Origin of the sequence: Streptomyces ardesiacus (assembly GCF_003112575.1) — a bacterium.
Taxonomy (GTDB): Bacteria; Actinomycetota; Actinomycetes; order Streptomycetales; family Streptomycetaceae; genus Streptomyces; species Streptomyces ardesiacus.
In genome coordinates, this window is sequence record NZ_BEWC01000008.1 from 280,527 (window position 1) to 393,509 (window position 112,983).

The 112,983-nt window shown below is 73.5% G+C and carries 97 protein-coding genes and 1 pseudogene (2 of these 98 running past the window's edge); 49 read left to right on the forward strand and 49 right to left on the reverse strand.

Translation table 11 applies throughout. The features are described 5' to 3' along the window. The 6 genes from Sdi02f_RS26290 to Sdi02f_RS26315 form a co-directional block, all read right to left on the reverse strand. On the reverse strand, window positions 1-2,417 hold the 5' portion of the coding sequence (locus tag Sdi02f_RS26290; RefSeq protein ID WP_030398737.1) for a helix-turn-helix transcriptional regulator. Its footprint begins 388 nt before the window's first position; the window shows 2,417 of its 2,805 coding nt (coding positions 1-2,417); its start codon is at window positions 2,415-2,417; its stop codon lies beyond the left edge, outside the window. Between the two features lie 261 nt (window positions 2,418-2,678). Then, entirely contained in the window at window positions 2,679-4,190 is a 1,512-nt protein-coding gene (locus Sdi02f_RS26295; protein WP_051783118.1) for an MFS transporter, read from the reverse strand. A gap of 80 nt (window positions 4,191-4,270) precedes the next feature. Continuing rightward, window positions 4,271-4,930, reverse strand: a complete 660-nt coding sequence (locus Sdi02f_RS26300; RefSeq protein ID WP_108934139.1) for an isochorismatase family protein — start codon at window positions 4,928-4,930, stop codon at window positions 4,271-4,273. 26 nt (window positions 4,931-4,956) lie between these two features. Beyond that, window positions 4,957-5,484, reverse strand: coding sequence for a flavin reductase family protein (locus Sdi02f_RS26305; protein WP_030398740.1), 528 nt, complete (start codon window positions 5,482-5,484; stop codon window positions 4,957-4,959). Between the two features lie 130 nt (window positions 5,485-5,614). Then, window positions 5,615-7,300, reverse strand: a complete 1,686-nt coding sequence (locus tag Sdi02f_RS26310) for an NAD(P)/FAD-dependent oxidoreductase (RefSeq protein ID WP_108934140.1) — start codon at window positions 7,298-7,300, stop codon at window positions 5,615-5,617. A gap of 37 nt (window positions 7,301-7,337) precedes the next feature. Beyond that, a complete protein-coding gene (locus tag Sdi02f_RS26315; RefSeq protein WP_368668297.1) occupies window positions 7,338-8,675 on the reverse strand; it encodes an NAD(P)/FAD-dependent oxidoreductase in 1,338 nt (445 codons plus the stop codon). A gap of 221 nt (window positions 8,676-8,896) precedes the next feature. Here Sdi02f_RS26315 and Sdi02f_RS26320 point away from each other — a divergent pair, with 221 nt between their 5' ends. From Sdi02f_RS26320 to Sdi02f_RS26335, 4 genes and pseudogenes are all read left to right on the forward strand, one after another. Continuing rightward, window positions 8,897-15,472 (forward strand): type I polyketide synthase, encoded by a 6,576-nt coding sequence (locus Sdi02f_RS26320; protein ID WP_108934142.1) that lies wholly within the window; start codon window positions 8,897-8,899, stop codon window positions 15,470-15,472. Between the two features lie 49 nt (window positions 15,473-15,521). After that, a pseudogene (locus Sdi02f_RS26325) lies at window positions 15,522-19,364 on the forward strand (type I polyketide synthase); the annotation flags it as partial. Window positions 19,365-19,466: 102 nt separating this feature from the next. Further along, window positions 19,467-20,270, forward strand: coding sequence for an enoyl-CoA-hydratase DpgD (gene dpgD / locus Sdi02f_RS26330; RefSeq protein WP_030398745.1), 804 nt, complete (start codon window positions 19,467-19,469; stop codon window positions 20,268-20,270). A gap of 62 nt (window positions 20,271-20,332) precedes the next feature. Continuing rightward, on the forward strand, window positions 20,333-21,757 hold the full coding sequence (locus Sdi02f_RS26335; protein ID WP_108934144.1) for an MFS transporter: 1,425 nt from the start codon (window positions 20,333-20,335) through the stop codon (window positions 21,755-21,757). Between the two features lie 68 nt (window positions 21,758-21,825). On the opposite strand, the gene Sdi02f_RS26340 is transcribed toward Sdi02f_RS26335, so the two are convergent. The 4 genes from Sdi02f_RS26340 to Sdi02f_RS26355 form a co-directional block, all read right to left on the reverse strand. Further along, the gene (locus Sdi02f_RS26340; RefSeq protein WP_031081092.1) at window positions 21,826-22,149 is read right to left on the reverse strand and encodes a putative quinol monooxygenase; all 324 of its coding nucleotides are present in this window, start codon (window positions 22,147-22,149) and stop codon (window positions 21,826-21,828) included. Between the two features lie 145 nt (window positions 22,150-22,294). Then, the gene (locus Sdi02f_RS26345) at window positions 22,295-23,794 is read right to left on the reverse strand and encodes a tripartite tricarboxylate transporter permease (protein ID WP_030398748.1); all 1,500 of its coding nucleotides are present in this window, start codon (window positions 23,792-23,794) and stop codon (window positions 22,295-22,297) included. 1 nt (window position 23,795) lies between these two features. Then, window positions 23,796-24,341, reverse strand: a complete 546-nt coding sequence (locus tag Sdi02f_RS26350) for a tripartite tricarboxylate transporter TctB family protein (protein ID WP_030398749.1) — start codon at window positions 24,339-24,341, stop codon at window positions 23,796-23,798. Continuing rightward, on the reverse strand, window positions 24,338-25,324 hold the full coding sequence (locus Sdi02f_RS26355; protein WP_031184418.1) for a Bug family tripartite tricarboxylate transporter substrate binding protein: 987 nt from the start codon (window positions 25,322-25,324) through the stop codon (window positions 24,338-24,340). Before Sdi02f_RS26355 ends, Sdi02f_RS26350 begins: the two co-directional genes overlap by 4 nt. Before the next feature lie 285 nt (window positions 25,325-25,609). Between Sdi02f_RS26355 and Sdi02f_RS26360 the strand changes: the two genes are divergently transcribed. Together Sdi02f_RS26360 and Sdi02f_RS26365 are read left to right on the forward strand one after the other, a co-directional pair. Then, window positions 25,610-27,256, forward strand: coding sequence for a sensor histidine kinase (locus Sdi02f_RS26360; protein WP_108934145.1), 1,647 nt, complete (start codon window positions 25,610-25,612; stop codon window positions 27,254-27,256). Then, window positions 27,253-28,047, forward strand: coding sequence for a response regulator (locus Sdi02f_RS26365; protein WP_108934146.1), 795 nt, complete (start codon window positions 27,253-27,255; stop codon window positions 28,045-28,047). Before Sdi02f_RS26360 ends, Sdi02f_RS26365 begins: the two co-directional genes overlap by 4 nt. Here the strand turns inward: Sdi02f_RS26365 and Sdi02f_RS26370 are convergent. Further along, the gene (locus Sdi02f_RS26370; RefSeq protein ID WP_030398753.1) at window positions 28,010-28,600 is read right to left on the reverse strand and encodes a TetR/AcrR family transcriptional regulator; all 591 of its coding nucleotides are present in this window, start codon (window positions 28,598-28,600) and stop codon (window positions 28,010-28,012) included. The two genes, Sdi02f_RS26365 and Sdi02f_RS26370, sit on opposite strands and share 38 nt — an antisense overlap. Window positions 28,601-28,830: 230 nt before the next feature. Between Sdi02f_RS26370 and Sdi02f_RS26375 the strand changes: the two genes are divergently transcribed. The 4 genes from Sdi02f_RS26375 to Sdi02f_RS26390 are packed head-to-tail and all read left to right on the forward strand — an operon-like array spanning window position 28,831 to window position 33,686. Beyond that, a complete protein-coding gene (locus tag Sdi02f_RS26375) occupies window positions 28,831-29,427 on the forward strand; it encodes a 2Fe-2S iron-sulfur cluster-binding protein (protein WP_030398754.1) in 597 nt (198 codons plus the stop codon). Then, complete coding sequence (locus Sdi02f_RS26380) at window positions 29,424-30,416, forward strand: FAD binding domain-containing protein (RefSeq protein ID WP_030398755.1); 993 nt, start codon at window positions 29,424-29,426, stop codon at window positions 30,414-30,416. Before Sdi02f_RS26375 ends, Sdi02f_RS26380 begins: the two co-directional genes overlap by 4 nt. After that, window positions 30,413-32,563, forward strand: coding sequence for a xanthine dehydrogenase family protein molybdopterin-binding subunit (locus Sdi02f_RS26385; protein ID WP_108934147.1), 2,151 nt, complete (start codon window positions 30,413-30,415; stop codon window positions 32,561-32,563). Before Sdi02f_RS26380 ends, Sdi02f_RS26385 begins: the two co-directional genes overlap by 4 nt. Continuing rightward, window positions 32,556-33,686, forward strand: coding sequence for an XdhC family protein (locus tag Sdi02f_RS26390; RefSeq protein WP_030398757.1), 1,131 nt, complete (start codon window positions 32,556-32,558; stop codon window positions 33,684-33,686). The genes Sdi02f_RS26385 and Sdi02f_RS26390 overlap by 8 nt, the downstream gene beginning before the upstream one ends. Before the next feature lie 25 nt (window positions 33,687-33,711). Here Sdi02f_RS26390 and Sdi02f_RS26395 read toward each other — a convergent pair whose 3' ends face one another. The 4 genes from Sdi02f_RS26395 to Sdi02f_RS26410 all read right to left on the reverse strand — a co-directional run bounded on the left by Sdi02f_RS26395 (window position 33,712) and on the right by Sdi02f_RS26410 (window position 38,172). After that, window positions 33,712-35,484, reverse strand: coding sequence for a glycoside hydrolase family 15 protein (locus Sdi02f_RS26395; protein WP_108934148.1), 1,773 nt, complete (start codon window positions 35,482-35,484; stop codon window positions 33,712-33,714). A gap of 10 nt (window positions 35,485-35,494) precedes the next feature. Further along, window positions 35,495-36,307 (reverse strand): polysaccharide deacetylase family protein, encoded by an 813-nt coding sequence (locus Sdi02f_RS26400; protein ID WP_031081102.1) that lies wholly within the window; start codon window positions 36,305-36,307, stop codon window positions 35,495-35,497. A gap of 85 nt (window positions 36,308-36,392) precedes the next feature. Then, the gene (locus Sdi02f_RS26405) at window positions 36,393-37,301 is read right to left on the reverse strand and encodes a DMT family transporter (protein WP_030398760.1); all 909 of its coding nucleotides are present in this window, start codon (window positions 37,299-37,301) and stop codon (window positions 36,393-36,395) included. Between the two features lie 16 nt (window positions 37,302-37,317). After that, window positions 37,318-38,172 carry an SDR family NAD(P)-dependent oxidoreductase gene (locus Sdi02f_RS26410; protein ID WP_030398761.1) on the reverse strand — a complete coding sequence of 285 codons (855 nt, stop codon included), beginning with the start codon at window positions 38,170-38,172 and terminating at the stop codon, window positions 37,318-37,320. Window positions 38,173-38,444: 272 nt separating this feature from the next. Between Sdi02f_RS26410 and Sdi02f_RS26415 the strand changes: the two genes are divergently transcribed. The 3 genes from Sdi02f_RS26415 (at window position 38,445) to Sdi02f_RS26425 (ending at window position 40,502) form a co-directional block, all read left to right on the forward strand. Then, window positions 38,445-39,536, forward strand: a complete 1,092-nt coding sequence (locus Sdi02f_RS26415) for an MGDG synthase family glycosyltransferase (RefSeq protein WP_108934270.1) — start codon at window positions 38,445-38,447, stop codon at window positions 39,534-39,536. A gap of 73 nt (window positions 39,537-39,609) precedes the next feature. Further along, entirely contained in the window at window positions 39,610-40,014 is a 405-nt protein-coding gene (locus tag Sdi02f_RS26420; RefSeq protein ID WP_030398763.1) for a DUF2267 domain-containing protein, read from the forward strand. Further along, complete coding sequence (locus Sdi02f_RS26425) at window positions 40,011-40,502, forward strand: DUF1360 domain-containing protein (protein WP_030398764.1); 492 nt, start codon at window positions 40,011-40,013, stop codon at window positions 40,500-40,502. Before Sdi02f_RS26420 ends, Sdi02f_RS26425 begins: the two co-directional genes overlap by 4 nt. A 57-nt stretch (window positions 40,503-40,559) precedes the next feature. On the opposite strand, the gene Sdi02f_RS26430 is transcribed toward Sdi02f_RS26425, so the two are convergent. Next, window positions 40,560-40,958 (reverse strand): DUF5997 family protein, encoded by a 399-nt coding sequence (locus Sdi02f_RS26430; protein WP_030398765.1) that lies wholly within the window; start codon window positions 40,956-40,958, stop codon window positions 40,560-40,562. Between the two features lie 58 nt (window positions 40,959-41,016). On the opposite strand from Sdi02f_RS26430, the gene Sdi02f_RS26435 reads away from it, so the two are divergent. Continuing rightward, window positions 41,017-41,823: a LysR family transcriptional regulator substrate-binding protein gene (locus Sdi02f_RS26435; protein ID WP_108934149.1), complete on the forward strand. Its 807-nt coding sequence runs from the start codon at window positions 41,017-41,019 to the stop codon at window positions 41,821-41,823. A gap of 21 nt (window positions 41,824-41,844) precedes the next feature. Here the strand turns inward: Sdi02f_RS26435 and Sdi02f_RS26440 are convergent, their stop codons facing one another. The 3 genes from Sdi02f_RS26440 to Sdi02f_RS26450 all read right to left on the reverse strand — a co-directional run bounded on the left by Sdi02f_RS26440 (window position 41,845) and on the right by Sdi02f_RS26450 (window position 43,873). Beyond that, a complete protein-coding gene (locus Sdi02f_RS26440) occupies window positions 41,845-42,591 on the reverse strand; it encodes a DUF4142 domain-containing protein (protein WP_108934150.1) in 747 nt (248 codons plus the stop codon). A gap of 83 nt (window positions 42,592-42,674) precedes the next feature. Continuing rightward, window positions 42,675-43,367, reverse strand: coding sequence for an HAD family hydrolase (locus Sdi02f_RS26445; RefSeq protein ID WP_167458267.1), 693 nt, complete (start codon window positions 43,365-43,367; stop codon window positions 42,675-42,677). A 29-nt stretch (window positions 43,368-43,396) separates the two neighbouring features. Next, window positions 43,397-43,873, reverse strand: coding sequence for an Lrp/AsnC family transcriptional regulator (locus Sdi02f_RS26450; RefSeq protein ID WP_003977712.1), 477 nt, complete (start codon window positions 43,871-43,873; stop codon window positions 43,397-43,399). A 218-nt stretch (window positions 43,874-44,091) separates the two neighbouring features. On the opposite strand from Sdi02f_RS26450, the gene Sdi02f_RS26455 reads away from it, so the two are divergent. After that, entirely contained in the window at window positions 44,092-45,615 is a 1,524-nt protein-coding gene (locus Sdi02f_RS26455) for an FUSC family protein (protein ID WP_108934151.1), read from the forward strand. A gap of 158 nt (window positions 45,616-45,773) precedes the next feature. Next, window positions 45,774-46,811, forward strand: coding sequence for a lactonase family protein (locus Sdi02f_RS26460; RefSeq protein ID WP_030398770.1), 1,038 nt, complete (start codon window positions 45,774-45,776; stop codon window positions 46,809-46,811). Window positions 46,812-46,952: 141 nt separating this feature from the next. Here Sdi02f_RS26460 and Sdi02f_RS26465 read toward each other — a convergent pair whose 3' ends face one another. From Sdi02f_RS26465 to Sdi02f_RS26485, 5 genes are all read right to left on the reverse strand, one after another. Next, window positions 46,953-47,879, reverse strand: a complete 927-nt coding sequence (locus Sdi02f_RS26465; RefSeq protein ID WP_053639864.1) for a sirohydrochlorin chelatase — start codon at window positions 47,877-47,879, stop codon at window positions 46,953-46,955. Between the two features lie 138 nt (window positions 47,880-48,017). Continuing rightward, the gene (locus tag Sdi02f_RS26470; protein WP_108934152.1) at window positions 48,018-49,001 is read right to left on the reverse strand and encodes an N-acetylglucosamine kinase; all 984 of its coding nucleotides are present in this window, start codon (window positions 48,999-49,001) and stop codon (window positions 48,018-48,020) included. Beyond that, a complete protein-coding gene (locus tag Sdi02f_RS26475) occupies window positions 48,998-49,675 on the reverse strand; it encodes a uracil-DNA glycosylase (RefSeq protein ID WP_031081121.1) in 678 nt (225 codons plus the stop codon). The genes Sdi02f_RS26470 and Sdi02f_RS26475 overlap by 4 nt, the downstream gene beginning before the upstream one ends. Before the next feature lie 70 nt (window positions 49,676-49,745). Then, complete coding sequence (locus tag Sdi02f_RS26480) at window positions 49,746-50,900, reverse strand: WD40/YVTN/BNR-like repeat-containing protein (protein ID WP_108934153.1); 1,155 nt, start codon at window positions 50,898-50,900, stop codon at window positions 49,746-49,748. Window positions 50,901-50,984: 84 nt separating this feature from the next. Next, window positions 50,985-52,688 carry a DNA alkylation response protein gene (locus Sdi02f_RS26485; protein WP_108934154.1) on the reverse strand — a complete coding sequence of 568 codons (1,704 nt, stop codon included), beginning with the start codon at window positions 52,686-52,688 and terminating at the stop codon, window positions 50,985-50,987. A 102-nt stretch (window positions 52,689-52,790) separates the two neighbouring features. Here Sdi02f_RS26485 and Sdi02f_RS26490 point away from each other — a divergent pair, with 102 nt between their 5' ends. Further along, window positions 52,791-53,543: a PaaX family transcriptional regulator C-terminal domain-containing protein gene (locus Sdi02f_RS26490; protein WP_245962245.1), complete on the forward strand. Its 753-nt coding sequence runs from the start codon at window positions 52,791-52,793 to the stop codon at window positions 53,541-53,543. A gap of 4 nt (window positions 53,544-53,547) precedes the next feature. Here the strand turns inward: Sdi02f_RS26490 and Sdi02f_RS26495 are convergent, their stop codons facing one another. Both Sdi02f_RS26495 and Sdi02f_RS26500 read right to left on the reverse strand, forming a co-directional pair. Then, entirely contained in the window at window positions 53,548-54,348 is an 801-nt protein-coding gene (locus Sdi02f_RS26495; RefSeq protein WP_108934156.1) for a pectate lyase, read from the reverse strand. A 242-nt stretch (window positions 54,349-54,590) separates the two neighbouring features. Beyond that, window positions 54,591-55,670, reverse strand: a complete 1,080-nt coding sequence (locus Sdi02f_RS26500) for an NADH:flavin oxidoreductase/NADH oxidase (protein ID WP_053663321.1) — start codon at window positions 55,668-55,670, stop codon at window positions 54,591-54,593. A 134-nt stretch (window positions 55,671-55,804) separates the two neighbouring features. On the opposite strand from Sdi02f_RS26500, the gene Sdi02f_RS26505 reads away from it, so the two are divergent. Then, the gene (locus Sdi02f_RS26505) at window positions 55,805-56,167 is read left to right on the forward strand and encodes an ArsR/SmtB family transcription factor (RefSeq protein WP_053663323.1); all 363 of its coding nucleotides are present in this window, start codon (window positions 55,805-55,807) and stop codon (window positions 56,165-56,167) included. A 189-nt stretch (window positions 56,168-56,356) separates the two neighbouring features. After that, window positions 56,357-56,812, forward strand: coding sequence for a DUF6214 family protein (locus tag Sdi02f_RS26510; protein ID WP_053663324.1), 456 nt, complete (start codon window positions 56,357-56,359; stop codon window positions 56,810-56,812). A gap of 47 nt (window positions 56,813-56,859) precedes the next feature. On the opposite strand, the gene Sdi02f_RS26515 is transcribed toward Sdi02f_RS26510, so the two are convergent. After that, on the reverse strand, window positions 56,860-57,516 hold the full coding sequence (locus tag Sdi02f_RS26515) for a DUF305 domain-containing protein (RefSeq protein WP_053663326.1): 657 nt from the start codon (window positions 57,514-57,516) through the stop codon (window positions 56,860-56,862). 208 nt (window positions 57,517-57,724) lie between these two features. On the opposite strand from Sdi02f_RS26515, the gene Sdi02f_RS26520 reads away from it, so the two are divergent. Continuing rightward, complete coding sequence (locus Sdi02f_RS26520) at window positions 57,725-59,227, forward strand: LVIVD repeat-containing protein (RefSeq protein ID WP_108934157.1); 1,503 nt, start codon at window positions 57,725-57,727, stop codon at window positions 59,225-59,227. On the opposite strand, the gene Sdi02f_RS26525 is transcribed toward Sdi02f_RS26520, so the two are convergent. The 5 genes from Sdi02f_RS26525 to Sdi02f_RS26545 form a co-directional block, all read right to left on the reverse strand. Beyond that, window positions 59,215-59,925 (reverse strand): TetR/AcrR family transcriptional regulator, encoded by a 711-nt coding sequence (locus Sdi02f_RS26525; RefSeq protein ID WP_108934158.1) that lies wholly within the window; start codon window positions 59,923-59,925, stop codon window positions 59,215-59,217. The genes Sdi02f_RS26520 and Sdi02f_RS26525 overlap by 13 nt on opposite strands. A gap of 139 nt (window positions 59,926-60,064) precedes the next feature. Beyond that, the gene (locus Sdi02f_RS26530) at window positions 60,065-60,754 is read right to left on the reverse strand and encodes an HAD family hydrolase (RefSeq protein WP_030398784.1); all 690 of its coding nucleotides are present in this window, start codon (window positions 60,752-60,754) and stop codon (window positions 60,065-60,067) included. Window positions 60,755-60,841: 87 nt separating this feature from the next. Beyond that, entirely contained in the window at window positions 60,842-61,513 is a 672-nt protein-coding gene (locus tag Sdi02f_RS26535; protein WP_108934159.1) for a phosphatase PAP2 family protein, read from the reverse strand. Between the two features lie 45 nt (window positions 61,514-61,558). Beyond that, window positions 61,559-62,494, reverse strand: coding sequence for a M56 family metallopeptidase (locus Sdi02f_RS26540; protein ID WP_030398786.1), 936 nt, complete (start codon window positions 62,492-62,494; stop codon window positions 61,559-61,561). A 142-nt stretch (window positions 62,495-62,636) separates the two neighbouring features. Beyond that, complete coding sequence (locus tag Sdi02f_RS26545; protein WP_108934160.1) at window positions 62,637-63,233, reverse strand: DUF5134 domain-containing protein; 597 nt, start codon at window positions 63,231-63,233, stop codon at window positions 62,637-62,639. A gap of 198 nt (window positions 63,234-63,431) precedes the next feature. Between Sdi02f_RS26545 and Sdi02f_RS26550 the strand changes: the two genes are divergently transcribed. Next, complete coding sequence (locus tag Sdi02f_RS26550) at window positions 63,432-65,120, forward strand: FUSC family protein (protein WP_167458256.1); 1,689 nt, start codon at window positions 63,432-63,434, stop codon at window positions 65,118-65,120. Continuing rightward, window positions 65,117-65,677 (forward strand): MarR family winged helix-turn-helix transcriptional regulator, encoded by a 561-nt coding sequence (locus Sdi02f_RS26555; RefSeq protein WP_030398789.1) that lies wholly within the window; start codon window positions 65,117-65,119, stop codon window positions 65,675-65,677. Before Sdi02f_RS26550 ends, Sdi02f_RS26555 begins: the two co-directional genes overlap by 4 nt. Before the next feature lie 55 nt (window positions 65,678-65,732). Here the strand turns inward: Sdi02f_RS26555 and Sdi02f_RS26560 are convergent, their stop codons facing one another. Both Sdi02f_RS26560 and Sdi02f_RS26565 read right to left on the reverse strand, forming a co-directional pair. After that, complete coding sequence (locus tag Sdi02f_RS26560) at window positions 65,733-66,497, reverse strand: VOC family protein (RefSeq protein WP_030398790.1); 765 nt, start codon at window positions 66,495-66,497, stop codon at window positions 65,733-65,735. Between the two features lie 116 nt (window positions 66,498-66,613). Further along, the gene (locus tag Sdi02f_RS26565) at window positions 66,614-67,006 is read right to left on the reverse strand and encodes a VOC family protein (RefSeq protein ID WP_030398791.1); all 393 of its coding nucleotides are present in this window, start codon (window positions 67,004-67,006) and stop codon (window positions 66,614-66,616) included. Between the two features lie 85 nt (window positions 67,007-67,091). Here Sdi02f_RS26565 and Sdi02f_RS26570 point away from each other — a divergent pair, with 85 nt between their 5' ends. Next, window positions 67,092-67,631 (forward strand): GNAT family N-acetyltransferase, encoded by a 540-nt coding sequence (locus Sdi02f_RS26570; RefSeq protein ID WP_030398792.1) that lies wholly within the window; start codon window positions 67,092-67,094, stop codon window positions 67,629-67,631. Between the two features lie 24 nt (window positions 67,632-67,655). Here Sdi02f_RS26570 and Sdi02f_RS26575 read toward each other — a convergent pair whose 3' ends face one another. Then, a complete protein-coding gene (locus Sdi02f_RS26575) occupies window positions 67,656-68,339 on the reverse strand; it encodes a glycerophosphodiester phosphodiesterase (RefSeq protein WP_030398793.1) in 684 nt (227 codons plus the stop codon). A gap of 225 nt (window positions 68,340-68,564) precedes the next feature. Between Sdi02f_RS26575 and Sdi02f_RS26580 the strand changes: the two genes are divergently transcribed. The 4 genes from Sdi02f_RS26580 (at window position 68,565) to Sdi02f_RS26595 (ending at window position 72,508) form a co-directional block, all read left to right on the forward strand. After that, complete coding sequence (locus Sdi02f_RS26580; RefSeq protein ID WP_031081138.1) at window positions 68,565-69,968, forward strand: DUF6421 family protein; 1,404 nt, start codon at window positions 68,565-68,567, stop codon at window positions 69,966-69,968. A gap of 68 nt (window positions 69,969-70,036) precedes the next feature. Next, complete coding sequence (locus Sdi02f_RS26585) at window positions 70,037-70,783, forward strand: SDR family NAD(P)-dependent oxidoreductase (protein ID WP_030398795.1); 747 nt, start codon at window positions 70,037-70,039, stop codon at window positions 70,781-70,783. Further along, complete coding sequence (locus Sdi02f_RS26590; RefSeq protein WP_030398796.1) at window positions 70,780-71,850, forward strand: threonine aldolase family protein; 1,071 nt, start codon at window positions 70,780-70,782, stop codon at window positions 71,848-71,850. Before Sdi02f_RS26585 ends, Sdi02f_RS26590 begins: the two co-directional genes overlap by 4 nt. Window positions 71,851-71,935: 85 nt before the next feature. After that, window positions 71,936-72,508, forward strand: coding sequence for a transglutaminase domain-containing protein (locus tag Sdi02f_RS26595; RefSeq protein WP_031081142.1), 573 nt, complete (start codon window positions 71,936-71,938; stop codon window positions 72,506-72,508). 10 nt (window positions 72,509-72,518) lie between these two features. Here Sdi02f_RS26595 and Sdi02f_RS26600 read toward each other — a convergent pair whose 3' ends face one another. Continuing rightward, window positions 72,519-73,247, reverse strand: coding sequence for a lysophospholipid acyltransferase family protein (locus Sdi02f_RS26600; RefSeq protein ID WP_030398798.1), 729 nt, complete (start codon window positions 73,245-73,247; stop codon window positions 72,519-72,521). Window positions 73,248-73,510: 263 nt separating this feature from the next. On the opposite strand from Sdi02f_RS26600, the gene Sdi02f_RS26605 reads away from it, so the two are divergent. From Sdi02f_RS26605 to Sdi02f_RS26625, 5 genes are all read left to right on the forward strand, one after another. Beyond that, window positions 73,511-73,894, forward strand: a complete 384-nt coding sequence (locus tag Sdi02f_RS26605; RefSeq protein WP_107088275.1) for a thioredoxin family protein — start codon at window positions 73,511-73,513, stop codon at window positions 73,892-73,894. A gap of 146 nt (window positions 73,895-74,040) precedes the next feature. Then, on the forward strand, window positions 74,041-74,550 hold the full coding sequence (locus tag Sdi02f_RS26610; RefSeq protein WP_030398800.1) for a flavin reductase family protein: 510 nt from the start codon (window positions 74,041-74,043) through the stop codon (window positions 74,548-74,550). Between the two features lie 220 nt (window positions 74,551-74,770). Then, window positions 74,771-75,559 (forward strand): electron transfer flavoprotein subunit beta/FixA family protein, encoded by a 789-nt coding sequence (locus Sdi02f_RS26615; protein WP_030398801.1) that lies wholly within the window; start codon window positions 74,771-74,773, stop codon window positions 75,557-75,559. A 54-nt stretch (window positions 75,560-75,613) separates the two neighbouring features. Continuing rightward, window positions 75,614-76,576 (forward strand): electron transfer flavoprotein subunit alpha/FixB family protein, encoded by a 963-nt coding sequence (locus tag Sdi02f_RS26620; RefSeq protein ID WP_031081145.1) that lies wholly within the window; start codon window positions 75,614-75,616, stop codon window positions 76,574-76,576. A 165-nt stretch (window positions 76,577-76,741) separates the two neighbouring features. Next, entirely contained in the window at window positions 76,742-78,040 is a 1,299-nt protein-coding gene (locus Sdi02f_RS26625) for a DUF6986 family protein (RefSeq protein WP_108934162.1), read from the forward strand. Here Sdi02f_RS26625 and Sdi02f_RS26630 read toward each other — a convergent pair. Together Sdi02f_RS26630 and Sdi02f_RS26635 are read right to left on the reverse strand one after the other, a co-directional pair. After that, window positions 78,021-78,893, reverse strand: coding sequence for a hypothetical protein (locus Sdi02f_RS26630; RefSeq protein ID WP_108934163.1), 873 nt, complete (start codon window positions 78,891-78,893; stop codon window positions 78,021-78,023). The two genes, Sdi02f_RS26625 and Sdi02f_RS26630, sit on opposite strands and share 20 nt — an antisense overlap. A 32-nt stretch (window positions 78,894-78,925) precedes the next feature. Then, window positions 78,926-80,002, reverse strand: coding sequence for a LacI family DNA-binding transcriptional regulator (locus tag Sdi02f_RS26635; RefSeq protein WP_053639856.1), 1,077 nt, complete (start codon window positions 80,000-80,002; stop codon window positions 78,926-78,928). Window positions 80,003-80,241: 239 nt separating this feature from the next. Between Sdi02f_RS26635 and Sdi02f_RS26640 the strand changes: the two genes are divergently transcribed. The 3 genes from Sdi02f_RS26640 to Sdi02f_RS26650 all read left to right on the forward strand — a co-directional run bounded on the left by Sdi02f_RS26640 (window position 80,242) and on the right by Sdi02f_RS26650 (window position 83,101). Then, window positions 80,242-81,195 (forward strand): ROK family protein, encoded by a 954-nt coding sequence (locus tag Sdi02f_RS26640; RefSeq protein ID WP_030398806.1) that lies wholly within the window; start codon window positions 80,242-80,244, stop codon window positions 81,193-81,195. A gap of 501 nt (window positions 81,196-81,696) precedes the next feature. Then, window positions 81,697-81,891, forward strand: a complete 195-nt coding sequence (locus Sdi02f_RS26645; RefSeq protein WP_030398807.1) for a hypothetical protein — start codon at window positions 81,697-81,699, stop codon at window positions 81,889-81,891. Window positions 81,892-82,057: 166 nt separating this feature from the next. Further along, window positions 82,058-83,101 carry an NUDIX hydrolase gene (locus Sdi02f_RS26650; RefSeq protein ID WP_030398808.1) on the forward strand — a complete coding sequence of 348 codons (1,044 nt, stop codon included), beginning with the start codon at window positions 82,058-82,060 and terminating at the stop codon, window positions 83,099-83,101. Between the two features lie 58 nt (window positions 83,102-83,159). Here Sdi02f_RS26650 and Sdi02f_RS26655 read toward each other — a convergent pair whose 3' ends face one another. Beyond that, complete coding sequence (locus tag Sdi02f_RS26655) at window positions 83,160-84,515, reverse strand: dipeptidase (protein WP_108934164.1); 1,356 nt, start codon at window positions 84,513-84,515, stop codon at window positions 83,160-83,162. A 153-nt stretch (window positions 84,516-84,668) separates the two neighbouring features. On the opposite strand from Sdi02f_RS26655, the gene Sdi02f_RS26660 reads away from it, so the two are divergent. The 3 genes from Sdi02f_RS26660 to Sdi02f_RS26670 all read left to right on the forward strand — a co-directional run bounded on the left by Sdi02f_RS26660 (window position 84,669) and on the right by Sdi02f_RS26670 (window position 88,026). Next, a complete protein-coding gene (locus tag Sdi02f_RS26660; RefSeq protein WP_030398810.1) occupies window positions 84,669-85,973 on the forward strand; it encodes a geranylgeranyl reductase family protein in 1,305 nt (434 codons plus the stop codon). A 143-nt stretch (window positions 85,974-86,116) separates the two neighbouring features. Further along, on the forward strand, window positions 86,117-87,364 hold the full coding sequence (locus Sdi02f_RS26665) for a sensor histidine kinase (RefSeq protein ID WP_107049410.1): 1,248 nt from the start codon (window positions 86,117-86,119) through the stop codon (window positions 87,362-87,364). After that, entirely contained in the window at window positions 87,361-88,026 is a 666-nt protein-coding gene (locus Sdi02f_RS26670; RefSeq protein WP_030398812.1) for a response regulator, read from the forward strand. Before Sdi02f_RS26665 ends, Sdi02f_RS26670 begins: the two co-directional genes overlap by 4 nt. Here the strand turns inward: Sdi02f_RS26670 and Sdi02f_RS26675 are convergent. Beyond that, window positions 87,987-88,271: a DUF6332 family protein gene (locus Sdi02f_RS26675; RefSeq protein ID WP_030398813.1), complete on the reverse strand. Its 285-nt coding sequence runs from the start codon at window positions 88,269-88,271 to the stop codon at window positions 87,987-87,989. The two genes, Sdi02f_RS26670 and Sdi02f_RS26675, sit on opposite strands and share 40 nt — an antisense overlap. Window positions 88,272-88,347: 76 nt before the next feature. Here Sdi02f_RS26675 and Sdi02f_RS26680 point away from each other — a divergent pair, with 76 nt between their 5' ends. After that, window positions 88,348-88,770, forward strand: coding sequence for a MarR family winged helix-turn-helix transcriptional regulator (locus tag Sdi02f_RS26680; protein WP_037798138.1), 423 nt, complete (start codon window positions 88,348-88,350; stop codon window positions 88,768-88,770). Here the strand turns inward: Sdi02f_RS26680 and Sdi02f_RS26685 are convergent. From Sdi02f_RS26685 to Sdi02f_RS26695, 3 genes are all read right to left on the reverse strand, one after another. Beyond that, the gene (locus Sdi02f_RS26685; RefSeq protein ID WP_030398815.1) at window positions 88,757-89,497 is read right to left on the reverse strand and encodes a maleylpyruvate isomerase family mycothiol-dependent enzyme; all 741 of its coding nucleotides are present in this window, start codon (window positions 89,495-89,497) and stop codon (window positions 88,757-88,759) included. The genes Sdi02f_RS26680 and Sdi02f_RS26685 overlap by 14 nt on opposite strands. A gap of 70 nt (window positions 89,498-89,567) precedes the next feature. Continuing rightward, on the reverse strand, window positions 89,568-90,740 hold the full coding sequence (locus Sdi02f_RS26690) for an MFS transporter (RefSeq protein WP_108934165.1): 1,173 nt from the start codon (window positions 90,738-90,740) through the stop codon (window positions 89,568-89,570). A gap of 157 nt (window positions 90,741-90,897) precedes the next feature. Next, the gene (locus Sdi02f_RS26695) at window positions 90,898-91,920 is read right to left on the reverse strand and encodes a LacI family DNA-binding transcriptional regulator (RefSeq protein WP_030398817.1); all 1,023 of its coding nucleotides are present in this window, start codon (window positions 91,918-91,920) and stop codon (window positions 90,898-90,900) included. Window positions 91,921-92,196: 276 nt separating this feature from the next. Between Sdi02f_RS26695 and Sdi02f_RS26700 the strand changes: the two genes are divergently transcribed. The 5 genes from Sdi02f_RS26700 to Sdi02f_RS26720 all read left to right on the forward strand — a co-directional run bounded on the left by Sdi02f_RS26700 (window position 92,197) and on the right by Sdi02f_RS26720 (window position 99,247). Further along, a complete protein-coding gene (locus tag Sdi02f_RS26700; RefSeq protein WP_108934166.1) occupies window positions 92,197-93,558 on the forward strand; it encodes an ABC transporter substrate-binding protein in 1,362 nt (453 codons plus the stop codon). Next, a complete protein-coding gene (locus tag Sdi02f_RS26705; RefSeq protein ID WP_030398819.1) occupies window positions 93,555-94,490 on the forward strand; it encodes a carbohydrate ABC transporter permease in 936 nt (311 codons plus the stop codon). Before Sdi02f_RS26700 ends, Sdi02f_RS26705 begins: the two co-directional genes overlap by 4 nt. 2 nt (window positions 94,491-94,492) lie before the next feature. Then, the gene (locus tag Sdi02f_RS26710) at window positions 94,493-95,374 is read left to right on the forward strand and encodes a carbohydrate ABC transporter permease (protein WP_174843397.1); all 882 of its coding nucleotides are present in this window, start codon (window positions 94,493-94,495) and stop codon (window positions 95,372-95,374) included. Between the two features lie 58 nt (window positions 95,375-95,432). Beyond that, complete coding sequence (locus tag Sdi02f_RS26715) at window positions 95,433-97,514, forward strand: glycoside hydrolase family 2 protein (protein WP_108934168.1); 2,082 nt, start codon at window positions 95,433-95,435, stop codon at window positions 97,512-97,514. Between the two features lie 65 nt (window positions 97,515-97,579). Then, window positions 97,580-99,247 carry a sialidase family protein gene (locus Sdi02f_RS26720; protein WP_053663353.1) on the forward strand — a complete coding sequence of 556 codons (1,668 nt, stop codon included), beginning with the start codon at window positions 97,580-97,582 and terminating at the stop codon, window positions 99,245-99,247. 170 nt (window positions 99,248-99,417) lie between these two features. Here Sdi02f_RS26720 and Sdi02f_RS26725 read toward each other — a convergent pair whose 3' ends face one another. Genes Sdi02f_RS26725 through Sdi02f_RS26740 form a run of 4 tightly spaced genes read right to left on the reverse strand, consistent with a single transcriptional unit; the run spans window position 99,418 to window position 103,925 of the window. Next, window positions 99,418-100,797 (reverse strand): GH1 family beta-glucosidase, encoded by a 1,380-nt coding sequence (locus Sdi02f_RS26725; protein WP_108934169.1) that lies wholly within the window; start codon window positions 100,795-100,797, stop codon window positions 99,418-99,420. A gap of 40 nt (window positions 100,798-100,837) precedes the next feature. Further along, window positions 100,838-101,665: a carbohydrate ABC transporter permease gene (locus tag Sdi02f_RS26730; RefSeq protein ID WP_030398824.1), complete on the reverse strand. Its 828-nt coding sequence runs from the start codon at window positions 101,663-101,665 to the stop codon at window positions 100,838-100,840. 5 nt (window positions 101,666-101,670) lie between these two features. Beyond that, entirely contained in the window at window positions 101,671-102,627 is a 957-nt protein-coding gene (locus Sdi02f_RS26735; protein WP_108934170.1) for a carbohydrate ABC transporter permease, read from the reverse strand. An 11-nt stretch (window positions 102,628-102,638) separates the two neighbouring features. Beyond that, the gene (locus tag Sdi02f_RS26740; RefSeq protein WP_030398826.1) at window positions 102,639-103,925 is read right to left on the reverse strand and encodes an ABC transporter substrate-binding protein; all 1,287 of its coding nucleotides are present in this window, start codon (window positions 103,923-103,925) and stop codon (window positions 102,639-102,641) included. A gap of 284 nt (window positions 103,926-104,209) precedes the next feature. Here Sdi02f_RS26740 and yicI point away from each other — a divergent pair, with 284 nt between their 5' ends. Next, window positions 104,210-106,480, forward strand: coding sequence for an alpha-xylosidase (gene yicI / locus Sdi02f_RS26745; RefSeq protein WP_108934171.1), 2,271 nt, complete (start codon window positions 104,210-104,212; stop codon window positions 106,478-106,480). A gap of 127 nt (window positions 106,481-106,607) precedes the next feature. Here yicI and Sdi02f_RS26750 read toward each other — a convergent pair whose 3' ends face one another. Both Sdi02f_RS26750 and Sdi02f_RS26755 read right to left on the reverse strand, forming a co-directional pair. Then, window positions 106,608-107,810, reverse strand: coding sequence for a cysteine desulfurase-like protein (locus Sdi02f_RS26750; protein WP_030398828.1), 1,203 nt, complete (start codon window positions 107,808-107,810; stop codon window positions 106,608-106,610). Window positions 107,811-107,854: 44 nt separating this feature from the next. Continuing rightward, complete coding sequence (locus tag Sdi02f_RS26755) at window positions 107,855-108,574, reverse strand: aspartate/glutamate racemase family protein (RefSeq protein ID WP_031034086.1); 720 nt, start codon at window positions 108,572-108,574, stop codon at window positions 107,855-107,857. A gap of 262 nt (window positions 108,575-108,836) precedes the next feature. Between Sdi02f_RS26755 and Sdi02f_RS26760 the strand changes: the two genes are divergently transcribed. The 4 genes in view from Sdi02f_RS26760 to Sdi02f_RS26775 are tightly spaced (at most 55 nt apart) and all read left to right on the forward strand, a layout consistent with a single transcriptional unit that may run on beyond the window. Beyond that, complete coding sequence (locus Sdi02f_RS26760; RefSeq protein ID WP_037798141.1) at window positions 108,837-110,186, forward strand: purine-cytosine permease family protein; 1,350 nt, start codon at window positions 108,837-108,839, stop codon at window positions 110,184-110,186. Window positions 110,187-110,241: 55 nt separating this feature from the next. After that, window positions 110,242-111,804, forward strand: coding sequence for a hydantoinase/oxoprolinase N-terminal domain-containing protein (locus tag Sdi02f_RS26765; RefSeq protein ID WP_108934172.1), 1,563 nt, complete (start codon window positions 110,242-110,244; stop codon window positions 111,802-111,804). Further along, complete coding sequence (locus tag Sdi02f_RS26770) at window positions 111,797-112,876, forward strand: S-methyl thiohydantoin desulfurase family protein (protein WP_030398832.1); 1,080 nt, start codon at window positions 111,797-111,799, stop codon at window positions 112,874-112,876. Before Sdi02f_RS26765 ends, Sdi02f_RS26770 begins: the two co-directional genes overlap by 8 nt. 10 nt (window positions 112,877-112,886) lie before the next feature. Further along, window positions 112,887-112,983: the start of a DUF917 domain-containing protein gene (locus tag Sdi02f_RS26775; protein WP_108934173.1), read on the forward strand. The gene runs 1,028 nt beyond the window's last position; 97 of the gene's 1,125 nt are visible here — the first part of the coding sequence; the start codon lies at window positions 112,887-112,889; its stop codon lies beyond the right edge, outside the window.

Here is a 112,983-nt window from a genome sequence, read left to right on the forward strand (position 1 = left end):
CGCAGGGTGGGCTTGGCCCGCCGCGAATCGCCGGTGGCGAGGTAGGCACTGCCGAGGTCGGCGAGGACATGGGCGAACTCGACCCGGTCACCGGCCGCCTGCGACGCCTCGGCGGCGTCGGTGAGCAGCGGCGGCCGCTCGTGCGGCTCCAGCGTCGCGGCGAGCTGCCGCAGCGCCCGGCCGAGGACGCGCTCGTCGTCGGCGGGCAGGCCGTCGAGCTGCTCCTCCAGGAGCGAACGCGCCTCGTCCCGGCGGTCGAGGCGCACCAGGGCCTGGGCGGTGTCGACCCGCCACGGCACCTGGCGGGGACCGTCGGCCCGCCAGTCACGCAGGAGCCGGCCGCAGGTCCTGAAGTCGCTCAGCGCCGCGTAGGGCCGGCCGACCGCCAGGTGGTAGTGCCCGCGCGCCCGCAGGTAGCGCAGGCCGAACGGCGTTTCGAGCAGCGCGGCCGGCACCGGCATGTTCACGTACGCGGCGGCGTCCTCGAGACGCCCGGTCTCCACCGCGGTGGTGAGCAGACAGGCGAGGGGCGCACCGGCCAGCACACCCCAGTGCGCCCCGTGGTTCTCGTCCAGCGCCGCGGACGCCAGCTCGTCCGCCGCCGGCAGGTCGCCCCGGAGCAGTGCCGCGTCGGCGTGCGCCGCCGTGAACAGGCCCTGCCAGTCCGGGCCGTCCTGCCTCGCCGCGTCCGCGAGCATCGGCAGGCACCACGGCGCCACCGTCGCCAGGCGCTCGGGCCTGGCCAGCGCGAGCAGGCCCAAGGAGATCCTGGACAGCGGTTCGTCGGTGCGCAGGCCCTGCCACAGGTGGTCACCCGAGACCGCCACGTCGCCCCTCGCGGCCGTGAGCACGGTGGCGACGAGGGAGGTGCCGACCCGGGGGCCGGCCGACGCGGAGGCCGGGGAACCGGTGCTCACGCGGCGACGCCGGGCGGGATAGCAGAGCTCCAGACAGGCGCGCACCGCACCGAGATCCGCGGCCTCCTCCGGCCCGGCCGCCGTCGCGGTGAGCCGGTCGAGCGTCGTGCTCGCCTCGTCCACCCGGCCGTGCCACAGGAGGTACTCGAGCACGGCCAGGTGCTGGCGCCCCTCTGTCAGCAGCCCGCGGTGCACCGCGTCCGTGAGCGGGCCGAGGTGGCGCACGGCGCGGGCGGGTTCGACACGCCACTCGGCCTCGGCGAGCACCGCACGGCTCACGGCGCGTTGCTGCTCGTCGTCGGCGAGGGAGTGGGCCAGTTCGAGGCAGTCGAGGGCGAAGCCGATCTGGCCGCCGGCGGTCGCGGTGGCGGCGGACTCCATGAGTACGGCCGGCGCCCACGGCTCGCGGGTCTCCCCGGCGGCGATGAGCTGGTGGGCGATCGAGGTGGAACGGCCGCCCTCGGCGTGCAGCAGGGCGGCGGCGCGCCGGTGCCACGCGAGACGCCCGGGCACTCCGAAGTCCCTGAGGACGGCTTCCTGGGCGGCCCGGTGCCGGTAGCGGCCCCGGTGCAGCAGACCCGACTCGTCGAGCAGCTCCACGAGTGCGCGGGCCTCGATCGTGCCGACCTCCGCGAGGCGGGCGACGAGCTCGGTCCGGTGCGCCTCCCCGACCACGGCCACGGCCCTGGCCACGGCGAGCGCGTCCGGCTCCAGGCGGTGCAGGCAGCTCACGACTCGTTCGGCGAAGCGGTCGCCCACCACCAGCCCGGTGGGCGGCTCCGTGCGCGCCGACCGGGTGGACGCCTCCCAGTCCTCGGCCAGCGCCGTGACGAGCAGGGGATTGCCGCCGGTGACGGCGAACGCGCCGGAGGCGAGACTGTGCGCCACGTGCGCGTCGAGGTCGCGAGCGAGCAGTGCTGCGACGCCGTCGCAGGTCAGCGGGGCGAGCCGGACCTGTGTGCAGTACGGGTGGCGGGACAGCTCGGTGCGCAGATCCGCCTGTCGGGCGCCGGAGCGGTCCTGGTCGCCGAGGACCAGCATGATGCGCGACCGGCGCAGCCGCCGCGCGAGGAAGAGCAGGCACTGGAGCGAATCGGTGTCCGCGTGGCAGACGTCGTCGACCCCGATGAGCAGGGGCTCCTCGGCGCTCATGTCGAGGAAGATCCGTGAGACGCCCTCCAGGACCTCGGGCCCGGCCCCGGCGCCCGCACGGAACCCGTCGCCGACGACGGCCTCGGCCCGCCGGGCGTACCGGGCGCCGGTACCGTGCAGCAGCTGGCTGAGGAGACCGAACGGCAGGTGCCGTTCCGTCGGTGAGGCGGCGGCGCCGAGGAAGCGCACCCGGGCGCCCGCCACCCGCTCCGCGAAGGTGTGCAGCAGTTCCGTCTTGCCGACCGCCACCGGGCCCCGGAGGACGACGACGCTGCCGGCCGCGTGCAGGCAGTTCTCCAACAGGTCGGACAGCTGCGCGAGGTGGGGTTCCCGCTCGACCAGCACCATCCGTGTGCACCTCCTCGGGCCGTGACGGCTCCAGTCTGCGCGGCGCCCTCTGAAGGAGTGCTGGACGTTCTCTCCCCGCGGACCGGCGCGGCGTCCGGTCCGTGCGGGGTGTCCGGGCCGTGCGGGGTGTCCGGACCGTGCGCGGGGCCGGGAGGCGCACGGTGTGCGGGAGCGCGTGAGGCCGTGCACATGACGGACCGGCCGCGCGGATGCTGCTCCGCGCGGCCGGTGGGGAGGTGGGTGGTGGTGAGGTCGGTGGCATCAGCTCCGTTTCGCCGGAGTCGCCTCCGTGCTCCGCGTGCGGGGATGCGGTCCGGGACCGCCGTCCTTGCGGCCCGCCGGGCCCGGCAGGGGACTCGGGCTCGTACGCGGGAGGAGGAACACGGCGACGAGGACGGCGAAGACCAGCAGACCGCTGTTGGACGCGAACACCCTGCCGTACCCCTCGGTGAGCCGCGCGGCCGCGGAGTCCGTCGCGGGACCGTTCGACGTGGCGGCGGCCGCGACCGTGCTCATGGCGGCCAGTCCGATGCTGCCGCCGAGCTGGCGCGCGCTGTTGAGCAGGCCCGACGCCATACCGGCCTCGTTCGGGGCGACCCCCGCGGTCGCCGCGTTGGCGATCGGGACGAGGAGCGGCCCGATGCCGAAGCTGGTCACCAGGGAGGGACCGAGGACGTCGACCTGGAAGGTGCCCGTGGGCCTGATCAGGCTGAACCAGTACATGCCGGCGGCGCCGATGATCCCGCCCACGATGAGGAGCTGCCGGGGCGAGAACCGGGCGAGCAGTTTCACCGCGTACAGCGATCCCACGACGAGGCCGAGGCAGAACGGCAGGAACGCGAGGCCGGCGCTGAGCGCTCCGAACCCGAGGACCTGCTGGAGGTAGAGGGAGACGAAGTAGAAGGAGGTGAAGATCGTGATGGAGACCATCATCATGTAGAGGTTCGCCCCGGCGACCGACCGGTGGGTGAGCACACGCAGCCTCAGCAGGGGTTCCTTGGCGGCGGTGCCCTCGTAGACGAAGAAGCCGGTGAGCAGGACCGCCGCGACGGCCAGGCCGCCGATCGTGCTCGCCGAACCCCACGACTCGGTCTCGGTCCTGACCAGTGCGAAGACCAGCAGCGACGTGCCCAGGGTGGCCAGGATCGCGCCGACCACGTCGAGCTTGCGGGCGGTGTCGCCCGCACCGGCCGCCGCGACGTGACGACGCGCGAGCCACATGCCGGCCAGCGCCATCGGGACGTTCACCAGCATGACCCAGCGCCAGTTGATGTACTCCGTGAGCAGACCGCCCACCACGACGCCGACGGCGGCACCGCCGGCCGTGACCGCGCTGTACACGCCGAGGGCTTTGCCGCGCTGCGGCCCGGCCGGGAAGCTGGTCGTCAGGACGGCGAGCGCGGCCGGGGCGATCAGGGCCGCGCCCACCCCCTGCACGGCCCGCGCGGCGATCAGCTGGCCCGGGTCCTGCGCGAGGCCGCCCAGGAGCGAGGTGATGCCGAAGAGCGCGAGACCGATCAGGAGCAGTGGCCTGCGGCCGAACCGGTCGGCAGCCCGCCCGCCCAGAAGCAGCAGTCCGCCGAAGGTGAGTGTGTAGGCGTTGACCACCCAGGACAGTCCCGAGTCGTCGAAGCCGAGCGCCGTCCGCATCGAGGGTAGAGCGACGTTCACCACCGAGACGTCCAGCGAGACCATGAGCTGGGCCACGGAGACGGTCCACAGGACGCCCCCGGGGCTTACCGCCCGTTCCTCTCGTGCCGAGTTTTCGTACATGTAAAAATAGTAGACCCGCCGGGTGGCCTTGTCGAGCGGAAACGGCGGGCGCGCGCGGGCGGCGCCGGGCGGTCCGCAGTTCATGCCCCGTACCTGTGGGCGGCGCCCCGCAGGTCCGCCGTGAGCTGCGCGGTGGGCCGTACCGCCGCGCAGCAGCCCGCCGCCCAGGAGAGTGCCGCCAGGTGCTCGTGAGCACTGAAGTCCGCGACCGCGTCGGCCGCGAGAAAGACCTCGAGGTTGTGGCTGAACGCGTCCACCGCCGTGGTGACACAGCCGAGATGCGCGTACACGCCGCAGATCACGAGCTGGTCGCGGCGCAGCTCCCGCAGCCGCCGCTCCAGGCCGGAGCCGAAGAAGGCGCTGTAGCGCCAGGTGGACAGCACGGTGCCGCTGACGTTCGGGGCGACCTCGCGCGCGATGGCCGCGTCCTCCAGGGCGTCGTCGAGGCCCTTGCCCCAGAAGTCCGTGAGCAGTCCCCGCTCGCCCGGCGCCTGGGTGCCGGGCTGCACGGTGTGCACGACCGGCACGCCCAGCCCGCGGCACGTTGCCAGCAAGGCCGAGCAGTTGGTCAGCAGAGCGTCGAGCGGGGACGTGCCGCGGGCGTAGGGCCGCAGGAAGAAGCCCTGCATGTTGAGGACCAGCAGGACACAACGCCCGGGGTCCACGGTCCAGTCGACCCTGTTTTCGAGGCCCAGGTCCTGACCGGGCATCGGATACGGATGGAACACGGGGACGTCCATCGTCTGCCGTTCCTCCGTCGCAGTCGTCAGGAGATGAAGTCGTACGACAGGAAGCCGTTCTCCATGTCCTCCGCCCAGGACCCGTACCGGCGCATGCCGTACAGCAGGGGTATCGGCCGGCGCAGGGAGGTGACCTGCGTGGCGCGGGCCATCACCACCGTGTGGTCGCCGACGGCCTGTTCGGTGGTGACCGTGCAGTCGGCGATCGTGTGCGCCGCCTCGACCAGGTGCGGGCCGCCGTGCCGGGCCGGTACCCACGGCACCCGGTCGAACCGGTCCGCGGCCCCCGAGCCGAACAGCTCGGCGGCGGAACGGGCGTGCTGGTGGAGCAGGTTCACGGACAGCGACCCGCTGTCCAGCACGGCGCCGAGGGTGGGGCTGCCGGCGCGCAGACAGACGAGCAGGGTCGGCGGATCGAGGGCGACACTGCACAGTGAGGTGCACGTCATCCCCCAGGGGGTGCCGTCCGGGGCCTGCGCCGTCACGACGGAGACACCCGTGGGAAATCCGGCGAACAGGCGCCGCAGATCGGCTTCGTACCGCTGGTGCGACATGGTTCCTCACTCGCCTCGGTCGACGGGGACGCGGACAGGGAAGACCCGGGGTGCCGGACGGCCTCGTGGGGAGGGGCGTGTGCACGAGGTCGTCCGGCGGCAGGGCACCGGGCCCGTTCGGACGGCCTGGTCAGTAGTCCCGGGAGCCGGTCCCGGTCTCCGCCTCCTTGGCGAGCGCCATGCCCCGGGCGGCGTTGATCATGCGGGTGCCGATCTCCGGCGGGGCCTGGGTGCGCGACCACTCCTCGGCCGCGTCCATCCGCTCCCGTGTCATGTTGAAGCAGCGGTTCTCCGGCAGCCCGAACTTGTCGGCGTGCGCGATGAAGTCCACTTCCTTCTGGATGTACTCGTGGATGCGCGCGGCGGCGGCACCCGGCTCGACGGTCCCGGCCTCGACCGCCTCGCACAGCTCACGGGTGAGCTTGCCCATCCGGACGAAGCTCTCGCTGATCGGGAGGGGGGACCCCGGGTTCCCGGACCGCTCGGCGTCGAGGAAGACCTCCGGGTCGCCGGTCTCGCTGAACCGGTAGTAGGCGTCCTCGACCATCATGTTGCCGCTCATCGTCCCGAGCATCCAGGTCCGGTTGACGGCGTTCCACAGCTCGTAGTGGCCGAAGCCGACGAACGAGCTGTAGACCAGGTCGTCGTGGAAGTCGAACAGTCCCTGGTGCAGCGCCTCCACGTGGGCGAACCGCTCCTTGGACCAGTCGCCGTCGCGGGAGGCGGCGATGAGCCGCCAGCCCAGGGCGTTGACGAGTTCCAGGGTGTTCGCCAGGCCGCGGGAGTACAGCGCGTCGATGAACCCGGCGGCGTGGGACGTCAGGCAGTAGCGGTCGCCGACGACCGTCTTGGCGGAGTACTGGAGCCGGCCGGTGGAGACCCACGGGCGGACCTCCTTCGCCCCCTCGAACTGCCAGGCGATCTCGGGGAACCGCGCGAGGAAGTCCCGGAACTCCTGCTCCGGGGGCGTGTCGCCCTTGGGGTACTTGCGCGGGTCCAGGGTGAGGCCGACGCTGCACAGCGGGTTGCGGGCCGCGGCATGGTTGTCGAACGGGATCACCCAGAGCCAGCCGCCGTCGAAGACGTGGTGCAGCGTGCCGTGGTGCCACGGGCTCGGCTGGTCGTGCTGCCGCGCGGTGGGCGAGTCGTCGAACGGCTTCACGCCGATCATGTGCGTGAAGAGACAGCGTGAGTGGGTCCGGGCCCGCGTGGGCGTCTCGCGCAGGTCGAACTTCTCCGCGAGCGGCGAGCGGAACCCGCTGCCGTCGACCACGTACGAGGCCCGGAACTCCTCGCCGTGCTCCGTGCGCAGGACCGCGCCCTGCTCCGGGTCGATGTCGATCTCGGTGACGCGGGTCGCGAGCCGTGCGTCGGCGCCGTACGTGAGCGCCACGTGGAACAGGTGCGCGTCGACGTCCTGCCGGAACAGGTGGGTCTCGGTGCGCAGGTCGACCGGGACCACCAGCTGGTTGATCTCCTGCGGGTTCTGCGGCTGCCCCTCGCGGTGGTAGACGAAGCCGAAGTTCTGCTTCTGGCCGCAGTTGGGGGAGACCTCCTCGATGGTGCCCTTGTAGTTCGACAGGGCCTTCAGCTCGGGCACGTCGTAACGCTTCGCGATGAGCCGGGCCATGCCCGAGGTGTAGGGGATGGTCGACTCGCCCACCGCGAAACGCGGATGGGTGCCCGCGTCCAGGATGAGGGTCTTCACCCCGTTGCGCGCGAGCACCGCGCCCAGCATGCCCCCGGCCATGCCGCTGCCGAGGATCGCCACGTCGTACCGGTCTGTCTCCGTGGAGGCGGAGTTCTTGGCGTGCACCTGTTCTTCCTTCCCTTGGGCCGGTCGGCCGGTCGGCTCAGTTCTCGGCGGAGGCGGAGGCGGAGGCGGAGGCAGGGGTCTCGGGCACGAGGTCGTCGACGGTGATGTCCAGGGCGAGGTGCTTGCCCCGCAGCCCGGCCAGGAGCGTGACGAAGTCGTTCGCCGGCGTGTTCTTCTGCTCCGGGTCGATCACCGACTGCGCCAGCTTGTGGTAGTCCTCCTTCATCAGCGACCGGTCGTAGAAGCGCTCCACGAAGGAACGGACCTCGTTGAAGAAGCTCAGGTAGGCGGTGGCGTAGCGCTTGAGCGCCGTCTCCTCGATCTCGGGGTACTGGAGGACCTTGTCGATGACCCGGGACAGGATGCTGCCCGCGGTCGTCGCCAGCGCGACACCGGTCGAGATCAGCGGGTCGACGAACGCGGCCGCGTCACCGACGGCGGCCCAGCCCTTCCCGTAGACGGTCTGGTTCGTGTACGACCAGTCCCGGGCGCTGCGGAAACCGGCCGACTGACGCGCGTCGCGCAGCATGTGCTTGAGCTTCGTGGTCTTCTCGATCTCGTCGCGGTAGAGCCGTTCGAGGCCCTGGTCGCTCTCGCCGGCGACCGTGCTCGGCGTCACGAAACCGACGCTGATCGTCCCCTTGTCGAGCGGGATTCCCCAGAACCAGCCGTTCTCGATGCCCTCGACCAGGATGTTGCTGTACTGGTCGCCGGGCAGCCGCTCGCAGTTGTCGAAGTACGTCCACACGGCGACGTTGCGGAGCTTGTCGTGCCAGTCGATCTCCGAGTACTTGCGGGTGAGGACGCGTGCCTGGCCCGAGGCGTCCACCACCATGGCGGACCTGGCCTCGTAGGTCTCCTTGCCGCCGCGCACGGTGAAGCGGACGCCCGTGACCCGGCCGTCCTCCTCGACGGGCTCCTTCACCGTGGCGTCCTCGACGACGTACGCCCCCAACTCCCGCGCCCGGTCCAGGATCACCGAGTCCAGGTCGGCGCGCCGGGTGTGGTACGCGAACGGATAGTCGCCGCCGTCGACGAAGGAGAAGTCCCAGGCCGCCTGCTCGTTTCCCCAGACGAACGTTCCGCCGTACTTGCGCTCGAATCCACGCTGTTCCAGCCGCTCGGTGAGTCCCATTTCCTTCATGGGGGCCATCACCACCGGGATAAGTGATTCGCCGACGTGGTAACGCGGGAAACGCTCACGGTCCAGAATCAGCACTTGGTGTCCGCGCTTGGCGAGAAGCCCGGCGGTGGTGGCACCGGCCGGCCCGCCCCCGATAACGATGACATCGAATTCAGTGGGTATACCAGTGAGACTGGACGGCATGCTCGACCTTCCCGATCCGAAACGTGCCGCGTCTTGCCGGGAGGGCATCCGCAGCACTGCGTTGGCTGGACCCAGCCAGGTTCGGGCAGGCGGGCTGAACGCCTTCTGCACAGCTTCTGTACGACTTCTTGTGGAATTCGGAACAGGCCCTGGATCGGGGGAGGAAATAGGGGTTGTATTCGCCGGCCGTGACTTTCTAGCGTTGCGCAAGGTGAGCTCGCCGGTCACGGCAGAGGTACGAGGAAGCTCAAGCAGGCAGGAGCGTACGAGTGACGCACGTCGAAGACATCCGGCCACTTTCCGAAGTGCTGCGCGACCATGCGCTCGACCGTCCGGAAAAGATCGCGTTCGCCGACGAGGGGCGCGAGGTCACCTACGCGCGGCTCGCCGAGCGCACCGGGCGGCTGGCCGGCCACCTGGCCGGTGCCGGGGTGGAGCGCGGCGACCGGGTCGCGATCCTGCTCGGCAACAGCGTCACGACCGTCGAGAGCTATCTCGCGGTCACCCGCGCCGCCGCCGTGGGCGTGCCGGTCAACCCCCAGTCCTCGGACGCCGAACTGGCCCACCAACTGGACGACAGCGGGGCCCGCTTCGTCATCACCGACGGCGTCCACCTGGAGCAGGTCGAGCGGATGAGGGCGACGCGGGAGGGGGTGGTCGTCGTCCTCGCCCACGGCGACGCCTCCGGTGGCCGCACCCCCGCCGCAGGAGTCCTCGTCTTCGAGGAACTCGCCGAGAGCGAGCCGCCGCGGGGGCCGCGGGACGACCTCGGCCTCGACGAACCGGCCTGGATCCTCTACACGTCCGGAACCACCGGCGCGGCCAAGGGCGTGGTCTCCCACCAGCGGGCCTGTCTGTGGTCGGTCCACCACTCCTACCAGGGCGTCCTCGGCCTCGGCCCCGACGACCGGCTGCTGTGGCCGCTGCCGCTCTTCCACAGCCTCGCCCACATCCTCTGCGTCCTGGGCGTGACCGTCACCGGAGCCACCGCGCGCATCCTCCCCGGCTTCGGCGCCCAGGACGTGCTGGAGGCCCTGCGCGCCGCGCCGTGCACGCTGCTCCTGGGTGTCCCGTCGATGTACTTCCAGCTCGTCGAGGCGGTGTTGGCGGCCGAGGAGGACGGCGGTGAGGTCCCCAGGCCGCGGGTCTGCCTGGTCACCGGCGCGGCGACCGGCGCGGCGCTCGCCTCGGCGGTCGAGCGGGTCCTCGGCGCCCCGCTCGTCAACAGCTACGGCTCCACCGAGACCTGCGGCGCGATCACCATGAGCCGCCCCGGTTCCCCTCGGCCGCCCGGCACCTGCGGGACCGTGGTGCCCGGCGCCGAACTGCGCCTGGCCGACCCGCGCACCGGCCTCGGCACGCGGGCCGGCGACGAGGGCGAGGTGCTCGTCAAGAGCCCCGGTCTGATGCTGGGGTACCACGGACGGCCGGAGGAGACCGCGGCCGCGCTGCGCGACGGCTGGTACCGCACCGGAGACCTGGCCCGGCGCGACGCCGAGGGGCACCTGACGATCACCGGCCGGGTCAAGGAGCTGATCATCCGGGCCGGGGAGAACATCCAGCCCGGCGAGATCGAGGACGTTCTGCGCCAGGTCCCGGGCATCGTGGACGTGGCCGTGACGGGCCGTTCCGACGAGGCACTGGGCGAGGTCCCCGTCGCCTACGTGGTGCCCGCCGCCGAGGGCTGGTCGCCCGCCGAGGCCCTGGCTGCCTGCCGGGACCGGCTCAGCTACTTCAAGGTCCCGGCGGAGCTCTACGAAACAGCCGCCCTGCCGCTCACCGCATCCGGCAAGGTCAGCCGCCGCAGACTGCCGGACCTCCCCGCCCGGCTGCGGGGCGTCGGCACCAGCCACCACGACCACCTGTGGCGCACCGCATGGGTCCCGTGGCAGCCGGAGGCGGCGCCGCCCGGATCCGACGACGCTCCTGCGGCAGCGGGGACGACGGCCGGTCCGGCGGCGCGCTGGGCCGTGATCGGGGCCGGGGACCCGGCGTTCACGGAAGCCGTGCGCCGCGCGGGCGGTGTCACCGAGCCCTTTCCCGACCTCGCGGCGGCACGTGCCGCCGGGCCGTTCGACGGCTGCCTGCTGACGGCCGGCGTGCCGGACGCCGGTGAGCCTTCGCGCGTGTCCGCCCTGTCGCCGGACGCGGAGGGGGACGGGCCGTGCGGCGTGCCGGAGGCCGGTGAGCCGTCGGACGGGCGTGCCGGGCCGTCGGGTCCGGGGGCGGGCGAGCCGTCCGGGGCCCGGATCGTCGTCCTCACCCGGGGTGCCGTGGCCGGCCGCCCCGGCGAGCGGGTGGACCCGGCCGCGGCGGCCTCGCGCGCCCGGCTCCTCGCCCCCGGGCCCGGCCGGAGGGTCCTGGTCGACCTGGAGCCGGGGGAGCGGACCGGGGACGCGCACGTCGCCGCCTGGCGCACGATCCTGGACGCGCCCGCGGGGGAGCCGGAGTTCGCCGTCCGCGCCGGAGAGGTCCTCGTGCCGCGGCTGTCCCGCCTCCGGGCCACCGCCGAGATCGCCGCTGTGCCGCCACGGCCGGGCGGCACCGCCCTCGTCACGGGCGCGGGCACCCGCCTCGCCCACGTGCTCGCCGTCCACCTCGTCGTGAACCACGAAGTCCGTGACCTCGTCCTCACCGGGGCCGACCCGGCCGCGGCCCGGTCCCTGGCCGCCGAACTGACCCGTCTCGGCGCCACCGTGACGGTACGCGGCGACGTCCCGGAAACGCCCGAGGGCGTCGCCGCCCTGCTCGCCGTCCTCGGCCCGGACCGTCCGCTCGACACGGTCGTCCACCCCGTGACCACCCTCGCCGACGCGACGGCCGCCGGACGGCTGCTCACCCTGACCCGCGGCACCGGACACACGACCCTCACCCTGTGCGGCACGTCCGTCCACCCCGGCATCCACCCCGCGGAGCCCGCCGCGGCGGCGGCCACCGCCTACGCCGCCGCGCTCACCCACGACACCCCCCACGCCACCTTCCTGGCCTTCGGCCCGGTCACCGCCGACAAGGACGTCCCCGACACGTCACCGCCGGGCCTCGCCGTGCTCACCGCCCGGCAGGCGGCCGACGCCTTCGACGCCGGGCGGGCGACGGCGGGCGGCCAGGCCCTCGTGATGCGCACCGACCCGTGGACGGCGCGGTCCGCCGGGGCCGCCCGGTTCCGCCGGCTGCTCCAGGCACCCTCCGGCGGCGCGGGCCCGGCCGCCGACGACGAACTGCGGGACCGGCTCGACGGGCTGCTCCCCAGGGCCCGTGACCGGGCGCTGACCGAGCTCGTACGGGACGAGGCGGCACGGGTGCTCGGACTCGACGAGCCGAGGCGGATCGAGCCCGGCCGCCCCTTCACCCACCTCGGGCTCACCTCGCTCACCGCCGTCGTCCTGCGGGACCGGCTGGCCGCGCGGACCGGGCTGCGCCTGCCCGTGACGCTCGCCTTCGACCACCCGACCCCCGCGGCGCTGGCCGCGGCCCTGGAGCGCGAGCTGTTCGGCCGCCGCCCGGACGGCGTCACCGAGCAGCTCCCCACACGTGCCGCCGGCGCCTCCGGCCCTGCTGACGACCCCGTCGTCGTCGTGGGCATGAGCTGCCGCTACCCCGGAGGCGTCGCCTCACCGGAGGACCTGTGGCGGCTCGTCGCCGAAGGCCGCGACGCCATCGGCGCGTTCCCCTCCGACCGGGGCTGGGACCTGGAGCGGCTGCTGCGCGGCGACGGCACGGAACCCGGCACCTCGGCCACCGCGTCCGGCGGATTCCTCGACGCGCCGGGCGACTTCGACGCCGCCTTCTTCGGCATCAGCCCGCGCGAGGCCCTCGCCATGGACCCGCAGCAGCGACTGCTCCTGGAAGTCGGCTGGGAGGCCGTCGAACGCGCCGGCATCGACCCGACCGCCCTGCGGCAGACGGACACCGGCGTGTACGTCGGACTGATGTTCCACGACTACGCCAAGAATCCCGGCCCCCTCCCGGAGGACCTGGAGCGGCTCCTCGGCACGGGCACCGCAGGCAGTGTCGCCTCCGGACGCCTCGCCTACACCCTGGGCCTGAGCGGCCCCGCCCTCACGGTCGACACCGCCTGTTCCTCCTCGCTCGTCGCCGTCCACCTCGCCGCGCAGGCGCTGCGCCGGGACGAGTGCTCGCTCGCCCTGGCCGGCGGCGTCGCCGTCATGGCGACCCCCAGCACCTTCGTCGAGTTCAGCCGCCAGCACGGCCTCGCCCCCGACGGACGGTGCAAGGCCTTCGCCGCGGGCGCCGACGGCACCGGCTGGTCCGAGGGCGTCGGCGTCGTCGTCCTGGAACGCCTCTCCGACGCACGCCGCAACGGCCACCCGGTGCTCGCCGTGGTCCGTGGCAGCGCCGTCAACCAGGACGGTGCCAGCAACGGCCTGACCGCGCCCAGCGGACCGGCCCAGCAGCGGGTCATCCGCCGGGCCCTGGTCGACGCGGGCCTCACGCCCGCCGACGTCGACGCCGTCGAGGCGCACGGCACGGGAACCGTCCTCGGCGATCCCATCGAGGCCAACGCGCTCCTCGCCACCTACGGCCAGGACCGCGACCCGCGACGCCCGCTCCTGCTCGGCTCGTTCAAGTCCAACATCGGCCACGCCCAGTCCGCGGCCGGCGTCGGCGGCGTCATCAAGATGATCGAGGCGATGCGCCACGGAGAACTGCCCCGTACCCTGCACGTCGACCGGCCGACCCCGGCCGTGGACTGGGACTCCGGGGCGGTACGCCTGCTGCGGGAGCACACCGTCTGGCCCGACACCGAGGGCCGCCGCCGGGCCGCCGTGTCCTCCTTCGGCGTCAGCGGCACCAACGCCCACCTCGTCCTGGAACAGGCCCCCGACCCCCTGCCCGCCGCCGCCCCGCCGGCCGGGCTCCCGGGCTCCGTGCCGGTCGTGCTGTCGGCCCGCACCGCCTCGGCCCTGCGCCGCCGGGCCGAGCTCCTGCTCGACCGGTTGCGCGCGGACCGGGAGCCGCGCCTCCCCGACCTCGCGGCCGCCCTCGCCACCACCCGTACGAGCTTCCCGCGACGCACGGCGTTCGTCGTGGACAGCGCCGCGGAACTGGAGCGCCGGCTGACGGCCGTCGCCGCCGGCCAGGACCCCGGAGTCGCCACGGACGAGCCGTCCGTGCAACCGTCGTTGGCCCTCGGGTTCACCGGCCAGGGCAGCCAACGCCCCGGAATGGGCCAGGAGCTGTACGCCGCACATCCCGTCTTCGCCCAGGCGCTCGACGCGGCCTGCGCCGTCCTCGACCCGCACCTCGACCATCCGTTGCGCGACGTCATGTGGGCGGCCCGGGGCTCCCGGCGGGCCGCGCTCCTCGACCGTACCGACTTCACACAGGCCGCGTTGTTCGCCCTCGGCAGCGCCCTCTTCCGGCTGGTCGAGTCCTGGGGCGTCGTGCCCGACCTCGTCATGGGACACTCCGTCGGCGCGCTGACCGCCGCACACGCGGCCGGGGTGCTGTCCCTCGGGGACGCCGCCTCGCTCGTCGCGGCCCGCGGCCGCCTGATGGCCGCACTGCCGGCCGGCGGCGCCATGATCGCCGTCGGGGCGACCGAGGACGAGGTCCGGTCCGTGCTCGCGACCGCGGACCGGACCCTGGCCGTCGCCGCGGTGAACGGCCCCCGCTCGGTCGTGGTGTCCGGCGAAGAGGGCGCCGTACGGACCGTCGCCGAGCTGTTCCGGTCGCGGAAGCGCCGGGTGACCGCCCTGCGGGTCAGCCACGCCTTCCACTCGCCGCTCATGGAGCCCATGCTGGAGGAGTTCGGAGCGACGGCGCGGAAGCTGACCTACCGGCCGCCCCTCATCCCGATGATCTCCGACCTCACCGGCCGGCCTGCCGAGCCGGACCAGCTCCGCTCGCCCGACTACTGGGTCCGCCACGTCCGGGAGGCCGTCCGCTTCGCGGACGCCGTGCGCGCCCTGCCCGGTGAGGGGATCACGGCCTTCCTCGAACTCGGTCCCGACCGTCAGCTCACCACCATGGCGGGCGACTGCCTGCCCGGCTCGGCACTCGCCCTGTGCGGAGGGCTGCGCCGCGGACGTTCCGAGGTGCGCGCGCTCCTCGAAGCGGTGGCGCTGGCCCACACGCACGGCATCCCCGTCGACTGGCAAGAGCTCTTCGCCGGACATCCCGCGCACCCGGTCGACCTGCCCGTCTATCCCTTCGAGCACCGGAGGTACTGGCTCGCCTCGGGGACGGCGAACACCGAAGCCGCCGCGCAGGCGGCGATGCCCGCCCCCACGCCCCCGCCGGACGAGCCCCCGGCCGGGGAACGCCTGCGCACCGACCTGGCGCGCCTCTCCGAGGAACAGCGGGAACGGACGCTGACCGAGCTCGTCCAGACGGAAGTCGCCGGCGTCGCCGGCTTCGACGCACCGCACGAGGTGGAGCCCCACCGCAGCATGACCGACCTCGGACTCGACTCGGTCTCCGCCGTGGACCTGAGCGAGCGGCTGGGCGCACGGACCGGGCTCGACCTGCCCGCCTCCCTGGCCTTCGACCATCCGACGTCCACGGCCATCGCCCGCCACCTGCTCACCGAGCTGCAGGACACGGGCGTCGTCCGGGAAGCCGGTGGGACCGGCGCCGCGGAGGCGACGGTACTCGGCGAACTCGCCAGGCTGGAGGCGTCCGTCGAACGGGACCGCCCCGACGGCCCCACGCGCGACCGGCTCGCCGGACGGCTGCGGACCCTGGCCGCGCGCCTCGCCTGCGACACGCCGGAGCACTTCGCCGAGAGCGCTCAGGAGACCTCGCTCGGCGACCGGATCGCCCAGGCCACGACGGTCGACCAGCTCTTCGACCTCATCGACGACGAACTGAAGGGACCGTGACGTGACGGGCACCGAGGAGAAGCTGGTCGGCTACCTCAAGAAGGTCACCGCCGAGTTGCACGAGACCCGTCGGCAGCTGCGCAGCGCCACGGCCGCGAACCGCGAGCCGATCGCCGTCGTGGGCATGGCCTGCCGCTATCCCGGCGGCGTGCGTTCGCCCGAGGACCTGTGGCGGCTCGTCCTGGAGGAGCGGGACGCCATCTCCGGCTTCCCCACCAACCGGGGCTGGGACCTCGACGGCCTCTACGACCCCGACCCCGACCGGCCCGGCACGTGCAACGTCCGCGAGGGGGGATTCCTGCACGACGCGGCCCTGTTCGACGCGGAGTTCTTCGGGATCTCGCCCCGTGAGGCGCAGGCGATGGACCCCCAGCAGCGGCTGCTCCTGGAGACCGCCTGGGAGGCGTTCGAGCGCGCCGGCATCGACGCGACCTCGCTGCGGGGCAGCGACACGGGTGTGTTCACCGGCGTCGTCCACCACGACTACGCGACCGGCCAGGTGCCGGACGCCCTGGAGCCCTACCTCGTCACCGGCCTGTCCGGGGGAGTGGCCTCGGGCCGCATCGCGTACACCTTCGGATTCGAGGGCCCGGCGGTGACGGTGGACACGGCGTGCTCGTCGTCCCTGGTCGCCCTGCACCAGGCGGCCCACGCGCTGCGCTCCGGGGAGTGCGGTCTCGCGCTGGCCGGTGGAGTGACGATCATGGCGACACCGCGTGCCTTCCTGTCCTTCAGCCGGCAACGGGGCCTCTCGCCCGACGGACGGTGCCGTGCGTTCGGTGCCGGGGCCGACGGCACCGGCTGGGCCGAGGGCGTGGGAACGCTGCTCGTCGAACGCCTGTCGGACGCCCGGCGCAACGGCCATCCGGTGCTCGCGGTCCTGCGCGGATCGGCGGTCAACCAGGACGGGGCCTCCAACGGACTCTCGGCCCCCAACGGCCCGTCCCAGCAGCGGGTGATCCGCAAGGCCCTGGACCACGCGGGCCTCACGGCGCGGGACATCGACGTCGTCGAGGGACACGGCACCGGCACGAGGCTCGGCGACCCGATCGAGGCCCAGGCGCTGCTCGCCACGTACGGCCGGGAACGCGACGCCGGACACCCCCTCTACCTGGGGTCCATGAAGTCGAACATGGGCCACTCCCAGGCCGCGGCCGGCGTCGGCGGCGTCATCAAGATGATCCAGGCCATGCGGCACGGCGTCCTGCCCAGGACCCTGCACGCGGACGAGGCGACACCGCACGTCGACTGGTCGGCGGGAGCGGTGGAACTGCTGACGAGCCGCCGCTCCTGGCCCGAGACGGGCCGGCCGCGCCGGGCAGCCGTGTCCTCGTTCGGCATCAGCGGCACGAACGCCCACGTGATCCTGGAGGCCCCGCCCGCCGGATCCGGGCAGGAGACGGCCACCGGCCCCGCCCGCGACGGCTCGCGCGACGCCGTGCCGTCCCCGGTGCCCTGGCCGCTCTCCGGGCACGACGCCGGAGCGCTGCGGGACCAGATCACCCGGGTGCGGACGTATGCCGAGGAGGCGCAGCCCGACCCGGTGGACGTGAGCCTCACCCTGGCCCGGCGCACGGCCTTCCGGCACCGGGCGGTACTCCTGCGGGGCGGCACCCGCACCCACGAGGTCCACGGCATCGCCCGGCCGGGCGGCACCGCGCTGCTCTTCTCCGGCCAGGGCAGCCAACGTCCCGGCATGGGGCGGGAACTGTACGGGACGCACCCCGTCTTCGCGGAGTCGTTCGACGCCGTGGCACAGCACACCGGGCTGCCCCTGAAGGACGTCGTCTTCGGGGAGGCGCGGGACGGGCTCCTCGACCGGACGCGCTACGCACAGGTGGCCCTCTTCGCGGTCGAGGTGTCCCTGTACCGGTTGATACGCGGCCTCGGCGTCGATGTCCACGCGGTGGTGGGTCACTCCGTGGGCGAGGTGGCCGCGGCCCACGCGGCGGGCGTGATGTCCCTCGAGGACGCCTGCCGACTGGTGGAGGCGCGGGGCCGTCTGATGCAGGCGCTGCCGCCGGGCGGCGCCATGGCGGCGGTGGAGGTCTCCGAGGCCGAGGCCGGGGCCTGCCTCGCCGGCCTGGAGGACCGGGTGGCACTGGCCGCGGTCAACGGTCCGACCTCCGTGGTGCTCTCCGGCGAGGAAACGGCGCTCCGGAGGCTGGTCGACGTCTGGCACGAACGAGGGCTGCGCACCCACTGGCTGAAGGTCAGCCATGCCTTCCACTCACCGCTGATGGACCCGATGCTGGAGGAGTTCCGGGACACCGTCGCGGGGCTGGAGTTCCACGCACCCGTACTGGCCGGGCTGCCCGCCGACGTCGAGGACCCCGAGTACTGGGTACGGCACGTGCGCCGCCCGGTACGTTTCGCCGACGCGGTGGCACGGGCCCGGGACGCCGGCGCCGTACGCTGGCTGGAGGTGGGCCCGGGCGGTGTCCTGGCCGCTCTGGCGCAGCGGATCGTGCCCGAGGCCGAGGACCAGGTCTTCGCCGCCTCCCTGCGCGCGGGCCACCCGGAGACCGAATCGCTCCTCGTCGCCCTGGCCCGGACACACGTCGACGGGGGAACGGTCGACTGGAGCCGGCTGTCGGACGGGCGCGGCACTCTGGTGGACCTCCCCACCTACCCCTTCCAGCACCAGTCCTACTGGGTCGAGGACCAGCCCCTGCCGCCCACCGGGCCCGGCGGGCCGCCCGCGCACGAGGCCGGCTCCACCGGCCACCCGGGTACGGAGGCCACCGTGAGCGCGGCGGGCGGCGCCGGCGGGCCCCTCGCCGGTCTGACCGGGGCCGAGCGGCTGGCCGCCGTGACCGAGCTCGTCCGGACCGAGGCGGCGCAGACCCTCGGTCACACCGGTGCGCCGCTCTCCGCGGACCGCACCCGCCGGGAGCTGGGCTTCGACTCGCTCACCGCGATCGAACTGCGCAACCGGCTCAGCCAGAGGCTCGGTCTGAGCCTGCCCGCCACGCTCGTCCTCGACTGCGAGGACCTGACCTCCCTCGCCGCCTTCGTCGACGCCCGCCTGGAGGACGCCCCCTCGGGGCGGCCGGGCGAGGCCGGCCCCTGCGGTGAGGGCGCCGACGCGGGCCTGCTGACGGAGCTGTTCCGGGATGCGGCCGCCGCCGGGCGCATCGACGACGCCGTGGCTCTCGCCGAAACCGCCGCACGGATGCGGAGGACCTTCACCGACCCCGGGGACCCGGCCGTCCGACGCACCCCGGTCTGGTTCGGCCGCACCTCGGCCCGACCGACCGTGGTGTGTCTGCCCTCCTTCAGCGCGATCGCCGGCCCGCACGTCTACGTCCGCTTCGCGGACGGCTTCAGCGACGCGTGGCGGGCGGCGGCCCTCGCCCACCCGGGTTTCCTCCCGGGCGAACCGCTGCCGGAGTCGGTGGAGGCCCTGGCGGAGCTGCACGCCCGGACGATCGCCGAGACGGTGGGGGAGGCCCCTTTGCTGCTCGTCGGCCGTTCCGCGGGCGGCTGGCTGGCCCACGAGGTGGCGGCTGCCCTGGAGCGCGGGGGCAGGACCCCCGACGGCGTCGCGCTCCTGGACACCCCGGCGAGCGGGGGCGACCCGCGCGGGTACGCGCTGATGGTCGGCGGGATGCTGGAGCGCGCCGGCCGGCTCGTGCCGATCGACGACCACCGGCTGACCGCGATGGGTGCCTACCGGCGCCTGTTCAGGGACTGGAAGCCCGAACCGATCGCCGCCCCCACCCTGCTGGTGCACGCGGCCGCACCGTACGGCAGCGACGGGGTGCGGATCGCCTCCTGGCATCTCCCGCACGAGGCCGCCGAGGTGGCCGGGGACCACTTCACGATGCTGGAGGAACACTCGGCGACGACCGCCGAAGCGGTGGAGCGGTGGTCGCGGTCACTGCTCTGACACGGCGGGAACGGCCGAGCGACCGGGCGCGGTCCCTGTGCCGCTCGGCTCCTCGCACGCCGTGCCACCGGCCGGGTCCACACTCGACGAAAAGGACGACGGATGCTCGACGCCCTGGACTGCGTCCGCTACGACAAACGCGGCCACGTGGCCCACATCACCTTGGACCGTCCGCAGGCGCTGAACGCCATGAACCTGCGGATGCACGCCGAACTCGCGGAGGTCTGGGACGACTTCGAGTCGGACGACGACATCTGGGTGGGGGTGCTCACCGGCGCCGGCGAGCGGTCCTTCTCCGTCGGCCAGGATCTCAAGGAACTGGTCCGCCGGATCGACGACGGCACCGCCACCTCCACGTTCGGCAGCCGTGACCAACCAGGCTGGCCCCGGCTGACCGAGCGCTTCTCGATGGTCAAACCGCTGATCGCCCGTGTCAACGGCTACGCCCTGGGCGGGGGTTTCGAGCTGGCCCTGGCCTGCGACATCGTGATCGCCGCCGAGCACGCCGAGTTCGGGCTGACCGAGGCGAGGCTCGGACTGGTCGCGGGCGCCGGAGGAGTGTTCCGGCTCACCCGTCAGGCGCCCTTCCGCATCGCGATGGGACACCTGCTGACCGGCCGCCGCATGACGGCCGCCCGCGCCTACGAACTGGGCCTGGTCAACGAGGTGGTGCCGGCCGACGCGCTGGACGACTGTCTGGAGCACTGGCTGCGGGACGTACTGAGCTGCGCGCCGTTGTCCCTGCGTGCCGCCAAGGAAGCAGCAACGGTCTCGGCCACATTGCCGCTGGACCGGGCGTTCGCCACTCGGTACGCGTCCGAGGAGCGGCGGATGCGCAGCCGGGACGCGCTGGAAGGCCCGCGTGCCTTCGTCGAGAAACGCCTCCCCAAGTGGACCGGAACCTGACCGGAACCGAACCGGGCGGCGCGAGCGCCGGTGCGTCCTCCCGCCCAACGAAAGGTGCCCCCATGTCCCTCGACTCCCTGCCCGGTTCCGGACGGGCCCCTTCACCGCGGCTGAGCGTCCAGGAGTTCATCGACTCGGCTCCGATGGGACCGCGGCAGCGGCTCGTCGCGCTCCTGGGCGTCGTGATCATGGTCGCCGAAGGCCTCGACACCACCATGGCGAGCTTCGTCTACCCGCACGTCATGCGCGAGTGGGGCACACCGATGAGCGCGGTGACCACGACCGTGACCGCCGGGGTGCTGAGCATGGCGGCCGGCGGTGCGGTGGCGGGACCACTGGCCGACCGGTACGGGCGCAAGAGCACGGCCGCGGCCGGCATCGTGGTCTTCGGAGCGGCCACGGCGGCGATGTCGCTCGCCACAACCATCGAGCTCTTCGCCGTCCTGCGCGTCGTGGCGTGCGCCGGACTCGGCGGCGTGGCCCCGGTCGTCATGGCGATCGTCGCCGACTCGACGCCGGCTGCGCGCCGCGCCCCCGTGGTGGCCCTCGCCTTCTCGGGCGTCGCGGCGGGTACGGTCGCGGGCGGTCTCCTCGCGTCGACGCTCATGCCGGCCGTCGGCTGGCCCGCGGTGCTCGCGCTCTGCGGTCTCGCCCCCCTCCTGCTCGTCCCCCTCGTCATGGCCTGCGTCCCGGAATCGGTGAGCGTCCTGCTCGCCCGCGGGCGACCGGCCGAGCAGGTCCGGGAAAGCCTCGGCCTGCTGGCGCCGGGCCGGGACGTCTCCCACGTCGATCTGACCCGTGGCCGGGACGACGAGCGGGAACCCCTGCGCAAGGTCGGTGCGATCCTGCTGTCCCGTTCCTTCGCGCCGACCACGCTCCTCGTCTGGCTGTGCTACTTCCTGCTGCTGGGGGTCGTCTTCCTCCTCATCAACTACCTGCCGCTCATGGCGGAACGCGCCGGGATGACGGCGTCCCGCGTCGGAGTCGTCGTCGGGCTGTTCGGCGTCGGCACCCTGTGCGGACAACTCCTGGCGTCGTTCGGCCTCGGGCGGCACGACCGCTTCCGCTTCCTGGCGCTGTTGTCGGGCCTCAGCGCCGTCGCGGTCTGCGTCACCGCGGCCGTGGGCACGGGCCACGCCGGGACGTTCGTCCTGATCGCCGTGCTCGGCACCTGCCTCGGCGGCTCCATGGGCGCTCTGCAGGCCGTCGGCGCCCTGGCCTACCCGCCGGCCCTGCGCGCCACGGGCATGGGATGGATGAGCGGCGTCGGCCGCATCGGCACCCTCGCCAGCGGCCTGCTCGGCGGAGCACTGATCGGCGCGGGATGGGGCATCTCGCACCTGCTCCTCCTCATGTGCGTGCCCCTGGCGCTGACCGGCGCGGCGGCGCTGCTCCTGCGGCACGAGGTCCCTCCGGCGGCCAGTGGCGCCCCCGCCGCCCCCTCGGACCCGGACAGCGGCCGGGCAGGCCCCGGCGCGGAGGCGTAGCCCGACGGCGCCCGACGGCCGCGGCGTGGCCGACGGCCGGCCGCAGTCGTACGCGGGGTGCCGGCGTGCTACTCCACGGCCATCTCGCCCAGCTCCGACCAGCCGTCCTGGTCGACCGTCGTGCTCACGATGCGCGGTGTGCGGACGAGGTGGCGCGGCAGAGTCTCCTGCGCGGCGCGGAAGTGGGCGGACTGGACGTGGGCGGCGCCCGCCTCGTCGTCGCGGAAGGCTTCGACCAGCACGTACTCCGTGGGGTCGTCCAGGCTGCGCGACCAGTCGAACCAGAGGCAGCCGGGTTCCGCCCGGGTGGCCCGGGTGAACTCGCCGGCGATCTGCGGCCACCGGTCCGCGTGTTCGGGGAGGACCTGGAACTTCGCCGTGATGAAGATCATGGGTTCGCCTTCTGTGAGCGTGAGCGTGAGCGTGAGCGTGTGCGGGCCGGGGGCGGAGCGAGTGCGTCGCCGTTCGCATCCGTACCCGGCCCGAGGCGCCGGCACCACCCGGCTCGGCCAGGTGGGGCAGCCGGCCGGCTGGTGGTCAGGCGTTCGCCCGCGTCCGCCCCCGCCCCACCAGCCGCTTCACCAGCGGCCAGGCCAGCAGCAGCACGATCACCGCGTACACCGTCACCGAGAACGGCGTGTTGACCAGGCCCGACACGCTGCCGTCGCTGATCTGCAGGGCGCGGCGCAGTTGCTGCTCGGCGTTCGGGCCGAGGATGACGCCGATCACCGCGGGCAGGACGGGCAGTCCGTAGCGCCGCATGCCGAACCCGATCAGACCGATGACCAGCAGGATCACCAGGTCGATCACCTCACCGCCGACCGCGTACGCGCCGACCGCCGCGAAGAACATGATCCCCGCGTACAGGTAGGGCCGCGGGATCCGCAGCAGCTTGGCCCACACCGGAGCCAGCGGCAGGTTCAGGGCGAGCAGCAGCACCATGCCGACGAAGAGCGAGGCGATCAGGCCCCACACCAGCTCGGGCTCGCGTTCGAAGAGCAGCGGGCCCGGCTGGATGCCGTACTGCTGGAAGGCGGCCAGCATGACCGCGGCGACCGCGGTGGTCGGCAGGCCCAGGGTCAGCATGGACACCAGCGTGCCCGCCGCCGAGGCCGACGCCGCCGACTCGGGACCGGCCACGCCCTCGATGGCGCCCTTGCCCCACTCGTCCTTGTGCTTGGACAGCCGCTTCTCCGTGACATACGAGAGGAACGTCGGTATCTCCGCGCCGCCCGCCGGAATCGCTCCGAACGGGAAGCCGATGAACGGGCCGCGCAGCCAGGACTTCCAGGTGCGCCTGACGTCGCCGCGGCCGAGCCAGGGACGGCCCACCGGGATCGGCTCGCCCCCTCCGCGCCGCAGGTGCGCGGCCACCCACAGCGCCTCGCCGATCGCGAACAGCCCGACCGCCACGATCACCACGTCCACACCGTCGGCGAGTTGCAGCGAACCGAAGGTCAGCCGCTGCTGGCCCGTCATCTGGTCCAGGCCCACCAGACCGATCGTCAGACCGATCAACAGCGAGGCCAGACCCCTGATCCGCGAGGAACCCAGCACCGAGGTGACGGCGATGAACGCCAGCACCATGATGGCGAAGTAGTCCGGGGCGCCGATGTCCACCGCCAGGTCGGCGACCGTCGGGGCGAGGGCCACCAGCAGCATCGTGCCGATCATGCCGCCGGCGAAGTGGCCGATGGCGGCGGCGGCGAGTGCCTGGGCGCCCCGGCCCGCCTTGGCCATGGGGTTGCCCTCCATGGCCGCGACCACCGCGGCACTCTCGCCGGGGGTGTTGAGCAGGATGGAGGTGGTCGAACCGCCGAACATCGCGCCGTAGTAGATGCCCGCGAACATGATGAACGCGGCGACCGGGTCCAGCCCGTACGTCACCGGCAGCAGCAGCGCCACCGCCATCGCCGGGCCGATGCCGGGCAGCACGCCGATGGCCGTGCCGAGCAGCACGCCGAGGGCGGCCCACAGCAGGTTGACCGGAGTGAGCGCCGTACCGAACCCGTCCATGAGGGAGTTGAGGGCGTTCATGTCAGAGCACTCCCATCAGCGGACCGCCGGGCAGCGGCACGCCGAGCAGCTTGTCGAAGACGACGTAGGTGAGCAGGGACAGCACCGCGGCGATCAGCGGATCGCGGTCCACGCGGCGGCTGCCGAGGGCGAAGGCGGCACCCCAGAAGAGCAGCGCGCCCGCCACGGGGAAGCCGGCCGGCTCGATCAGGGCCGCGGCGCCGAGGAAGATCCCGGACAGCAGCAGGACCGTGCGCCAGTCGGCGGGTTCGGACAGGTCGACGTCCTCGCCGCCCTCGGCCTCGCCCCGGCCGCCGCGCAACACGTCGACGGCGAGCAGCGCGGCGATCACCAGCAGGCCGGCACCGACCACGATCGGCACGGTCTTGGGGCCCACCGGCCCCCGCTGGGTGATGTCGACGTTCATGGTGAGCGCGTCGGTCAGGACGAGCACACCGAGCGCCAGCAGCAGGGCGCACACGCCCAGCTCGGAGTGCTCGCGCAGCCACGAGCGGCGGCCGCCGGCCGTGCTCTCGCGGTCCTCGGGCAGTTCGGTCCGCGTCGTCACAGCCCCAGCTCCTTCAGCACCGACACCACGCGCGCGTCCTGCGCCTCCAGGAAGTCGCCGAACTCCTCGCCGGTGAGGAAGGCGTCGTCCCAGCCGTTCTGGTCCATGGACTTCTTCCACTCGGGGGAGTCGTGCAGTTCCTCGAAGAGGCGGGTCAGCTTGGTGCGCTGCGCCTCGGAGAGGCCCGGCGGGGCCACGATGCCGCGCCAGTTGGTGAAGTTCACGTCGTAGCCGGACTCCTTGAGGGTGGGCGCGTCCTCGAGGTCGTCCACCCGCTCGGGGCCGGTCACCGCGAGCACCCGCAGCTCGCCGGCCTTGATCTGGTCCAGGTACTCGCCGACGCCGGAGACCCCGAAGCCGACCTTGTTGCCGAGGATCGAGGCGAGCAGCTCGCCGCCGCCGTCGAAGGGGATGTAGTTGACCGACTTCGGCTGGATCCCGGCGGCCTGCGCCATCAGCATCGGCGCGAGGTGGTCGGGCCCGCCCGGTGACGAACCACCGCCCACGGGGATCTTGCCCGGGTCCTTCTTCCAGGCGTCGATCAGCTCGTCGATCGTCTTGTACGGCGAGTCCTTGGCGACCACCACCACGTCCTGCTCCTCGGTGAGCCGTGCGATCGGCGTGGCGTCGGCGAGGGTCTTGGGGGCGTGGTTGGAGCGGGCGGCGCCCACGACGCCGAGGCCCATGGACATGGCGAGCTTGCCGTTGCCGTGCTCGCTCACGAGCCGGCTCAGGCCCACGGTGCCGCCCGCGCCCGGCAGGTTGAACACCTCGATGTTGTGCGTGAGCCCGGCGTCCTCGGCGTTCTTCGCGGCCGTGCGGGCGGTGATGTCGTAGCCGCCGCCGGGCGTGTTGGGAACCATGAAGCGCAGACCCGGGATCTGGGTGCCGGAGTCCGAGTCGTCGCCCGAGGAGAGCAACGGCGGTCCGGCCAGCACGAGCACGGCGGCCCCGAGCAGGGCAAGGGGGGTGCGCAGGCGCACGTATGACACCACCTGTCGGTTGGGGAGAGCGGTAGGGGGAGCCCTGTGGGGGAGGGTGACGTGGGCCACATGGTGCCCGCGCGTCCGCCCCCTGTCTTCCTTGCGGAACCAAGGGAGGTTGTGTTCATTGCGGTCGCCGCGACCGCGCCCCCGACATCGCCGTCGGATCGCCGGTTCATTGCGAAGCAGGCACATCGACGGCGCGGCTCTTTCCTTCGCCGCAGGTGGGCGCCATGATGGCGACCCGGCACCCCCGCCCCTCCATGAGCCGAGAACGAGTCCGCCGTGGCACCCACCTTCCGCCGTCAGACCCTCGCGGGCGAGATGCTGGTCCTCCAGCTCGCCATCGTCGTGGTCGTCCTGCTCGCGGTCGCCGCCGTCTCGCTCGCCCAGTCCAAGGCCACCTTCAACCGGGTCGAGGGCCGCCGGGTCACCGCGCTGGCCGAACAGCTCGCCGCCACGCCGCTGGTCCGCAGCCAACTGCTGCGCCCCGTGCCGCAGGAGGCCCTGGCCCCGCTGGTCAACTCCACGCAGACCCAGTCCGGGGTCACCTCCGTCACGGTGGCCGACGCCGACGGCCGGGTCGTCAGCTCGACCGACCCGACGCTGATCGGGGCCCGGCTGCCGCGCGGGGAGGGCACCGACGTCAGGAGCGGCTGGTCGGGGTCGCTGTCCGTGCAGGGCAGCCGGGAGCTGGTCGCCCAGGTCCCGGTGCTCGGCGCCACCCGGCAGACCCTCGGCCGGCACCTGGGCACGGTGATGGTCGGCGAGGCGGACCCCACGGTCTGGCAGCGCCTGAGCGGCGCCTCCTCCTCCCTCCTCGCCTACCTCGGTGTCGCCAGCGGCCTCGGCGTGGCGGGCTCCTGGCTGCTGGCCCGGCGCGTCAAGCGGCAGACCCTCGGCCTGGAACCGCGGGAGATCGCGGGCCTCGCCGAACACCGGGAGGCCATGCTGTACGGCATCGCCGAGGGCGTCGTCGCCCTGGATCCGCAGCACCGGCTCACCCTCGTCAACGAGATGGGCCGGCGCCTGCTCGACCTGCCCGCCGACTGCGTGGGCCAGAGCCTGGACGGCCTCGGCATCGACGGCCGGCTGCGCGACGTCCTCGCCGGTGCCACGCCCGCGGCGGCCGAGCCGCGCGACGAGGTCGTCGTCCGCCACGGCCGGGTCCTGGTCATGAACCGCATGACCGTCACCAAGGACGGCCGTCCGCTCGGCTCGGTCACCACCCTGCGCGACCGCACCGAACTGGCCCGCCTGGAACGGGAGATCGGCTCCTTCCGCAGCACCTCCGAGCTGCTGCGCGCCCAGGCCCACGAGTTCGCCAACCAGCTCCACACCATCTCCGGGCTCATCCAGATCGGCGAGCAGGAGGAGGTGGTGCGCTACGTCCGCGGGCTCAACCAGCGCCGCCAGTCCCTGGACGTCACCCTCAGCCGCCGGGTGCGGGACACCGCCGTCGCCGCGCTGATCACCGCGAAGTCCTCCCTCGCCGCCGAACGGCGGGTCGCGCTGCGCGTCTCCGACCGCACGGCACTGGACCGGCTGGAGCCGGCGGACGCCGCCGACGTGGCGACCGTGGTCGGCAACCTGGTCGACAACGCCGTGGACGCCGCCGCGGCGCCCGGTGACGGCCACGAGGCGTGGGTCGAGGTCGAGCTGCGGCAGGACGCCGCCAGCGTCGAGATCGTGGTCCGCGACTCCGGGCCCGGCGTGGCGCCCGAACTGGCCCGGGAGGTCTTCTCCCACGGCTTCACCACCAAGGCCGCCCGGCAGGGCGAGCGCGGCATCGGCCTGGCGTTGACCCGGCTGGTCTGCGAACGTCACGGCGGTGAGATCTCGGTGACCAACACCCCCGAGGGGGCCATGTTCACCGCACGCATGATCGTCAGCCACCTCACCGACGCGGTGGCGGAAGGAGCAGCACCATGACGGCAACGAGCGGCACGTCCGGTACGACCGCCCCGGCCGCCGCGCCCTCGGAGGCGCCCCGTGCCCCCGCCCCGATCGGCGTGCTCGTGGTCGACGACGACTTCATGGTGGCCCGCGTCCACCGGACGTTCGTCGACCGGGTCGAGCCGTTCCGGGTCGTCGGGGTCGCCGGCACCGGGGAGCAGGCGCTCACGGCCGTCGGGGAGCTGCGGCCCGACCTGGTCCTGCTCGACCTGTACCTGCCGGACGTCTTCGGCCTCGACGTCATCCCGCGGCTGCGCGCCGCGGGCCACGACTGCGACGTCATGGTCATCAGCGCGGCCCGCGAGGCGGACGCGGTGCGCGGGGCCGTGCGGCACGGCGTGGTCGACTACCTGCTCAAGCCCTTCGAGTTCGAGGACCTGCGGCTCCGGCTGGAGCGCTACGCCGTCCAGCGGGGCCGGCTGCTCGGCACGGTCGTGCGCAGCCAGGCCGACGTCGACCGCGTCCTGGCCGGGGCCGCGGCGCAGCCGACGGCCGCGGCCCCCGCGCTGCCCAAGGGCATGAGCGTGGAGACCGCCGAACTCGTCGAGCGCACCCTGCGGGAGGCCGACGGCACCCTGTCGGCCAGCGAGTGCGCGGCGCTGACCGGCGTCTCGCGGGTCAGCGCACGCAGGTACCTGGAGTACTTCCACACCGTGGGCGGCGCGGAGGTCTCCCTGCGCTACGGCGTGGCGGGCCGCCCGGAGCGCCGCTACCGCTTCCGCGGCGCGGTCACCGGCCTGGCGCTCCCGCGCGCAGGCCGTCCATGACGAAGTCCAGGAACCGGGTCACGCGCCGCTGCCGGTCCTCGCCGGGACCGATCAGCCACAGACCGCCGAGGACGAGGAAGAAGTCGTCCCCGGTCAATCCGGGCCGGATCGTGCCGGCCTCGTCGTTGGCACGGAGCAGCAGCTCGGCCGCCTCCTCCAGCGGGGTGGGGCGCGGTTTCTCCGGCGCCCCGGGTGCGCTGGTGACCAGCCGGATCGCGTCCGCCAGACCCGCCTTGGTCATGGCGAACTCGGCGAGGCGGTCCATCCACTCGCGCAGGGCCAGATCCGGTTCGCGGGTGGCCAGCATCTCGGGTGCGGCCCGGGCCACCTGCTGCATCCCGTGGCGGTAGATCTCCAGGACGAGCGCCTCACGGTTCGGGAAATTGCGGTAGAAGGTGCCCTGCCCGACCCCCGCCTTCTTGGCGATGGCGCTCAACGGCACGTTCGCACAGCGCGTCAGTTCCTCCGTGGCCACCGCCAGGATGCGCTCGCGGTTGCGCTGGGCGTCCGAGCGCAGGGGAGTGTCCGGCTTGTCCTTCTTCGGCTGCGGCACTCGTCCCCCTTCCGGGTTGTGGCCGAATCCCGACCTTGCTAAGCGGACAGCTGTCCGTTACGTTTTCGGTGAGCGGACAGTTGTCCGGTTGCCTGCCCAGTCTAGCGGCGGACGCGGCCGCGCGAACCGTCCGGTGCGCGACCCGGCCGCGAATGAACCCCCACTGCCTACAGCCCGTTTCTCCCTGTCAACAGACATCCCTTGTCAACGGACACCAAAGAAGGCTGATCATGGCCCCAGCACCCTCGTCGACGTCCAGCGCCGTCACTCTCACCATCAACGGCGAGAAGCACCACCTGACCGTCGACCACCGCACCACCCTGCTCGACGCCCTGCGCGAGCGCCTGGATCTCACCGGTACCAAGAAGGGCTGTGACCAGGGCCAGTGCGGCGCCTGTACCGTCCTGGTCGACGGGCGCCGCGCCGTCTCCTGCCTGAACCTCGCCGTGGCCGCCGAGGGGCGGGAGATCACCACCATCGAGGGCATGGCCGACGGCGACCACCTGCACCCCGTCCAGCAGGCCTTCCTCGACCTCGACGGCTACCAGTGCGGCTACTGCACCCCCGGACAGATCTGCTCGGCGATCGCCGTCATAGAGGAGCACGCAGCCGGCTGGCCCAGCGCCGCCACCGAGGACGTGCGTCCCGAGGCCGGACCGCCACCCCTGACGCCGGACGAGATCCGTGAACGGATGAGCGGCAACCTGTGCCGCTGCGGCGCCTACGTCTCCATCGTGCAGGCGGTCACCCGCGCGGCCGAGGCCCACCAGGCAGCCGCCCACGACGACGCCACCCCGGCCGAGACGGTGAAGGAGACGGCGGCATGAGGGAGTTCGGATACCAGCGCGCCGACGACGTCTCCGGCGCCGTGGCCCTGCTCGCCGCCGACCCGGACGCCCGCTTCCTCGGCGGCGGTACCAACCTGGTCGACCTGATGAAGACCGGCGTCGAGCGCCCCGCCCGCCTCGTCGACGTCCGCGGACTCCCGCTGGACGGCATCGAGGAGACCGCGGACGGCGGCCTGCGCATCGGCGCCACCGTCACCAACAGCGACCTCGCCGCCCACCCGGAGGTACGCCGCCGCTACCCGGCGCTGGCCCAGGCGGTGCTGGCCGGCGCCTCCGGGCAACTGCGCAACATGGCCACCGTCGGCGGCAACCTGCTCCAGCGCACCCGCTGCGGCTACTTCACCGACCTCGGCACGCCCTGCAACAAGCGGGCCCCCGGCAGCGGTTGCCCCGCGCTCACCGGCGAGCACCACAACCACGCCGTCCTGGGCGCCTCCGACCACTGCGTGGCCGTCCACCCCTCCGACATGGGCGTGGCCCTCGCCGCCTTCGACGCCGTCGTCGGCTACGAAACCCTCGACGGACCGGGCGAGTTGCCGCTGGCCGACTTCTACCTCCCCGTCGGGGACACCCCGCACCTCGAGACCGCCCTGCCGCCCGGCGCGCTCATCACCGGCGTCACCCTGCCGCCCGCGCCGGTCGCCGCCCGGTCCCGGTACCGCAAGGTGCGCGAACGCGCCTCGTACGCCTTCGCGATCGGCTCCGTCGCCGCCGCACTCGGCGTCGAGGACGGCGTCGTGCGCGACGCCCGGCTGGCGTTCGGCGCGGTCGCCCCACGGCCCTGGCGGGCCCGCGCGGCCGAGGCCGTGCTCCTCGGCGCGCCGGCCGACGGCGACACCTTCGCCGCCGCCGCGGACGCGGAACTCGCGGCCGCCAGGCCGCTGCCCGACAACGGATACAAGGTGACCCTCATGCGCAACCTCGTCGTCGCCGTCCTGACCGAACTCGCCGGGGAGGCCGCCCGATGACCACCGCCACGACCGGTTCCGCGAGGGCCCAGGGCGTCGTCGGCACCGCCCACACCCGCGTCGAGGGGCGCGACAAGGTCACCGGCGCCGCCCGCTACGCCGGCGAGATCCCCTTCGCCGACCTCGCGCACGGCTGGCTGGTGCTGTCCACCGTGGCCCGGGGCCGCATCCGCACCATCGACACCGGGCCCGTCCTCGCCCTGCCGGGCGTCCTCGCCGTCCTGCACCACGGCAACGCCCCGCGCGTCGAGACCGACTACATCGGTCTGCTGGGCATGCCGCCGGACCCGACCGCCGCCGTCTTCCAGAACGACCGGGTGCCCCACGCGGGCTGGCCCGTCGCCCTCGTCGTCGCCGAGACGTCCGAGCAGGCCCGGGAGGCCGCCGAGGCCCTCGTCGTCGCCTACGACCGGGAAGCGCACGACACCGAACTCGCCACCGGCCACCCCGGTGCCCACCCGGCCGGCGGCGTCATGCCCGGCGAGACCGCCAAGGGCGACCTGGCGGCGGGCCTCGCCGCGTCCGCCGTCGTGGTGGACGAGGAGTACACGACGCCCGAAGAACACCACAGCATGATGGAACCGCACGCCGCCACGGCCCGGTGGGACGGCGGCCGGCTGGAGGTCGTCGACTCCAACCAGGGCACCACCTGGGTCCAGACCGAACTGGCGAGCATGTTCTCGCTGGACGCGTCCGCGGTCCGGGTGCGCTCCGAGCACATCGGCGGCGGCTTCGGCAGCAAGGGCCTGCGCGCCCACCAGGTGGCCGCCGTGATGGCCGCGACCCACCTGCAGCGCCCGGTGCGCGTGGTGATGACGCGACGACAGATGTTCTCGCTGGCCGGCTACCGCAGCCCCACCGTCCAGCGCGTGCGGCTCGGCGCCGACACCGACGGCCGGCTGCGCGCCCTGGAGCACCGCTCGCTGAACCAGACGTCCACCGTCTACGAGTTCGTCGAGCCCGGCGCGGGCGTGGCCCGGGTGATGTACGACGCCCCCGCCCACCGCACGGTCAACGAGGTCGTGCCGCTGGACGTGCCGTCGCCGACGTTCATGCGCGCCCCGGGCGAGGCGCCGGGCTCCTTCGCCATTGAGTCGGCCCTCGACGAACTCGCCGTGCGCTGCGGCGTCGACCCGATCGAACTGCGCCTGCGCAACGAGCCCGAGACCGGCCCCGTCTCCGGCCTGCCGTTCAGCAGCCGCAACCTGGACGCCTGTTTCCGCGAGGGCGCCCGGCGGTTCGGCTGGGCCGAACGCGACCCGCGCCCCGGGGTGCGCCGCGACGGACGCTGGCTGCTGGGCACCGGCACGGCCGCCGCCTCCTTCCAGGCGGGCGCCGGTCCCTCCACGGCCCTGGTGACCGCCGAGGCGGACGGCACCTTCACCGTGCGGATCGCCGCCGCGGACCTCGGCACCGGCGCCCGGACCGCGCTCACCCTGGTCGCGGCCGACGCGCTGGAGGTCACGCCCGAGCGGGTCCGGGTCCGCATCGGGGACAGCGACTTCGGCCCGGCGATGATCGCGGGCGGTTCGATGGGCACCCGCTCCTGGGCCTGGGCGATCACGGCCGCCGCGGCCGAACTGCGCGAGCGCCTCGCCCTGGGCGCCGACATCCCGGCCGACGGCATCACCGTACGGTCCGACACCACCGAGGCCCTCGGCCGCCTCGCCCAGAAGGAACGGCACTCCTTCGGAGCGCAGTTCGCCGAGGTCGCCGTGGACACCGCCACCGGCGAGGTACGGGTGCGCCGCATGCTCGGCATCTTCGCGGCCGGCCGCATCGTCAACCCGCTCACCGCCCGCAACCAGCTCGTCGGCGGCATGATCTGGGGCATCTCCATGGCCCTGCACGAAGAGGCGGTGCGGGACCGGGGCAGCGGCGCCCTCTACGCCCCCGACCTCGCCGGCTACCACGTGGCCACCCACGCCGACGTGGGCGACATCCAGGCGGACTGGGTCGAGGATCCGGACCCGGACGACCCCGTGGGCATCAAGGGTGTCGGCGAGATCGGCATCGTCGGCGCCGCGGCGGCCGTCGCCAACGCGGTGCGCCACGCGACCGGAGTCCGCCACCGCGACCTGCCGATCCGGCCCGACCGCGTGCTGGCGGCGGGGGTGCGCCCGGCCGGGGGCGACGCGGATGCTTGACATCGCGGACGAACTGAACCGCTGGCTCGCCGAAGGACGGGAGTTCGCCGTCGCCACCGTCGTCTCCGTCGGCGGCAGCGCGCCGCGCGGGCCCGGCGCCGCCCTCGCCGTCGACAGCGACGGAACGGTGATCGGCTCGGTCTCCGGCGGCTGTGTGGAGGGCGCGGTGTACGAGTTGTGCACCGACGCCCTGCGCAGCGGCGAGACGGTCCGCGAACGCTTCGGCTACAGCGACGAGGACGCCTTCGCGGTCGGACTGACCTGTGGCGGGACCGTCGACGTCCTGATCACGCCGGTCGGCGCGGACGCCCCGTCGAGGGAGGTGTTCCGGGCGGCGCTGGCCACCGCCGCCCGGGGTGGGAGCGCGGCCCTCGCCCGGGTCGTCCGGGGCCCCTCCGACCTGCTCGGCCGGGCTCTGCTGGTCCGTCCGGACGGCACCCACGAGGGCGGTCTCGGCGGCCACCTCGGCCTCGACCGCACGGCCGCCGCCGAGGCCGGTGCCCTGCTGGACGCCGGACGCACCGGCACGGTCGGGCTCTCGGAGGACGGGTCGCACTGCCCCGGCGGGCTCACCCTGCTCGTCGAGTCCAGCGTGCCGCCGCCCCGCATGATCGTCTTCGGCGCTGTCGACTTCGCCGCGGCGCTCGTACGGGCGGGGAAATTCCTCGGCCATCACGTCACCGTGTGCGACGCCCGGCCGGTCTTCGCCACGCGAGCGCGCTTCCCGGAGGCCGACGAGATCGTCGTCGACTGGCCGCACCGCTACCTGCGCCGCACCCCGACCGACGGACGCACGGTGCTGTGCGTGCTCACCCACGACGCGAAGTTCGACGTGCCGCTGCTGACGGAGGCGCTGCGGATGCCGGTCGCCTTCGTCGGCGCGATGGGCTCGCGCCGCACCCACGAGGACCGCGACCGACGGCTGCGCGAGGCGGGCCTGACCGAGGACGAGCTCTCCCGGCTCCGCTCACCGATCGGCCTCGACCTCGGCGCCCGCACTCCCGAGGAGACGGCCCTGTCCATAGCGGCGGAGATCGTCGCCCTCCGCCGCGGCGGCACGGGCGCCCCGCTGACGGGCGGGGCGACCCCGATCCACCGGGAGGTGACCGGGGCGGCCGCCTGAGGAGAGGAGGCGGGGAGCCGCCGGGTCAGGGCAGCGTCGACTCGCCGGCCAGGCGTACCGCGCACTCCAGCATCATGGCGTGCACGAAGGCCTGCGGAAGGTTGCCGCGGAGCTGGCGCTGGCGCACGTCGTACTCCTCGGCGAACAGCCCGGGCGGTCCGCAGGCCGCCCGGGTGCGCTCGAACCAGCGGAAGGCGCCGGCCCGGTCGTCGACCCGGTGCGTGGCGAGGGCCATCGTGAAGCCGCAGAGCAGGAAGGCCCCCTCGGCCTCCCCGAGCGACTCGCCGGGGTGCTCGAAGCGGAACAGATACCCGTCCTCGGCCAGGCGGGACTCGACGTACGCGCGGGTGGCGGCGTCGGCGTCGCCGAACGTGCAGCCGCGGGCCATCGGCACCAGCAGCGCGGCCTCGGGTCCGTCGTCGTCCTCGGCCCGCCGCCAGCGGCCGTCGGGGAGCAGGCACCGGCGCCGGGTCTCCCGCAGCACCGTCTCGGCGAGCGCGGCGCACCGGCGCCCCGCGTCGCCGGGCAGCACCTCGGCCATCCGCCGCAGGCCGCACACCACGCTCAGTCTGGAGTGGGTCCACCACCGGTCCTCCAGCTCCCACAGACCGGCTTCCGGCTTCAGCCACTGCCGCTCGACCACGTCCACGGCGAGGGCCGCGGCCCGCTCCGCCTCCTCGGTCAGCCGGTCGTGCGCGGCCGCCGCGGCGAACAGCTGCAACGCCTCCCCGAAGGTGTCGAGCTGGAACTGGGTGCCCGCGTCGTTGCCCACGTGGTCGTTGCCGCCGGGGTATCCGGGCAGCCGCAGGGAGCGCTCGCGCCCGACCGGCCGCCCGTCGACCGTGTACGCGGGGCGCACCTCGTCGCCGTCCTCGAGGATGCGCTCGGCGACGAAGCGCACGGCGTCGTCCACCAGCGGGTGCGGCCCGTGCGCGGCGACCGCGAGACCGGCGTAGCACTGGTCGCGCAGCCACGCGTAGCGGTAGTCGTAGTTGCGCCCGCTGTTGGCCCGCTCCGGCAGCGAGGTGGTGGCCGCCGCCACCATTCCCCCGGAGACGCTGGTCAGCCCGCGCAGCACGGCGTAGGCGTGCCGGGCGTCGCGGGGCGCGACCAGCCGCGAGCAGTCCGGGACCGCCTGCCGCCACTCCCGCTCCGTGGCCCGCCACAGCGCGTCGGCGTCGAGCGGTTCGGTCTCCCGCCCCGTGGACAGTTCCAGGACGAGGTCGTGCGCCTCGCCCTCGCGCAGCCGAAACGTGCCGCACAGCCGGGTCCCGTCCCGCCACTTTGCGTCCTCGGCTCCGGCGAGGCGCATCCGCAGGCGCCCCGCCTCCGCCGTCCACACGCCCCCGTCCCGCCCAGGCTCGCGCATCCGGACCTCGCCGAAGCCGGGCCGCGGGTCCAGGTCGAGGTTCAGCCGGGCCTCGCCCCGTTCCACCCGCATGCGGCGCAGCAGGACGAGCCGGTCCGTACGGGACGGCAGGGCCAGGGCCTCGCGGCACTCGATCACGCAGTCGGCGGTCACCCACCGGCTCACCCGGATCAGCGTGCCCTCCTCGTAGGAGCCGCCCCAGACGTGCCAGGGATCCGCGGGCTCGACGGTGAAGTGACCGGCTCCGCCGATCAGCGCGGAGAACACCGCGTCGTCGTGCCACCGCGGGGCGCACATCCACACGATCCGGCCCCGGGGGTCCAGGACCGCGCCCCGCTCACCGTCGGCGAGTACGGCGTACTCGCGCAGCGCCCAGGGCGGGCACGACGTGTCCGGTTCGGCCGCGCGCTGACCGTCGCTGTCCTTCATGTCGCTACGGCTATCCCGGCGCCGGTGACCGAAACGGCGCGGTCCGCGCGGTCCACCCCCTGCGCCCGGTCCCCGCCGCCGAGGGGGAGCCTCCCCTCCCGTGCTCACCCAGCGGGCCCACCGCCAGACCCGCCGCGCGGCAGTCGCGCACGATGTCCGGCAGCGCGCCGAGCGTGGCCCGCCAGCTCCCGGGCGCGGAGGCGTGGTCGGTGTCGTGGAGGAGGACGGTGCCGCCGCCGCGCAGATCCGCCGCGACGGTCGCGCGCACCGAGGCGGGCGTGGCGTCGTGCCGCCAGTCCTTGCCCCAGGCCGTCCACAGCACTGGTCGCAGCCCCGCCCGGTGGGCGGCGGCCCAGCGCCCGGAGGTGAGGATGCCGTAGGGCGGCCGGTACCAGCGGGGGACCCGGCCGCCGGCCTCGCCGATCACCCGGACGGCACGCAGCAGGTCGCGCGCGTCCCGCGCCGGCGACGGCCACCAGGGGCGGTCGTGGGTCCAGCCGTGGACGGCGAGTTCGTGGCCGCGCCGGACCAGTTCACGGGCGACCGCCGGGTGCCGTACGGCGTTCTCGCCCAGGACGAAGAAGGTCGCCCGTACTCCGAGCGCGTCGAGCGCGTCGAGGAAGAGCGGCGTGGACACCGGGTCCGGGCCGTCGTCGAAGGTGAGGGCGACGTGCCCCGGGGCGCCCTGCCCGGCCAGCCCGGGAAACCGTCGCCGGCGCAGTCCGGGCAGCCAGGTCGCGGCCGGTCCGATGTGGGCGAGTGCGGCGGCGGCGACCGGTGCGGCGGCGTACACCGCCCGTCCGGTGGGAATCCTCTGACGCATCCGTGGTGCCTCCGGCCCCTCGAGTTCGCTGGTCGTGGTGGGTTCGTCGGGTCCGCTGCTCCCCGGGTCGCTCGTCCCGGGCCGTTCAGCGCCCTGCCGCGCCTCCGGGTCCGTCCCGTGCCGCCGGCGCCGTGTCCCAGGCGCCGTGGACGGACGGGGCCCGGGCCAGGCCGATGCTGCCGACACCGATCAGGGCCACCCCGATCAGCTCGGGCAGCACCCGCACGCCGAGCAGGATCTCCTCGCCGAACAGACCCCAGCCCAGGGCGACGCTCGTCAGCGCGTCGCCGAGGGTCAGCGCCGGCTGCGAGGCCGCCAGGGTGCCCGCCCGCAGGGCGCTCTGCAGCAGCAGGAAGCTGGCCCCGCCCACCACCGCCGTCGCGTACGGCGGCCACTGGGTCAGCACCGCTCCCACCCCCTGCGGCAGGCGTCCGGTGAGTTCCTTGAGCAGTGCCGCCGTCCCGCCGAACCCGACCGCGGACGCGGAGCCGAACAGCGCCGCCCGGGGGGCGCCCTGCACCATGCTGCCGACCGAGGCGAGGACCGTGATCAGGACGAACAGGGACAGCCCCGCCCAGATCCACCGGCCGGCGGTGGCGGTGTCGTGGCCGGGCGACGGAGCGGCGGAGCCCAGGAACAGGGCGAGCCCCACGGCCAGCGCCACGAACGCCAGCCAGGTCCGCGAGTCCGGGCGGCGGTGGAAGACCGCGCTGCCCACCACCAGCGTGAAGAGCAGTTCGGTGGCCATCAGCGGCTGGACGACGGCCAGGCTGCCCACCGCCAGCGCGGACGCCTGCAGCACCGTCGTCAGCGCGAGCAGCGCGGCCCCGCCGACCCAGTACCGGTCGCGCACCATCCGCAGCAGCGAGCGCAGCGCCGTGTGCCGGGCCCCCGCCCGGTCCTCGTCCTGCGCCGCCGCCCGGCGCTGGAGTACGGACGCCGCCGCGTTGGACAGCGCCGCGAACAGGGCGAGGACGACGGTGAGGACGCTCACCGCGGCGGGCTCCCGGTCATCCGAACCGAGCGGCCAGCCGCCGGTACAGTCCCGGAGCCGTGCCCCGCACCCGGCACGGCAGCCGCAGCCACGAGGGCACGTACACCTCGTCGCGGCCCCGCGCCACCGCGCTGCGCACCGCCTCGGCCACGCGCTCGGCAGGCACCGGACGCGGCCTGGACCGCTGGTAGGGAGCGCCGCGGCGCTCGAAGAACGGGGTGTCGACGACACCCGGCACCACGTGGGTGACCCCCACGCCGGTGCCCCGCAGCTCGTAGCGCAGCGAGTCGGCGAAGGCGCCGATCGCGGCCTTGGCGGCGGAGTACACGGCCTCGTCGCGCACCGCGACGCTGCCCGCCAGCGACCCGATGAGCACCACCCGCCCCGAGCCCGCCGCCACCATCCCCGGCAGCAGCAGCCGCACCAGGCGCAGCGTGGCCAGCACGTTGATGTCGAAGACCTCGTCGATGGTGTGCGGGGGCATGTCCAGGAACTCCCCCGCCCAGCCCACCCCGGCCCCGGCCACCAGCAGGTCCACCGGGCCCGCGGTGGCCGTCGCGAAGTCGGTGAGCTGCCGGTCGGCTCCGGGGAGGGTGAGGTCGGCCGCGAAGGCGGTGGCCGAGGTGTCGTCAGCGACCTGACGCAGCCGCACCGGGTCGCGTCCGGTGAGCACCAGCCGCCAGCCCTCCTCGTCGCCCAGCCTGCGGGCCACGGCCGCGCCGATTCCGGAGGACGCCCCGGTCACGAGCGCCGTACGGGTCCGCGGGTCCCGCAGTCCGAGGGGCCGCCGCCGGGGCCTCGCGTCGTCCGCGTCGGGTGCGACGACCTGAGGGCCGGGGGCGGGGCGGGGACGGGAGAACGCATGGACCATGAGGACCACCTTGGCTCGGGGCGGACCGCGAAGCGGCCGACCGGGGGCCGGGCTTCGCCGTCCGGCCGGACGGGCGGTCACGGAGTATCCCCGGCAGGGCGTCCGAAACGCCCGCATGTGCAGTGGTTCGGTGGTCGCCGCCGCGGGGTTTGGAACGTGCCGCCCCGGCAACCTGGTCCGCTGTGCACCCACGCAGCTCCTCGGAGCCCCGCCACCGCGGCACCCGGCGCGGTCCCCGGGACGGCAGACGTCTGCTGGTGATCAGCGCGAGCATGGGCGCCGGCCACGACACGGTCGCCGCCGAACTGGCCCGCCGGGCGCGCGAGCGAGGCGACGCCGCCGAGGTCGTCGACGTCCTCGCGCTCCTGCCGTACGGCCTGGGCGCGGCCCTCAGGTGCTTCTACCGCGGGTCGGTCCGGCACTTCCCCTGGGCGTACGCCGCCCTGTACCGCCTCTTCCTGCGGCCCGGCGGCGGGCGCCGCCCCAGCGGGGCACCGCTGGCCCGGCTGGCCGGGGGCAGACTGCGCGAACTGGCCGAGCGGACGGGCGCGGACGTCGTCGTGCCCGTCTTCCACCTGGGGGCCCAGCTCACGGGCCACCTGAGGGAGCGCGGGCTGCTGAGGGTGCCCGCCGTCGTCCTGGTGATCGACTTCGAGGTGCACCGGCAGTGGCTCCACCCCGGCAACGACCTGTGCCTGTGCCTCTCCGTGGACGCGGCACGCGCGGTGCGGGGGAGCACCGGCACACCGGCCCGGACGTGCGCTCCCGTCGTGGCGCCCGAGTTCTCCGCCGGCCCTGCCGAGGTGCCGGGGACGGCCGAGTGGCGGGACCTGTTCGAGCGGCTCGGCCCCGGGCGGCCCCCCGTGGTGCTCTCCGCCGGTGCCTGGGGCGTCGGCTCGCACCTGGACGCCACCGTCCGGCTCCTGACGGACCACGGCTTCCTGCCGGTCGTCCTGTGCGGCGGCAACCGGCGGCTGCGCCGCGCGCTGTCCGGCACACCGGGTGTCCTCGCCCTGGGCTGGGTGACGGACATGCCCGGCCTCCTCCACGCCGCCCGGGCGCTGATCGACAACGCGGCCGGGCAGACCGCCGTACAGGCGCTCGCGGCCGGGCTGCCGGTGCTGGGCCACCGTCCGATACCGGGCCACGGTGCCGACGGCGTCCGGCGGATGGCCGCGCTGGGCGTGTCCGAGGCCGTCGAGGACGGGGCCGCGCTGCTGGACGCGGTGCGGCGGCTCACCGCACCGGGCCCGGCCCGGGAGCAGCGGATCGCCGCCGGTCACGCGCTGTTCGCCGGGAACGCGGACGCCCTGGCCCAGGTGACCGACGCAGCCGACGCCGCCCGTACGCGCGCACGGCGGTGAGCACGCGCCCGTTTCCCCGCCCGGCCCGGGGGCACCCGCCCCGGAGCGCGAACCGGCACAAGGAGGCGACGCCGTGCGGCTCGACGAATTCCTGACCCGGGTCCGCGACCGCGGCGAGTTCCACAGCGACGACGAGGCCGAACAGGTCACCACGGCCGTCCTGTGGGTGATCGCGTCCCGCGTCCCGCCCGAGGCGGCCGCCGCTCTCGCCGCCGACCTGCCCGCACCGCTGGACGACGCGCTCCGCCTGGAGCGGGGGCGTCCCGAGACCTTCGGCCGCGACGAGTTCCTGCGCCGGGTGGCCCAGCAGACCGGAGCCCGGCCGCGCACCGCCGAATGGGACGCCGGAGCCGTGCTGGCCACCCTCGCCGAAGCGGTGCCCCGCGCACGGGTCGACCAGCTCCTGGCCCAGCTGCCCGCGGACTGCGCCGACCTCTTCGGCGCCCCGGTACCCCACGGAGAACGGAGACACCCATGACGGACGTCGAGCAGCGCTACACCGACGGGGAGGAGACGCCCCTCGCCGGATACGCGACGCTCGCGGCGACCTTCGTGGCGAGCGCCGGCGTGTTCGCCGTCACGGCGTGGCGCCGCGGGGTCCGGCTGCCGGACACCGTTCCCCCGTGGGACGTGGCCCTGCTGGGAACGGCGACGTTCAAGGCGTCCCGGCTGCTGACCAAGGACAAGGTCACCAGCTTCCTGCGGGCGCCCTTCACCAGCCGGGAGGGCCACGGCAACGCCAACGAGGTGATGGACGCCGGGCGCGGCACCGGTCTGCGCCGTGCCGTCGGCGACCTGGTCTCCTGCCCGTTCTGCACCTCGGCCTGGGTGGCCGGAGGGCTCGTCGGCACCTACGCCGTCGCCCCCCGGGCGGGGCGGCTGCTGTGCGCGGGCCTGAGCGCCGTCGTGGTCTCCGACGTGCTGCAGTACGCGTGGAGCCTCACGGCACAGAAGGCCGAGGAGTGAGCGGCGGCCGCCGGGCCGGGCGGTCGAGACGGTGGGGCGGTGGGAATGCGGAGCCGGTCAGTCGCCCTGGGCGCGTTCGGCCCGCTCGGCGTGCAGCTTCTTCACGCGTGCCGCCTCCTTGCGCACGTCGGCCTGGACGGCCTGCTCCCGCTCCAGCCACTGCGGGCGCTCCTGCTTCAGCGCGTCGATCTGCTCCGTGGTGAGCGGTTCGGCGACCCCGCCGCGGTGCAGGCCCGCGATGGAGACGCCCAGCTTGGCCGCCACCACCGGCCGCGGGTGCGGACCGTCGCGCCGCAGCTCCCGCAGCCAGGCGGGCGGGTCGGCCTGGAGCGCGTTCAGTTCGGCGCGCGTGACGACGCCCTCCCGGAACTCGGCGGGGGTGGCCTCGAGGTACACACCCAGCTTCTTCGCCGCGGTCGCGGGCTTCATGGTCTGGGTGTTCTGGTGCGACGTCATGCCGTCAAGGGTATCGATCGTGTGAAGGGCTCCTCACCACGCCCGGTAACCTGGCGGGGTGACAGGCTCGGAAGCTCCCCCCTCGTTCCGGCTCGCGTACGTCCCGGGGGTGACGCCCGACAAATGGGTGCGCATCTGGAACGAGCGGCTGCCCGGCGTCCCCCTTTCCCTGACCCAGGTCCCCGCCGCGGGCGCGGGCGGCGTGCTGCTGGACGGTGACGCCGACGCCGGACTGGTGCGGCTGCCCGTCGACCGGACCCTGCTCAGCGCCATCCCCCTCTACACCGAGACCACGGTCGTGCTGATCCCCCGGGACCACCTCGTCACCGCGGCCGACGAGGTCACCGTCGGGGACCTCGCCGACGAGATCGTGCTGCACCCCCTGGACGACGTCCTCGGCTGGGAAGGGCTGCCGGGCAGGCCCGCCCTGGAGCGTCCGGCCACCACCGCGGACGCCGTCGAGCTGGTGGCGGCCGGGATCGGCGTGCTGCTCGTCCCCCTGTCGCTGGCCCGGCTGCACCACCGCAAGGACCTCACGTACCGCACGGTCACGGACGCGCCGGAATCGAGCGTGGCCCTGTCCTGGCCCGAGGCCGCGCACACCGACCGCGTCGAGGACTTCATCGGCATCGTCCGGGGCCGGACCGTCAACAGCACCCGCGGCCGGCAGCCCGAACCGACGCGTGCGAAGGGCGGGAAGGCCACCGGACGGCAGTCCGGCGACGCCACCCGACGCGGCACCGGCGGCAACGGCCGCACCGGCACCCGCACCGGCGGCACCGGCCGGGGCGCGAGCGCGGGCAAGGGCAGGGGCAAGGGCGGAGGCACGGGCGGCGGACGCGGAAGCAGGCCGCGCCACCGCTGACCCGCGACGGCGGGCGACCCGTCAGCGGACCGTCGGGCTCGGCGTCGGCGTCGGCGCCGAGGTGTTGACCTCCAGCCCCGGCGGAGCGGTGAGCGAGAGCACCGGCTCGCCCGGCTGCGGAGCCGGGGGCGTGAGCTGCGCCCGGGGCAGGTTCGGCGGGGCGGTCTGCTGGAAGTTGACCTGGTCGAAATTGACCAGCCCGGTCTTCTCCAGCACGGTGATGTGGTCGAGCACGGTGTCGTTGGCCTGGTCGGCGAGCTGCCGCACCAGGGAGTTCTTGGTGTTGGCGCGGACCTTGGCGATGACCGGGAAGATCTGGCCGTGGGTGATCCGCATGATGTTGACCGCGGTGGTGTCGAACTGCTTGCCCGTGGTCCCGTCCACGGTCGAGACGAACTGCTGCTGCTGCGGGGAGGCCAGGTTGGGCAGGGTGATGCCCAGCTCCGGAGCGATCCGGCGACAGGTCGCGTCCAGCCGGGAGTGACCGACGACCAGGTGCTCACCGGCCTCCCGCATCTCCGGTGTCGTCCCCCGCTCCATGGCCATCAGTCCCAGCGGGTGCTCCCACAGCCCCGCGGCACGCACCTTCACCACGAAGTCCCGGTCCTGCTCGGTGAGCGGCCCGTACCGCGTCTCGGTGACGACCCGGGCCTGGTCACTGCCCGCGTTGCGCACCCCGAGCATGGCCGGGTAGGCGAGTGCGGTGAGCGTGAGGACCAGGGCACCGGCCACGAGGGCGGTCCCTGCCGTGGCGCGCGTGATGCGCATCGTGCCTCCCGGGACGAGGACGGGCTCGGACACCAGGAGGTACGGATGCGGACGGCGTTCTGATCACCGTCCGGGCAACGTGCTCACTTCGTCCCCCGGCGCGCCAGCCAGTCGTACGCCGTCCGCGCGGTGAACTCCTCCTGGCCCCCGCGCAGCAGCAGGCCCGCCGTGGCGAACTCCGGGGCGTCGGCCTGGCCCGCGACGTACGGGATCGCGATGCAGCGCATCCCGGCCGCGTGCGCGGCGGCGGCCCCGGGAGCGGCGTCCTCCAGGACCACGCAGCGGGCCGGTTCCGCACCCAGCCGCCGGGCCGCCTCCAGGAACACGTCGGGGGCGGGCTTGCCCCGCGCCACCTCGTCGGCCGAGACGACCGTGCGCAGACGGGCGTCCAGGCCGGTACGGGCGAGGACCGCCCCGATCGCCTCGGGCGACGAACCCGACGCCACCGCCATCGGCACGCCCTCGCCCGCCAGCAGCTCGACGAACTTCCGCATCTCGGGATACGCGCGGGCCGAGGTGCGGGCGAGCCCCAGATAGTGGCGGTTCTTGACGGCGAGCAGTTCCTCGACCGTGGCACGCAGCCCGTAGCGCCGCTTCCAGTCGGCGACCGTCTCCTGGGTGCTGATCCCCACATAGGCCTCGTGGTCGGCCCAGGTGAAGTCCGGGACGCCGTACGCGGCGAGGGTGCGCCGGCCCGCTTCGTAGTAGTTCGGCTCGCTGTCCACGAGCGTTCCGTCGAGATCGAAGATGACCGAGATGCCGTCGAGTGTGTTCATGGTGCCCATGGCGTCCAGCATGCCAAGGGTCACCTGCGGGCCGAGCGTCCGATCGACTCCACGAGCGGCAGCAGCCGGTGCGGCACCCGCTCGCGCAGCGCCACCTCGCTGCGGGTGCGGACCACGCCGGGCAGGCTGATCAGCTTCTGCACCACGTCCTCCAGGTGCGCGTTGTCGCGGGCCACGACGCGGGTCAGGAGGTCGCCGCCGCCCGTGATGGAGAAGGCCTCGACGATCTCCGGCACCGCCGCCAGCGCCTCGCCCACCTCGTCCAGATGTCCCTGGGTGACCTCGATGTGCACGAACGCGAGCACCGGGTGGCCCAGAGCGGCGGGGGAGAGGGACGGAGCGGTGCCGGTGATCACGCCGTCGCGCTCCAGCCGGTCCAGCCGGGCCTGGAGGGTGCCGCGGGCGATCCCGAGGAGGCGGGCGTACTCGCGCACGCTCGTGCGCGGCTGCTCGAGCAGCAGTCGCAGGATGCGGGTGTCGAGCTCGTCGACGGCCATCGCGCGTCCGGCCCCTCTCGTCGGCCATTGGCTCTTCCGTGGCTGCCGGAAGACCGTGATCACTGTACCAATGGCCCACTCAGCCGACGGCCTGTTGAGCCACTGGCGGGAGAGATGCTCCTATAGACGTGTCGATGGCGCTGCGGACCTCCGCGGCGCCTTTTGCGTGCGGTGACGTCCGGGCCGGTGGGCACGAGTGAGCGAGGGGGCGGTAAGCAGTGCTGAAGAAGGTGTTCGTGAGCCCGGACCCGGGACGGACCCGGCTGCGGTTCGCCGCCCGGGCCGTCCTCGGCATCGGTTCCGCCGTCGTGCTGTGCGGGCTGGCCGGCACCTCCCTGGTCGGCGCGATCGTCGGCGGGCTCGCCGCCCTGCTCGCGCTGTTCACCGTCACCGACGCCACCGTGCGCGGCCAGGCCGTCACCACCGCGCTGCTGCCGGTGGCCGGAGTGCCCGTGCTCACGGCCGCCGCGGCGCTGCACGACCTCCCCGTGGTCCGGGATCTCACCTTCCTCGCGGTCGTCGGCGCGGGCGTGTACGCGCGCCGCTGGGGGCCGCGCGGGCACAGCCTCGGCGTGTTCGCGTTCATGACCTTCTTCATCGCCCAGTTCCTGCACGCCACCCCGGACCGGCTGCCCGAGATGTACGCCGCCGTCCTGCTGTCCGTGGCCACCGCCGCGGCGGTGCGCTTCGGCCTGTGGTGCTACGAGCGCCGCCGGCCCGCGCCGACCGTCCCCGCGCCGCCCGCCGCCGGCGGGTTCGCCCGGATCACCACCCGACAGGCCGTGCAGGCCACCGCGGGTGCCGGCTTCGCCCTGGTCGTGGGCCAGATGGTGTCCGGCGACCGCTGGTACTGGGCCGTGGGCGCCACCTGGTGGGTGTTCGTCAACACCACCTCGCGCGGCGAGACGCTGGTGCGCGGCTTCCGCCGGGTCCTCGGCACGGTCGTCGGCATCGGCCTGGGCTTCCTGGTCGCCGTGCCCGTGGCCGGTGCCCCGGTGCCCACCGCGGTGCTCGCCGCCGCCTGCGTCTTCGGCATCTTCTACACGGCAGCGGTCTCCTACACCTGGATGATGCTCTGCGTGACCCTGCTCGCCGAGCTGCTCTACGGCCTCCTCGGCTTCCTCAGCCCCGGTCTGCTCGCCCTGCGGGTCGCCGAGACCGGGGTGGGCGCGCTCGGCGCCGCGCTCGCCGTCCTCTTCGTCCTGCCGGTCACGACGCACGCCGTCACCGACGCCTGGATCCAGCGCGCCCTGCGCTGCGTCCACGCGTGCACCGCGGAGGCCGCCGCCCGCCTCGCCGGGACCGAGGGCGCCGACCCGGCGCCGCGCGTGGCGGAACTGGAGCAGTTGCTCGGCCGGGTCCGGATGTCGGTCGCTCCGCTCGTGCACCCGCTGAGCCCCATGTACGGCCGCAGGCGGCGGGCCCGGCGGGTCCTCGGCCTGCTCGACGACTGCGCCCGGGAGATCCGCGGCCTCGTCGCCGTGGCCGCCGACCCCGAGGCCTCGCACGATGCCCGGCTGGCCGCCGCCTGCTGGCGTGTCGAGGCCGCGGTCGAGGCACTCACCGGCCGGGATACCGCCCCGTCTCCCGGCGCGGACCAGGGCGGCGCCTGCCACGTCCGCGCGGGCGTGCCGCGCGCCGCGGAGCCCGCGCTGGCCCACCTCCACGACCTGGAACGCGCCCTCGCCGAGCTGGCCGCCCCCCTGCGCAGCCCGTCCGGTTCGCGACTGGCGGGCGCCTGATCCTCGCACCGTCCCGGCCACGCCACCCACTTGGTCTAGACCGCAGCCGTCCGGCTGCTACCGTCGCTTCCGGACGGGAGATCAGACCGGGAGATCAGGCGGCCGGCCGGGCCGGCATACGGCCCGAAGCCGGATGAAGCGGGACGGAAGGGGCAGCGGTGGCGGACGGTGACAGGCGGCAGCGGCGGGCATACATCGGGTCGTTCACGGCGGCCGGCGGCCCCGGGATCCTGACGGCGACCGTCGCCCCGGACAGCGGCGCCCTCACGGTCGTGAGCGGCACGGACGGTCTGGCCGACCCCTCCTACCTGGCCCTGGCTCCCGACGGGGACATGCTCTACGCCGTCAGCGAGACCGCCGAGGGCGCGGTGGCCGCCTACCGCGTGCGCGGGGGCAGGCCCGAGCCCGCCGGGCGTCCGGTGCCCGTCGAGGGCGACGGACCGACCCACCTGAGCCTGTACGCCGGGCACGTGCTGACCGCCAACTACGGCTCCGGCACCGTCACCGCCGTACCGGTCCGTGCCGACGGCACCCTGGCCCGGTCCGCCTCCGGCGTCCTGCGCCACACCGGCTCCGGCCCGCACGCCCAGCGGCAGCAGGGGCCGCACGCCCACCAGGTACAGCCCGACCCCGGCGGGCGCTGGGCCGTCAGCGTGGACCTCGGCACCGACTCGGTGCGGGTCTGCACCCTCGTGGACGGTGTCCCCGCCGTGCACCGGGAGGTCGCGCTGCGGCCCGGTTCGGGGCCGCGGCACCTGGCCTTCCACCCGGACGGCTCCCACGCCTACGTCGTCAACGAACTGGCGCCCACCGTGACCGTCTGCCACTGGGACGCCGCCGACGGCACCCTCAAGCCCCTCACCGAGGTACCGGTGCTGCCCGGGGCCCCGGCGGGCGACGCCTACCCCTCCGGCATCGCCGTCTCGGCCGACGGCCGCTTCGTGTGGACCGCGACCCGGGGCGAGGACCTCCTGTCCGTGCTGACCGTGGAGCCGGACGGACTGCGGCTGTCCGCCACCGTGCCCTGCGGCGGCCACTGGCCCCGCGACATCACCGTGTCGCGGGGCTTCCTGTACGCCGCCAACGAACGCTCCGGAGACGTCACCTGGTTCGCCCTGGACCCGGCCACCGGCGTCCCCCGCCGCACGGGCTCCCTGGCGGTCCCGGCAGCCTCCTGCGTGATCTTCGCCCCGTAGCTGCGGGCGGCCGTGCCGCCCCCACCCCGTGCGCTCCCGGCCCACGGGACAAGCTCCGGCAGAGCCGTGCGAAGGGGCCCGCTCCCGGGCGGAGCGGGCCCCTTCGCACGGCCTGGACGAACGCGCGCACGCACGCGCACCTCAGCGGACCGGCGTCCCCTGCACCTGCTGCGGCGAGAGTCCGAGCGCCGTCGTGTACTTGGCCAGCGCCAGCTTGCCGATCGCCGGGTACGGGCCGAGCGGCTCGGCGGTGGAGCAGCCCGCCTCCTTGGCCGCCTCCTCCAGCACGGACGCCTCGATCTCCGGCCCGATCAGGTACGGCGCGAGCGCCAGTTGCTGGGAGCCCGAGGAACGGAGCTGCTCGGCCACGGACGCGATCGAGCCCTCCTCGTCCAGCGCCGCCGCGATCACCGGCACGGCCAGGCGCGCGGCGAGCAGCATGCCGGTGATGCCGGCCGCCTGGACGGCCTCTTCGCCGCCGACGGACGCCAGGATGATGCCGTCCGCGGCGGTCGCCACGGTGAACAGGCGGGCACGGTCGGCGCGGGCGAGACCGGCCTCGGAGAGCCGCACGTGCAGCGCTTCGGCGAGCAACGGGTGCGGTCCGAGCACATCGGTCAGCTCGGCCGCGATCTTGCTGTCCATCACGGCCTGCCGGATCCGGCGCAGCAGCGCGTTGTCCGGCCCGGCGAGCAGCGGCACGACGACCGCGACGGGACCCTCGGGCTCCTTGACGTCCAGGCCGGCGGCGCGGGCCTGCTCGAAGCGGGCGGTGCGCTCCTCGGCGGTCCGGACGAGCACGGCGGTCAGGGAGGGGAACTCGGCGTCGTCGTCCCCGTCGAGGTGACCGATGCGGGCGTCGAGCCCGGGCAGCTCGGAACGGGCGATGCTGATGACCTCGTCGGCGAGGCCGCGGGTGGCACTGCTGGGCGTCCCCGGCACCGCGAGGACGAGCGCCGGCGCGCCCTCGGGAGCCACCAGGGGTTCGGGACGACGGTGCCGTCCGGGCTGGCGGGGGCGCGGCATTCGTACGGGCAGGCCGGACGCGGGCCCAGTGGGGGAGCTCATGGCGCCGCATGTTACTGGTTTCCAGGGGCTCCCTCTTCGGGGAGGGTGCAGGTGAGCGGTATCCGTCCGGTTTTGTCTGATGAGTGATGTACGGATGGGCCGACATCGGCACGATTCACCTCGTCGGCCGACCACTTCTCAGCCGGCCGGGACGCTCGTCGTCCACAGCATCCTGTCGTCCCCCGGAAGGGCGAGGGAGCCGTTCGCCAGGTCGGTCGCGATCCGGACCGAGCCGTCCAGCGGATCGCCCTCGGCGTCCGTCCGCCGGGCCTGCGGCAGCCGCTTCGCCAGTTCCTCCTCCAGCGGCACGAGGAGCGGCTCGCCCATCCGCAGCAGTCCGCCGGTGACCGCGACCCGGGGCTCGCCGCCGGCCGGGCAGACCGCGGCGGCCGCGTCGGCCATGTGCCGGGCGGCGGCCCGCAGGATCCCCGCGGCGACCGGGTCGGCCGCCGCGCAGGCGGCCACCTCGGGCGCGAAGGAGGCGAGGACGGCGGGCCGGTCCGATCGCGGATACACCTGCCCGGGCAGCCCGGCCGCCGGACCGAAGCGTTCCTCGGCCCGGACCAGCAGGGCCGCCGAGCCGTCCCTGCGCCCGTCGTGGGCGCGCAGCGCCGCCTCCAGGCCGGCCCGCCCGATCCAGGCGCCGCTGCCGCAGTCGCCCAGCAGATGCCCCCAGCCGTCCGCCCGCCGCCAGCGGGACAGGTCGGTGCCGACGGCGATCAGGCCGGTCCCGGCGGCCACCACCGCCCCGGCCCGCGGACCGAGGGCGCCCACGTACGCGGTCACGGCGTCGGCGGCCAGCGCGACCCTCCGTGCGCCCAGCTCCCGGGCCAGCGCGCCCGGCAGTTCGGCGCGCAGCGCGTCGCCCAGCGTGGCCAGCCCGGCGGCCCCGACGACTACGGTCTCCAGCCGGGTCACCGCGATCTCCTCGGTCAACGACCGGACCATGGGCAGCAGTTGCCCCATCAGGTGCCCGGGGTCGATGCCGCGCGGACCGGTGCGCACGGGTTCCGCCGAGTCACGCCGACCGCGCGGGCCCGGTCCGTCGCCGCCGACGCCACCGACGACGACGCGCAGCCCCGAACCGCCGGAGTCGACGGCCAGGAAGCCGGCGCCGCTCACGGCAGACGCCAGTCGACCGGCTGACCTCCCAGCCGCATCAGCAGGTCGTTGGCCCGGCTGAACGGACGGGAACCGAAGAAACCCCGGTCCGCCGACATCGGGGAGGGGTGCGCCGACTCCACGGCCGGCAGGTCGCCGAGCAGGGGCCGCAGATTGCGCGCGTCGCGGCCCCACAGGATGGACACCATCGGCTTGCCGCGCGCCACCAGTGCCCGTATCGCCTGCTCGGTGACCTCCTCCCAGCCCTTGCCGCGGTGGGCCGCGGGCTTGCGCGGGGCCGTCGTGAGCGCCCTGTTGAGCAGCAGCACACCCTGCTGGGTCCAGGGTGTGAGATCCCCGTTGGAGGGCTGCGGGAGATTCAGGTCGGTGTTCAGCTCCCGGAAGATGTTGACCAGGCTGCCGGGCAGCGGGCGCACCTCGGGTGCGACGGAGAACGACAGCCCCACCGCGTGTCCCGGCGTGGGGTACGGGTCCTGACCGACGATCAGGACCCGGACGTCGTCGAAGGGCTGCTGGAAGGCCCGCAGGACGTTCGCCCCGGCCGGGAGGTAGGTGCGTCCGGCGGCGATCTCCGCGCGCAGGAACTCACCCATCGAGGTGATCCGTCCGGCGACGGGCTCCAGCGCCTTCGCCCAGCCCGCTTCGACGATTTCATTCAAGGGTCGTGGTGCCACGGGCGTCACCCTACTGCCGTACGGGTGACGCCGATCAACCGGTGGCCCGGGCCGGTCCCCGCGGTCCGGTTCACGCGACGACCGCGGCCCGCACGCACAGCACGTCCGGCAGGTGGGAGGCCAACTGCCGCCAGGTGTCGCCGTCGTCGGCCGACGCGAACACCTCGCCGTTGCGGTTGCCGAAGTACACGCCCGCCCGTTCCGCGTCGTCCGTGGACAGGGCGTCGCGCAGCACCGTGCCGTAGTGGTCCTCGCGGGGCAGGCCCGCCGACAGCGGCTCCCAGCTCTTGCCCGCGTCCGAGGTGCGGAAGACCCGGCACCGGTGGTCCGCGGGCACCCGGTCGGCGTCGGCGTTGATCGGGAAGACGTACGCCGTGTCGCCGCGGTGCGGGTGGGCGGCCACCGCGAACCCGAACGTGGAGGGCAGGCCCTCGCCGATGTCCGTCCAGTGGGCGCCGGCGTCGTCGCTGCGGTAGACGCCCCAGTGGTTCTGGAGGTAGAGGCGGTCCGGGTCGGCCGCGTCCCGCGCGACCTTGTGCACGCACTGGCCGAACTCGGGGTCGGGGTCCGGCAGGAAGACGGCGGAGACACCGGAGTTCGACGGCACCCAGCTCGCGCCGCCGTCGGACGTGCGGAACACACCGGCGGTCGAGACGGCGACCGTCACGGACCTGGGGTCGCGGGCGTCGGTGAGGACGGTGTGCAGCCCCTCGCCGCCACCGCCGGGCACCCACTTCGAGCGCGTGGGGTGCTCCCACAGCGGGCGGACCAGCTCGAAGCTCTCCCCGCGGTCCTCCGAGCGGTACAGCGCCGCCGGTTCCGTCCCCGCGTACACCACGTCCGGCTCGGCGGCGGCCGGGTGCAGTTGCCACACCCGCTCCAGCGAGGCGCCGGTGTCCTTGGGGAACCTGACGGCGGGGGCGGCCGGTTCGGTCCAGGCCCGGCCCAGGTCGTCGGAGTGGAACACCGACGGCCCCCAGTGCGCGCTGTCGCCGCCGGCCAGCAGCCGCGGGGTGTCGCCGCGGGTGTCGAGGGCGACCGAGTAGACCGCCTGTGCGTTGAAGTAGGGACTTTCGTCGAACTCCCAGGTGTCACCCCGCCGGCGCCCGATGAACAGGCCCTTGCGGGTGCCCACGGCGAGCAGTACCTCGGTCATGCCGATCACCTCCGCGGCGTCCTCGTCGACGCCTTCGTCTCGGACACGGGCCAGTCTGCACCCACCCACTGACAGCCACCCCTGGAGAGGGCGTCGTCGCAGGTCAGGCCGGTGGCGTCGGGGCCGGTGAGGCGGCTCGGCCGGGCCGCTCGCTCAGCCCGCGACCGGCAGCGCCCGGGCCAGGATGCCGTCGAGCCCGGCCGAGTCCGGCAGGGTGCCGAACGCGTGCCCCCAGTCGGCGCCGAGCCGGGTCGCGCAGAAGGCGTCGGCGACGGCGGGCGGGGCGTGCCGGACCAGCAGCGAGCCCTGGAGGGTGAGGGCCATCAGCTCCACCAGCCGGCGGGCACCGGCCTCGGACGCCTCGCCGAGCCCCGTCTCCAGCCGGGCCACCGCCGCGTCCAGCCGGGCGTCCGCCCCGCGCGCCAGGGCGAGTTCGCCGAAGAGGGCGTGCGCGGTGGCGGGGGACCGGTGCAGAGCCCGCAGCACGTCGAGGGCGTTGACGTTCCCCGAGCCTTCCCAGATCGACAGCAGCGGCGCCTCGCGGTAGTGGCGGGGCATGCCCGACTCCTCCACGTAGCCGTTGCCGCCCAGGCACTCCAGGGCCTCCGCGGTGAACGCCGGCCCCCGCTTGGTCACCCAGTACTTGCCGACGGCCGTGGCGATCCGCCGGAACGCCGCCTCCCCGGCGTCCCCGCGCACGGCGCGGTCGGCGGCGCCGGCCAGCCGCAGGGTGAGCGCGGTCGCGGCCTCGGACTCCAGCGCGAGGTCGGCCAGGACGTTGCGCATCAGCGGCTGGTCCACCAGCCGTGCGCCGAACGCGCTGCGGTGCCGTGCGTGGTGACCGGCCTCGACGAGGGTCTTGCGCATGAGCGTCGCCGAGGACATCACGCAGTCCAGACGCGTGCAGTTGACCATCTCGATGATCGTCTTGACGCCCTGGCCCTCGGGCCCGACCAGCCAGGCCACGGTCCCGTCGAACTCGGGCTCCGAGGAGGCGTTGGACCGGTTGCCGAGCTTGTCCTTGAGGCGCTGGATGCGGAAGGTGTTGCGGGTGCCGTCGGGCAGCACGCGCGGCACCAGGAAGCAGGACAGCCCGCCGGCCGCCCGGGCCAGCACCAGGAACACGTCGCACATCGGCGCCGACGTGAACCACTTGTGCCCGCGCAGCGTGTAGACGCCGGGCTCGGCGGTCGCCGTGGCTGTCGTGGTGTTCGTCCGGACGTCGGATCCGCCCTGCTTCTCGGTCATCCCCATGCCGGCCAGCAGTCCGCGCTTGTCCGCGGGCGTCCGCAGCCCCGGCTCGTACGCGCGGGAGGTCAGCAGCGGCTCGTAGACCTTCGCCAGCTCGGGCTGGGCACGCAGGGCCGGGACGGCCGCGTAGGTCATCGACGTCGGGCACCCGTGCCCCGCCTCGGTGTGCCCCCACACCAGCCCGCCCGCGGTGCGCGCGACGTGGGCGCCCGGACGGTCGTCGGCCCACGGCGCCCCGGCCAGGCCCTCGCCGACCGCCACCCGCATCAGGTGGTGCCAGCTCGGGTGGTACTCGACCTCGTCGATCCGGTTGCCGTACCGGTCGTGGGTGCGCAGCACGGGCTCGTGGCGGTTGGCGAGGTCGCCCCACTCCTGGGCCTCCGCGCTGCCCGCCCGGCGGCCCAGCCGCCGCAGCCCGTCCTCGGCCCACCCGGCCCCCTCCCGCCGCACGCCCTCCAGCAGGGCGGCGTCGTCCGACGCGTCGTAGGGGGCGAGGGGCGGGGGCTGATTGGTGACGTCGTGCGTCGCGTACCCCTCCGGCCCGCCCGGGGGCTCCTCGGACGGCTCGTGGGACTCGTACGGCGGTTCCTGCGCGCGTGTCGTCATGACCCGAGTGTTGCACCATTCCTGCGACCGCAGCAATAGTGCAACACGATGGGCGCACGTAGAGTACGTGCTCATGTGGACGAACGACACGTGCCCGCGCGGATGAACGGTCCGAAGGCCTTTGACGCACGCGCGCCGCGTCCGCTGTCCGCGCGGTCGGTGATCCTGAGCCTGCTGCTCGGCACCCACCCGCCGGAGCTGCCCGCGCGGGAACTGGTGCGGCTGGTGGAGGGGTTCGACGTCGGCGCCTCCACCGCGCGCGCGGCGCTCAGCCGGATGGCCGCCGCCGGGGACCTGCGGCGCACGGATGCCGGCTACCGGCTCAGCGAGCGGCTGCTGGAGCGCCAGCGGCGCCAGGACGAGGCGCTGCGTCCGCACACGCGCCCGTGGGACGGCGACTGGGAGACACTCGTGATCACCGCGACAGGACGGGGCCCGGCGGCCCGTGCCGAGCTGCGCACCCGGCTGACCGCCCTGCGCCTGGCCGAACTGCGCGAGGGCGTCTGGCTGCGCCCCGCCAACCTCGACCGCCCGCTGCCGGAGGCTCTCGACGGGGTGGCCGAGCGGCTCGTCTCGCGCCCCGGGACCCCGGCCGCCGAGCTGGCCGCCCGCCTGTGGCCGCTGGAGGAGTGGGCCGGCGCGGCGCGGGCCCTGCTCGCCCACGTCGGCCCGGCCCGGCGGCGGGCCGACCGCCTCGCCGCCTTCGCGGCCGTCGTACGGCACCTGCTCGCCGACCCGGTGCTCCCCGCGGAGCTGCTCCCGCCGCACTGGCCGGGGGCGGCCCTGCGGGACGCCTACACGTCCTACCAGCGGGAGCAGTCCGGACAGGTCCGGGCGCCCGGCACCCGGACCTGACGCGTCACTTGTAGGTGATGTCGGAGGAGGAGTACTTGCAGTAGGTGCCGTCGGCGCCGGAGCCGTTCGAGTCGGGCTCGTCCCCGTCGTCGTTGCCGATGTACTTCTGGCACGGGACGATCTTCTTGCTGCCGTCCCCGACGATCGTGATGTTGCGCAGGGTCGCGCTGTCGCCGTAGTTGGTGTTGATCCCGGCGATCCGGCCGCCCTTCCAGTTCACCTCGATGCCGCTGAGGTTGATGGTCCGCTTGTACTGCGTCGAGCAGTTGCCGCAGGAGCGGACGAAGGTGCCGAAGTTCTTGACGGCGAAGCCGGAGATGTTCAGCGTGCCGGCGCCGTTGAACTGGAACACCTTGTCGTCGGCCTCCTTGGCGCCGCCGCCGGAGACCGTGTAGACGTTCGACGACGAGGAGCCCCGGAAGGTCGCCGCGTCCTCGCCGACGTCCTCCCACCAGACGTTCTGGAGCGTGCAACTGCCCTTGCAGTGGACGCCGTCCGCGGCGGGAGCGCCGATGATCACGTTCTTGAGGACGGCGCCGGGGGCGAGTTCCAGGATCGGGCCCTGGTCCTCGTCCTGGCCGCCGGAGCCCAGGTCGCCGGTGCCGTACAGGCGCTTCATCCCGTAGTCCTTGGTGCCGGAGACCGAGATGGTGGAGGAGATGCCCTCGCTGCCGTTGGGGGTCGGCCAGGTTGCGGCCTGGGCCGAGGAAGCCCCGGAGGTCATGAGCATGCCAACCGAGAGCGCGAACGCGCCCAGTGCGCCGGTCGCCGCGCGCCGTGTGCGCGGGTGTGTCGCTGGGGTCATGTTCTGGTCCCTTCCGAAGGGAGTGGGGGTGGAAGCGGAACATGTACGTGAACGTCGTTCGTCGGCGTGACCCGTATCGCGAACGCGCGACCGCGCCTGTCGACGACAGTGCGGTCGCAGCGTTCGCGACGGTCATGCTGATGAACGGGACCGTAGGGGGTAAGCGCTTTCTGGTCAACGCCTCGCGCGCAATCCCGTTCCCCGCGCCCTGCCGTGGGGCCCCGGGCCCGCCCGCTCCGGCCCTACATGCCCCAGCCGTACTGCTCCGGCATCCGGACGTCCACGCCGAGCTCCCGCGCCGCGTGCTGGGCCCACGACGGGTTGCGCAGCAGCTCGCGCCCCAGCAGCACCGCGTCGGCCTCGCCGTTGGCCAGGATCTTCTCGGCCTGTCCGGCGTCGGTGATCAGGCCCACCGCGGCGACGGGCAGGGTGGTCTCGGCCTTGACCCGCGCAGCGAAGGGAACCTGGTAGCCGGGCCCGGTCGGGATCCGCACGCGCGGGACGTTGCCCCCGGTGGACACGTCGAGCAGGTCGACGCCGTGGGCCTGGAGGTCGCGGGCGAGGCGGACGGTGTCCTCCGGCGTCCAGCCGTCCTCCTCCAGCCAGTCGGTCGCCGAGACGCGGAAGAGCAGCGGCTTGTCGTCGGGCCAGACCTCCCGCACCGCGTCGACGACCTCCAGTGCGAACCGGGCGCGGTTCTCGTACGGGCCGCCGTAGGCGTCGGTGCGGCGGTTGGAGTGCGGGGAGAGGAACTCGTGGATCAGGTATCCGTGGGCGCCGTGGATCTCCACGATCTCGAAACCGGCGGCCAGCGCCCGGCGTGCGGCGTCGGCGAACCGGCCGACCAGTTCCTGGATCCGCGGGACGGTCAGCTCGGCCGGTTCCGGGTGCCGCTCGTCGAACGCCAGCGCGCTGGGGGCCAGGGGCTGCCAGCCGTGCGCGTCCGGTCCCACCGGCGCCCCGCCCTTCCAGGGCTGCGCGGTCGAGGCCTTGCGGCCGGCGTGGGCCAGTTGCACCGCGGGCACGGTCCCCTGGGAGCGGAGGAAGTCCGTGATCCGGCGGAACGCCTCGGCCTGCGTGTCGTTCCAGAGCCCGAGGTCCTGCGGGGAGATGCGGCCCTCGGGCGACACGCCGGTGGCCTCCACGACGATCAGGCCGGTGCCGCCCACCGCGCGGGCGCCGTAGTGCGCGAAGTGCCAGTCGCCGGGCACGCCGGCCGACGGGCCCTCCGGTGCGGCCGAGTACTGGCACATCGGAGACATCCAGACCCGGTTGGGGATCGTGGTGTCGCGGAGCCGGAGGGGTGCGAAGAGGGCGCTCATGGCGGGCTGCTCCTGGGGTGCGGACGACAGGACGCTCGTACGGTAACCCTCGTAGTACGCCGAGTGTCAAACTACGGCGCCCTTCGTACAATGGGACGCCCACCCGGTGGAACCCCCGACGAACTGGAGTCGCCGTGACCCCCGCCGCCACTGCCGCCGGCATCCGCGAGCTGCCTCACCCGACGCGTGCGGAGATCCGGCTCGAAGGGGTGCTGCACGCGCTGTCCGACCCGGTGCGGCTGCGGATCGTGCGGGACCTCGCCGCCGACAGCGACGCCCTCTTCTCGTGCTCGCACTTCGACCTGCCGGTCACCAAGTCCACGACCACCCACCACTTCCGGGTGCTGCGCGAGAGCGGCGTGATCCGGCAGGCGTACCGGGGCACGGCCAAGATGAACGGCCTGCGCAGGGACGACCTGGACGCCCTCTTCCCCGGACTGCTCGACGCCCTGCTGGCCGCGGCGGCCCGGCAGGCCGCCGCTGTCGCGGGCGACTGAGACCCGGGCGACCGACTCCGGCGGGAGGTGCGAGGGCTGTGCTCGGCCGACAGGGTGCCGCCCCCGGGTGAGCGGCGCGTGTTCCGTTCGTATGGAATGTGATCATTCGGTTACGTTGCGTATGTGCTCGAAGCATCCTTCGTTGATCGTTCTCTTCACCTTTCCGACCGTTGTCCGGGTGACGGTGAGATGTCCGTGCGCCACTCCTGGGTGGTGGACGAGGGGGGCGCCACGACCTCGTGGTTCGACGTCCGGCTGGCCTTCGCCGACGGCGCCCGGGTGGACGCGCTCGCCGTGCTGTCCGGCCAGGACGTGCGGGTCGAGGACGTGCGGGCCCAGCCGCCGCTCTCCCTCGACGACCTGGCCGTGCTCGCCGAGTGGCTGGAGGACCCGCTGTTCGAGGCGTGCGTGCCCGCCCCCGCCCGCGGTGGGCCGGCCGCGCCGCGGCGGGCCCGGCCCCCGTGGCCGCGCGGGCGGGAGGGGCGCAGGCTCGTCGCCCGGGAGTACCGGGCGGCCCGGGAGGAGGGCGGCGACCCGGTCCTCGCGGTGATGCGCGCGACCGGGCACGGCAGGCGCAAGTCGCTCAGGCTGATCGGCCAGGCGCGCGACGACGGATTCCTGACGCCGCGTCGCGCGCGCCGCTGAAGCGCGCCCCACGGTCCGACCCGGTCCGGCACCGGGCCGGGCCGTCGTCACAGCATCGCGCGCATCCGTGAGATCTCGCTCGTCTGCTGGGCGACCACGTCGTCGGCCATCTCCTCGATCAGCACGTTGTTGCCCTCGGACTTCACGTCCGTGGCCATGCTGATCGCGCCCTCGTGGTGAGTGATCATCAGGGTGAGGAAGAGCTGGTCGAACGCCTTGCCCCGGGCCGCGCGCAGTTGCTTCATCTGTGCCTCGGTCGCCATGCCCGGCATGGCCGCGTGCTCGTGTCCGCCGCCCGCCGTCTTCTCGCCGTTGGTCTCGAGCCAGCCCTCCATCGCCTTGATCTCCGGGCCCTGCGCGGCCGAGATGCGTGCGGCCAGCTTCTTCACCCGGCCGGATTCGGCCTGCTTCGGTGCCAGTTCGGTCATCTTCAGGGCCTGCGCGTGGTGCTGGATCATCATGCGCGCGTAGGAGACGTCCGCGGAGTTGGGGGAGTCGTCGTCGGCGCGCTGCTTCTGGGCCTCCTCGGCGGACAGGGTCCGGTTGGCCTCGCCCGGCTTGCCCGGAGCGATCACCGAGGGCCCGGCGGCCGTCGCCGGGCCGGTGCCCCCGTCCGCGTCGCAGGCCGCGAGCACCAGCACGGCCGAGGTGATCAGCGAGGCCGTGACGAGTGAAGCGCTGGACGACCCGCGGCGAAGGGACACGACGACCTCCTGTGGCTGGGGGCGCGCCCCTCCGGGGAGGAGCGCGGAGCATCTTGAGCGTGCGATGACCGTCCTAGCACGCTTCCGCGTGCCAGTGATCAAAAAACTTCATTGCATGTTTGTTGCCCTCTGTTGATATGGGCATGGCGAAGACGATACTGCCGGAAGCGTGAACCGTTCCGAAGGGGACGGACGTTGGGAGGAAACAGTGACCCTGTTGAACGACCCGCGAACGCGGCGCAGACGTCTGGGAGTCGCGGCCGCCGCCGCAGGGCTCCTGTCCGCGCTGCTCACCGCCGGCCCGGCCATGGCGATCCCCGACCCCGGGGACTCTCCCGCCACCTCGAAGGAGGTGTCCAAGAGCGCACGCGCCGAGGTGCGCGACGCCATCGAGAGCGGCGGCATACCCGGTCAGGACGAGACAGTCCATTCCGACAACATCGAGCACCTGACCAACATCCCCAAGGACGCGCTGCCCGGCACCAACTCGGACCTGGCCTTCCAGGGCCGGTACGCCTTCGCCGGCAACTACGACGGCTTCCGCATCTTCGACATCAAGAACCCGAAGAAGCCGAAGACCGTCGCCCAGGTGCTGTGTCCCGGCTCGCAGAACGACATCTCGGTCTCCGGGAACCTGCTGTTCCTGTCGACCGACTCCTCGCGCAGCGACAGCAGTTGCAACAGCACCACGCAGCCCGCGACCGAGAAGTCCTCCTGGGAGGGCATGAAGGTCTTCGACATCAGCGACATTCGCAACCCCAAGTACGTCGCCGCGGTCGAGACGGCCTGCGGCTCGCACACCCACACGCTGGTGCCCGAGCGCAAGGACGTCTACATCTACGTCTCCTCGTACTCGCCGAACGCCGCGTACCCGGACTGCCAGCCGCCGCACGACGGGATCTCCGTCATCAAGGTGCCGCGCAAGGCGCCGGCGCGGGCGGCCGTCGTGAACTTCCCGGTGCTCTTCCCCGGTGAGGGTCCCGACGGCGGCGGCAACCCGGGCGCGCCCACCAACCCGGGCGTCTCCAAGACCACCGGCTGCCACGACATCACCGTCCTGCCCTCCGAGGACCTGGCGGCCGGTGCCTGCATGGGCGACGGCATCCTGTTCTCCATCAAGGACCCCGAGCACCCCAAGGTCATCGACCGCGTCCAGGACAACGTGAACTTCGCGTTCTGGCACTCGGCGACCTTCAACCAGCGTGCGGACAAGGTGGTGTTCACCGACGAGCTGGGCGGTGGCGGCGCCGCCACCTGCAACGCGGAGATCGGCCCGAACCGCGGCGCCGACGGCATCTACGACATCGTCGGCAGGGGCGACCACCGCAAGCTGGTCTTCCGCAGCTACTTCAAGATCCCGCGCCACCAGGCGGACACCGAGAACTGCGTGGCCCACAACGGCTCGCTGATCCCGGTCAAGGGCAAGGACATCATGGTCCAGGCCTGGTACCAGGGCGGTGTCTCCGTCTGGGAGTTCACCGACTCCTCGCGGCCCAGGGAGATCGCCTACTTCGAGCGGGGGCCGCTGAGCACCGACACATTGATCACCGGCGGTTCCTGGTCGGCGTACTACTACAACGGCTACATCTACTCGAACGACATCGCCAAGGGCTTCGACGTGCTCAAGCTCAGCGACCGGCGCACCGACCCGGCCGCGCGGGTCCGTCTGCAGGAGCTCAACACGCAGACGCAGCCGGACTACTTCGACTGAGGGGTCCGGCCGGTCCGGTCCGTCCGGGCCCGCTGATCCGGCAGTCCGGTCGCGAAGAACCGCGACAGGTCCGGGTCGCACGTCGTCCCGCCGGGCGCCTCGGCGTCCGGCGGGACACCCAGCCCCCAGTCCAGCCGGTAGCGCTCGAACAGCTCGGCGCGCAGGTCCGGCACCGGCATCGGCACCCCGGGCACGAGGGCGGCGAAGACGGCGCCCATCAGCTGCGCGCGCAGCATCGGGTAGTCCCGGTCGACGTCGCGCGAGCCGTGCCGGGCCACGGTGTCCCGCAGCAGCTCGGCCAGCCGCCGCTGTTCGGGACACGGGACGAAACCCACCTCGGCCTGGAGCAGCCCCGCCATGTGCTGGCGCATGAGCACCGGCCGGTCCCGGGCGAGCCCCAGGATCGCGTCGATGGCCCGCGCCAGCCGCTCGCGCCCCTCAGCGGTGCGCGGCTCGCGCTCCAGGGCCTCCTCCAGGGTGCGGTGCATCAGCCGGTGCACCGCGGACTGCACCAACTGGCGCTTGCCCGGGAAGTAGTACGAGACCAGCCCGCGCGCCGAGCCCGCCCGGTCGGCGATGTCGCCCAGCGTGGTCGCCTCGTACCCGCGCTCGCCCACCAGCTCCACGGCGGCCTGCAGCAGACGCTCCTTCGAGCGCCGCCGCAATTCTTCATTGACCGAGGCGCTGCGCGGGGACATCCTGTACTCCTGCGTTGACTGGCTGCCGGCCAACTATACTCGGCGCAGGCGGACGGGCCCGCGGGCCCGGTCCGGGCACCGGCCGCGTCGGGCGACACGGGGGATCGTCCGACGCGGCCGGTTCCGTGCCTGCCCGGCCCTATGTGACCAGGTCCAGCACGGGCCGCAGTCCCGCCGGGCGCTCGGCCACCGGCAGGTGGTCGACGAAGTGCACCCCGCACCCGAGCGCCGCCGCACCGCCGTCCGCCCCGCGGTCGTCGCCGACCATCAGCGTGCGCCCCGGCTCCACGTCCAGCGCCGCGCAGGCCACGCCGAACAGCCGGGGGTCGGGTTTGCGGATGCCGTGCTCGTAGGACAGGACGTACGTGTCCACGTACCGGTCGAGCCCGTGCGCGCGGAAGACCGGCCGCAGGTCCCACCCGATGTTGCTGACCACCCCCACGGCGATCCCGCGCCCGCGCAACCCGTCCAGCACCTCGGCGGCGTCGGGGTAGGGGCGCCACGCCTCCGGCGCCATGTGCCGCTCGTACAGCACGTCGTGCAGGCCGGGGTCCGGCAGCGGCACCTGCCGGGACAGTCCGGTGTACGCGGCGCGGTGCAGCTCCGCGCTGTCGTCGCGTGTCTCCCACACCTCGGCGAGTTCCTCCGGCACCCGCAGCGGCGGCGCGCCGCCGGGCAGCGCCCCCGCCCGCTGGAGCGCCTCGGCCGTCTCGGCCAACTCCGGCGCGGCGAGCCGCAGTCCGGCGGCGTCGAGGGCCGCGCGCAGCCAGGACTCGGTGGATTCGACACGGAACAGCGTGCCCGAGAAGTCGAACAGAACGGCGGTCATGGACCGGATCCTAGGGGCGTGAAGGCGCGGGCGGGGGCGGGACGGTGATGCGGGCGGGGATCCCGCCCGGCGGACCGGCCGCCCCGGTCACGGGTGCCGTCGCCGGTGCACCAGCACCGCCAGGGCCACGACCAGGGCGCCCAGGAGCCAGCCGCCGAGGACGTCCGTGGACCAGTGGACGCCGAGCCACACCCGGGTCATGCCGACCCCGGCCACGCAGACCACGGCCACGGCGAGACCGGCGCGGCGCAGGTCGCGGCCGGCACCGCAGTGGTGGAGCAGCCACACCAGCAGGCCGCACACGAAGGTCGCGGTCATGGCGTGCCCGGAGGGGAAGGCCGAGTAGTGCGCCGAGTCCACGGGGTGGGTCCAGACCGGGCGGGGGCGGTCCACCGCCGCCTTGAGGACCTGTTGCAGGACGCTGCCCAGCAGGCAGGTCGCCGCCAGCCACACGGCCGTCCACCGGTCCGCCCGGCGCCACCACAGCCACACCACCACCACCGCGCACAGCAGACGCATCGTCCAGGGGTCCCACACCCAGTCGGTGAGGATCCGCATGGCGTGGGTGACGCCGCCTTCCTCGACGGCCCAGCGGTGGGTGGTGCCGGCGATCCCGTCGTCCAGCCGCACCAACGGCCGCCATCTGACGGCCACCAGGGCGGTCAGGAGCCCTGAGCACAGGGCCAGTACCCAGGACGCGCGGAGCGCGGTGCGCGGCTGCGGCGGGGCGGACGGGGAGTCGACCGACGGCGTCTGCATGCTGCGATACTCGCCGAACCGGTGGTTCCGGGGCCAGTTCCCCCACTATCCCAGTGCCCGCAGTGCCGGTGCGAAGGCCACCAGGACCGGGATCACCGGCACCAGCGCGGCGGCGGCCGTCAGCCGCAGCCTCCGGCCCGCGGTCAGCCGGTTGGGCGGGGTGAGCAGGCGGTGGACCCGCTGCGGGACGTGGGCCTGCGCGGTCGGGCACGGGCCGAAGACGCCGCGGTCCTCGTTGAGTTCGACCAGGGCCAGGGCGGTCGTCAGCCGGCCGAAGCGGCGCGAGGCGACGTCGTCGGCGGCGAGTTCGACCAGGCGGTGCATCTCGTCGCGGAACGCAGCGAAGACCGGAACCTGCGGGAAGCCGTCCGCCAGCGCCGTGGCGCAGTTCAGCAGCCAGTCGTGCCGCGCCCGGGCGTGCCCCTTCTCGTGGGCGAGCACCGCGTCGAGCTGGCGGCCCTCGAGGCGGCGCAGCGCGGCTGTGGTGACCACCAGTTGCGGGGGAGTGCCGGGCAGCCACCAGGCGTCCGGCCGCTCGCCCTCCAGGACGACGAGCCGGTCCGGGCCGGGCTCCTCGCCGGGCAGCAGCGGAGCGCGGTGCCTCAGTTCGGCCCGGCGCAGCTTGCGCCGGGAGCGCGCCCGCACGACCTCCCGGGCCAGCATCGCGACGCTCCACAGCCCACCGCAGGCCAGCGTGACCGCCGTCGTGTCCGCCCAGAGCCCGGACGTGCCCAGCGCGTAGGCCTCGACCACCGGACCGGGCGCCGTCGAGAAGACCGGCCCGCCCACCGCGTGCCAGGCCGCCGCCGCGCTGAACGTCATCGACAGCGCGCAGCACACGATCACCGCCGCCACCACGCACTGCCACACCCACAGCGCGACCACCGGTTCGCGATCGGGCCAGTCGGCCCGGGCGAGCAGCCTGGGGGCGAGCACGGCGGTCAGCGCGCCGAGCAGCAGCAGTGCCGCGGGGAGAATCATGGGGGCAGCCTATGAGGGCGGCGCCGTCGGCAGTACGGCCCGAGGCGCAAAGTGACGCAGACAACGATTGCGCACGGCGCCCTGCGGGCAACCCGGGCCCCCCGGGGGGCCGGACGCCCGGTGCCGGAACCGGCTCCCGGCGTCACAGGGGCAGCAGCATGGCCAGCATCCCCATCGCCATGGAGAGGCGGCAGGCCCGCGCCAGCTCCGGCCGGTCGCCCCACCCGGCCGGAGCGCGGCCGTCGGCGCCCACCCCGCCCGCGGGCACGGGCGGTGCCCCCGTCCCGCCACCGGCCACCGCCACCACAGGTATCAGGCGCACGCCGGTCACCAGGACGTATGCCGTGAAGTACAGCAGGAGCGCCCCGGTCAGTACCGGAGTGCCGGACGTGCCGTGGGCGTGCGCGTGGGCGGGCGAGCCGGCCATCACCACCGCCATGTAGACCATCGCCGCCGCGCCCACCAGGTGGTGCAGATGGTGCCGCCCCGACCGGGCCGCCCACAGCGCCCGCAGTCCCGCGGCGCCGAACACCACCACGTAGCCGGACCACAGCCAGGCCGGCGGGGTGAACACCGCCGCGGGCACGGCCATGGCCGCCATGCCGAACCCCATGAGGGCCTCACCGCCCGCCGCACTGCGCTGCTCCTCGACCCCGCTGCGCATCCGCAGCAGGCAGTAGGCGCCGGTCGCCGCACACAGCGCGACCAGCAGCCATCCGGACGACGCCGGTCCGTGCACACGCACCTCCCCGCTCCGCGGTCACGGTCCGTGAAGAACTGCCCCAGCCATGCGGCGCGCACGCGAGCGCAAGGGGGTACGCGGGGGCAGACAGGGGAGCGCGTGCCCTTCCTCCGGTGGATCGTCGCTGGTCGGTGACGTGGGCGGATCCGTACCGACATTTGATTTACTGGTAAAACACTTGTTAACCTCATGTCCATGAGCAGTGCGACCCCCACTCCCGCCACCTCACCGGTCCGACGTCTGTCCCTGGCGGGCGTGCTGCGCCTGCGCCGTCCCTCCGAGATCTGGTTCAAACCCGCCCTGAGTTCGGTCGCCGCCGTAGCCCCTCCCAACCTGCTCCTGCTGGCGTTCGGCCGGCTCGACCTGGCGATGTACACGATGGCCGGGTCGCTGTGCGCGCTGTACGCCCACAACCGTCCCTACGCCGTCCGCGCCCGCACGCTGGCCTGGGTGGTGCTCGGCATGCTCGGCGGCGTCGCCGTCGCCCTGGTCACCGCCTCGCTCACCCGCGACGCCGTCGTCCTCGTCACCGTGGGCGCTCTGCTGGCCGCCGTGCAGAAGGTGCTGTGCGACGCCACCCGCATCGGCCCGCCGGGCAACGTGATCCTCACCTTCATCAGCTCCGCCGCCCTCTTCGTCCCGCAGACCCTCGCCCAGGTCCCCGGGCACCTGGCCCTGGCCGCCGCCGCGGGCGTGTGGGCCTGGCTCGTCGGAATGGCGCCCGCCCTGGTCCGCCCGCACGGCCCGGAACGCCGGGCCACCGCCCAGGCACTGAACGCCGCAGCCGCGTACGCCGCCACCCGGGGCGCCGGCGACGGCCACGCGTCCCTGCGCGCCGCCGGGTACGCCGCCGTACAGGCCGCCTGGCAGACGCTGCTGTCCCTGCCCGCCACGGGCGCCCGCGCCGCCACCCGGCACGCGCTGGAACGCCTCGTCGTCCGTGCCGAGGTCGCACTGGCCGCACCGGCCGACAGCGACCCCGAGCGGCTGCGCGCCTGGGCCCACGCGCTGCGCGGCGGCGGCCGGATCCCCCGCACCGGCGAGGCCCCGGCCGAGACCGACGAACTCCTCGGCGCGGACGCCGAACTCGCCGCCCGGCCCGCGCCCCTGTGGCAGCGGCTCGGCCCGCTCACCCCGATCGCCGTCCGCACCGCCCTCGGCTGCGCGCTGGCCGGCTACGCCTCCCTGGCCCTCGGTATCGGCCGCCCCTACTGGGCCCTGGTCACCGCCGCCGCGCTCTACCAGGCCAACATCACCCTGACCTGGAGCCGGGCCGTGCAGCGCGTCGTCGGCAACCTCGCGGGCGTGCTGCTCTTCGCCGCCATCGCCCCGCTGGCCCACCTCGGGCAGGTGCTGCTCGTCCTGTGCTGCCTCGCCCTCAACTTCGGCGCCGAGGCCCTCATCACCCGCAACTACTGGCTCGGCAGCGTCTGCGTGACCCCGATGGCCCTGCTCGTCACCGAGTTCGCCGGCTACCAGGCCCCCGGCGACCTGATGACCGAGCGGGCCGTGGACACCCTGGTCGGGGCGCTGGTCGGCTTCCTCGCAGCCGTCGTCGTCACCAACCGGCGCGCCGGAAACCGCGTCGAGCAGGCGGTGACCGCGGCCGACCGCGCCCGCGAACGCGCCGCACGCCTCCTCGCGGAGCCCGACCCCGCCCCCGGCGCCCTGGAGGCCGCCCGCCGGGGCCTGGCCGCCGCCCTCACCGACCTGCGGGCCACCGCCGACGGGGCCGCCGGTGAATGGTGGGGACGCGCACTGCCCCAGGAGAGGGTCGTGCTCGCCGAGCAGTCCGGACACCGTACGCTCGCCGAGGCGGTGCGACGCCAGGCAGCGCGTGCGGACCGCGAGACGGGCACGAGAACGGAGGACGTACGTCCATGACCGCAACCGACGGGGGAGCCCGGGGCGGAGCCGGGAACGGGGGGACGGGGCCGGGCGGGGACACCGTGGCCGCCGTCGTACGCCAGTGGCGGACCGTCCGCCCGGACCTCGACACCGGGCCGATGGAGATCATCGGCCGGATCAACCGCTGCGCCGCCCTCCTCCAGCAGGCCGAGGACGCGCCGCTGCGCCGGGCGGGCCTCAGCCGGGCCGAGTTCGACCTGCTGGGCGCCCTGCGCCGCACCGGGCACGAGCTGACCCCGGGCGAGCTGGCCCGGGAGACCTTCTCCTCCGGCGCCGCCGTCACCAAGCGCCTCAAGCAGCTCAGCGAGCGCGGCCTCGTCGAGCGGCGCGGCGACACCCGGGACCGCAGGGTCGCCCACCTGCGCCTCACGGAGGCCGGACGCGACCTCGTCGACGGGATCCTGCCGGAACAGCTCGCCTACGAGTCCGCCGTCCTGTCCGGCGTCGACGGAGCGCGGCAGGGCGAACTGGCGGCGTTGCTGGGCGGGCTGCTGGGGCAGCTCGAGGGCCGCCTGGACGCGCTGCGGGCCTGAAGGGCGCCTGCTCGAAACGTCCCGCGGAGCCCGGCGGCCTGCCGTGCCGCCGGGATCAGCGTGCGCCCCCCGCCCCGTACACGCCGAACATCGCGCCCTGCGGGTCCCGCAGCACGGCGAGGCGGGGGCCGTCGGGCACGGAGGTCGGCTCCATCAGCACGGTGCCGCCGCCGTCGGTCGTGTCGACCGCGGCCGTGTTCACGTCCACCACCGCGAAGTAGGGCAGCCAGTGCGCCGGCACCTCGTGCGGGAACTTGTCGTCCATCGGCACCATCCCGCCGAAGTCCGCCCCCTCGATCCCCCACTGCTGGTAGCGCGGCGGGCCGGTGACGCTCCAGCCGAAGACCGTGGTGTAGAAGTCCGCGGCCCGGTCGGGCTCCCGGGTCAGCAGCTCCACCCAGCCCAGCGAGCCGGGCGCGTTGAACAGTCCGGCCCCGGGGAAGGAGCCGCCCTGCCAGAGCTGGAAGACCGCCCCGGTCGGATCGGCGGCCACCGCGAAGCGGCCCGAGTCGAAGACGTCCGTGGGTCCCTCCAGGACCGTGCCCCCGGCCGCCGTCACCTGCCGTACGGCCGCGTCCGCGTCGCGCACGGCGAAGGACACGTTCCAGGCGACCGGCTGTCCCGGCTGGTAGAGCGGCGTCAGGGCGGCGACCGCCGCGTCGTCGATCCGCGCGATCGTGTAGCCGCCCGCCTGCTGGTGCGAGACCGTCTCGGGATACCAGCCGAACAGCTTGGTGTAGAACCTCCGGGCCGCCCTCAGGTCGGTGGTCCCCAGCTCCGCCCAGCAGGGCCCGCCGGTCACCGGTTCGTGGAGCTTCATCGTGCTGGCGTCCTTCCGCCGGGGCCGCGTCCGCCCCCCTCCAGCACGCTAAGGCCGGGCCGGGGGCGGGGCCATCCGGCACGTGCGCCCACCGGCCGAGGTACCCGCCGTGCGGCTCAGATCCCCGGCCGGTAGCGCAGCGGATGCTCCGCGGGCACCTCCACCAGCACGATGCGGGTGCCGTCGGGGTCCTCGATCCACATCTCCACCAGCCCCCACGGCTCCTTGACCGGCGGCCGCACGATCCCGACGCCCTTGGCGCGCAGTTCGTCGTGGGCCGCCGCCGCGTCCTCGACCTGGAGCCACAGGGCCGGCCCGGGGCCGACGGGCTCCTCGGAGCGTCCCGAGACCTCCAGGAAGCCGCCGCCGAGGAAGTAGACGGTGCCCCGCTCCGGGCCCGTGCCGAACTCGCGGTGGACGGCGAGGCCGAGCTGCTCGCCGTAGAAGGCGCGGGTGCGGTCGGGATCGGTGGGACGGAGCAGGGTCCGGCTGCTGAGTACGTGCACCATGCCTCCCGAGCGTAGTGGCGGCCGGCGGCGGCGTTACGCTCATCGGTGCCCGCGACGCGCCCGAGAACGAACCGGAGACGCCCCCATGAACACCGCTGCCGGCCCACTGACCTACCGCGACGCCACCGAGGCCGACGTGGACGCGCTCGTGGCGCTCATAGAGTCCGCGTACCGGGGCGATTCCAGCCGGGCCGGGTGGACCACCGAGGCGGACATCCTCGAGGGGCAGCGCACCGACCCGCGGGGTGTGCTGGAGGTCGTCGAGGCGCCGGACAGCCGCCTGCTGACGGTGGAGCGGGACGGCGGGATCGTGGCCTGCTGCCAGCTCGAGCACCGCGGGGCGCACGCCTACTTCGGGATGTTCGCGGTCAGCCCGGCACTCCAGGGCGGGGGACTGGGCAAGGCGATCATCGCGGAGGCCGAGCGGCAGGCCCGCGCGACGTGGGGCGTCACCGAGATGCACATGACGGTGATCTCCGTGCGCGAGGACCTCATCGCCTGGTACGAGCGCCGCGGCTACCGCCGTACGGGAGAGACGACCCCCTTCCCGTACGGCGACGAGCGCTTCGGCATCCCGCAGCGCGACGACCTCCGGTTCGAGCTGCTGGTCAAGCCGCTGGCGTGACGCCCGGAGCCGCCGGGGCGCCGCTCAGGCGGTGAAGCGGCCGGTGCGCTTGATCTCCGGGTAGTCGGTCGTCGCGCCGTCCAGGCCCAGGGCGCGCACCAGCCGCAGGTGGTCCTGGGTGTTCACGGTCCAGCAGAACACCCGCAGGCCCGCCTTGCGGGCCTTCCTCACGGTCTCCAGCGTGATCCTGTTGATGTCCAGGCACAGCGTCCGGGCGCCCGCCGCCACGGCGCGGTCCACGACCTCGGGGCCGTAGTACTGCGCGACCAGGGCGGTCCGCACCCCCGGCACCAGCCGGGCGATCTCGACGAGGGCCTCGTCGTGGAACGAGATCACCTCCACCCGGTCCACCAGGTCCCGGCGGAGCATCACCTCGGCGAGGACGCGTGCGGCCGCCGCGTCCTTGATCTCGGCCTGCAGGGGCACCGACACCGCGTCCAGCGCCTCCTCGAAGACCGGGATCCGCTCCCCGCGGCCGGCGTCCAGGGTGCGCAGCTCCTCGAGGGTCTTGTCGGCGATCGCGCCGGTGCCGTCGGTGGTGCGGTCCACGTCGGCGTCGTGCATGACGACGAGCGCGCCGTCCTTGCTCAGGTGCAGGTCCAGTTCGACGACGTCGAGGCCGGCCTGCTCGGCGGCGACGAAGGAGCGCAGGGTGTTCTCGGGTTCGACACCCATCGCTCCGCGGTGACCGATGGTGAGGAAGTTCAAGGCTCGACTCGCTTCCGTCGACGTCGGCGGGCAGGGCCGCAGCCTAACGGCCCTGCCGGACCGTTTCCCCTGTGCTTCGCCGGGTATACGAATCCGGCGTCCGACAGGAAAAAATGCGGCACAGCCCCGGGTGGGGCAGGATAATTTACGGAGTCTCCCCTTGATTGGAGAAACGTCGTATGTCTACGGTGGCGTCACGCTAGCTTCTCCCGTGGAGGATGGGACATGACGGAAATTCTTGTGCAGGTGGGCGCGGAGGAGAACGTTCCTCCGGCGAGCAGGGTGGTTGAGCACCCGGCGTGGCCCGTGCTCAAGGATGCCGTGGAGCAGATCCGGCCATGGCAGTCCAAGGACGGGTCGATCGACTTCGGCGCCGAGGGCGCCCCGGAGCGGGCCACCGCCGAGGACGCCGTACGCCGTGTCACCGAGGCGGTGCGCGAGCTGTCCCCGCTGCTGCCGCACGACCGTGCCTACCACGAAGCCCTGGTCGGCGACCTCGGCCGCTGGGCCGACGGCGGCTTCGAGGTCCCCGACTTCCTCGACTCGCTGCTGGCCTTCCAGCCCGCGGCCAACCGCGCGGACGGCCTCCAGCACCTGGTCGTCTTCCCGATGTACACGCAGAACGGCAACCCGGACCGCAACCTCGAGGCCGTCGTGCTGCGCATGGTCTGGCCCGACTGGCTGGCGGAGCTGGAGCGCACCCGGTACGACAACCCGCTGTTCTGCGGCATCACCTTCGAGGACTTCACGGCCGGCTACGACACCAACTCGGCCGTCCTCTTCCCGGAGACCATCGCCGTGCGCGAGGCGCCCGAGCGCTTCTCCTGGGGCGGCATCTTCTGCGACCGCGAGGCCGCCCGCTTCCGCCGCGTCACCGAGGCCGCCGTGGACCTGCTGGGCCTGGAGCTGCCCGAGGACGTGGCCGCGATGGTCCACGACCAGAAGCGCTGCGAAGAGGCGTTCGTGCTGTGGGACATGGTCCACGACCGCACCCACAGCCACGGCGACCTGCCCTTCGACCCGTTCATGATCAAGCAGCGCCAGCCGTTCTGGATGTACGGCCTGGAGGAGCTGCGCTGCGACCTCACCGCCTTCAAGGAGGCCGTGAAGCTGGCGGACGAGGGCGTCCCGCAGGCCCGCGACGTGCAGTACGCGGTGCTCTTCGACCGCATGTTCCGCTTCCCGGTCACCGGCGAGCGGGTGCGCAACTACGACGGCCTCGGCGGCCAGCTCCTCTTCGCCTACCTGCACAAGCACGACGTCGTGCGCTGGACCGACAACAAGCTCTTCATCGACTGGCAGCGCGCCCCGCAGGTCACCAACCAGCTGTGCGGCGAGATCGAGAAGCTCTACCGCGACGGCATCGACCGCCCGAAGATCGTCCACTGGTTCGCCGGCTACGAGCTGGTCTCCGCCTACCTCGCCCCGCACCCGGGCTCCAAGTGGGCCAAGGGCCCCGACGCCCTGGACCTGACCCTGCCGCCGCGCAAACTCGTCGACGACGTGCTTCCCGACGAGTTTCCGCTGAGCATGTTCTACGAGGCCCTGTCCAAGAAGCTCAAGAAGGTGATCGCCTCGACCCGGGGCATCACCAGGGCCGCGGACGGTGCCGAACGGGCCGCCGCGTGAGCGAGGGCGGCGGCACGCACGGACAGGCACGGCAGACACAGGCTCGGCAGGCTCGGGAGGCGAGGACCATGGGGAACGGGGCGCTCGACGGCGCGGTGATCGCGGTGGCAGGGGCGGGCGGACCCGCCGGACGGGCCGCGCTGCTGCGGCTGGCCGAGGCGGGTGCGACCGTCGTCGGCGCGGACAACGACCCGGAGCGGCTGGCCGAGGCGGTGGACGCGGCGCGCTACGCGCACGGCGGCGCCACCGTCACCGGCGAGACCGTCGACCTGCTCGACCCGGACTCCACCCGGGCCTGGGCCGACCGCACCGAGGAGGAGTTCGGCCACGTCGACGGCATGGTCCACCTCGTGGGCGGCTGGCGCGGCAGCAAGACCTTCACCAAGACCGAACTCGGCGACTGGGACCTCCTGGAGAAGCTGCTCGTCCGCACCGTGCAGCACACCTCCCTCGCCTTCCACGAGGCGCTCCAGCGCAGCGACCGCGGCCGCTACGTCCTGGTCAGCGCCGCCGGCGCGTCCAGCCCCACCGCGGGCAACGCCGCCTACTCCGCCGCCAAGGCCGCCGCCGAGGCGTGGACCCTGGCCATGGCGGACTACTTCCGCAAGGCGGGGGGCGAGCAGGGGCCGACGTCGGCGGCTGCGATCCTGGTGGTCAAGGCGTTGGTGCACGACGCGATGCGCGCCGAGCGCCCCAACGCGAAGTTCGCGGGCTTCACGGACGTGCGTGACCTCGCCGAGGCCGTCGCCGGTGTCTGGGACAAGCCCGCCGCGGAAGTGAACGGAAACCGTCTGTGGCTGACCGAGAAGCCGTGAACCCCCCGAAGACCGACGCGCGTCGTCATCACGACCCCGAGGTCCGCGGTTTCGCCAGTGACAACTACGCCGGCGCCCACCCGGAGGTGCTCGCCGCCCTGGCCCTGGCCAACGGCGGGCACCAGGTCGCGTACGGCGAGGACGAGTACACCGAGAACCTGCAGCGGGTGATCCGCAGCCACTTCGGCTCCTCCGCCGAGGCGTTCCCGGTGTTCAACGGCACCGGCGCCAACGTCGTCGCGCTCCAGGCGGTCACCGACCGCTGGGGCGCGGTGATCTGCGCCGAGAGCGCGCACATCAACGTCGACGAGGGCGGCGCCCCCGAGCGCATGGGCGGCCTCAAGCTGCTCACCGTCCCCACCCCGGACGGCAAGCTCACGCCCGACCTGATCGACCGTCAGGCGTACGGCTGGGACGACGAGCACCGGGCGATGCCGCAGGTCGTCTCGATCACCCAGAGCACCGAACTGGGCACCCTCTACACGCCCGACGAGATCCGGGCCATCTGCGAGCACGCCCACGCGCACGGCATGAAGGTGCACCTGGACGGCTCCCGGATAGCCAACGCCGCCGCCTCCCTGGACGTGCCCATGCGCACGTTCACCAACGCGGTCGGCGTCGACCTCCTCTCCCTCGGCGGCACCAAGAACGGCGCCCTGTTCGGCGAGGCGGTCGTGGTGCTGAACCAGGACGCGGTGCGGCACATGAAGCACCTGCGCAAGCTGTCCATGCAGCTCGCCTCCAAGATGCGCTTCGTGTCCGTCCAGTTGGAGGCGCTGCTGGCCAAGGACCTGTGGCTGCGCAACGCCCGGCACTCCAACGAGATGGCCCGGCGGCTGGCCGAGGGCGTGCGCTCCGTGCACGGCGTGGAGATCCTCTACCCGGTGCAGGCCAACGCGGTCTTCGCCCGCCTGCCGCACGAGGTGAGCGAGCGCCTGCAGAAGCGGTTCCGCTTCTACTTCTGGGACGAGGCCGCCGGGGACGTGCGCTGGATGTGCGCCTTCGACACCACCGAGGACGACGTCGACGCGTTCGTGGCCGCCCTCAAGGAGGAGACGGCCCGCTGACGCGAGACTCTTCGTTATGCATAGGTATGCGGTCACCTGAAAAGTCATTGACTGGCGGGTGATCGCTTTCCTATGCTCTGCGGGCATGGAGCTGATCCAGAAGACGTCTGATCTGTCCGCCTACCTCGCCGCCGACGAGGCCATCGACCACGAGCATCCCAGCGTGCGGGAGGCGGCCGGACGCCTCGCCAGGCAGGCCGAGGACTCGTATGGCTATGCGCGACTGGCGTTCGAGTTCGTGCGCGACACCATCCCCCACTCACAGGACTCCGGGGACCCGCGCGTCACCTGGCGGGCCTCCGACGTCCTGGAGCGGCGCACCGGCATCTGCTACGCCAAGGCCCACGCGCTGGCCGCGCTGCTGCGGGCCGAGGACATCCCCACGGCGCTGTGCTACCAACGGCTCGACGTGGTGCACGGGCTGGTCGCCGTACGTCTGGACGGCGCCTGGCACCGGCAGGATCCGCGCGGGAACAAGCCCGGCGTGAACGCGCAGTTCTCCCTGGGGAAGGAACGGCTGGCCTTCACGCCGGACCGGGCGGCGGGGGAGGAGGACTGTCCGGAGCTGTACGCGGCGCCGCACCCGGCGGTGCTGGACGTCCTGAAGGCGGCCACCGATCGCCCGCACCTGTGGGAGACCCTCCCCACCACCCTGTGAGGCGCCCGGCTCAGTGCGCCTGGGCGGTACGCAGTTGCTCGGGCGTCGGGGCCGTGCCGCCGAGGTGGGCCGGCATCCACCAGGTGTCGTCGGGGCCCTTGGGGCGCACCGGGTAGGCGCGCTGCGCGGCCTCCAGCAACTCCTGCACCCGCTCGCGCAGCCGCCGGGTGATGGCGCCGGCGTACTGCTCGCGCGAGGCCTCCATCGCCTCGCCGACCCGGATGGTGATGGGGGTGTGGCTGCGCTTGAAGTTGCGCGGGTGGCCCTTGGTCCACAGCCGCTGGGTGCCCCACAGCGCCATGGGCACCAGCGGGACGCCCGCCTCCTGCGCGAGCCGCGCGGCGCCCGACTTGAAGCTCTTCAGCGTGAACGACTCGGAGATCGTCGCCTCCGGGAAGACGCCGACGATCTCCCCGGACTTCAGCGAGTCGAGGGCGTGCGCGTAGGCCGCCTCGCCCTGCTTGCGGTCCACCGGGATGTGCTTCATCCCGCGCATCAGCGGTCCGGAGATCCGGTGCCGGAAGACCGACTCCTTCGCCATGAAGCGCACCAGCCGCTTCTGCGGCAGCGCGGCCAGTCCGTCGAAGATGAAGTCCAGGTAGCTGATGTGATTGCTCACCAGTACGGCGCCGCCCGAGCGCGGGATGTTCTCCGATCCGCGGCAGTCGATCTTGAGGTCCCACACCTTGAACATGGTGCGGGCGAGACCGATGACCGGACGGTAGACGAGTTCTGCCATGGGCGGGTCGGACCCTTCCTTGTCGGCCTGGGAAGGGGACTCCCAGTCGAAAGTTACGCAGCCGTAGGTTTGCGGCTTGTCGCAGATCGTGCCCCAAGAACGGCCCGTGTACCAGCCTTGGTGCCCGTGTGCGGCGAGATCCTCATCACTCACCCGGCCGTTTCGTGGCCGAAATGCGACGGTGGGCGGGAATCCCGGCCGCCTCGGGAACGCTGCACCTCCCGAGGACCGATCGGCGGCGCGCGGGGACGTGCGCCCGGAAAGTGCCGCTGCGGCGGCGGAACGGGAGCGCGCAGGTGCGCCAGCAGGACGACGACGGCAGGCGGCCCGCGGCCGGCTCCCCCCGGCTCGACGCGGCCGACCTGGGTGCCGAACTCGGTGCCCGCGCCACGCTCGTGCAGTTCTCCAGCGCCTTCTGCGCGCCCTGCCGGGCCACCCGGCGGGTGCTGGACGAGGTGGCCGGCATGGTCCCCGGTGTCACCCACGTCGAGATCGACGCCGAGGGCCACCTGGAACTGGTCCGCGCCCTCGACGTGCTCAAGACGCCCACGGTGCTGGTCCTGGACGCCGACGGCCGTGTCGTACGGCGTGCCGTCGGGCAGCCGCGCACGGCGGACGTGATCGCCGCGCTGGGGGAGGCGGTGTGACAAGCGCCACGCCGGCGCTGAGGTCTTCTCCACAGCTTCGAGATCCCGGGACGTAATTGACTGTGTGTGCCACCCGTCGTCAGCCCGCCCCCCTGCCCCGCTCCGGGGTCCCGGGGCCCAGGCGCAACGCAGAAGGACCATCCCGCATGACGGTCACCCCGGACCTCGCCGCACCGCGGCCCGCCGCCGACGACCTGCTCCGGTCGGTCTTCCGGCGGCACGCGGCGGGCGTCGCCGTGATCACCGCGCGGGGCCCCGGCGGTCCGGCCGGCTTCACGGCCACGTCCCTCACCTCCGTCTCCGCCCGTCCTCCGCTGCTCTCCTTCGGCATCGGCACCGGCTCCTCGTGCTGGCCCGCGGTCTCCGAGGCCGAACACGTCGGCGTCCACCTGCTCGGCGAGCACCAGGAGGAACTGGCGGCCACCTTCGCCCGCAGCGGCGCCGACCGCTTCGCCGCTCCCACCTCCTGGCGCGAGGGGCCCGAGGGCGTGCCCGTGCTGGACGGGGTGCTCGCCTGGCTCGTGTGCCGCGTGGTGGGCCGGGTGCCCGCGGGGGACCACCGGATCGTGCTGGCGGAGGTCCTGCTCGGCGACCCCGCGGGGACCGGCCGGCCGCTCCTGTACCACCAGGGGCGATACCGGGGTCTGCGCGACTGACCGGTCGGCGGGACACCTTCTGCGAGGGCGTCGGGTTCCGGTTACGCTGCGTTGCGAAGGTCACAGTTCAAAGCGCTTGCTTAGCGGGAAAGAACTGGGTGTACTGACGAGTAATATTCCGGGCGGAGCGCAGGTCGCCCCGACCGGGATCGGCCGCTTGGGGCGCCTATGCTGCCTGCAAGAGGCAGCACTGAAATGTCGACGCAGTAGGAGAGCCGGCGTGAGCTTGAGGATCGTTGTCACTGTGAAGTACGTGCCCGACGCCACTGGCGACCGGCACTTCGCCGATGACCTGACCGTCGACCGGGACGACGTGGACGGTCTGCTCTCCGAGCTGGACGAGTACGCGGTCGAGCAGGCGCTGCAGATCTCCGAGAATTCCGACGACGACGTCGAGGTGACCGTCCTGACGGTGGGCCCCGAGGACGCCAAGGACGCCCTGCGCAAGGCGCTGTCCATGGGTGCCGACAAGGCGATCCACGTCGAGGACGACGACCTGCACGGCACCGACGCCATCGGCACCTCCCTGGTGCTGGCCAAGGCCGTCGAGAAGGCCGGCTACGACCTGGTCGTCTCCGGCATGGCCTCCACCGACGGCACCATGGGCGTCGTCCCCGCGCTGCTCGCGGAGCGCCTGGGCGTGCCGCAGGTGACGCTGCTGTCCGAGGTCTCGGTCGAGGGCGGCGTCGTCAAGGGCCGTCGCGACGGCGACTCGGCCACGGAGCAGCTGGAGGCGTCGCTGCCGGCGGTCGTGTCGGTCACCGACCAGTCGGGCGAGGCCCGGTACCCGTCCTTCAAGGGCATCATGGCGGCCAAGAAGAAGCCGGTGGAGTCCTGGGACCTGTCCGACCTCGACATCGACGAGGACGAGGTCGGCCTGGAGAACGCCTACACGGTCGTCGAGTCGGCCGCCGAGCGCCCGGCGCGCACCGCGGGCACGATCGTCAAGGACGAGGGCGAGGGCGGCAAGCAGCTCGCCGAGTTCCTGGCGGGCCAGAAGTTCATCTGAGCCCCGCCCCGCTGACCGCCCCTCATCTTTCGCAAGCAGGAGAGAAGAAGTCCCATGGCTGAAGTTCTCGTCTACGTCGACCACGTGGACGGTGCCGTCCGCAAGCCGACCCTGGAGCTGCTGACGCTGGCCCGCCGCGTCGGCGAGCCCGTCGCCGTCGCGCTGGGCAACGGGGCCGGTGACACCGCCGCCGCCCTCGCCGAGCACGGCGCCGTGAAGGTCCTCACCCACGAGGCCGCCGAGTACGCCGACTACCTCGTCGTACCGAAGGTCGACGCCCTTCAGGCCGCCGTCACCGCCGTCTCCCCGGCCGCCGTGCTGGTCCCCTCCTCCACCGAGGGCAAGGAGATCGCCGCCCGCCTGGCGCTGCGCCTGGGCTCGGGCATCATCACGGACGCCGTCGACCTGGAGGCCGGCGACGAGGGGCCGGTGGCCACCCAGTCGGTGTTCGCGGCCGCTTTCACCACCAAGTCCCGCGTCTCCAAGGGCACCCCGGTCATCACGGTCAAGCCGAACTCGGCCGCCGTCGAGGCCGCCCCGGCCGCCGGCGCCGTCGAGGCCCTGTCGGTCACCTTCTCCGCCGCCGCCACCGGTACCAAGGTCACCTCGCGCACGCCGCGCGAGTCGACCGGCCGCCCGGAGCTGACCGAGGCCGCGATCGTCGTCTCCGGCGGCCGCGGTGTCAACGGCGCGGAGAACTTCGCGATCATCGAGGCGCTCGCCGACTCCCTCGGCGCGGCCGTCGGTGCCTCGCGCGCCGCGGTGGACGCGGGCTGGTACCCGCACACCAACCAGGTGGGCCAGACCGGCAAGTCCGTCTCGCCGCAGCTCTACATCGCCTCCGGCATCTCCGGCGCGATCCAGCACCGCGCGGGCATGCAGACCTCGAAGACCATCGTGGCGATCAACAAGGACGCCGAGGCCCCGATCTTCGAGCTGGTCGACTACGGCGTCGTCGGCGACCTCTTCGACGTCGTCCCCCAGCTCACCGAGGAAGTGAAGTCCCGCAAGGGCTGACCCTCCCGGCGGCACCGTTCGCCGAGGCCCCCGCGACCGCACGTGGTCGCGGGGGCCTCGGCGTCTGCGCAGGATGGTGTTGACCGGGGGGAGACCGACAGATAACTTCACTCTACGGATAAGTGATTCCGTTCAGCGGAAAAATGAACATCAGGAGGGTGTCGAATGGGTCAGCAGGAGAAGGTGGCAACGAGCCTCGCGGGCGCCGTCGGCGAGGAGATCAGTGCCTCCCTCGCACCGGTCGACGCGGAGCTGGAGCGCCGCTACCCCGGAGACCCGGGCACCCGCCAGCCCGTCCACACCGTCTACGTCCCCGGCGACGTCTTCGCGGTCGGCACGATCCGCTCCTGGGGCGACCGGGCGCTGGCCGCCCTCGACGAACACGCCCCGGACGCCGCCTCCTTCGCCGCCGTCCTCGGCCTCGCCGACGACCTCGCCGAGCCCGTGTACACCCGCGTACGCGCCAAGCTGGAGCGCGAGCCGGTCGAGGACCTGCGCATCGACTTCGAGGACGGCTACGGCAACCGCACGGACGCCGAGGAGGACGAGGCGGCCGCCCGCGCGGCCCGGCTGGTCGCCGAGGCGTACGAACAGGGCACTGCGGCCCCCTGCATGGGCATCCGCATGAAGTGCATGGAGGCCCCGGTGCGCGCCCGGGGCATCCGGACCCTCGACGTCTTCCTCAGCGGTCTGATGGAGGCCGGCGGACTGCCCGACGGGCTCGTGCTCACGCTGCCGAAGGTGACCTACCCCGAGCAGGTCACCGCCATGGTGCGGCTCCTGGAGGCCTTCGAGAAGGCCCGCGGCCTGACTCCCGGCCGGATCGGCTTCGAGATCCAGATCGAGACCAGCCAGTCCATCCTCGCCGCCGACGGCACCGCCACCGTCGCCCGGATGATCCAGGCCGCCGAGGGCCGCGCCACCGGCCTGCACTACGGGACCTTCGACTACAGCGCCTGCCTCGGCGTCTCCGCCGCCCACCAGGCCAGCGACCACCCGGCCGCCGACCACGCCAAGGCGGTCATGCAGGTCGCCGCCGCCGGGACCGGCGTTCGCGTGTCGGACGGCTCCACCAACGTCCTGCCGGTCGGTCCCACCGCACAGGTCCACGACGCCTGGCGCCTGCACTACGGCCTCACCCGCCGCGCCCTGGCCCGCGCCTACTACCAGGGCTGGGACATGCACCCCGGCCACATCCCCACCCGGTACGCGGCCGTCTTCGCCTTCTACCGCGAGGGGTTCGAGCAGGCCGCCGCCCGTCTCGCCCGCTACGCCAACCGCGCCGGCGGCGACGTCATGGACGAGCCCGCCACCGCCAAGGCGCTCAGCGGCTACCTGCTGCGGGGCCTGGACTGCGGCGCCCTCGACATCGGCGAGGTCGCCCGGCTGACCGGCCTGACCCGCGCCGACCTGGAGGGCTTCTCGGGCCCGCGGCGCGGCGACCTCACGGCATCGGCGCAGTAGGTCCCCACGACGGCGTCCGGCCCCGGGTGCGGGAACCGTCCGGCCCGCGGCCCACGTACCGCTCCAGGCCGGACGCCGTCACCCGCCCCTCCTCCGCCAAAAGCCGGGTCCCCCGGTCGCACAGCCGCCGGTCGGCGCGCGCCCGCGCGCAGAACTCCTCCGGCGTCGCCCCGAACAGCGCCCGCAGCCGGGCCGAACCGTCCAGCAGCTCGGTGATGAGGGGCCGCTGCTCGCCCGGGTGCCGGCGGGGCGCACCGGTGCCGTCGTGCAGGACGCCGTGGCGGTTGACGTACGCGTACGTGCCGCGCAGCACCGACCCGTCCCCGGGCTCGACGCGCACGTCGGGCGCGGGCAGCCACGCCCGGTCGAAGTTGCCGCCCGCCATCGGCACGCCCTCGCTCGCGTCGATCACCGCGAGCTGCCCGGGGTCGAGCCACAGCACGAACAGCTCCCGCACGGTGCCGGGGGCGCCCACCGGGGAGGCGGACACGTAGCCCATGCGGCTCACGTGCGCGGAGACGCCGACGTCCAGCCCCGTGACCCGCGACCTGACCATCGGGACCGGCGAGTCGATCCCGAACTCGGCCATCTTGTGCCGCAGCTGGGCCGGGCTCGCGTTGGATCCGATCGCCAGCACCGGGACCCGGCCGTCCTCCTGCTCCCACGCCTCGCGCGCCGGCCGGTCCAGCGGCAGCAGCCGGTCCCCGTCCAGCAGCGCGGACTCTCGGGGCCACGCGCCCGGATACAGCAGCGGTTCCTCGCGCGGCACCCCGTCCAGCCCGAGGGAGCGCAGCGTCCGGTCCTCGCCGGGCCGTTCCGCGGGGGCGCCGCCCTCGCTCGGTGGTTGGGGCACGGTTGTTCCCTCCGGCGGTGTCGCGCGGGTGCTCAGTCGGCCGGCGGCAGTTCGCCCGAGCCCCGGGTGATCAGCCTGGTCGGCAGTTCGATGCGGTCGGGGGCCAGGAGGGTGCCGTCCAGCTGCCGGAAGAGCCGCTCGGCGGCGGTGCGGCCGAGGGCGGCGGCGTCCTGCGCGACCACGGTGACGCCCGGCCGGAGCAGGTCGGCCAGCTCGATGTCGTCGAAGCCGACCAGGGCCACGCCCCGGGTGTGCTCGGCCAGGACCCGGATCACCGTGACCGTCACCCGGTTGTTGCCCGTGAAGATCGCGGTGACCGGATGCGGGTCGGCGAGCATCTCCTCGGCCGCCCGGCGCACCCGCTCGGGGTCGGTGACGCCCAGGGACATCCAGGAGTCCTCGACCGGTATGCCCGCGTCCTCCATGGCGGCGCGGTAGCCGCGCAGCCGCTCGGCGGCGGTGTGGATGCGGGGCATGTCGCCGATGAAGCCGATCCTGCGGTGCCCGTGCGCGATGAGGTGGGCGACCCCGTCGCGGGCGCCGCCGAAGTTGTCGCAGACCACCACGTCCGCGTCGATCCGCCCCGCCGGACGGTCGACGAAGACCGTGGCCACGCCCGCCTTCAGCTCCGGCTCCAGATAGCGGTGGTCGTCCCCGGCGGGGATCACCACCAGCCCGTCCACGCGCCGCGCGCACAGCGCGAGGACCAGCTCCTGCTCGCGCTCCGGGTCCTCCGCGCTGGACCCGTTGATCAGCAGGGCGCCGTGGGCGCGGGCCACCTCCTCCACGGCACGGCTGAGCGGGCCGTAGAACGGGTCGGCCAGATCCTCCAGGACCAGGCCGATGCTCGCGGTGCGGCCCTTGCGCAGGACCCGCGCGCTGTCGTTGCGGCGGAAGCCGAGCGCGTCGATGGCCTCCTGGACCCGGCGCTCGGTCTCCGGGGTGACGCCGGGCTCCCCGTTGACCACCCGGGAGACGGTCTTGAGGCCGACACCGGCCCGGGCGGCGACGTCCTTCATGGTCGGGCGGTTGCCGTAACGGTTCCCGGTGAGGCGGTCTGCGCGGCGGGTCGTGTCGGGCACGGTGCGGTGTCCTGTCCTGTCGTCCACGGGAAAGCGTCGGCTCCTGCTGTCCGGGGGGATGTGTCGGTCATGGGCTTGTATGAGGATGTGGCGTCGAGCATAGAGCCTGGACAACGTTGTCAGATGCGGGAGACACTGTCCACCGCACTCTCCGGCCCCCGTCCCCACCAAGGGGCCGGTCGCCGTGTGCTCGCGTGTACGGCATGTACGGCTATGACGGCATGCGCAGGTTTTCGCTTTCGGTCCGACGGGGAGATCCGACTCTGATGCACACCGACCTCGTGGCAGCGCTGGACATCGGCGGCACCAAGATCGCCGGGGCGCTGGTGGACGGCCACGGCCGCATCCAGGCCCGCGCACAGCGTGCGACACCCGCCCGCGAGGACGGTGACACCGTGATGGGGGCCGTCGAGGCCGTCCTCGCCGAACTGACCGCGTCGCCCCTGTGGAGCGGGGTCACGGCCGTCGGCATCGGCAGCGCGGGCCCGGTGGACGCCTCGGCCGGCACCGTCAGCCCGGTGAACGTGCCCGGCTGGCGCGACTATCCGCTGGTCCGCAGGGTCCGGGACGCGGTCGGCGGCCTGCCCGTGGAACTGATCGGCGACGGGGTGGCCATCACGGCCGCCGAGCACTGGCAGGGTGCCGCCCGCGGGCACGACAACGCGCTGTGCATGGTGGTGTCGACCGGCGTCGGCGGAGGTCTGGTGCTGGGCGGCCGGCTGCATCCCGGCCCGACCGGCAACGCCGGCCACATCGGCCACATCAGCGTCGACCTGGACGGCGACCCCTGCCCCTGCGGCGCGCGCGGCTGCGTGGAGCGCATAGCGAGCGGCCCCCACATCGCCCGCCGTGCCCTCGACGCCGGCTGGCTGCCCGGCCCGGACGGCGACGTCTCGGCCGCCGCGGTCGCCGCCGCCGCCCGTCGGGGCGACCCGGTCGCCGTCGCCTCCTTCGAACGGGCCGCGCAGGCGCTGGCCGCCGGGATCGCGGCCACCGCGACCCTCGTCGAGATCGACATCGCCGTGGTCGGCGGGGGAGTGGGGAAGGCGGGGGAGGTCCTCTTCGCCCCGCTGCGCAAGGCGCTCACCGACTACGCGACGCTGTCCTTCGTCCAGCGGCTGGTGGTCGTCCCCGCCCAGATGGGGACGGACGCCGGACTGGTGGGCGCGGCCGCGGCGGCCCTGTCCCGCAGGGAGGGCGCGACGGCGGCGCGCGTCTGAGCGCGGCGGGAGGGAACGCCGGGCAGGTCCGAGCACGGCGGGAGGGGTGCCGCGCGGGTCCGGGTGCGATGGGCACGGGGGCTGCGCGGGTCCGAGCGCGATGGGCAGGGGGCTGCGCGGGTCCGAGCGCGATGGGCAGGGGGTCGGCGCGCGCATGTCCCATACGGGGGCGGGCGAGGGGGCGCCGCGCAGGTCCGGGTGCGGCGGACACGGGGGAGGTGCGCGCACGGCGAGGCGGACCGCGGTGTCCGGGCGCCGTACCCGTCCGCGTTACGGCGACACGGGGGGTCGGCGCGCGCACGTCCGACGACGGTGGGCGGGGTCGGCGCGCACGTCCGACGACGGTGGGCGGGGTCGGCGCGCACGTCCGCGTACGGCCGTGCCGCGGCCGTGGCCGGCCGAGTCCCGGTGCGGCCGGTGCGGCCGGTGCGGGGCAGCCTCTTCGGAGGCTTCCGCCGCCCCGCCCGTGACCCCGGCGCGCCGGACGCAGTTGAACGGGGCATGAAGAAGCGCAGCATGCTCGCCCTCGCGTCCCTGGCCACCGGCTTCGTCGTCGCGGCCGTCAGCCCGTCCCACGCAGCCCCCGCCGACCTCCCGCTCCATCTCGACGTGGACGACACCGTCAGCACCGTGCAGGACACCGTCGCCACCGACAGCCTGGCCCTCGACGGCGACACCCTGGGACCGCTGGGCTGACCCCCGGCCGGGTCGGAACGCCCGGCCCCCGGACCGCACGGCGCCGGTGCCCCACGGGGGCGCCGGCGCCGCTGTCATATGCCCTTTCGACGCCCTCAACGTGGTCTGGTTTCCGTGGCAGGGTGAAGCGGGCAAGCCACAGGGGGCCAACGGAAGAGGGGGACCTGTGACCGTCGTCTGGATCAACGGCGCGTTCGGTGCGGGGAAGACCACCACCGCACGGGAGCTGATCGAACTGATCCCGAACAGCACACTCTTCGACCCCGAGGTCGTCGGCGGGACGCTCGCGCACCTGCTGCCACCCAAACGCCTGGCCGAGGTGGGCGACTTCCAGGACCTGCCGATCTGGCGCCGGCTGGTCGTCGACACGGCCGCCGCGCTCCTCGCCGACCTCGGCGGGACGCTCGTGGTCCCGATGACCCTGCTGCGCCAGGAGTACCGGGACGAGATCTTCGGCGGTCTCGCCGCCCGTCGCATCGAGGTCCGCCATGTCCTGCTGGCCCCGGCCGAAACGATCCTGCGGGAGCGCATGGCGAGCCGTGAGACACCGGGGGGCCTGCCCGACGGCGAGATACGGGTGCGGCAGTGGTCCTACGACCACATCGAGCCCTACCGCGCGGCCCTCGCCTCCTGGCTCACCGCCGACGCCCACCCCGTCGACACCGGCGCCCTCACCCCGTACGAGGCCGCCGTCCGGGTCGCCGAGGCCGTCGGCACGGGTGCCGTGCCGGCCTGCGAGATCGTGCAGACCCCGGAGCCCACCGGCGAGACCGTCGCCGCCGGCGTCCTGCTCTTCGACGACCGGGACCGGGTGCTGCTCGTCGACCCCACCTACAAACCCGGCTGGGAGTTCCCCGGCGGCGTCGTCGAACCCGGCGAGGCCCCCGCCCGCGCCGGCATGCGCGAGGTCGCCGAAGAGACGGGCCTGCGCCTGCGGGACGTACCGGCCCTGCTCGTCGTCGACTGGGAACCACCCGTGCCCCCCGCCCACGGCGGTCTGCGGCTGCTCTTCGACGGCGGGCGGCTCGACTCCACGGACGCCGGGCGGGTCCTGCTGCCCGGCGCCGAACTGCGCGCCTGGCGCTTCGCCACCGAGGACGAGGCCGCCGCCCTGCTGCCCCCGGTCCGCTACGCACGGCTGCGCTGGGCGCTGCGGGCCCGCGAGCGCGGCGCCGCCCACTACCTGGAGGCGGGCACCCCGGTCGGCTGAGGGACCCCGGCCCGGTGACGGGCCCCGCCGTCCGCGGCAGGGCCCGGCGAGGACCGGCTCAGCCCGCCGCGTAGTTGAGCAGGAAGTGCGCCTCGGCCACCGACAGCCGCTCCAGTTCCTCGGGGGAGACGCTCTCGTTCACGGCGTGGATCTGCGCCTCGGGCTCGCTCAGGCCGATCAGCAGGATCTCCGCCTGCGGGTACAGGGCCGCCAGGGTGTTGCACAGCGGGATGGAGCCGCCCTGCCCGGCGTACTGCATCTCCTCGCCGGGGTACGCCACCGCCATCGCGTCCGCCATGGCCTGGTAGGCCGGGCTGGTGGTGTCGGCGCGGAACGGCTGGCCCTGGCCGATCTGCTCCACGGAGACCCGCGCGCCCCACGGCGTCCGCGTCTCCAGGTGGGCCCGGAGCAGCTTGGTGGCCTCGGCGGCGTCCACGCCCGGCGGCACCCTGAGGCTCACCAGCGCCCGCGCGCCCGCCTGCACCGACGGGGTGGCGCCGACGACCGGCGGGCAGTCGATGCCCAGCACGGTGACGGCCGGCCGCGCCCAGATGCGGTCGGCGACCGAACCGGAGCCGATCAGCTCCACGCCGTCCAGCACGCGCGCGTCCCGGCGGAACTGCTCCTCGTCGTAGGCGAGGCCCTCCCACGTGCTGTCCGTCGCCAGGCCGTCGACGGTCGTCGAGCCGTCCTCGGCACGCAGCGAGTCCAGGACGCGGATCAGGGCGGCGAGCGCGTCGGGCGCCGCACCGCCGAACTGGCCGGAGTGCAGGTTGCCTTCGAGCGTGTCGACCTTCACGCGCAGCAGCGTCATGCCGCGCAGCGTGGAGGTGACCGTCGGCAGACCGACCCGGAAGTTGCCCGCGTCGCCGATGACGATCGTGTCGGCGGCCAGCAGCTCCGGGTGCGCCTCGGCGTACCGCTCCAGACCGCCCGTGCCCTGCTCCTCCGAACCCTCGGCGATCACCTTGACGTGCACCGGCACGCCGCCGTTCGCCTTCAGCGCGCGCAGGGCCAGCAGGTGCATCAGCACGCCGCCCTTGCAGTCCGCGGCGCCGCGCCCGTACCAGCGGCCGTCGCGCTCGGTCAGCTCGAACGGCGGAGTGACCCAGCCGGTCTCGTCCAGCGGCGGCTGCACGTCGTAGTGGGCGTAGAGCAGCACCGTCTTGGCGCCCTCGGGGCCGGGCAGGTACCCGTACACCGACTGGGTGCCGTCCGGGGTGTCGAGCAGGGCGACGTCCTGGAAGCCCTCGGTGCGCAGGGCCGTCGCTATCCACTCGGCGGCGCCCTCGCTCTCGCTGCGCGGGAACTGGTCGAAGTCGGCCACCGACTTGAAGGCCACCAGCGCGGCGAGTTCCTCCTTCGCGCGGGGCATCAGCGACGCGACGGTCTCGGCGACCGGATTCGACGACATGGGCACGCTCCTTGTGGGTGCGACGTTGTACCAAGGAGTACTTGGAATGACAGGAATGACGGGCCGATCCTCCCACAGTGGCCTGCGGCGATGCCCGCCGTAGGATGCGGGGGTCAGGTGCGGCATGCGGTTTGATCGGAGCAGTAGACCATCGTGAGCAGCGAGAACTCTTCGGCGGACGACGCGCGTCAGGTCTGGGACGTGGTCGTGGTGGGCGCGGGACCGGCGGGGGCCTCGGCCGCCTACGCGGCGGCGGTCGCGGGGCGGCGCGTCCTGTTGCTGGAGAAGGCCGAGCTGCCCCGCTACAAAACGTGCGGCGGCGGCATCATCGGCCCCTCGCGCGACAGCCTCCCGCCCGGCTTCGAGCTGCCCTTCCAGGACCGTGTGCACGCGGTGACCTTCTCGAACAACGGCCGCTTCACCCGGACCCGGCGCTCCCGGCAGATGCTGTTCGGACTGATCAACCGGCCCGAGTTCGACCTGCAGCTCGTCGAGCACGCCCAGAAGGCGGGCGCCGAGCTGCGCACCGGGGCGACGGTGACCCGGGTGGAGCAGCACGGGTCGGCGGTGCCGGACCGGCGCACGGTCGCCGTCGTCCTCCAGGGCGGGGAGACGGTCCTGGCCAGGGCCGTCGTCGGCGCGGACGGCAGCGCCAGCCGGATAGGCGCGCACGTCGGAGTGAAACTGGACCAGGTCGACCTCGGCCTGGAGGCGGAGATCCCGGTGCCCGAGACGGTCGCCGAGGACTGGAAGGGCCGGGTGCTCATCGACTGGGGCCCGATCCCCGGCAGTTACGGCTGGGTCTTCCCCAAGGGGGACACGCTGACGGTCGGCGTGATCTCGGCGCGCGGCGAGGGTGCCGCGACCAAGCGGTACCTGGAGGACTTCGTCGCCCGGCTCGGGCTGGCCGGATTCGAACCGAGCGTCTCCTCCGGCCACCTGACGCGCTGCCGTGCGGACGACTCGCCGCTCTCGCGCGGCCGGGTCCTGGTGTGCGGGGACGCGGCCGGACTGCTGGAGCCGTGGACCCGCGAGGGCATCTCCTTCGCGCTGCGCTCGGGCCGGCTCGCGGGGGAGTGGGCGGTGCGCATCTCCGAGGCGCACGACGCCGTGGACGCCCGCAAGCAGGCCCTGAACTACGCGTTCGCGGTCAAGGCCGGTCTCGGCGTGGAGATGAGCGTCGGCAAGCGCATGCTGGCGGTGTTCGAGCGCCGCCCCGGCCTCTTCCACGCGGCCCTGACCGGCTTCCGCCCGGCGTGGAAGGCGTTCAAGGACATCACCCAGGGCTCGACCTCGCTGGGCGAGCTGGTGCGCAACCACCCGCTGGCGCAGCGGGCACTGTCGGCGATGGACCGGCGGCCCGAGCCGGCCGCGCCGTCCGACGCGTCGGCGTCGTCCGCACCGGCCAAGGAGTCCGAGCCCTCCGAGCCGTCCGCCGGGGAGGCGACCGGCACCTGACCGACGGGCTCGCGCCGTCGGCGGCGCCTCCCCGTCCCGCGCCCACGGCGTCGGCCCGCGCGGGGCGTACGTCGGGGGGAGTACGTGTGACCACCACGCGCGGGTGACGCCGCCCGACCTGCCCGGCGTCTAGCGTGGCGGGCATGGACGGACAGCACGAGCCCGGGGGCCGGGCACCGCGGTGGCGGCGGCACGGGCCCGCGTGGTGGGACCGGCCGGACGACGAGGAGCGCCGCCCCCGGTGGCCCTGGCGCTCCACCGTGCTCGTCACGGCGGTCATGCTGTTCGGTTCGCACTTCGCCGCCCACGCCCAGGCGGGCGAGCGGTCCGGCCTGGGCCCCTTCGGGCACGCGCTGCTGCTGGTGACGGGCGCCGCCCTGCTGTGGCGGCAGCGGTACCCGGTCCCGGTCGTGTGCGGCACCGCGGGCGCCACCCTGGTCTACCTGGCCGCCGGTTACCCGTACGGCCCCGTGTTCGCGGCCGTGGCGGTGGCCTGCTTCAGCGCCGTCGTCTCCGGGCACCGCGGGGCCGCGTGGACGGCGATGGGGTGCCTGTGGGCCGGGCACGCCCTGGTGGCGCACTGGCTCTACCGGTGGCTGCCGCCGTCCGGGGACTCGGCCGCGTCCTGGGGCCAGGAACTCGCGATCGCCGCCTGGGTCGTGGCGGTCGCCGCCCTGTCGGAGCTGGCCCGGGCCCGCCGCGAGCAGTGGGCGCGGGAGCGGGCCGAACGGGCCCAGGCGGCACGCCGGCGCGCGGACGAGGAGCGGCTGCGGATCGCCCGCGAACTGCACGACGTCCTCGCGCACAGCATCTCCGTCATCAACGTCCAGGCCGGCGTCGGACTGGCCCTCCTGGACACCGACCCGGAACAGGCCCGCACCGCGCTCACCACCATCAAGGACCAGAGCAAGGAGGCGCTCGGCGAGGTCCGGCAGGTGCTCGGCACCCTGCGCACCCCCGGGGACGCGCCGCGCGCCCCGGCCCCCGGCCTCGACCGGCTCCCCGAACTGGTCGAGCAGGCGGCGAGCGCGGGCCTCACCGTCGAGGTGGCGGGCGACCCGCCGCGCCTGCCGCCCGGCGCCGGCCTGGCCGCGTTCCGCATCGTGCAGGAGGCGCTCACCAACGTCGTACGGCACTCGGGGTCCCGGTCCGCCCGGGTCCGCATCGACGCGGACCGGGGCACGCTGCGGCTGTGCATTGACGACGACGGACCGGCGACGGGCGCCGAGGCGGGCGGCAGCGGCAACGGACTGGCCGGGATGCGGGAGCGCGCGGCGGCCCTCGGTGGCACCATCGAGGCGGGCCCGCGCCCCGACGGCGGTTTCCGGGTGCTCGCGGCCCTGCCGATCGATGCCGGGCCGAGGACGCACGCGAAGGAGGACGACCGGTGATCCGGGTACTGCTCGCCGACGACCAGTCGCTGGTACGGGCCGGTTTCCGGGCGCTGCTGGACGCGCAGGCGGACATCGAGGTGGTCGCGGAGGCCGCCGACGGCGAGGAGGCGGTGCGCTCGATCCGCGCCCTGCGCCCCGACGTCGTCCTCATGGACATCCGCATGCCCCTGCTGGACGGCCTCGCCGCGACCCGCCGCATCACCGGCGACCCGGGGCTGACCGACGTCAGGGTGGTCATGCTCACCACCTTCGAACTCGACGAGTACGTCTTCGAGGCGATCCGCTCCGGTGCCTCCGGCTTCCTGGTCAAGGACACCGAACCCGAGGAACTCCTGCGCGCCGTACGGGCGGTGGTGAACGGCGACGCGCTCCTGTCACCCGGGGTGACGCGCCGACTCATCGCCGAGTTCGCGGCGCGCTCCAAGGAACCCGCGGCGGCCGGCGGGCTGGACCGGCTGACCGAGCGGGAGCGCGAGGTGATGGCCCTGGTCGGCATCGGACTGTCCAACGAGGAGATCGCCCGCAGGCTGGTCGTCAGCCCGCTGACCGCCAAGACCCACGTCAGCCGCACCATGGTGAAGCTGGGCGCCCGCGACCGCGCCCAACTGGTCGTCCTCGCCTACGAGTCGGGGCTGGTGCGGCCGGGCTGGCTGGGCTGAGCGGCGCGCGTGAACCGGAGCAGCACGCCCACCACCCGTACGGCGAACACCACCACGGCGAGCACCGCACCGGCCCCGACGAGCGCGTCGCGCACCACGCCCGTCAGAGCGAAGACGTACACCGGCCCCGCCACCGCGCCGAACAGCACGGCGGCCGCGAACGCCGCGCTGCACAGGGCGTAGCCGATCTCCACCGTGATGGCGTCCCGTTCGCCCTGCGTGCGCCGTCCCCCGTAGGTCTCCATGGCGCCAAGTCTCCCAGAACGGGGCGGAATCAGGCAGCGCGGTGACCGCCGCGGCGCGCTCTGCTACGGTGCGCGGATGGCGGCGAAGAAGGCCGAACAGGCGCTCGTGACCCGGTGGCGCTCGCTCCTGGTCCTCCACGCCCGCGTCCAGTGCGAACTCGACCGCGCGCTGCACGGACACGGCCTGTGCGGAAGCGACTTCGAGGTCCTGGACGTCCTGGCCGGGGCCCGGGACGAGGACGGCCCCGGCTCCTGCGGATACCGGGTCCAGGAGATCTCCGAACGGGTCCACCTCACCCAGAGCGCGTTGTCGCGGCTGGTGGCCCGGCTGGAGAAGGACGGCCTCGTCGAGCGCTCCATGTGCCCCGAGGACCGGCGGGGCGTGCGCGTGGTGCTCACCCCCGAGGGGCGCGCCCGGCACGGCGAGGCGCTGCCGGTGCAGCGGGCGGTGCTGCACCGGATGCTGGACGGCGACGCCGCCCGGCTCACTTCCAGGTGACGCCCGACCGCTCGCGCCACAACGCGGCGAGCGCGCCGTCGCCGGTCACCTCCGGGAACGGCAGGCGGTTCCACAGCGCCGGGTAGAGCCGTGCGGCGGCGCCGGACAGTTCGCAGTCGGCGTCCCCGGTGTCCTCCCGCACGGTCACCGGCGGCTGCGTGGACAGCCGTACGGTCCACACGGCGTCCGGCGCGTCCGTCGCCCGGACCCGCAGGGTACGGGGCTCCTCGGTGCGTACGGCGCTCTTCGGACGGGCGTGGAAGGCGCACAGCAGCTCGTCGATGCCGTCCACCGCGAACTCCGCGCCGACACCGGTGGGTTCACCGCCGCGGGCCGACTCGGCGTCGATCCGGTGCACGGTCGTCTCGTGGGCCTGCCGCCGGGCCCAGAAGGCCAGCGGTGACGGCGCGGGCAGGAAGTGCCAGCACCGTACGTCGGGCGCGGCGTCCGCGAGGGCGTCGACGAGCCGCCCGTGCCCCTCCCGGAACCAGGTCAGGAGCGGGGCGCCGTCGAGTCCGGGCGGGTCGTCGGCGGGCCGGGGGGCGGTGTGCCCCTGGGCGACGAACGCCGTCGCCCAGCGGTGCACCGTCCCCGTGTGCCGCAGCAGGTCCCGCACCCGCCAGCCGGGACAGGCCGGCACCTCGGCGTCACCGCCCGCCGCCTCGGCGGCCTCGGCCAGCAACACACCTTCACGGTCCAGGATCTCGACGTACGCGGCGGTCTTCATGGCAGGGAGTGTGCCGCATGGAGCGGACTCCACGGCAGCCCCCGGCACCTCTCGAGGGAGGTGGCACGGCTCAGCCGGGAACCGCCGCGCGCCGCGTCGCGACCGCGATCAGCACCGCCACCGCCGCGAGGGCGGCCACGCTCGTGAGGGCGGCGGACAGGGACAGCCAGTCGGCCATGAAACCGATCGCGGGCGGACCGAGCAGCATGCCGCCGTAGCCCAGGGTGGACGCGGTCGCGACACCGCCGGGGCCACCGAGCGCGCCGGCCCGCTCGACGGCGACCGGGAAGATGTTGGCGAGCCCGAGGCCGGTGATCGCGAAGCCGAACAGCGCCACCCCCACGGAAGGGGTGAGCGAGCCGAGCAGCATCCCGGCCACCGCGGTGGTGCCGCCGGCCACCACCGTGGCGGTGCGGCCCAGGCGTTCCAGCAGCGTCGTCCCGGTCAGCCGGCCGACGGTCATGGCGAGCGCGAAGCACGAGTAGCCGGCCGCCGCCAGACCCGGGGAGGCGTCGAGGTCCTGTTCCAGGTGCAGGGCGCCCCAGTCGGCCATCGCGCCCTCGCCGTACGCCGTGCACAGGGCGATCAGGCCGAAGGTGACGACGAGGCGACGGGTACGACGGTCCCGCCGGGGCGGGGTGCCGTCCTGCTCGGGCGTGCGCTCCGTCGGCGCGGCGGGTTCGCAGCGCAGCAGGGCACGGCCCGCGAACAGCGTGACCAGGAGGCCGGTCACGGTGAGGGCGAGCAGGTGTCGCGTCGGCGACAGCGACCCGGCGACCAGGCCGCCGAGCCCCGCGCCGACCATGCCGCCGAGGCTGAACGCCGCGTGGAAGCTGGGCATGATCGGGCGCCCCAGTACGGCCACCAGATCGACGGCGGCGCTGTTGAAGGCGACGTTGATCCCGCCGTACGCGCTGCCGAAGACCAGCAGTACGGCACCGAGGGCGAGCGCCGAGTGGGTGAGCGGGGGCAGGGCGACGCCGAGGCAGAGCAGGACCGCGCAGGCGACGGTGACGGGGTGGCTGCCGTAGCGGCGGACGAGCCGTCCGGTCAGGGTCATGGTGACGACGGCGCCCGCCGAGACGCCGAGCAGGGCGAGTCCCAGGGCGCTGGTGGAGGCGCCGGTCTGCTCCTTGATGGCGGGGATGCGGACCACCCAGCCGGCGAAGACGAAGCCGTCGAGGGCGAAGAAGGCGGTCAGGGCGATGCGGAGACGGGTGAGGTCGTCGCGGGTGCCCGGCACGGCGCTGTGCGATCGGGCTTTGTTTATTTGCGGCACAAACGCAGGCTAGGTGTCGGGCGGGGACGCGGCAAGGGGCCGTCCGGCGGGGGCCCGGGTGGGCAGGGGCCCGGGGGCCCCGGGCGGGCAGGGGCCGGGACGCAGGGGTGGCGGGCGGCCGTCAGTCGACCGGTGCCCCCCTCGTGCTCTGCCGCACCAGCAGCCGGTGCGGCGCCTTGGCGTCCGTCGGCGCGGGCGCCGAACCGTCGATCACGCCGAGCAGGGTGCTCACCGCCGTGCGCGCGATCGCGGCCTTGTCCGGGGCGACGGTGGTCAGCGACGGCGAGCTGTACCGGCCCTCCTGGATGCCGTCGACCCCCACGACGGCGATGTCCTCGGGCACCCGGACGCCCGCCCGCGCCAGCGTGTGCATGGCGCCGATGGCCAGCAGGTCGTTGTAGCAGAAGACCGCGTCGGGCGGCTCGGGCAGGGCGAGCAGGCGCTCCATGGCCTCGGCGCCGAGGTGCCGGTGGAAACGCGGGGTGGGGACGATCAGCTCCCGGTCGACGGTGAGACCGGCCCGTTCCAGTGCCTGCCGGTATCCCGTCGTGCGCAACTGCGCGGTCTCGCCGGTGCTGTAGGGCTGGTCGCCGATGGCCGCGATCCGCCGACGGCCGAGGCCGATCAGATGCTCCGTCGCCTCCCTGGCCGCGACGATGTTGTCGATCGCCACGTGGTGGAAGCTGCCGTTGAAGATGTGCTCGCCGAGCAGGACGACGGGCACCTTGTTGGTGCGCCGGCGCAGCTCGTCCGCGGAGATGGACAGCGGGCTCAGCAGCAGCCCGTCGAACATCGTGGCGCGGGACTCGCGGCCCAGCAGCTCCCGTTCGCGGTCGCCGTCGCCGTCCGTCTGGTCGAGCATGACGACGTACCCGTGGGTGCGGGCCGCGGTGATCACCTCGCGGGCCAGTTCGGCAAAGTACGGCACGTCCAGCTCGGGGACGACCAGGGCGATCATGCCGCTGCGGCCCCGGCGGAGATTGCGGGCCACCAGGTTCGGCCGGTAGTCGAGTTCGTCGAGCGCGGCCTGCACCCGGACCCGCAACTCGTCGGAGACGGGCACCGAACCGTTGACCACGTTGGACACCGTGCGAATCGAGACTCCCGCGCGTCGGGCGACGTCGCGGAGTGTGGAGCCGGCCATCCAGTTACCCCTCACCGCCCCCGCGGGGCATCGGTCGGCAGCATCTCGTGTTCCTGCCCGTGCGGACCAGCGCTGACGCAGGTTGATGTTACCCAGCTATTGCATCGTTGCAAAATGCGCAGCATCATCTCTGCATCGTTGCAAAGGACGGGCGGCGTCCGGGTCACGCCCGTGCCGTCGCGCCGCCGACGACGCCTGCGCGCGTCCACGTCCACTCCCTGCTCAGCCACCCCCTCTCCCGCACTCCCAGCCCGCATCCCGATCGAGGAGCCGTGCATGTCCAGATCATTCGTCCCCCGGCGCAGCGTCCTGCGCGGTGCGCTCGGCGCCGGCGCGCTCGCCGCGGCCGCCGGTCCCCTCGCGGCGTGCGCCCCCGGATCCTCCGGGTCCGAGCCGCGCAAGCTCACCGGGACGCCGGGTGCGTCGGCCAAGGGCGAGATCACCATCTGGAACCGCTCGGGCGACCTGTTCAAGGTCTTCGACGCGGCGATCGACGCCTTCCGCAAGGCCCACCCGGACATCAAGGTCAACCACCAGGCCGTCGACATCGACGCCAAGCTCGCCAACACCCTGATCAGCGGCACCGACCTGCCGGACGGCAGCTTCTGGGACGACGCCAAGATCGGCGGCCAGGCGGAGCACCTGTACGACCTGACCGACCTGATAGCGCCCTACCGCGACAAGACCTCGGCGTACAAGCTCTCGGTCAACACCGTCGACGGCCGGATCTACGGCGTGCCCTGGGACCTGGACCCCGGGCTGCTCTGGTACCGCGAGGACCTGCTGGAGGACGCCGGGGTCGACCCGGCCGGGCTGAAGACCTACGACGACCTGCTGGCGGCGGCCCGGGCGCTGCGGGAGAAAAACCCGAAGGCCCGCCCCCTGCACATGGAGAAGGACCCCTTCCTCGGCCAGCTCTGGCTGGAGATGCTCGCCGGTCAGCAGGGCACCAGCCTCGCCGACGCCGACGGACGGGTACGGCTGGACTCCAAGGAGTACCGCACCATCCTCAACTGGGTCCGGGACGCCGTCGACGACGACCTGGTCACCCACACCGAATACCTCAAGCAGGCCGACCTGGCCGCCCTGGAGAACGGGCAGCAGGCCCTGGTCCCGTGGGCGGTGTGGTGGTCCTTCGCACCCCAGCAGCTGCTGAAGAAGGGCAAGGGCAGGTGGCGGGCCGCACCCCTGCCCGCCTGGACCCCGGGCGGGGCCCGCAGCGGCGCCATGGGCGGCAGCAGCTTCATCATCCCGGCGAAGGCGAAGAACCCCGAACTCGCCTGGCTGCTGTACGAGTTCCTGTGCTTCAAGGAGCCCGGCTACATCGCGGTGTACGGGCCGAGCGAGGTCTACCCGGGCGGTCTGACCACCTCCGTGCCGAGCTACGGACCCGCCCGCCGCCCCGACAAGCCGCTGTTCGAACCGGTGGCCGCGCTCGGCGGACAGGACCTGTGGAAGGTCGCCGTGGACGCCGCCGGCACCATCCCGTCCGCCGCGCCGATCCCGGCCTGGTGGGCCAAGTCCGTCGACTACCTCGGCAACAACCTCCAGCGGCTCATCGAGGGGAAGATGGCACCCGACGACGTCATCGACGACTCCACCAAGAAGATCCAGCGCAACCTGGTGGACCGCGCATGACACCCGCCACCCTCACCCCGTCGCGCACGGAGAAGGCGGCGCCCGACGCGCCGCGCCCCGCCCGCCGCTCCCGGCGCAGGCCCTTCCTCGCGCCCTACCTCTTCGTCGCGCCGTTCTACGTGGTCTTCGCGGCCTTCGGCGTCTACCCCCTCGTCTTCGCGCTCCAGTTGAGCTTCACCGACTGGAAGGGCGCAGGCGAGGCGAACTTCATCGGCCTGGAGAACTACACCTACCTGCTCACCAGCGAGGAGTTCTGGTCCTCGCTGGGCAACAGCGCGGTGATGTGGCTGCTGATCGTGCCCCTCCAGATCGTCGGCGGCCTGGCCGCGGCGGTGCTGCTGGCCAACGCGCGGCTGCGGCTGCGCGGCATGTTCCGGGTCGCCTTCATCGCCCCCTTCGTCACCCCGCTGGTGGCGATGGCCCAGGTGTGGATCGTCGCCTTCGACACGGACTACGGGCTGGTCAACCACCTGTTCAACCTGGTCGGCCTGCCGGACGTCGACTGGCTCCAGTCGACCGCCTGGGCCAAACCGACGCTCGCGCTGCTGTTCCTGTGGAAGACCACCGGGTTCGCGATCATCATCCTGCTCGCCGGACTCCAGGCCGTGCCCGCCGACGTGTACGAGGCCGCCGCCCTCGACGGCGCCTCGCGCAAGCGGCAGTTCTGGTCGCTGACCCTGCCACTGGTGCGGCGCAGCATCGCCTTCCTCGTCGTGGTGCAGACCCTCGCGGTGTTCCAGATGTTCGCCGAGCCGTTCGTCGTCACCCAGGGCGGCCCGTACGGCTCGACCACCACCGGCGGGCTCTACCTCTACGACCACATCCTGGCGTCCGACCTCGGGACCGGCGCCGCGAACTCCTTCCTGCTCGTGCTGCTGGTGTTCGCCCTGTCCCTGCTGTCCGTGCGCCTGCTCCGCTCCAAGGACGAGTGACCATGACCAGCCAGACCAAGAAGACGGGCCGGAGTCTGTCCCAGCCCCGGCCGGGTCCGCTCCAGTACCTCGTACTGGGCCTCCTCGCCCTCGTGTTCGTCTACCCCATCTGGTGGGCCGTCAGCTCCTCGCTGAAGCCGCCGGCCGACATCGTCCGCGACCCGCTGTCCTTCTCGCTCGGCTCGGCCACGCTCGACAACTACCGGGCCATGTTCGACGACGTGCCGATCGGCACCGGCTTCGTCAACACCGTGCTCGTCGTGGCCGTCAAGGGCGCGATGACCATGTTCTTCTGCCCGCTGGCCGGCTACGCCTTCGCCAAGTACCGCTTTCCCGGCAAGAACCTGCTCTTCGGCGTGCTGATGCTCACCCTGATGCTGCCGACCCTCGTGCTGGTCATCCCGCTGCTCCTGGAGATGAGCGAACTGGGCTGGGTCAACACGTACCAGGCGCTGATCCTGCCCGGCAGCATCGACGCCTTCAGCATCTTCTGGATGCGGCAGACCATCGCCGCCGTGCCCGACGAACTCCTCGACGCCGGGCGGGTGGACGGGGCGAGCGAGTTCGGCATCTTCGCCCGGATCGTGGTGCCGGTCATCCGGCCGGGCATCGCCGCGCTCGGCGTCCTGACCGCCATGAACATCTACAACGACTTCGTCTGGCCGGTCGTCGCCGTCAACGACGAGAGCCACCAGACGCTCCAGGTCGTCCTCTCCACCCTCGCGCAGAACGTCACCGGCAACCGCGTCGGAGCCGACTTCGCCACCGTCTGGGGCGAACTGCTCGCCGTCGGAAGCATCGCCATGCTGCCCGTGCTCGCCCTGTTCGTCCTGCTGCAACGCCACTTCATCAACGGGATCCTCGCGGGCAGCGTCAAGGGCTGACCTCACCCCGTACACCGCCCACCGCCCCCAGCCGCACCGAATCGGAGCACACACGCCCATGACCACCCCCCGTCCCGAATACCCCCGCCCGCACTTCGACCGCTCCCACTCCTGGCTCACCCTCAACGGCACCTGGGACTTCCGCGCCGATCCCGCCGAGGCCTACACCGCCGACGCGTCCGACGGCTACGACCGCGCCATCACCGTGCCCTTCGCCTGGGAGACGCCCGCCTCCGGCATCGCCGAGCACTGGCTCCGGACCGCCTGGTACCGGCGCACGTTCACCGTGCCCGCCGACTGGGCCGGACAGCGCGTCGTGCTGCACTTCGGCGCCGTGCACCACGCCGCCACGGTCTGGGTCAACGGCACCGAGGTCGCCCACCACGAGGGCGGCTACACCCCCTTCGCCGCCGACGTCACCGACGCGCTCGGCGACGGAGAGCACCTGCTCACGGTGCGGGTCCACGCCCCGGCGGACAAGCGGGACATCGCCCACGGCAAGCAGCGCAGCATGCCCCGCGACGACTACGACGGCGTCTGCTTCACCCCCTCCTCCGGCATCTGGCAGAGCGTCTGGCTGGAGGCCCGCCCCGCCACCCACCTCGCCGCGCTCCGGCTGCGCCCGAACGACGACCTGACCGGCATCACCGTCGAAGCCGTCGTGCACGGTCCCGCGGCGGACCGCGCCGAACTGCGGCTGCGGGTACGCGACGAGAACACCGCCGTCACGGCGACCCTGGACCCGGGCGGACGGCTGCGCACCGAACTCCCGCTCCCCGCGCCGAGGCTGTGGTCGCCCGAGGACCCGCACCTCTACCACGTCGACGCCGAACTGACCTCCGCCGACGGCACCGACCGGGTCGCCGCCTACACCGGACTGCGCACCCTCACCGTCGACGGCGAATCCCTGTACCTCAACGGGCGGCGGCTGTTCGTGCGGGGCGTGCTCGACCAGGGCTACTGGCCCGAGACCGGCATCACGGCCCCCGACGACGACGCCCTGCGCCGTGACCTCGAACTCGCGGCCGGGGCCGGCTACAACCTCGTCCGCAAGCACCTCAAGCTGGAGGATCCCCGCTTCACCCACCACGCCGACACCCTCGGCATGCTCCTGTGGGCCGAACCCGCCTCGCCCGGCCGCTTCTCGCCCGCCTCCGTCACCGCCTTCACGGAGCAGATCGAGCCGATGGTCGAACGCGACGGCAACAGCCCCGCCATCGTCATCTGGGGCCTGTACAACGAGGAATGGGGCCTGGACTGGGACATCCCCGGCGACCCGGCCAAGCAGCGCGCCACCGCCGACGCCTACGACCGCCTCAAGGCCCTCGACCCCACCCGCCCGGTCGTCGACAACTCCGGCTGGACCCACGTCAAGACCGACCTGCTCGACTGGCACTACTACGACGAGAGCGCCGCCTCCTGGGCCACCACCGTCGCCGACCTGCTCTCCGGCGAACGCGACGACTTCCCCGTCAAGCTCGGCCCCGACTTCGTCGTCCACAAGAAGCTCGCCGTCCCCGGCCAGCCGCTGCGCGGCCTGCCCAACCTCAACAGCGAGTACGGCGGCGGCTTCACCGGCCTGGACCGCGCCTGGCACCTGCGCTGGCAGACCCAGGAGCTGCGCCGTCACGACCGGCTCGCCGGGTACGTGTACACGGAGCTGTACGACATCGAGCACGAGAGCGCCGGGCTGCTGGACTTCGGGCGCGGGGCGAAGGACCTGGCAGGTGTCGACCCGGCCCACGTCAACGCGCCGACCACCCTCGTCCTGGACGTGACGCCGGTGGCGCCGGGCCGCGACCTGCTCACCGCCGGCCCCGACTTCACGGTCGACGTGCACGTCTCCCACCACGGCACCGACCCCGTCGCGGGCACGGTTCACACCACCTGGACCCCGGTGTACGCCACGACACCCGACGCGCCCGGCGACGCCGTCCCCGGCTGCCGCGCGGAGGCCAAGCCCTACGTCCTCGGCGCCGCCGTCACGGTGCCCGCCACGCTGCCCGACGGCTGGGTCAGCGGGCGGCTGCACCTGGCGCTGGTCGTGGACGGCACCGTCGCCGCCCGGACCGCGCTGGACGTGGACACGCGGACCGCCCCGCACATCGGCGACGACCCCCTGGCCCGCCCCACCGCCTGACCTCCGTCCCACCCACCCCGCCGACCCCGCACCATCCGACATCCCCACCACCAAGGAGTCGACCCGTGCGCAACCCCTCACTCACCCACGGAAGATCACCGGCCCTGCTCGGCGTCCTCGCCCTGCTCACGGCCCTGCTGTCCCTGTGGTCGCAGCCCGCCTCGGCGGCGCCCGCCGGGCAGGTCCTGGCATCACCCGACCTCGCGGCCCACCCGCAGGGCGACAACAGCTACCCCCGCGCCGTCCGCCTCGACCACGACGGCTCGGCCGGCCAGACCATGCTGGCCACCTACGCCAAGCGCGAACAGGGCGCCAGCAACACGCTGCCCGTCCACCGCAGCACCGACGGCGGCCGCACCTGGAGCGCCGCTCCCCTGTCCACCATCACCTCGCACACGGCGGGCTGGGACATCGAGGCACCCGTCCTCTACGAGGTGCCGCGCACCGCGAACGGCCTGAACCAGGGCGACCTCCTCGCCGCCGGCACCGCCTGGAAGGCCGGTGACTACACCACCCAGCGCGTCGAGGTGTTCAAGAGCACCGACCACGGCCGGAGCTGGCAGTACCTCTCCGACTGCACCCGCACCAGCGGCCTGCCCGACACCATCGGGCACGGCATCTGGGAACCGTGGTTCCTGCTGGCCCCCGACAACACACTGGCCTGTTTCATCTCCGACGAGCGGCCCGCCAACAGCCCCACCAACAACCAGGTCATCGGCCACTACACCTCCACCGACGGCGGCCGCACCTGGAGCGGCACGCTCACCCAGGACGTCGCCTTCCCCGCCGACAACCTCGCCCGCCCCGGCATGTCGATCGTCGTCCCGCTGCCCGACGGGCGGTTCATGATGGCGTACGAGATGTGCCGGGACGCCACCGACGCCGACCACGCCTGCGAGGTGTACACCAAGACCAGCCCCGACGGTCTGAACTGGGCGCCCGCCGACAACCGGGGCACCCTGGTGCGCACCGCCGACGGCAGGGAACTGCTGCACACCCCCTACCTCGCCTGGGTACCGGGCGGCGGCCCCGACGGCACCCTGCTGATGTCCGGCCAGCGCGTGGTGAGCGGACCCACCGGGAACAAGACGGTCCTGTCGGAGTCCGGCACCGTGGTCTTCGCCAACACCGACCTCGGCGCGGGGGAGTGGACCGAGATCGAGGCCCCGGTCCTGACCGACCCCACCGGCGGCTACAACCCCGGCGAGCCCTCCTGCCCCGGCTACAGCTCACCGATCGTGCCGCGCGCCGACGGCACCTCCTTCCTCTACCTGACCGCCACCTGGCTCGGCACCGGCAACCAGTGCCAGGTCCGCTTCGGCACCGGCGGCCTCGGCGGACCGGTCGGCCGGGTCACCACGCCGTGGGTCGCGGGCAAGTGCCTCGACGTCGACACCAACACCAGTGGCAACGGCAACGCCGCCCAGCTGTGGGACTGCAGCACCGCCACCGGACAGCGCTGGTCCGTGGCCCCCGACGGCACGGTGCGCGCCTTCGGCAAGTGCCTGGACATCGACGGCAACGGCACGGCCAACTTCACCAAGGTCCAGGTGTGGGACTGCGCCCCGGGCGTCGGCGGCCAGCAGTGGCGCCACCGGGCCGACGGCTCGCTGTTCAACCCCCAGTCCGGCCGCTGCCTGGACATCCCGTCCGGCGGCACCGCCAACGGCACCAGGCTGCAGATCTACGACTGCAACGGCCTCGGCACCCAGAAGTGGAACCTGCCGGCCTAGCCACGAGGGCGGTCGACGGCTTCGGGCCTCCTCCTCGCTCGGCGACGGGGCCCGGGGCGCGGCCGGTGTGATCGTCCGCGAGGTGCCGGCCGACCCGGCGGCGTACGCGGAACGGGACGCGGGCTGATGCGGAGGGCGGCCGTCCGGCCGCCCTCCGCACCCTGCCCGGGTCACCCGCGGTGCGCGGCGATCATCTCCCGGTACCAGCGGTAGCTGTCCTTCGGCGTGCGCTCCTGCGTGTCGTAGTCGACCCGCACGATGCCGAAGCGCTTGTCGTAGCCGTACGCCCACTCGAAGTTGTCCAGCAGGGACCACACGTAGTAGCCGCGCACGTCCACGCCCGCGTCGATCGCCGCGCGCAGCGCGGTCAGGTGGTCGCGCAGGTAGGCGACGCGGTCGGTGTCGTGCACCGTGCCGTCGGCGGCGGGCGCGTCGTCCTCCGCCGAGCCGTTCTCCGTGATGTGGACGGGCGGCAGCGCGTCGCCGTACCGCTCCTTCAGCGCGACGAGCAGGTCGGTGAAGCTGTCCGGGACGACCGGCCAGCCCATCGCCGTGTGCCGCACCCCGGGGAGCCGCACCTCCTCGTAGCGGTTGTCCGTCGCCACGCGCAGCGCGGGGTCGCTCTCGCGGTGCGGGGCGTCCGCGACCACGATCGGGCGGTAGTAGTTGACGCCGAGGAAGTCGAGCGGCTGGGAGATCAGCTCCAGGTCGCCGTCGCGGCGGAAGTCCTCCCCGGTGATCAGCTCGCCCCAGGTCTCCTCCTCGGTGGCCGGGTAGCGGCCCGCGAGGATCGGCTCGGTCCACACCAGGTTGTGCTGGGTGTCCGCGCGGACCACCGCCGCGGCGTCGGCGGGGGAGTCGGTCGCGGGCAGGTTGCGGTCCAGGTTGAGCGTGATGCCGACCTCGCGCACCCCGGCCGCGCGCAGCGCCCGCACGGCCAGCCCGTGACCGACCAGCAGGTGGTGGGCGGCGGCCAGCGCGCCCCGGCCCTCCTTGGCGCCCGGCGCGTGCCGGCCGATGGAGTAGCCGAGGAAGGCACTGCACCAGGGCTCGTTGAGGGTGATCCAGCGCGGCACCCGGTCGCCCAGGTGCTCCGCGACCACCGCCGTGTACTCGGCGAAGCGCTCCGCCGTCTCCCGCACCCGCCAGCCGCCCCGGTCCTCCAGGGCCTGCGGCAGGTCCCAGTGGTAGAGGGTGGCGGCCGGTTCGATGCCCGCCGCGAGCAGTTCGTCCACCAGACGGGAGTAGAAGTCCAGGCCCTTGGGGTTCACGGCGCCCGAGCCGTCCGGCACGATCCGCGGCCAGGCGATCGAGAAGCGGTAGGAGTCCACGCCGAGGTCGCGGAGCAGGGCCACGTCCTCGGGGTAGCGGTGGTAGTGGTCGCAGGCCACGTCACCGGTGTCGCCCTTCACCACCAGCCCAGGGGTGTGGCTGTAGGTGTCCCAGATCGAAGGACCGCGGCCGTCCTCGGCCGCCGCGCCCTCGATCTGGTACGAGGCGGTCGCGGCGCCGAAGACGAAGCCGGGCGGGAAACCGGGGTAGTCACTCATGCTGTGGTGCTCATCTCCGTACGTGCGGGGTGTGCGGGGTTCACTTGACGGAACCGCCGGTGATCCCGGCGGCGATGTACTTCTGGGCGAGGACGAGGAGGATCGCGGCGGGCACCGCCGACAGCACGGAGGCGGCCATCACCGAGCCCCAGTCGCCGACGTGCGCGCCGATGTACTGGTAGATGCCCAGGGTGATGGGCTTGACGTCGTCGGTCGTGTTCAGGGTGAGCGCGAACATGAAGTCGCTCCACGAGAACAGGAACGCGAACAGCCCCGAGGTGATCAGGGAGTTGCGGCTCATCGGCAGCACCACCCGGACGAAGGTGCGTACCGGTCCCGCTCCGTCGATCTGCGCGGCCTCGATCACCTCGCCCGGGATCGACACCATGAAGGAGCGCATCAGCACGATCGAGAACGGGATGCCCAGCGAGGCGTCGGCCAGCATCAGGCCGAAGTAGGAGTTGACCAGGCCCAGGTCGACGTAGGAGTTGTAGAGGGCGTTGGCGATGACGATGCCCGGCACCATCTGGGTGATCAGCGTGCCGAACACGATGGTGCGCGAGCCGCGCAGCCCGAACCGCGCGAGGCCGTAGGCGGCCGGCGCGGAGATCACCAGGCAGATGGCGACCGCGCCGAGGGAGACCGCCAGCGAGGTCAGCAGGTGCCCGCCCTGGTCGGTGACCGCCTTGGAGAAGCCGGACAGGTCCAGGCTGCCCGGCACCGGGTCGACCTGCAGCAGCCCCGAGTCGGGCTGGAGCGCGGTGTTGAGCATCCAGTACAGCGGGAACAGCATCACGCACAGGATGAGCACGCCGGCGACGGTGGAACCCCAGCGGCGCCGGGAGGCGGTGGGCGTGTGGGAGGCCATGGACGTCACTTCCCCTCGGTGCGGTTGGCCCGCAGGTAGAACACCGCGAACACGGCGGAGATCAGGATGAGTACGTTGCCGACGACGGCGCCCGCGCCGAAGTCGAGCTGGACGAACGAGTTCTGGTAGGTCAGCGTGCCCAGCGTCTGGGTGGCGTCGGCCGGGCCGCCGTCGGTCAGGGCGAGGATCAGGTCGAGGATCTTCACCGTCGACATGAAGCCGAGCACGAGGACGACCGTGACGACGGGCTTGAGCATCGGCAGGGTGACCGAGCGGAAGGTCCGCCAGGCCGAGGCGCCGTCGAGGGCGGCGGCCTCGTGCAGCTCCTTCGGGATCTCCTGGAGACCGCCGTACAGGATGACCATGTTGAAGGGGATGCCGATCCAGATGTTGACCAGGACGACCGACAGCAGAGCCATCTCCGGGCTCGTCAGCCACGGCGTGTGGCCGCCGATGCCCAGGGTGTCCAGGAACGAGTTGAGCACCCCGGTGTCCTGGTCGAGGATGCGCCGCCAGACGATGCCGGACACCACCATGGGCACCAGCCAGGGCAGCAGGATCAGCGAGCGCAGCACCCCGTTGAGCGGGAAGCGGCGGCTGAAGAAGACCGCGAGCGCCAGACCGATGCAGAACTGGCCGAGCAGCGAGCCGGCCGTGAAGACGAGCGTGTGCCACAGGGCCTTGCCGAACAGGGCGTCCTGGAACACGTGGGACCAGTTGTCGGCGCCGTTGAAGGGCGCCTCACCGGTGAAGAAGGTCTTCGGCGTGTAGTCCTGGAAGCTCATCACGACGTTGCGCACGAGCGGGTAGCCGAAGAACAGCAGCATGAAGACGACGGCGGGGGCGACGAACCCCCACTGGGCGAGCCTGCGGCGGCGCGCGATCCGGCCGGGGTCCGGCGCGGCGGCGAGGGACGTGGTCGAGGGCGCCTGCGCGGAGACGGTGGAGGTGGGCGTGGTCATGGGGGCGTACCTCAGTTCCCGCTCGTGGCCCGCTGCTGGGCGCGCTTCAGGGCGGTCTCACTGGACTGGCCGGTCAGGGCGGACTGGAAGGCGCTCTGCAGGGCGAGCGACACGCTCGACCAGCCGGCGCCGAGCTTCGCCGTCCGGGACCGGGCGACGGCCACCTGGTCGGCGAGGGAGTCCAGCTCGGGCACCTTCTCGCGCCAGACGGCGGCGGCCTTGGCGTTGGCGGGGACCATCCAGCTGTTGAGCGCGTAGGTGAGCTGCTCCTTCTCGCTCGCCAGGCAGGCGACGATCTTCCCGGCGGTCTTCTCCCGTGCCTCGTCACCGGTGTTCGGCACGGTCAGGACGGCGCCGCCGAGCGGACCCACCGAGTCCTCGCCGGTCCGGGGCACCGGGATCGGCGCGATGCCCCAGTGCAGCGACTTGTCGCCGTTGAGGGTCTCCACCTGCCACGGGCCGTTGACCATCATCGCCGCGTTGCCGGCCATGAACTGGTCGTTGACGTCCGCCTGCGTCCAGTTGACCGTGGACTTCGACAGCGAACCGTCCTTCAGCAGGCCCTTCCAGTAGTCCAGGGCCTCGACGACCTTCGGGCCGTCCAGGTCGGTCTCGTCGCCGCCGTTGGACCACATGAAGGGCGTGAACTGGAAGACGCCGTCCTCCGCGCCGCCCGCGCTGAGCGCCAGGCCGTACTGCTTGCCCCGCGTGAGCTTCTTCGCCGTCTCCCGCAGCTCGGCCCAGGTGGTGGGCACCCGCACGCCCGCCTTGTCCAGGACGTCCTTGTTGTAGAAGAGGGCGAGGGTGTTCACGGAGCGGGCCGCGCCGTAGTACGTCCCCTTGTACGAGCCGAAGTCGACGATGCCGTCGGGGATGTCGTCGGTGCTCAGCCCCAGGGTCCTCAGGTCCACCAGGCCGCCCGCGTCGGCGAAGGTCGGCATCTCGGACGCGTCGAACTGCACGATGTCGGGCAGCGACTTGGAGGAGGCCATGCGCAGCGCCTTCGTCATCACCTGCGCGGCGGGGACGCTCTGCTGCTCGATGGTGACGCCCAGCTCCTTGCCGCAGCGGGCCATCGCCTCCGCGTCCCAGCGGTGGTACGACTCGTCGGTCGAGGAGTTCATCACGGTGTACGTGTCGGCGTCGCGCTGCTGACCGCAGCCGGCCAGCGCCGCTCCGGCGACCAGCACGGACACGGCCGTGAACGGCGCGAGGACGCGGCGTGAGCGTCCACGCCCGCGGCGCGTGGCAGCCGGAGGGTGTGCTGTCAAGGCGAGCGAGGTGAAGCGCTTCGACATGGTGCGGCCCTTGCTGTCGTACCGTCCGGCTTCCTCGCCGGACCGATTTGTTTGATGACATGACTAATACGTCACGAACCCGCTCCGGCGCTAGAGGAAAGTGGCCCCCCTCTCTTGGCTCCGTTGGGTGATGAACTTGTTCTCTGCGGTAGTAACCGCTGGTCAGAGCCGTTCGACCACGGTGAGCGCCTCGGCGCGGGGATTTGTTTTGTGTACGATCAAAACGCTGTGAGACGGCCTCCGTGCTCCCCATCCGACAGCTCCCGCCCCACCCGAGGAAGATCATGAAGTTCACCGACGGCTTCTGGCTCATCCGCGAGGGTGTGCATCTCTCGTACGCCACCGAGGTACGCGATGTACGTCCCCAATCGAAGCGCTTCACCGCCCATGCCGCCGTGAAGAAGGTGACGCGGAGGGGGGACACGCTCAACGCGCCGCTCCTCACGGTCGAGTGCTTCTCTCCCGCCGAGGGTGTCATCGGCGTCCGCGTCACCCACCACGCCGGCAAGCGCCGGCCCGGCCCCGACTTCGCCCTCGCCGGCGCGGCGGACGGGGCCGGCGAGGTCCGTCAGGACGGCACCGTCACCGAGCTGACCAGCGGTCCGCTCACCCTCCGCCTGGACCGGGAGGGGCCCTGGGGCCTCACCTTCCACGACGCGGACGGACGCGAGCTGACCCGCGCCGACGCCAAGGGCACCGCCTTCGCCACCACCGGCGACGGCGCCCACCACATGCTCAGCCGCCTCGCCCTCGGCGTCGGCGAGCAGATCTACGGCCTCGGCGAGCGCTTCACCCCGTTCGTCAAGAACGGCCAGGTCGTCGACATGTGGCAGGCCGACGGCGGCACCAGCAGCGAGCAGGCGTACAAGAACATCCCGTTCTACCTCTCCTCGCGCGGCTACGGCGTCTTCGTCAACCACCCCGGCGCCGTCTCCTTCGAGGTCGGCTCCGAGTCCGTCGGCCAGGTGCAGTTCAGCGTCGAGGACCAGACGCTGGAGTACTACGTCGTCGCCGGGCCCGCCCCCAAGGACGTCCTCACCCGCTACACCGCCCTCACCGGCCGCCCCGCCCTGCCGCCCGCCTGGTCCTTCGGCCTGTGGCTCACCACGTCCTTCACCACGTCGTACGACGAGCAGACCGTGACGTCCTTCGTGGACGGCATGGCCGAGCGCGGCATCCCGCTCTCCGTCTTCCACTTCGACTGCTTCTGGATGCGCGAGTACCAGTGGTGCGACTTCCAGTGGGACCCGGACGTCTTCCCGGACCCCGACGGCATGCTCGCCCGGCTCAAGGCCAAGGGGCTGAGGGTCAGCGCCTGGATCAACCCCTACATCGCCCAGAAGTCCCCGCTGTTCGACGAGGCCGCCGCCCTCGGGCACCTGGTGCGCAGGCCGGACGGCGACATCTGGCAGTGGGACCTGTGGCAGGCCGGCATGGGGCTGGTCGACTTCACCAGCCCGGCCGCCCGCGACTGGTACGCCGGGAAGCTCAAGCCGCTGCTCGACCAGGGTGTGGACTGCTTCAAGACGGACTTCGGCGAGCGCGTCCCCACCGACGTGGTCTGGCACGACGGCTCCGACCCGGAGCGCATGCACAACTACTACACGCACCTGTTCAACCGCACCGTCTTCGAACTCCTGGAGAAGGAGCGCGGTCAGGGCGAGGCCGTCCTCTTCGCCCGTTCGGCGACCGCGGGCGGCCAGCAGTACCCGGTCCACTGGGGCGGCGACTGCTGGTCGTCCTTCGAGGCGATGGCCGAGTCACTGCGCGGCGGCCTGTCCCTGTCCCTGAGCGGCTTCGGCTTCTGGAGCCACGACATCGGCGGCTTCGAGGGCACGCCCGACCCGGCGGTCTTCAAGCGCTGGCTGGCCTTCGGCCTGCTCTCCTCGCACAGCCGGCTGCACGGCTCCTCGTCGTACCGGGTGCCGTGGGAGTTCGGCGAGGAGGCCGTGGACGTCGCCCGCGGCTTCACCCTCCTCAAGCACCGCCTGATGCCGTACCTGTACGGCGTCGCCGCCGAGGCCCACCGCACCGGCGTGCCGATGATGCGGCCGATGGTCCTGGAGTTCCCGCACGACCCGGCGTGCCGTCCGCTGGACCGCCAGTACATGCTCGGCCCCGACGTCCTGGTCGCCCCGGTCTTCACCGAGGAGGGCGAGGTCGAGGTCTACCTCCCCGCGGGCACCTGGACCCACCTCCTGTCCGGCGAGCGCGTCACCGGCCCGGCCTGGCGCACCGAACGGCACGGCTACGACAGCCTGCCGCTGTACGTCCGCGAGGGCGCCGTCCTGCCGCTGGCCTCCGACGACCAACGGCCCGACGGCGACTGGCTGGACGCGCCGACCCTGCTGGTCCACCCGGGCGCCGACGCCGACTACGCGGCCGAGGTGACCGTGCCCGACCTGCTGGGCGCACCGGCCGCGAGCTTCCGCGTGCGGCGCGACGGGGACGCCCTGCGGGTGACCGCGAGCGGTACGGACCGTCCCTTCACCGTCCGGGTCGCGGGCGGCGCGAGCGCGGAGGGCGCCGGGGAGGTGACCGTACCGCTGACCTGACTCCGGCGAGGGGGTGGACCACACGGCGAAGCGGCACGCGGGGGCGCGTGCCGCTTCGCTCTGCCGGGCATCCTGCGCGGTGTTCCGCGGAGGTGCGGGGGTGTTCCGCGGAGGTGCGGGGTGTGTCTCAGCGCTCCAGGGTGCCGAGCGCCGTCAGCAGCCGGTCCACGTCCTCCGCGCTGGTGTACGGCGCCAGGCCCACGCGTACGCCGCCCTCGTCGCCGAGGCCCAGCCGGCGCGCCGCCTCCACCGCGTAGAAGGAACCGGCCGGCGCGTCGACCGCCCGCTCGGCGAGCTGCCGGTAGACGTCGGCCGGGCGCAGGCCCGCCACGGTGAACAGCAGCGTCGGAGTGCGCCGCGCGGCCCGTGAGTACACGGTGATCCCGTCGAGCTCCGCGAGCCCTCGTTCGAGCCGCTCGCGCAGCGCGTCCTCGTGCGCCTCCAGTGCCGCGAAGGAGGCGACCAGCCGGTCCCGGCGAGAGCCCCCGGCCTCGGGGTCGAGCCCCGCCAGGAAGTCCACCGCCGCGCTCGCCCCGGCCAGCAACTCGTAGGGCAGGGTGCCCAGTTCGAAACGCTCGGGCACGGTGTCGGCGGACGGCAGCAGCTTGTCCGGGCGCAGCGACTCCAGCAGTTCGGCCCGGCCGGTCAGCACGCCCAGGTGCGGGCCGAGGAACTTGTACGGCGAGCACACCAGCGTGTCCGCGCCCGTCGCCGCCAGGTCCACCACGGCGTGCGAGGCGTAGTGCACCGCGTCGACGTGGAAGTGCGCCCCGTTCGAGTGCACGAGGGACGCCAGCGCCGGCAGGTCCGGCATGGTCCCGATCAGGTTCGACGCGGCGGTCACCGCGACCAGCCTGGTGCGCGGCCCCAGCACCGCCGCGAGGTGCTCGGGACGCAGCTCGCCCGTGGCCGGGTCGAAGTCCGCCCACCGCACGTCTGCCCCGGCCGCCTCGGCCGCCTGCACCCAGGGCCGGATGTTCGAGTCGTGGTCGAGCCGGGTGACCACCACCTCGTCGCCCGGCCCCCAGCCCTTGGCCAGGGTCCGCGACAGGTCGTAGGCGAGCTGGGTGGCGCTGCGCCCGAAGACGACCGTCCCCGGCGTGGTCCCGAGGAGGTCGGCGAGCGCGGACCGCGCCTCGTCGACGATCCGGTCCGCGTTGCGCTCGCCCTCGGTGTTGCGCCCCCGGTTGGCGAGCGGTGCGGTCAGTGCCGCCGCGATGGCGTCGATCACCGGCTGCGGGGTCTGCGTACCGCCCGGCGCGTCGAACCGCGCGGTACCGGACTTCAGGGCGGGCACGTGCGCGCGGATCGCGGCGACGTCGAGGGCCATGGGGCAACTCCAGGGTCGTGGGCCAGGCGGACGGGGGATGGTCGTCAGGCGATGCGGTCCTTCGGCCGGGGCGGCAGGTAGGTGGTACGGCTGGGCCGCACCCCGAGCCGCACCTGCGACTCCAGCCACATGATCGCAGCACCCGTGGGGTCGACGACAGGGACGAACGGGCCCTCGGCGGCCAGGCGCTCCTGGAGGGCCGCGGCGACGCCCAGCATCCCGGTGCAGCCCAGCACGATCACGTCCGCCTCCCGCGCCGCCACCGCGGCCCGGGCCTGCTCGGCGAGTGCGTCGACCAGCCGGTCGCCGGCGTCCAGGTCGAGGACGGGGATGTCGACGACCCGGATCGGTCCGACCCGCCCGGTCAGCGCGTAGCGCCGGACCAGGCCGTGCAGCATCGGCAGCACGTTCGGCAGGACGGTGATCACCCCCGTGCGCTCGCCGAGCGCGAGGGAGGTGAGCACCGCGGGCTCGAAGCCGCCGACCACCGGGATGTCCACGATCTCCCGGGCCGCCTGCACGCCGGGGTCGCCGAAGCAGCTGACGAACACCGCGTCCGCGCCGTCCGCGGCGGCTTCACCCACCGCGTCGAGGATGCCGGGGCCGGCGAGGGCCTCGTCGTACTCGGACTCGATGGAGGCGGTGCCCCGCGCGATGCGGCGGACCTCGACCTCCGTGCCGGGCGACACCCAGGCGCCCACCTCGCGGCGGACCTCCTCGGTGAACGCGTCGGTGATGACGGGGAGCACGACCGTGAGCTTCACAGCACCTCCAGGGGGCGGGTGGGGCGGTCGGCCCACCCTGCGCGGGCCCGCCGAGGGGCACAAGGTGCGAGGCGCACAGCCGGGGGGCGACGACGGTGCCGACCGCACCGCCGACGCGTCCGCCCCGGTCCGTGGCCACCGCCCGACTGTGCGGGGTGCCCTGCCGATGCCGCGAACCGGTGCCTGATGCACGGTGACCGCCCGGGGGCGGCGGCCTAGTCTCGGCGCACCGCATCCGGCGCCCCGCCCCTCTGGAGTCCCCATGGCGTCCTCTTCAGGACACGACGACCACGCGCTGGCCCGCGTGCCGCAGACGGCCCGGTTCCACTGGTTCTCGGTGGCGACCCAGCGCTTCGGCCAGCTCTCCACCCTGGCCAGCTTCCTCATCGGCGCGACCCTCGGCTTCGGCATGACCTTCTGGAACGCCGTACTCGCCATCACCCTCGGCGCGGTGATCCTCGAGGTCATGACGGTCTTCACCGGCATCGCCGGCCAGCGCGAGGGGCTCTCCACGTCGCTGCTGGCCCGCTGGACCGGGTTCGGCGCGGCCGGCGCCTCCCTCATCGGACTCGCCATCGGCATCAGCGCCGTCGGCTGGTTCGGCATCCAGAACGCGGTCTCCGCGGACGGCCTGGTGAACCTCGTCGGCGTCCTGCCCTCCTGGGGCTGGGCCCTGGTGGTGGGACTGCTCATCACCGCGATCGTGGTCCACGGCGTAGGCTCCATGGCGTGGGCCGCCTACGTCACCGTCCCCGCCTTCCTGCTGATGGCGGGCTGGTCCATCACCGTCGAACTGTCCCGGCACGACCTGGGCGCCCTGACCTCCGCCCAGCCGGCGGGACCCTCGCTGTCCCTGCTCCAGGGCACCACCATCGTCGCGGGCGGCTTCATCGTCGGCGCGGTCATCACCCCCGACATGAGCCGCTTCAACCGCAGCGGCAAGGACGTCGTCAAGCAGACGGTCGTCGGCATCACGGTCGGCGAGTACGTCATCGGCCTGATCGGCGTGCTCCTCGCCCTCGCCCTGCGCACCAACGACGTCATCGCCATCGTCACGTCCACCTCGGGCTTCCTCGGCACACTGATCATCGTGGCCGCCACCATCAAGGTGAACGACTGGAACCTGTACGCCGCCTCCCTCGGCGTCGTCACCTTCGTCGACCAGGCCTTCGGCCGCCGCCTCCACCGGGGCGCCGTCACCGTCGTCGTCGGGGTGCTCGGCTCCCTGCTGGGCGCGGCCGGGGTCCTCGACAACTTCACCGACTTCCTCGACCTGCTGGGCGTCCTCTTCCCGCCGATCGCCGGGATCATGGTCGCCGAGTACTTCGTCGCCCGCACCTGGCGCTCCGGCCTGGACGAGACCCGCGACAGCGGCGAACTCCCCGCCGCCTCGCCCATGTGGGTGCCCGCCGGACTGATCACCTGGGCCGTCGCGGCCGTCGTGGGGAAGTACGTCGACTGGGGCCTGCCGTCGATCAACTCGATCGCCGTCGCCTTCGTGCTCTACCTCGCCGCCGCCCGCCTCGGCCTGGTCCGCGGGGTGGGCACCGCACCGACCCGCCGCGCCGTCCCCGGGACGGCGACCGGCACCCCCGGCGTCCCCGCCGCCTGACCGCGCACGCCACCGGCGTACGCGGCCACCGAAAGAGAAAGGCAGGACAACCCACATGCTCCGACTGGGCATCGACGTGGGCGGCACCAACACCGACGCCGTCCTCATCGACGGCGACCGCGTGCTGGGCGCCGTGAAGGCGTCCACCACGGCCGACGTCACCGGCGGCATCGTCACCGCCCTCGGCGACCTCCGGCAGGCCACCGGCTTCGACCCGGCCGCCGTCCAGGCGGTGATGATCGGCACCACCCACTTCATCAACGCGCTGGTGGAGGGCGAACGCCTGGCGCAGACCGCCGCCATCCGGTTCGGGCTGCCCGCCACGCGCGCCCTGCCCCCGCTGGTCGACTGGCCCGACCGCCTGGTCACCGCGATCGGCGGCCACAGCCATCTGTGCCACGGCGGACACGAGTACGACGGCACCCCGATCGCGGCCTTCGACGAGGCCGAGTTCCGCGCGGTCCTGGACCGCGCGGTGGCCGCCGGCGCCACCTCCTTCGCGCTGTCCTCCGTCTTCTCCCCGGTCAACGCGGAGTTCGAGACCCGTGCCGCCGAGATCATCGCCGAGCAACTGCCCGGCGCCCCGGTGAGCCTCTCCCACGAGATCGGCCGCATGGGCCTGCTCGGCCGGGAGAACGCCACCGTCGTCAACGCCGCCCTGCGCGGCCTCGCCGACCAGGTCGCCACCGGACTGCTCCGCACGGTCGCGGAGGCCGGCATCAACGCGCCGGTCTTCCTCAGCCAGAACGACGGCACCCTGATGGACGTCGACTACGCCCGCCGCTACCCGGTGGCGACCTTCGCTTCGGGACCGACCAACTCCATGCGCGGCGCCGCGTTCCTGTCCCGGCTGCCGTCCTGCGCCGTCGTCGACATCGGCGGCACCACCAGCGACGTCGGCATCCTCCAGCAGGGCTTCCCGCGCGAGGCGTCCACGGACGTCAACGTGGCCGGCGTGCAGACCAACTTCCGCATGCCCGACGTGCTCTCGATCGGCATCGGCGGTGGCAGCCACGTCCTGCACCAGGCGTCCGGCACCGCCGTCGGCCCCGCCAGCGTCGGCTACCGGCTCGCCCAGGAGGCCCTCGTCTTCGGCGGCACCCGCCTCACCGCCACCGACGTCGCGGTGGCCGGCGGGCGCGCCGAGGTGGGGGACGCCTCGCTCGTCGCCCACCTCGACAGGAGCGTGGTGGACGCCGCCCTGCGCTTCGTCGACGACCGGCTCGCCGAGGTCGTCGACCGGATGCGGGCCTCCGCCGAACCGGTGCCCGTCGTCGCCGTCGGCGGCGGCAGCATCCTGGTGCCCGAGGACCTCGCGGGCGCGTCCCGCGTGGTGCGCCCCGACCACTTCGCCGTGGCCAACGCCATCGGCGCGGCGATCGCCCAGGTCGGCGGCGAGGTCGACCGGGTCTACTCGGTCGTACCGCAGCAGCGCGACACCGTGCTCGACGAGGCCCGTCAGGAGGCCGTCGACCGAGCGGTGGCCGCCGGAGCCCGGCCGGGCTCCGTCGAGATCGTCGACATCGAGGAAGTACCGCTGGCCTACCTGCCGGGCAACGCCACCCGGATCCGGGTCAAGGCCGTCGGAGAGCTGAGCCTGGGAGGCCCCCGTGCGTGAGATCACCGCCGACCACCTGCCCGACCTCGCCCGCGGGGCCGCCGTGCTCGGCACCGGGGGAGGCGGCGACCCGTTCGTCGGCCGCCTCCTCGCCGAGCAGGCGCTGAAGCGGAACGGTCCCGTCACCCTCCTCGGCCTCGACGAGATCGACGACGGGGCGTTCATCGTCCCGACCGCCTTCATGGGGGCGCCCACGGTGATGCTGGAGAAGCTCCCCTCGGGCGACGAGATCATCGGCGCCATGCGGGCTCTGGAGGAACTCCTGGGCCGCAGGGCCACCCACACCGTCTCCATCGAGGCGGGCGGCCTGAACTCCATGTCGCCGTTCGTCGCCGCCGCCGAGGCGGGCGTCCCGCTGATCGACGCCGACGGCATGGGCCGTGCCTTCCCCGAGCTGCAGATGCTGCTGCCCACCCTGGGCGGTGTGCAGGCGTCCCCGATGGCGCTCGCCGACGAGCGCGGCAACTCCGTCACCCTGCGCACCGACGGCAACGCGTGGGCGGAACGCCTCGCCCGCGCCGCCACCGTCGAGATGGGCTGCAGCGCCGCGGTCAGCCTCTACGCCCTCACCGGCCGCCAGGCCAAGGACCACCTGGTGCCCGGCACCCTGACCCTGTGCGAGCGGGTCGGCCGGGCCATCCGCGAGGCCCGCGAGGGCCACGAGGATCCGGTGGCGGCGGCGTCCGGTGTCCTCGGCGGCCGGACGGTCTTCACCGGGAAGATCGGGGACGTGCAGCGCACCACGACGGGTGGCTTCGCCCGCGGCACGGCCCGGCTCACCGGCCTCGACGCCGACACCGGGTCCGTGCTGGAGCTGTCCTTCCAGAACGAGAACCTGGTCGCCACCCGCGACGGCGAGGTCGTTGTCAGCGTCCCCGACCTGATCTGCGTCCTCGACACCGACTCCGGCGAACCGGTCACCACCGAGACGCTCCGCTACGGTCTGCGGGTCAGCGTCCTCGGCGTGCCCTGCGACCCGCGCTGGCGCGCCCCCGAGGGGCTCGACCTGGCCGGACCCGGCTACTTCGGTTACGCGCACGAGTACGTCCCGTTCCGGGGCGCCGAAGTGTGATGATCGAAGGGTGACCCGCACGTCCGCCGAGGCCCCCTCGCCCGTGTCTCCCGCGCCGCTGACCGCCGCGCGGGTGCCGGCGCTGGCCGCCGGAGCGACCCTGCTCG

Excerpts from the sequence above, each read along its gene's own strand:
- Sdi02f_RS26495 (WP_108934156.1), bottom strand. The coding sequence starts at position 54,348 with ATGACCCCAGCGACACACCCGCGCACACGGCGCGCGGCGACCGGCGCA.
- Sdi02f_RS26465 (WP_053639864.1), bottom strand. The coding sequence starts at position 47,879 with ATGAGCTCCCCCACTGGGCCCGCGTCCGGCCTGCCCGTACGAATGCCG.
- dpgD (WP_030398745.1), top strand. The coding sequence starts at position 19,467 with ATGCTCGACGCCCTGGACTGCGTCCGCTACGACAAACGCGGCCACGTG.
- Sdi02f_RS26685 (WP_030398815.1), bottom strand. The coding sequence starts at position 89,497 with ATGAAGACCGCCGCGTACGTCGAGATCCTGGACCGTGAAGGTGTGTTG.
- Sdi02f_RS26380 (WP_030398755.1), top strand. The coding sequence starts at position 29,424 with ATGAGGGAGTTCGGATACCAGCGCGCCGACGACGTCTCCGGCGCCGTG.
- Sdi02f_RS26580 (WP_031081138.1), top strand. The coding sequence starts at position 68,565 with ATGACGGAAATTCTTGTGCAGGTGGGCGCGGAGGAGAACGTTCCTCCG.
- Sdi02f_RS26525 (WP_108934158.1), bottom strand. The coding sequence starts at position 59,925 with ATGTCCCCGCGCAGCGCCTCGGTCAATGAAGAATTGCGGCGGCGCTCG.
- Sdi02f_RS26395 (WP_108934148.1), bottom strand. The coding sequence starts at position 35,484 with ATGAAGGACAGCGACGGTCAGCGCGCGGCCGAACCGGACACGTCGTGC.
- Sdi02f_RS26585 (WP_030398795.1), top strand. The coding sequence starts at position 70,037 with ATGGGGAACGGGGCGCTCGACGGCGCGGTGATCGCGGTGGCAGGGGCG.
- Sdi02f_RS26695 (WP_030398817.1), bottom strand. The coding sequence starts at position 91,920 with ATGGCCGGCTCCACACTCCGCGACGTCGCCCGACGCGCGGGAGTCTCG.
- Sdi02f_RS26595 (WP_031081142.1), top strand. The coding sequence starts at position 71,936 with ATGGAGCTGATCCAGAAGACGTCTGATCTGTCCGCCTACCTCGCCGCC.
- Sdi02f_RS26600 (WP_030398798.1), bottom strand. The coding sequence starts at position 73,247 with ATGGCAGAACTCGTCTACCGTCCGGTCATCGGTCTCGCCCGCACCATG.
- yicI (WP_108934171.1), top strand. The coding sequence starts at position 104,210 with ATGAAGTTCACCGACGGCTTCTGGCTCATCCGCGAGGGTGTGCATCTC.
- Sdi02f_RS26570 (WP_030398792.1), top strand. The coding sequence starts at position 67,092 with ATGAACACCGCTGCCGGCCCACTGACCTACCGCGACGCCACCGAGGCC.
- Sdi02f_RS26375 (WP_030398754.1), top strand. The coding sequence starts at position 28,831 with ATGGCCCCAGCACCCTCGTCGACGTCCAGCGCCGTCACTCTCACCATC.
- Sdi02f_RS26730 (WP_030398824.1), bottom strand. The coding sequence starts at position 101,665 with ATGGCCTCCCACACGCCCACCGCCTCCCGGCGCCGCTGGGGTTCCACC.
- Sdi02f_RS26450 (WP_003977712.1), bottom strand. The coding sequence starts at position 43,873 with ATGGCCGTCGACGAGCTCGACACCCGCATCCTGCGACTGCTGCTCGAG.
- Sdi02f_RS26340 (WP_031081092.1), bottom strand. The coding sequence starts at position 22,149 with ATGATCTTCATCACGGCGAAGTTCCAGGTCCTCCCCGAACACGCGGAC.
- Sdi02f_RS26365 (WP_108934146.1), top strand. The coding sequence starts at position 27,253 with ATGACGGCAACGAGCGGCACGTCCGGTACGACCGCCCCGGCCGCCGCG.
- Sdi02f_RS26680 (WP_037798138.1), top strand. The coding sequence starts at position 88,348 with ATGGCGGCGAAGAAGGCCGAACAGGCGCTCGTGACCCGGTGGCGCTCG.
- Sdi02f_RS26530 (WP_030398784.1), bottom strand. The coding sequence starts at position 60,754 with ATGACCGCCGTTCTGTTCGACTTCTCGGGCACGCTGTTCCGTGTCGAA.
- Sdi02f_RS26430 (WP_030398765.1), bottom strand. The coding sequence starts at position 40,958 with ATGACGTCGCACCAGAACACCCAGACCATGAAGCCCGCGACCGCGGCG.
- Sdi02f_RS26345 (WP_030398748.1), bottom strand. The coding sequence starts at position 23,794 with ATGAACGCCCTCAACTCCCTCATGGACGGGTTCGGTACGGCGCTCACT.
- Sdi02f_RS26295 (WP_051783118.1), bottom strand. The coding sequence starts at position 4,190 with ATGTACGAAAACTCGGCACGAGAGGAACGGGCGGTAAGCCCCGGGGGC.
- Sdi02f_RS26500 (WP_053663321.1), bottom strand. The coding sequence starts at position 55,670 with ATGAGCGCCCTCTTCGCACCCCTCCGGCTCCGCGACACCACGATCCCC.
- Sdi02f_RS26410 (WP_030398761.1), bottom strand. The coding sequence starts at position 38,172 with ATGGTCCATGCGTTCTCCCGTCCCCGCCCCGCCCCCGGCCCTCAGGTC.
- Sdi02f_RS26705 (WP_030398819.1), top strand. The coding sequence starts at position 93,555 with ATGACACCCGCCACCCTCACCCCGTCGCGCACGGAGAAGGCGGCGCCC.
- Sdi02f_RS26425 (WP_030398764.1), top strand. The coding sequence starts at position 40,011 with ATGACGGACGTCGAGCAGCGCTACACCGACGGGGAGGAGACGCCCCTC.
- Sdi02f_RS26715 (WP_108934168.1), top strand. The coding sequence starts at position 95,433 with ATGACCACCCCCCGTCCCGAATACCCCCGCCCGCACTTCGACCGCTCC.
- Sdi02f_RS26555 (WP_030398789.1), top strand. The coding sequence starts at position 65,117 with ATGACCGCAACCGACGGGGGAGCCCGGGGCGGAGCCGGGAACGGGGGG.
- Sdi02f_RS26485 (WP_108934154.1), bottom strand. The coding sequence starts at position 52,688 with ATGACGACACGCGCGCAGGAACCGCCGTACGAGTCCCACGAGCCGTCC.
- Sdi02f_RS26300 (WP_108934139.1), bottom strand. The coding sequence starts at position 4,930 with ATGGACGTCCCCGTGTTCCATCCGTATCCGATGCCCGGTCAGGACCTG.
- Sdi02f_RS26550 (WP_167458256.1), top strand. The coding sequence starts at position 63,432 with ATGAGCAGTGCGACCCCCACTCCCGCCACCTCACCGGTCCGACGTCTG.
- Sdi02f_RS26445 (WP_167458267.1), bottom strand. The coding sequence starts at position 43,367 with ATGAACACACTCGACGGCATCTCGGTCATCTTCGATCTCGACGGAACG.
- Sdi02f_RS26440 (WP_108934150.1), bottom strand. The coding sequence starts at position 42,591 with ATGCGCATCACGCGCGCCACGGCAGGGACCGCCCTCGTGGCCGGTGCC.
- Sdi02f_RS26765 (WP_108934172.1), top strand. The coding sequence starts at position 110,242 with ATGCTCCGACTGGGCATCGACGTGGGCGGCACCAACACCGACGCCGTC.
- Sdi02f_RS26305 (WP_030398740.1), bottom strand. The coding sequence starts at position 5,484 with ATGTCGCACCAGCGGTACGAAGCCGATCTGCGGCGCCTGTTCGCCGGA.
- Sdi02f_RS26725 (WP_108934169.1), bottom strand. The coding sequence starts at position 100,797 with ATGAGTGACTACCCCGGTTTCCCGCCCGGCTTCGTCTTCGGCGCCGCG.
- Sdi02f_RS26655 (WP_108934164.1), bottom strand. The coding sequence starts at position 84,515 with ATGTCGTCGAATCCGGTCGCCGAGACCGTCGCGTCGCTGATGCCCCGC.
- Sdi02f_RS26415 (WP_108934270.1), top strand. The coding sequence starts at position 38,445 with ATGGGCGCCGGCCACGACACGGTCGCCGCCGAACTGGCCCGCCGGGCG.
- Sdi02f_RS26510 (WP_053663324.1), top strand. The coding sequence starts at position 56,357 with ATGTCCGTGCGCCACTCCTGGGTGGTGGACGAGGGGGGCGCCACGACC.
- Sdi02f_RS26640 (WP_030398806.1), top strand. The coding sequence starts at position 80,242 with ATGCACACCGACCTCGTGGCAGCGCTGGACATCGGCGGCACCAAGATC.
- Sdi02f_RS26565 (WP_030398791.1), bottom strand. The coding sequence starts at position 67,006 with ATGGTGCACGTACTCAGCAGCCGGACCCTGCTCCGTCCCACCGATCCC.
- Sdi02f_RS26740 (WP_030398826.1), bottom strand. The coding sequence starts at position 103,925 with ATGTCGAAGCGCTTCACCTCGCTCGCCTTGACAGCACACCCTCCGGCT.
- Sdi02f_RS26620 (WP_031081145.1), top strand. The coding sequence starts at position 75,614 with ATGGCTGAAGTTCTCGTCTACGTCGACCACGTGGACGGTGCCGTCCGC.
- Sdi02f_RS26610 (WP_030398800.1), top strand. The coding sequence starts at position 74,041 with ATGACGGTCACCCCGGACCTCGCCGCACCGCGGCCCGCCGCCGACGAC.
- Sdi02f_RS26675 (WP_030398813.1), bottom strand. The coding sequence starts at position 88,271 with ATGGAGACCTACGGGGGACGGCGCACGCAGGGCGAACGGGACGCCATC.
- Sdi02f_RS26665 (WP_107049410.1), top strand. The coding sequence starts at position 86,117 with ATGGACGGACAGCACGAGCCCGGGGGCCGGGCACCGCGGTGGCGGCGG.
- Sdi02f_RS26645 (WP_030398807.1), top strand. The coding sequence starts at position 81,697 with ATGAAGAAGCGCAGCATGCTCGCCCTCGCGTCCCTGGCCACCGGCTTC.
- Sdi02f_RS26335 (WP_108934144.1), top strand. The coding sequence starts at position 20,333 with ATGTCCCTCGACTCCCTGCCCGGTTCCGGACGGGCCCCTTCACCGCGG.
- Sdi02f_RS26535 (WP_108934159.1), bottom strand. The coding sequence starts at position 61,513 with ATGCAGACGCCGTCGGTCGACTCCCCGTCCGCCCCGCCGCAGCCGCGC.
- Sdi02f_RS26760 (WP_037798141.1), top strand. The coding sequence starts at position 108,837 with ATGGCGTCCTCTTCAGGACACGACGACCACGCGCTGGCCCGCGTGCCG.
- Sdi02f_RS26490 (WP_245962245.1), top strand. The coding sequence starts at position 52,791 with ATGAACGGTCCGAAGGCCTTTGACGCACGCGCGCCGCGTCCGCTGTCC.
- Sdi02f_RS26750 (WP_030398828.1), bottom strand. The coding sequence starts at position 107,810 with ATGGCCCTCGACGTCGCCGCGATCCGCGCGCACGTGCCCGCCCTGAAG.
- Sdi02f_RS26625 (WP_108934162.1), top strand. The coding sequence starts at position 76,742 with ATGGGTCAGCAGGAGAAGGTGGCAACGAGCCTCGCGGGCGCCGTCGGC.
- Sdi02f_RS26400 (WP_031081102.1), bottom strand. The coding sequence starts at position 36,307 with ATGCGTCAGAGGATTCCCACCGGACGGGCGGTGTACGCCGCCGCACCG.
- Sdi02f_RS26385 (WP_108934147.1), top strand. The coding sequence starts at position 30,413 with ATGACCACCGCCACGACCGGTTCCGCGAGGGCCCAGGGCGTCGTCGGC.
- Sdi02f_RS26540 (WP_030398786.1), bottom strand. The coding sequence starts at position 62,494 with ATGATTCTCCCCGCGGCACTGCTGCTGCTCGGCGCGCTGACCGCCGTG.
- Sdi02f_RS26560 (WP_030398790.1), bottom strand. The coding sequence starts at position 66,497 with ATGAAGCTCCACGAACCGGTGACCGGCGGGCCCTGCTGGGCGGAGCTG.
- Sdi02f_RS26700 (WP_108934166.1), top strand. The coding sequence starts at position 92,197 with ATGTCCAGATCATTCGTCCCCCGGCGCAGCGTCCTGCGCGGTGCGCTC.
- Sdi02f_RS26735 (WP_108934170.1), bottom strand. The coding sequence starts at position 102,627 with ATGACCACGCCCACCTCCACCGTCTCCGCGCAGGCGCCCTCGACCACG.
- Sdi02f_RS26710 (WP_174843397.1), top strand. The coding sequence starts at position 94,493 with ATGACCAGCCAGACCAAGAAGACGGGCCGGAGTCTGTCCCAGCCCCGG.
- Sdi02f_RS26315 (WP_368668297.1), bottom strand. The coding sequence starts at position 8,675 with ATGCCCTCCCGGCAAGACGCGGCACGTTTCGGATCGGGAAGGTCGAGC.
- Sdi02f_RS26390 (WP_030398757.1), top strand. The coding sequence starts at position 32,556 with ATGCTTGACATCGCGGACGAACTGAACCGCTGGCTCGCCGAAGGACGG.